Annotated in this window: 84 protein-coding genes and 1 rRNA gene (1 of these 85 running past the window's edge); 24 read left to right on the top strand and 61 right to left on the bottom strand. The window is 42.7% G+C overall.

Annotated features, from left to right (window positions below):
- Window positions 1-331: the 3' portion of a DEAD/DEAH box helicase gene (locus G7092_RS16510; RefSeq protein WP_166091123.1), read on the top strand. Its footprint begins 1514 nt before the window's first position; 331 of the gene's 1845 nt are visible here — the last part of the coding sequence; the start codon falls outside the window, past its left edge; the stop codon is at window positions 329-331.
- A gap of 197 nt (window positions 332-528) precedes the next feature.
- Here G7092_RS16510 and G7092_RS16505 read toward each other — a convergent pair whose 3' ends face one another.
- From G7092_RS16505 to G7092_RS16495, 3 genes are read right to left on the bottom strand one after another with little or no spacing between them, the layout of a single operon-like run.
- The gene (locus G7092_RS16505) at window positions 529-855 is read right to left on the bottom strand and encodes a hypothetical protein (protein ID WP_166091122.1); all 327 of its coding nucleotides are present in this window, start codon (window positions 853-855) and stop codon (window positions 529-531) included.
- A 40-nt stretch (window positions 856-895) separates the two neighbouring features.
- Window positions 896-1231 (bottom strand): hypothetical protein, encoded by a 336-nt coding sequence (locus G7092_RS16500; protein WP_166091121.1) that lies wholly within the window; start codon window positions 1229-1231, stop codon window positions 896-898.
- A 40-nt stretch (window positions 1232-1271) separates the two neighbouring features.
- Window positions 1272-2279, bottom strand: a complete 1008-nt coding sequence (locus tag G7092_RS16495) for an NAD(P)H-dependent glycerol-3-phosphate dehydrogenase (protein WP_166091120.1) — start codon at window positions 2277-2279, stop codon at window positions 1272-1274.
- Window positions 2280-2912: 633 nt separating this feature from the next.
- Here G7092_RS16495 and G7092_RS16490 point away from each other — a divergent pair.
- The 4 genes from G7092_RS16490 to G7092_RS16475 all read left to right on the top strand — a co-directional run bounded on the left by G7092_RS16490 (window position 2913) and on the right by G7092_RS16475 (window position 9866).
- The gene (locus G7092_RS16490) at window positions 2913-4106 is read left to right on the top strand and encodes a hypothetical protein (protein ID WP_166091119.1); all 1194 of its coding nucleotides are present in this window, start codon (window positions 2913-2915) and stop codon (window positions 4104-4106) included.
- 68 nt (window positions 4107-4174) lie between these two features.
- Window positions 4175-4336 (top strand): FeoB-associated Cys-rich membrane protein, encoded by a 162-nt coding sequence (locus G7092_RS16485; RefSeq protein WP_166091118.1) that lies wholly within the window; start codon window positions 4175-4177, stop codon window positions 4334-4336.
- A 67-nt stretch (window positions 4337-4403) separates the two neighbouring features.
- A complete protein-coding gene (locus tag G7092_RS16480) occupies window positions 4404-7787 on the top strand; it encodes a trifunctional glycoside hydrolase family 18/polysaccharide deacetylase/glycosyltransferase family 2 protein (RefSeq protein WP_166091117.1) in 3384 nt (1127 codons plus the stop codon).
- Between the two features lie 168 nt (window positions 7788-7955).
- Window positions 7956-9866: an alpha-L-fucosidase gene (locus tag G7092_RS16475; protein WP_166091115.1), complete on the top strand. Its 1911-nt coding sequence runs from the start codon at window positions 7956-7958 to the stop codon at window positions 9864-9866.
- On the opposite strand, the gene ispF is transcribed toward G7092_RS16475, so the two are convergent.
- Together ispF and porV are read right to left on the bottom strand one after the other, a co-directional pair.
- Complete coding sequence (ispF, locus tag G7092_RS16470; protein ID WP_166091114.1) at window positions 9863-10345, bottom strand: 2-C-methyl-D-erythritol 2,4-cyclodiphosphate synthase; 483 nt, start codon at window positions 10343-10345, stop codon at window positions 9863-9865. The genes G7092_RS16475 and ispF overlap by 4 nt on opposite strands.
- Window positions 10345-11526, bottom strand: coding sequence for a type IX secretion system outer membrane channel protein PorV (gene porV / locus G7092_RS16465; RefSeq protein WP_166091113.1), 1182 nt, complete (start codon window positions 11524-11526; stop codon window positions 10345-10347). The genes ispF and porV overlap by 1 nt, the downstream gene beginning before the upstream one ends.
- Before the next feature lie 241 nt (window positions 11527-11767).
- Between porV and G7092_RS16460 the strand changes: the two genes are divergently transcribed.
- A complete protein-coding gene (locus G7092_RS16460) occupies window positions 11768-13429 on the top strand; it encodes an SUMF1/EgtB/PvdO family nonheme iron enzyme (RefSeq protein WP_166091111.1) in 1662 nt (553 codons plus the stop codon).
- A gap of 300 nt (window positions 13430-13729) precedes the next feature.
- Here G7092_RS16460 and G7092_RS16455 read toward each other — a convergent pair whose 3' ends face one another.
- The 21 genes from G7092_RS16455 to G7092_RS16355 form a co-directional block, all read right to left on the bottom strand.
- Window positions 13730-15103, bottom strand: coding sequence for a RagB/SusD family nutrient uptake outer membrane protein (locus G7092_RS16455; protein ID WP_166091110.1), 1374 nt, complete (start codon window positions 15101-15103; stop codon window positions 13730-13732).
- Window positions 15104-15121: 18 nt separating this feature from the next.
- Complete coding sequence (locus tag G7092_RS16450; protein ID WP_166091109.1) at window positions 15122-18229, bottom strand: SusC/RagA family TonB-linked outer membrane protein; 3108 nt, start codon at window positions 18227-18229, stop codon at window positions 15122-15124.
- A gap of 408 nt (window positions 18230-18637) precedes the next feature.
- Window positions 18638-19300, bottom strand: coding sequence for a DUF4159 domain-containing protein (locus tag G7092_RS16445; RefSeq protein ID WP_166091108.1), 663 nt, complete (start codon window positions 19298-19300; stop codon window positions 18638-18640).
- Window positions 19297-20007 carry a 16S rRNA (uracil(1498)-N(3))-methyltransferase gene (locus tag G7092_RS16440; RefSeq protein WP_166091107.1) on the bottom strand — a complete coding sequence of 237 codons (711 nt, stop codon included), beginning with the start codon at window positions 20005-20007 and terminating at the stop codon, window positions 19297-19299. Before G7092_RS16440 ends, G7092_RS16445 begins: the two co-directional genes overlap by 4 nt.
- 107 nt (window positions 20008-20114) lie before the next feature.
- On the bottom strand, window positions 20115-21455 hold the full coding sequence (locus G7092_RS16435) for a hemolysin family protein (protein ID WP_166091105.1): 1341 nt from the start codon (window positions 21453-21455) through the stop codon (window positions 20115-20117).
- 7 nt (window positions 21456-21462) lie between these two features.
- Window positions 21463-22008: an inorganic diphosphatase gene (locus G7092_RS16430; protein WP_166091104.1), complete on the bottom strand. Its 546-nt coding sequence runs from the start codon at window positions 22006-22008 to the stop codon at window positions 21463-21465.
- Window positions 22009-22027: 19 nt separating this feature from the next.
- Window positions 22028-22669 carry a DedA family protein gene (locus tag G7092_RS16425; protein WP_166091103.1) on the bottom strand — a complete coding sequence of 214 codons (642 nt, stop codon included), beginning with the start codon at window positions 22667-22669 and terminating at the stop codon, window positions 22028-22030.
- A gap of 57 nt (window positions 22670-22726) precedes the next feature.
- Window positions 22727-24103 (bottom strand): NADH-quinone oxidoreductase subunit N, encoded by a 1377-nt coding sequence (locus tag G7092_RS16420; RefSeq protein ID WP_166091102.1) that lies wholly within the window; start codon window positions 24101-24103, stop codon window positions 22727-22729.
- 50 nt (window positions 24104-24153) lie between these two features.
- The gene (locus G7092_RS16415) at window positions 24154-25623 is read right to left on the bottom strand and encodes a complex I subunit 4 family protein (protein ID WP_166091101.1); all 1470 of its coding nucleotides are present in this window, start codon (window positions 25621-25623) and stop codon (window positions 24154-24156) included.
- Between the two features lie 23 nt (window positions 25624-25646).
- Window positions 25647-27563, bottom strand: a complete 1917-nt coding sequence (nuoL, locus tag G7092_RS16410; protein WP_166091100.1) for an NADH-quinone oxidoreductase subunit L — start codon at window positions 27561-27563, stop codon at window positions 25647-25649.
- A 134-nt stretch (window positions 27564-27697) separates the two neighbouring features.
- Complete coding sequence (gene nuoK / locus G7092_RS16405; RefSeq protein WP_166091098.1) at window positions 27698-28027, bottom strand: NADH-quinone oxidoreductase subunit NuoK; 330 nt, start codon at window positions 28025-28027, stop codon at window positions 27698-27700.
- Window positions 28027-28527, bottom strand: coding sequence for an NADH-quinone oxidoreductase subunit J family protein (locus G7092_RS16400; protein ID WP_166091096.1), 501 nt, complete (start codon window positions 28525-28527; stop codon window positions 28027-28029). The genes nuoK and G7092_RS16400 overlap by 1 nt, the downstream gene beginning before the upstream one ends.
- Window positions 28528-28587: 60 nt before the next feature.
- Window positions 28588-29085 carry a NuoI/complex I 23 kDa subunit family protein gene (locus G7092_RS16395; RefSeq protein ID WP_166091095.1) on the bottom strand — a complete coding sequence of 166 codons (498 nt, stop codon included), beginning with the start codon at window positions 29083-29085 and terminating at the stop codon, window positions 28588-28590.
- Window positions 29086-29090: 5 nt separating this feature from the next.
- Window positions 29091-30137 carry an NADH-quinone oxidoreductase subunit NuoH gene (nuoH, locus tag G7092_RS16390; RefSeq protein ID WP_166091094.1) on the bottom strand — a complete coding sequence of 349 codons (1047 nt, stop codon included), beginning with the start codon at window positions 30135-30137 and terminating at the stop codon, window positions 29091-29093.
- A complete protein-coding gene (locus G7092_RS16385) occupies window positions 30137-31126 on the bottom strand; it encodes an NADH-quinone oxidoreductase subunit G (RefSeq protein ID WP_419699961.1) in 990 nt (329 codons plus the stop codon). Before G7092_RS16385 ends, nuoH begins: the two co-directional genes overlap by 1 nt.
- 214 nt (window positions 31127-31340) lie before the next feature.
- The gene (nuoF, locus tag G7092_RS16380; RefSeq protein ID WP_166091092.1) at window positions 31341-32705 is read right to left on the bottom strand and encodes an NADH-quinone oxidoreductase subunit NuoF; all 1365 of its coding nucleotides are present in this window, start codon (window positions 32703-32705) and stop codon (window positions 31341-31343) included.
- Between the two features lie 7 nt (window positions 32706-32712).
- Window positions 32713-33237 (bottom strand): NADH-quinone oxidoreductase subunit NuoE family protein, encoded by a 525-nt coding sequence (locus tag G7092_RS16375; RefSeq protein WP_166091091.1) that lies wholly within the window; start codon window positions 33235-33237, stop codon window positions 32713-32715.
- The gene (locus G7092_RS16370; protein ID WP_202985340.1) at window positions 33230-34441 is read right to left on the bottom strand and encodes an NADH-quinone oxidoreductase subunit D; all 1212 of its coding nucleotides are present in this window, start codon (window positions 34439-34441) and stop codon (window positions 33230-33232) included. The genes G7092_RS16375 and G7092_RS16370 overlap by 8 nt, the downstream gene beginning before the upstream one ends.
- A gap of 127 nt (window positions 34442-34568) precedes the next feature.
- Window positions 34569-35072, bottom strand: coding sequence for an NADH-quinone oxidoreductase subunit C (locus G7092_RS16365; RefSeq protein WP_166091090.1), 504 nt, complete (start codon window positions 35070-35072; stop codon window positions 34569-34571).
- Complete coding sequence (locus G7092_RS16360) at window positions 35072-35614, bottom strand: NADH-quinone oxidoreductase subunit B (RefSeq protein ID WP_076375850.1); 543 nt, start codon at window positions 35612-35614, stop codon at window positions 35072-35074. Before G7092_RS16360 ends, G7092_RS16365 begins: the two co-directional genes overlap by 1 nt.
- Before the next feature lie 234 nt (window positions 35615-35848).
- Window positions 35849-36220, bottom strand: a complete 372-nt coding sequence (locus tag G7092_RS16355) for an NADH-quinone oxidoreductase subunit A (RefSeq protein WP_166091089.1) — start codon at window positions 36218-36220, stop codon at window positions 35849-35851.
- A 329-nt stretch (window positions 36221-36549) separates the two neighbouring features.
- Here G7092_RS16355 and G7092_RS16350 point away from each other — a divergent pair, with 329 nt between their 5' ends.
- Complete coding sequence (locus tag G7092_RS16350) at window positions 36550-36717, top strand: bacteriocin-like protein (RefSeq protein WP_166091087.1); 168 nt, start codon at window positions 36550-36552, stop codon at window positions 36715-36717.
- Between the two features lie 53 nt (window positions 36718-36770).
- On the opposite strand, the gene G7092_RS16345 is transcribed toward G7092_RS16350, so the two are convergent.
- From G7092_RS16345 to G7092_RS16305, 9 genes are all read right to left on the bottom strand, one after another.
- On the bottom strand, window positions 36771-38483 hold the full coding sequence (locus tag G7092_RS16345) for a tetratricopeptide repeat protein (RefSeq protein ID WP_166091086.1): 1713 nt from the start codon (window positions 38481-38483) through the stop codon (window positions 36771-36773).
- A gap of 6 nt (window positions 38484-38489) precedes the next feature.
- Window positions 38490-39416: a PstS family phosphate ABC transporter substrate-binding protein gene (locus G7092_RS16340; protein ID WP_166091085.1), complete on the bottom strand. Its 927-nt coding sequence runs from the start codon at window positions 39414-39416 to the stop codon at window positions 38490-38492.
- Window positions 39406-39636, bottom strand: a complete 231-nt coding sequence (locus G7092_RS16335; RefSeq protein ID WP_166091084.1) for a hypothetical protein — start codon at window positions 39634-39636, stop codon at window positions 39406-39408. The genes G7092_RS16340 and G7092_RS16335 overlap by 11 nt, the downstream gene beginning before the upstream one ends.
- Window positions 39636-40463: an energy transducer TonB gene (locus G7092_RS16330; RefSeq protein ID WP_166091083.1), complete on the bottom strand. Its 828-nt coding sequence runs from the start codon at window positions 40461-40463 to the stop codon at window positions 39636-39638. The genes G7092_RS16335 and G7092_RS16330 overlap by 1 nt, the downstream gene beginning before the upstream one ends.
- Before the next feature lie 46 nt (window positions 40464-40509).
- Window positions 40510-41046, bottom strand: coding sequence for an ExbD/TolR family protein (locus G7092_RS16325; protein WP_166091082.1), 537 nt, complete (start codon window positions 41044-41046; stop codon window positions 40510-40512).
- A 6-nt stretch (window positions 41047-41052) separates the two neighbouring features.
- Window positions 41053-41679, bottom strand: coding sequence for an ExbD/TolR family protein (locus G7092_RS16320; protein ID WP_166091081.1), 627 nt, complete (start codon window positions 41677-41679; stop codon window positions 41053-41055).
- A 113-nt stretch (window positions 41680-41792) separates the two neighbouring features.
- Window positions 41793-42632: a MotA/TolQ/ExbB proton channel family protein gene (locus G7092_RS16315; RefSeq protein WP_166091079.1), complete on the bottom strand. Its 840-nt coding sequence runs from the start codon at window positions 42630-42632 to the stop codon at window positions 41793-41795.
- A 402-nt stretch (window positions 42633-43034) separates the two neighbouring features.
- Window positions 43035-43370 carry a translation initiation factor gene (locus tag G7092_RS16310; protein ID WP_166091078.1) on the bottom strand — a complete coding sequence of 112 codons (336 nt, stop codon included), beginning with the start codon at window positions 43368-43370 and terminating at the stop codon, window positions 43035-43037.
- A 110-nt stretch (window positions 43371-43480) separates the two neighbouring features.
- Window positions 43481-44371, bottom strand: coding sequence for a diacylglycerol/lipid kinase family protein (locus tag G7092_RS16305; protein WP_166091077.1), 891 nt, complete (start codon window positions 44369-44371; stop codon window positions 43481-43483).
- A gap of 213 nt (window positions 44372-44584) precedes the next feature.
- Here G7092_RS16305 and metK point away from each other — a divergent pair, with 213 nt between their 5' ends.
- On the top strand, window positions 44585-45835 hold the full coding sequence (gene metK, locus G7092_RS16300; protein WP_166091076.1) for a methionine adenosyltransferase: 1251 nt from the start codon (window positions 44585-44587) through the stop codon (window positions 45833-45835).
- A gap of 56 nt (window positions 45836-45891) precedes the next feature.
- On the opposite strand, the gene G7092_RS16295 is transcribed toward metK, so the two are convergent.
- Window positions 45892-46986: a prefoldin domain-containing protein gene (locus G7092_RS16295; protein WP_166091075.1), complete on the bottom strand. Its 1095-nt coding sequence runs from the start codon at window positions 46984-46986 to the stop codon at window positions 45892-45894.
- Window positions 46987-47382: 396 nt separating this feature from the next.
- Here G7092_RS16295 and G7092_RS16290 point away from each other — a divergent pair, with 396 nt between their 5' ends.
- Complete coding sequence (locus G7092_RS16290) at window positions 47383-47907, top strand: hypothetical protein (protein ID WP_166091073.1); 525 nt, start codon at window positions 47383-47385, stop codon at window positions 47905-47907.
- Between the two features lie 201 nt (window positions 47908-48108).
- The gene (locus G7092_RS16285) at window positions 48109-48963 is read left to right on the top strand and encodes an NAD(P)-dependent oxidoreductase (RefSeq protein ID WP_166091072.1); all 855 of its coding nucleotides are present in this window, start codon (window positions 48109-48111) and stop codon (window positions 48961-48963) included.
- 287 nt (window positions 48964-49250) lie between these two features.
- On the opposite strand, the gene chrA is transcribed toward G7092_RS16285, so the two are convergent.
- The 3 genes from chrA to fabF all read right to left on the bottom strand — a co-directional run bounded on the left by chrA (window position 49251) and on the right by fabF (window position 53253).
- Window positions 49251-50576, bottom strand: coding sequence for a chromate efflux transporter (gene chrA / locus G7092_RS16280; protein WP_166091071.1), 1326 nt, complete (start codon window positions 50574-50576; stop codon window positions 49251-49253).
- Window positions 50577-50721: 145 nt separating this feature from the next.
- On the bottom strand, window positions 50722-51201 hold the full coding sequence (locus G7092_RS16275; RefSeq protein ID WP_166091070.1) for a DoxX family protein: 480 nt from the start codon (window positions 51199-51201) through the stop codon (window positions 50722-50724).
- 807 nt (window positions 51202-52008) lie between these two features.
- Window positions 52009-53253: a beta-ketoacyl-ACP synthase II gene (gene fabF / locus G7092_RS16270; protein ID WP_166091069.1), complete on the bottom strand. Its 1245-nt coding sequence runs from the start codon at window positions 53251-53253 to the stop codon at window positions 52009-52011.
- A gap of 166 nt (window positions 53254-53419) precedes the next feature.
- Between fabF and G7092_RS16265 the strand changes: the two genes are divergently transcribed.
- The 3 genes from G7092_RS16265 to G7092_RS16255 all read left to right on the top strand — a co-directional run bounded on the left by G7092_RS16265 (window position 53420) and on the right by G7092_RS16255 (window position 56153).
- Complete coding sequence (locus G7092_RS16265; protein WP_166091068.1) at window positions 53420-54160, top strand: SDR family oxidoreductase; 741 nt, start codon at window positions 53420-53422, stop codon at window positions 54158-54160.
- A gap of 160 nt (window positions 54161-54320) precedes the next feature.
- Window positions 54321-55943: a sulfatase family protein gene (locus G7092_RS16260; RefSeq protein ID WP_166091067.1), complete on the top strand. Its 1623-nt coding sequence runs from the start codon at window positions 54321-54323 to the stop codon at window positions 55941-55943.
- A gap of 15 nt (window positions 55944-55958) precedes the next feature.
- On the top strand, window positions 55959-56153 hold the full coding sequence (locus G7092_RS16255) for a GNAT family N-acetyltransferase (protein ID WP_166091066.1): 195 nt from the start codon (window positions 55959-55961) through the stop codon (window positions 56151-56153).
- 210 nt (window positions 56154-56363) lie between these two features.
- On the opposite strand, the gene G7092_RS16250 is transcribed toward G7092_RS16255, so the two are convergent.
- From G7092_RS16250 to G7092_RS16225, 6 genes are all read right to left on the bottom strand, one after another.
- Complete coding sequence (locus G7092_RS16250) at window positions 56364-56936, bottom strand: Crp/Fnr family transcriptional regulator (RefSeq protein WP_166091065.1); 573 nt, start codon at window positions 56934-56936, stop codon at window positions 56364-56366.
- A 19-nt stretch (window positions 56937-56955) separates the two neighbouring features.
- Window positions 56956-58059, bottom strand: coding sequence for a DNA alkylation repair protein (locus G7092_RS16245; protein ID WP_166091064.1), 1104 nt, complete (start codon window positions 58057-58059; stop codon window positions 56956-56958).
- Between the two features lie 737 nt (window positions 58060-58796).
- On the bottom strand, window positions 58797-59129 hold the full coding sequence (locus G7092_RS16240; protein ID WP_166091062.1) for a helix-turn-helix domain-containing protein: 333 nt from the start codon (window positions 59127-59129) through the stop codon (window positions 58797-58799).
- A 95-nt stretch (window positions 59130-59224) separates the two neighbouring features.
- The gene (locus tag G7092_RS30535; RefSeq protein ID WP_202985339.1) at window positions 59225-61219 is read right to left on the bottom strand and encodes an OmpA family protein; all 1995 of its coding nucleotides are present in this window, start codon (window positions 61217-61219) and stop codon (window positions 59225-59227) included.
- A gap of 11 nt (window positions 61220-61230) precedes the next feature.
- On the bottom strand, window positions 61231-62232 hold the full coding sequence (locus G7092_RS16230; RefSeq protein WP_166091061.1) for a PorP/SprF family type IX secretion system membrane protein: 1002 nt from the start codon (window positions 62230-62232) through the stop codon (window positions 61231-61233).
- A gap of 78 nt (window positions 62233-62310) precedes the next feature.
- On the bottom strand, window positions 62311-74292 hold the full coding sequence (locus G7092_RS16225) for a T9SS type B sorting domain-containing protein (RefSeq protein WP_166091060.1): 11982 nt from the start codon (window positions 74290-74292) through the stop codon (window positions 62311-62313).
- 359 nt (window positions 74293-74651) lie between these two features.
- On the opposite strand from G7092_RS16225, the gene G7092_RS16220 reads away from it, so the two are divergent.
- Window positions 74652-77219, top strand: a complete 2568-nt coding sequence (locus G7092_RS16220; RefSeq protein WP_166091059.1) for a hypothetical protein — start codon at window positions 74652-74654, stop codon at window positions 77217-77219.
- Window positions 77220-77239: 20 nt separating this feature from the next.
- Here the strand turns inward: G7092_RS16220 and G7092_RS16215 are convergent, their stop codons facing one another.
- Complete coding sequence (locus G7092_RS16215; protein WP_166091058.1) at window positions 77240-78988, bottom strand: PQQ-dependent sugar dehydrogenase; 1749 nt, start codon at window positions 78986-78988, stop codon at window positions 77240-77242.
- Between the two features lie 204 nt (window positions 78989-79192).
- Between G7092_RS16215 and G7092_RS16210 the strand changes: the two genes are divergently transcribed.
- Window positions 79193-80509 carry an amino acid permease gene (locus tag G7092_RS16210; protein WP_166091057.1) on the top strand — a complete coding sequence of 439 codons (1317 nt, stop codon included), beginning with the start codon at window positions 79193-79195 and terminating at the stop codon, window positions 80507-80509.
- A 350-nt stretch (window positions 80510-80859) separates the two neighbouring features.
- Here G7092_RS16210 and G7092_RS16205 read toward each other — a convergent pair whose 3' ends face one another.
- The 7 genes from G7092_RS16205 to G7092_RS16175 all read right to left on the bottom strand — a co-directional run bounded on the left by G7092_RS16205 (window position 80860) and on the right by G7092_RS16175 (window position 95933).
- On the bottom strand, window positions 80860-83139 hold the full coding sequence (locus G7092_RS16205) for a GH92 family glycosyl hydrolase (RefSeq protein WP_166091056.1): 2280 nt from the start codon (window positions 83137-83139) through the stop codon (window positions 80860-80862).
- A gap of 210 nt (window positions 83140-83349) precedes the next feature.
- A complete protein-coding gene (locus tag G7092_RS16200) occupies window positions 83350-84369 on the bottom strand; it encodes a hypothetical protein (protein ID WP_202985338.1) in 1020 nt (339 codons plus the stop codon).
- Between the two features lie 43 nt (window positions 84370-84412).
- A complete protein-coding gene (locus G7092_RS16195) occupies window positions 84413-86578 on the bottom strand; it encodes a hypothetical protein (RefSeq protein WP_166091054.1) in 2166 nt (721 codons plus the stop codon).
- Window positions 86579-86647: 69 nt separating this feature from the next.
- Window positions 86648-87397 carry a DUF3823 domain-containing protein gene (locus tag G7092_RS16190; protein WP_166091052.1) on the bottom strand — a complete coding sequence of 250 codons (750 nt, stop codon included), beginning with the start codon at window positions 87395-87397 and terminating at the stop codon, window positions 86648-86650.
- A 91-nt stretch (window positions 87398-87488) separates the two neighbouring features.
- A complete protein-coding gene (locus G7092_RS16185) occupies window positions 87489-89396 on the bottom strand; it encodes a RagB/SusD family nutrient uptake outer membrane protein (protein WP_166091051.1) in 1908 nt (635 codons plus the stop codon).
- A gap of 16 nt (window positions 89397-89412) precedes the next feature.
- The gene (locus tag G7092_RS16180; RefSeq protein ID WP_166091050.1) at window positions 89413-92583 is read right to left on the bottom strand and encodes a SusC/RagA family TonB-linked outer membrane protein; all 3171 of its coding nucleotides are present in this window, start codon (window positions 92581-92583) and stop codon (window positions 89413-89415) included.
- Between the two features lie 764 nt (window positions 92584-93347).
- On the bottom strand, window positions 93348-95933 hold the full coding sequence (locus tag G7092_RS16175) for a Kelch repeat-containing protein (protein ID WP_166091049.1): 2586 nt from the start codon (window positions 95931-95933) through the stop codon (window positions 93348-93350).
- Window positions 95934-96271: 338 nt separating this feature from the next.
- Between G7092_RS16175 and G7092_RS16170 the strand changes: the two genes are divergently transcribed.
- From G7092_RS16170 to G7092_RS16145, 6 genes are all read left to right on the top strand, one after another.
- A complete protein-coding gene (locus G7092_RS16170; RefSeq protein WP_166091048.1) occupies window positions 96272-97618 on the top strand; it encodes a TolC family protein in 1347 nt (448 codons plus the stop codon).
- A 12-nt stretch (window positions 97619-97630) separates the two neighbouring features.
- Entirely contained in the window at window positions 97631-98917 is a 1287-nt protein-coding gene (locus G7092_RS16165; protein ID WP_166091047.1) for an efflux RND transporter periplasmic adaptor subunit, read from the top strand.
- Window positions 98914-99663: an ABC transporter ATP-binding protein gene (locus G7092_RS16160; RefSeq protein ID WP_202985337.1), complete on the top strand. Its 750-nt coding sequence runs from the start codon at window positions 98914-98916 to the stop codon at window positions 99661-99663. Before G7092_RS16165 ends, G7092_RS16160 begins: the two co-directional genes overlap by 4 nt.
- 9 nt (window positions 99664-99672) lie before the next feature.
- The gene (locus tag G7092_RS16155) at window positions 99673-100893 is read left to right on the top strand and encodes an ABC transporter permease (protein WP_166091046.1); all 1221 of its coding nucleotides are present in this window, start codon (window positions 99673-99675) and stop codon (window positions 100891-100893) included.
- A 363-nt stretch (window positions 100894-101256) separates the two neighbouring features.
- Window positions 101257-104070: an outer membrane beta-barrel family protein gene (locus G7092_RS16150; protein ID WP_166091045.1), complete on the top strand. Its 2814-nt coding sequence runs from the start codon at window positions 101257-101259 to the stop codon at window positions 104068-104070.
- A gap of 5 nt (window positions 104071-104075) precedes the next feature.
- Entirely contained in the window at window positions 104076-104852 is a 777-nt protein-coding gene (locus G7092_RS16145) for a GLPGLI family protein (RefSeq protein WP_166091044.1), read from the top strand.
- Window positions 104853-104981: 129 nt separating this feature from the next.
- Here G7092_RS16145 and susR read toward each other — a convergent pair whose 3' ends face one another.
- The 6 genes from susR to G7092_RS16115 form a co-directional block, all read right to left on the bottom strand.
- Window positions 104982-106586, bottom strand: a complete 1605-nt coding sequence (gene susR / locus G7092_RS16140; protein ID WP_235953882.1) for a SusR family glycan utilization regulator — start codon at window positions 106584-106586, stop codon at window positions 104982-104984.
- Between the two features lie 197 nt (window positions 106587-106783).
- Window positions 106784-107572: an SDR family oxidoreductase gene (locus G7092_RS16135; RefSeq protein WP_166091043.1), complete on the bottom strand. Its 789-nt coding sequence runs from the start codon at window positions 107570-107572 to the stop codon at window positions 106784-106786.
- A 29-nt stretch (window positions 107573-107601) separates the two neighbouring features.
- Entirely contained in the window at window positions 107602-108879 is a 1278-nt protein-coding gene (fucP, locus tag G7092_RS16130) for an L-fucose:H+ symporter permease (protein WP_166091042.1), read from the bottom strand.
- A 40-nt stretch (window positions 108880-108919) separates the two neighbouring features.
- A complete protein-coding gene (locus G7092_RS16125) occupies window positions 108920-110134 on the bottom strand; it encodes a DUF6786 family protein (protein WP_166091041.1) in 1215 nt (404 codons plus the stop codon).
- Window positions 110135-110140: 6 nt separating this feature from the next.
- Window positions 110141-110998 carry a fumarylacetoacetate hydrolase family protein gene (locus G7092_RS16120; RefSeq protein ID WP_166091040.1) on the bottom strand — a complete coding sequence of 286 codons (858 nt, stop codon included), beginning with the start codon at window positions 110996-110998 and terminating at the stop codon, window positions 110141-110143.
- A gap of 22 nt (window positions 110999-111020) precedes the next feature.
- Window positions 111021-112193, bottom strand: coding sequence for a glycoside hydrolase family 172 protein (locus G7092_RS16115; protein ID WP_235953881.1), 1173 nt, complete (start codon window positions 112191-112193; stop codon window positions 111021-111023).
- A gap of 237 nt (window positions 112194-112430) precedes the next feature.
- On the opposite strand from G7092_RS16115, the gene G7092_RS16110 reads away from it, so the two are divergent.
- The 3 genes from G7092_RS16110 to G7092_RS16100 all read left to right on the top strand — a co-directional run bounded on the left by G7092_RS16110 (window position 112431) and on the right by G7092_RS16100 (window position 114318).
- Entirely contained in the window at window positions 112431-113015 is a 585-nt protein-coding gene (locus G7092_RS16110; RefSeq protein WP_166091039.1) for a Crp/Fnr family transcriptional regulator, read from the top strand.
- A 164-nt stretch (window positions 113016-113179) separates the two neighbouring features.
- Entirely contained in the window at window positions 113180-113896 is a 717-nt protein-coding gene (locus G7092_RS16105; protein ID WP_166091038.1) for a pirin family protein, read from the top strand.
- Between the two features lie 116 nt (window positions 113897-114012).
- Complete coding sequence (locus G7092_RS16100) at window positions 114013-114318, top strand: response regulator (protein WP_166091037.1); 306 nt, start codon at window positions 114013-114015, stop codon at window positions 114316-114318.
- A 2-nt stretch (window positions 114319-114320) separates the two neighbouring features.
- On the opposite strand, the gene G7092_RS16095 is transcribed toward G7092_RS16100, so the two are convergent.
- Window positions 114321-115127 (bottom strand): energy transducer TonB, encoded by an 807-nt coding sequence (locus G7092_RS16095; RefSeq protein ID WP_166091036.1) that lies wholly within the window; start codon window positions 115125-115127, stop codon window positions 114321-114323.
- Window positions 115128-115231: 104 nt separating this feature from the next.
- A 5S ribosomal RNA gene (rrf, locus tag G7092_RS16090) occupies window positions 115232-115343 on the bottom strand.

Genomic DNA, 115343 nt, shown 5'->3' with positions numbered 1-115343 from the left:
TTCATTTTTCGAAGTTCCGCATGAGGATGTAGAAAAAGTGATGACCGCTTATAAAGAAATAGAATACAAAGGCCGTCCGGTTAGGATAGAAATATCTGGCGAAGGCACCAGCGATAATCGCAGCAGCGGCGGTGGATACCGTGGCGGTGGCGAACGCCGTGAAGGTGGATATCGTGGTGGCGAGCGTCGCGAAGGTGGCGGTTACCGTGGTGGCGAACGTCGTGAAGGCGGTGGCTACCGTGGTGGCGAAAGAAGCAACTCTGGTGGTGGTTTCCGTGATTTCTCTGGCAAAAGCCGTGAAGATCGTCCGGAACGTCGCAGAAGATTCTAATTTAAAGAATCAAGAGATTAGAATCAGGACAGAAAGCCATAAACAATGGTGATTTTGTCTTGATTCTTGACTCTTACTTCTTGAGTCTAAAAAAGAAAATAGTTTTTCATGTAGCTTCTCTGGTAAAGAAGCATTAGTTTTAGTTTAGTTTTGTTAACAAAGCCTTCAGTTGCATCCGCAACATGAAGGCTTTTGTTTTAGCGGCTAAACTCAACCACGTCAGAATCCGGGTAAAACAGGGTGAGCTTATGATCATCCAGATTTTTGATCAGGAATTTGGAAAATGGCCTGCTACCTTGATAGGAAGTAAAGATGGTATCATTCGTTACAAAATAATCTTCAGTGACGGGTTTGCCATCGTCCATTGTAAATCCCTTATCGGTTATTTCAAGCTTGGTTTCACCATCTTTTGATTGCCATTTGCCTACCAGTTTTTTATTAACCTGGTGCTCAGGAGCCCTGTTACAGGCCAAAACCAATAGCATCAATCCAACTGTCGGGATCAATAAAGCTTTATGTTTCATATTTAGTTTTTATGCCTCTGGCCCGCGCAGCCGGGTTTTATTATTTTTTCTCAGCCGGTTTATCTTTCAATCTAGCTTTGCTAATATAAACGTGCTTGCCCTTTTTGTTGACATAGAAATATTTCGAATTTTTGTCAATATAAATGGTTTGTCCACTCGGGCCCACCTTATCAGCATATTTTTTATCAGCCACTGTAGCCGCACCTTTAGATGCAATTTCGGCGGTTTTATGACCAACCGATGTAGCAACCTTGCCTGTTTTATCGCCAACCTTTTTAAAAAAGCTGGTATCTTTTTTTGTTTTGGTTTGTGAAAAAGCTGGTGATATCACAAATGTTCCAGCAGCAAGCAAGACAACTTTAAGTAAATTTTTCATAAGGGATTTTAATTAAGTTATTACTAATATAATAAAATAATCAACTCAATTTTTCGGCCAAATTATTCATTTCCAATACCGGGGGGCTTTTCTTATATAAAATGGCATAAACAGCATTGCATATAGGCATATCTACGTTGTACTGTTTATTCACCTCTTGTAGGCAATTTACTGCATAATATCCTTCGGCTATCATATTCATTTCCAGTTGGGCCGATTTTACCGTATATCCTTTACCTATCATATTGCCAAAGGTACGGTTGCGGCTAAATTGCGAGTAAGCAGTCACCAGCAGATCGCCCAGGTAAGCCGACTCTTTGATATCTCTATTGATAGGGTGCACCGCATCAACAAAGCGCTCCAGTTCCCTTATCGCATTTGATATGAGCACCGCCTGAAAATTATCGCCATAACCCACACCATGACAAATACCACTGGCAATGGCATATACATTTTTTAACACCGCACCATACTCCGTACCATATATATCATCAGATACAATGGTTTTGATATACCGGGTATTGATCATCCCGGCAAATTCGGCAGCCAGCTCGGTATCTCCAGAGGCTATAGTGAGGTAAGAGAGCTTTTCAAGGGCTACTTCTTCAGCATGACATGGGCCGCTGATCACCATAAAATCATCAAACGAAACGCCCATCTTCCGGTTTAAAAACTCACCAATGATCAGATTTTCATCGGGCACTATCCCCTTTATGGCCGACACTACTTTTTTCCCGGCCAGGTCGGCTGGCGTTATCCCGGTCAGGGCATCTTTTAAAAATGCCGCTGGTACATTAAGTAAAATAATATCCGCATGCTGTATAATCTCTTTTAGGTTTACCGAGATATTTTGTTTTGGCAATTTAATCTCAACCGAACTTAAATAATGCGGATTGTGCCCAAATTTATGCAGATGTTCAACCGCCTGCGCATTCCGCATCCACCAAAAAATTTCCTTTTCTGTAGTATTATCAGCCAGCATTTTAATATTGGCTGTAGCCCAGCTCCCTCCGCCAACAACCGCGATCTTCTTTTTATTTTTTTGCATTAAATGGTATTGCCAGGTTTTAATTGACAAAGCAAATTAATGAAAAATTGAGGTAAAAGGAGAAAGGATCTTGGGAGCAAAGATTTTGGGAACAAGGAGCAAGGACTTTTGGAGCAAAGACGGATCCAGGCAAAACCCCTGAACAAGCTGTCTATTTTGTTACAAAAGTGGGTTTACATGGTTTACACTTTTTATGATTAAAATTGATTTAAATATTTGAAAATCAATACATTAAATAGATTTTACTACAAAATAGTGTAAACCCACATTTTGTAGAGTTTAATATCCTCAGAATCCCCTGCGAGAGACCCTGAGGGTACTGTAATTTTAGTCCCCCATATGTCATTTCGACGAACAGCAACAGACAGCGTAAAGGCGTGAGGAAAAATCTTCTGCGCAACGTAAAGCTTCAATTGCAAAATGTAGAAGATTTCTCTTTGTACCTCGTTCGAAATGACAACTTCCGGGTACAGGGCATAAGAGCCTCCGGGGTACCGCAGCTGCAAATTATTTATCCTTATTCCAAAAATCCTTGCTCCTTGTTCCCAAAATCTTTGTTCCTACAAATCCTTACTCCAAAAATCTTTGTTCCTTGCTCCGTAAATAGTTAAGTTTGTTTTATACCCTATATCTATGGATCCATCAGCCAGAGAAACATTTAACCGGCATTTTACAGCAGAAAAATACGAGGCCTTCTTAACCCACCTCAATGATGGCCTGCCCAATCCTGTACCCTTCCGTGTAGCCGAAACACCGGTTTTCCTGACCGATAACTTTCGCGATAAACTGGTGGCAGCAGGTAACAGCATTATCGATACTATTCTGCAACCTGGGTTTAAGGACCTTACCGAACGATCTATCCCTGATAAATGGCGTTTGCCGAATGAAAATGACCATCCTCATTTCATCGCTCTTGATTTTGGTATTTGCAAGGATGCGGGTGGGCACATAGTTCCTAAGCTGATCGAATTGCAGGGCTTTCCCTCCTTGTATGGTTTTCAGGTTCATTTAGGTAATACCTACCGTGACGTTTTTAATATCGATACCAATAAAACCATCTACTTTAACGGGCTTACTGAACAATCCTATCTTGAGCTCCTCCAAAAAACCATCCTCGGCCCCTACCAGCCAGATGAAGTGGTATTGATGGATGTAAATGCCCCTGAACAAAAAACCGCGGTTGATTTTTATGTCACCCAACGATACCTGGGCATTCCTGTTGTTTCGTTAAGCGATCTGCAACAACAGGGCGATCAGCTTTTTTACGAGGCTAATGGAGAGAAAAAACGCATCAGGCGTATTTACAACCGACTGATATTTGATGAGATAGATGGTGATGATGATATTTTTAACCAAGTAGTTGACATACGCCAACCACTTGATGTGGAGTGGATAACCCATCCAAATTGGTTTTACCGCATCAGTAAGTTTACCATGCCCTACCTGCATGGAGATCATATCCCTAAAACACAATTTCTGCATGAGGTAACTCCAATACCTGCCCATCTGGAGAATTATGTGCTTAAGCCACTCTTCTCCTTTGCCGGCCAAGGCGTGATCATTGATGTTACCGCAGAGGATATTAAAAACATTACTGATCCCGAAAACTGGATATTACAGCAAAAAGTAAATTATGAACCGGTAATACAAGCGCCCGATGGTGGGGTAAAGGCAGAAATACGCTTATTGTACTTATGGCCCAACGAAGATACCCGGCCTACACTGGCCATTAACCTGGCCAGATTAAGCCGTGGTAAGATGATAGGCGTGCGTTATAACAAAGATTTTGACTGGGTGGGCGGAACAATTGCACTTCAACAACGTTAAACTTTATACTAATTGCAACGTCTATACGTATAATAGGGTATATATTAAAAATGTAGTATTTTTGTGACATGAATATTCAAACCATTATAGTAATTATTCTTTTTGCCGGTGCAGTTTTTTACATCAGCCGTATGCTGTATAAAAGCCTGACCGCAAAAAAGGGATGTGGTGGTAATTGTAAATGCGGTGTTGATTTTTCTGGTATAGAACCGGGCAAAACAAATAAATAACGCAATACCCATTCATTAAATCTTCATTTGTAACCCGTACTTTTAAATTTAGAAGTAAACTCACTTAATGTCTTCAAATAAGCAAGTTTTTCAAGCCGATTCACCAGGTAGATGGAATAAATTCAAGTGGCTCAGCCGCATACTTCTTGCAGTACTCATCATTGGGATCATAGCCGTAATAGTTACCATCAAGTCAACCTATTACCCCGATCTGCCAAATCTGAACCCGGCCCCGAAAAAAATGTCGAAAGAAGAACTTGACCAGTTAAAGAGGTCAACCAAGTTCAAGTACTTCAATATACAAAAGTCAGAGATCGAGGCCATGGAGCGGACACGACGTTTGCACCAGCTTAAACACCCCAATAATAAAGATCGTATTAACGCGGCATTTTATCTGGCCTGGGACCCACAAGCCTATAACTCATTGATCACCAACCTGGGGCACCTGGATATGGTTGTAAGTGAGGGTTTTTCTATAGCGCCTAAAGTAGATACCGTAATTTCTAAAATTGACACGGGTCTTATCCGCATCAATAAAAAGTTTAACAAACCGGTGCTCATCATGTTATCCAACTACGTTAATAAAGATAACGTAAGCGGTGGTTTTGATACTAAGGATGTTGAACGGATCATTAAAAGCAAGAGGCTCCGCACTGAATTTATCAACAGCATTATCCGTAGCCTTACTAAGTACAAATTCCAGGGTATCAATATTGATTTTAATGAGATTAAAAATCGAAACAGCAAAGAATACCTTACCTTTTTACAGGATTTGTATAAAGCCCTGCATGCCAAAAACCTGCTGGTAACCCAAAATGTGGTGCCCGATGATGAAGCTTATGACCTGGTAAAGCTGCAGCATTACAACGATTTCTTGTTTGTGATGGCTATTGATGAGCATTATGATGCCACCAATGCCGGCGACCTGTCAAACCAGCATTGGGTTGAACAAATATTAGATAACGTTTGCAGCCAGGTACCCAGCGAAAAGGTTATTTTAACTTTTGCTGCAGGAGGTTATGACTGGCCCGAAAAGAGCGTTGGCCATGCTATAGGTTATCAGCAAGCTATCAGTACCGCGCAGGAGAAACAAAGTAAGATCATTTTTGATCCCCTGTCTGCCAACCTGCATTTTAGTTATGTTGATCAGGGTGGGCTTCCACACACCATTTATTTTACAGATGCGGCCACCAATTTTAATGTGATCCGCATGGCCGATGACTGGGCAACCGGAGGTGTGGCTTTGTGGCGCCTGGGGTCTGAAGATCCGCGCTTATGGTCATATTTTCAGAAAAACCTTTCGATCGACTCCTTAAGAAAAACAGGCATCGATTTGAAAAAATTAACCACAGTAGGCTTAAACAACAGGGTGAATGTTGATTATGATGGTGAAGGTGAAGTATTGGATCTCATCACTACCCCTACTACCGGCCAGATAGACGTAAAGCTGGATACCAACAAATTTACCATCACCAATCAGCAATATATTAAACTACCTACCAAATACGTGATACGCCGTTACGGCTACGCACCCAAAAAAGTAGTTTTAACTTTTGACGATGGACCTGATCCGGATTTTACTCCGCGCATTTTAGATATTCTTAAAAAAGAAAATGTACCGGCTGCCTTCTTTGTGGTGGGCTCCATGGCCGAAAAGAACATGCAACTGGTTCGGCGCGAGTATGAAGAAGGCTATGAGATTGGTAACCATACATTTTTCCACCCCGATATTTCGACAATAAGTCTTGACCGTGTTATTTTGGAGCTTAACTCCACCCGTAAGCTTATTGAGTCTATAACCGGGCGAAGCACCATCCTGTTCAGACCGCCGTTTAATGCCGATGCCGAACCGCAAACACTGGCCGAGGTTATCCCGGTTGCAGAAAGCCGCAGGCAAAGTTATATTACTATTGGCGAATCTATTGATCCCTGGGACTGGCAGCCTGGTGTAACAGCCGATAGCATAATTGCCCGCACCATCAGGCAAAGAAATGCCGGATCAATGATATTGCTGCATGATGCAGGTGGTGATACCCGCGAGGAAACGGTAAAGGCATTACCCGAAATTATCCACTACTTTAAATCGCATGGTTACCAGTTTACCACCATTGCCGATGTATTGGGCAAAACCAAGGCCGATCTGATGCCGCCTATTCCAAACGATCCGCATACAGGGATCCTGGGGCCGGTATATGATGTTGCCGTACACGGTTATTACTATATTAACTGGATATTGATCTATATATTTTTATCAGCTATTTTCCTGGCTATTGGTCGTATAGTTTTAATTGGCATACTGGCGGTAAGGCAACATGGCGAAAATAAAAAGATGATTAAAGCACGCGGTGACAATTTCCCATTGCCACCGGTAAGCATCATTGTACCAGCTTACAACGAGGAGGTAAATGCTGTTGCTACCATACAAAGTTTATTAAAAACAGAGTACCCCGCATTCGAGATCATTTTTGTGGATGATGGGTCAAAGGATAAAACATTTGAGGTGGTTACCTCGGCTTATGCCAATAACCCACTCGTTAAAATATTAACCAAACCAAACGGAGGTAAAGCATCGGCCCTTAACTTTGGTATTACCCATGCGCAAAGCGACTTTGTGGTTTGTATTGATGCCGATACCCAGCTGAAAACTGATGCCATTTATCATCTAATGACCTATTTTACTGATGAAGAAATAGGCGCGGTGGCCGGTACGGTAAAAGTAGGTAACGAAACCAATATCATTACCCGCTGGCAATCTATCGAGTATATTACGGCACAAAATATGGATCGCCGGGCATTTGATCTCATCAACAGTATTACCGTAGTACCGGGTGCTATTGGCGCGTTCCGCAAGTCGGCCATATTTAAAGCGGGAGGCTTTACTTATGATACCCTTGCAGAGGATTGCGATCTAACCATGCGCATACTAAAACAAGGTTATATTGTAAAAAACTGTGCCGAAGCGATTGCCTATACCGAAGCGCCTGAAACCATCAACATGCTGTTGAAACAACGTTTCCGCTGGAGCTTTGGCGTAATACAAAGCTTCTGGAAAAACCGGGATGCGCTGTTTAACAAAAAGTACAAATTTTTCGGAATGGTGGGCATGCCTAACATCCTCATTTTCCAGATCATATTGCCTTTATTTTCACCATTGGCAGATTTGATGATGATTTTTGCCCTCTTTGGTGCCAAGCCCGAAAAAATGCTATTCTACTATGTGGCGTTTGTCTTGATAGATTTTATTGTGAGCATTATCGCCTTCCGCATGGAAAAAGAGGATTACAAAAAGCTCATTTACATTATTCCGCAGCGTTTCATGTGGCGCCAGCTAATGTATTATGTGCTGTTTAAATCTATCAGAAAAGCCTTAAAGGGCGAACTTAGCGGCTGGGGTGTACTCAAACGTACCGGCAACGTGAAGGTTGAAAAAGAAAAGGAAAACCAGATTTAAAAGTATATTTATTCAAAGCGTCATTGCTTCGTTCCTCAGCAATGACGCTTTTGTTAAAACTTGTTCATACAAATCCTCATAAAGCCAATTGAGTTTATAGATATGCTCAATTGCGCTATTAAATGCGTTAAAAATTAAACGATATTGGTCGGTACCAATTTTTGACCAATGACCAATAAGATCTCCTGCGTACTTATTTCGTGGATCCAATTCCTATTCATTATATGTTTTAGCTTTTTTGTATCAACAACGCAGGCCCAGGACAAAGGCGATGAGGACAAAACAATGGCCAACAACGTTAAAACACGCGATCAAAAGGCTATTGATGAAGCGGTGAATGGCTGGTGGCCGGCATCTATGAAAACACGTGACAGCCGGATAGCCTGGTGGCGCGATGCCCGTTTTGGCATGTTTATACACTGGGGCATATACTCTTTACCTGCCGGCGAATGGGAAGGTAAAAATACCGGTGGCTACGCCGAACATCTGATGCGTAAGGCAAAAATACCACGTTCAGCTTATCTGGAACTGGCCCACCGGTTTGATCCTGTAAAATTTAATGCCGATAAATGGGTTCGGGCAGCTAAGTATGCCGGCATGCGATATCTGATCATTACAGCCAAACACCATGATGGTTTTGCCATGTACAATTCGCAGGTTTCTGACTACAATATAGTGAAACAAACCGCCTGGAAACATGATCCCATGGTTGATCTGGCTGCGGCCTGTAAAAAGTATGGTCTTAAATTCGGCTTTTATTATTCACATGCTTTTGATTGGGAGCACCCTGATGCTCCGGGTAACGATTGGGATTATCAGAACCCCGGTGGCGATTTGAATTTGTTTGGGGGTCGCGACTGGTATGATCTGCACCCGGAATTATTGCCCAAAGCAGTAAATTATGTAGATAAAAAGGCTATCCCACAGATAAAAGAACTCATCACCAAATATCATCCGGATATCCTGTGGTTTGATACACCGCAAAAACTCCCTCTATCAGAAAACATCCGCATCCTGAAAGCTATCCGGGAAACCGCCCCTAATATAGTGGTAAATGGAAGGCTGGCCCGGGGCAGTGGTAATTTACAAATGGGCGATTATAAAAACACCGGCGATCGCCCGGCAGAGTTTTTCCCGGCAACCGGCGACTGGGAAGCTATTCCAACTACCAATGAATCATACGGCTATTCAAAATTTGACAAGAGCCATAAACCGGTCAGCTTTTTTATTCGTTTACTGGCCAAAGCAGCATCGCGCGGAGGTAATCTTTTAATGAATATAGGCCCCATGGGCAATGGTGAGTTTGCACCTGAGGACACTGCTATTTTACAAGGCATAGGTAGATGGATGAGCAAAAATTCAGCAAGCATTTATCAAACTACCAAAACTCCTTTACCATATCAAAGCTGGGGCGTATCTACCCGGAAAAATAATTTACTGTATTTGCATGTATTTAACTGGCCAAAAGATGGTAAGCTTATAGTGGGTGGTTTAAAAAGCACGGTTAATAAAGTATGGCAACTGGCCAATAAAAAAGAGTTAAAATTTAATAGGATCAATCCTTTGGATATAGCTATCCATTTACCTGATCAGGCCCCAGATACCAGCAATACGGTTCTGGTAATGGAAACCACAGGGCAAATAGAAACCGATACCGTACGCCTGTTAGCAAGTCATGAAACAATCAATCGCTTACTGGCATTTGATGCCCGCCTGGAGGGCAAAGGCTTTAGTTTTGGTGATGGAAAAACCAGCAGTTATTATGTAGAAGGTTGGAAAAACACCAATCAATCTGTAAACTGGGATTTCAGATTAATTGAGCCTGCAAGCTATAAAGTTATCTTAAAATATGTGGCGGATACTGTTGACGAAGGCACTTATGAGTTAAGTGCTGGTCGTTTTAAAGTACAGGGCTCTATTAACGCCCTACCCAAAGGCACTCTGGTTAAAGAACAAGCATTGGGAACTGTGCCCCTTGAACCGGGCACATACAGCCTAAGCATTTCACCGGTTGAAATAAAGAAAACCGGCTTAATGAAAATATTAGAGGTACAGTTGATCCCGGTGAGTAAACCTTAATCGCGCTCGATAAGACAAACCGCGTAGGCTACTACACCTTCCTCGCGACCGATAAAACCCATTTGTTCGTTAGTGGTTGCTTTAATGGATATATCCTCTTCGCTGATGGACGCGGCTTCGGCAATATAGGTTTTCATGGCCGGTATATGCGGGTTTATCTTTGGGGCCTCCAGGCACACCATTGCATCGATATTACCAATGCTAAAGCCCTTTTCTTTGATCAGCGCTACTACATGCTGTAACAGCACCAGGCTGCTGATCCCTTTCCAGCGGTTGTCGGTATTGGAGAAATGAAAACCGATATCGCGTAAATTCGCAGCACCCAGTAAGGCATCGCAAATAGCATGTAATAACACATCAGCGTCTGAATGGCCATAAGCACCGGAATGGTGCTCTAATTTGACGCCGCCTAAAACAAAGGGGTGCTGTTCTTTTAACTGATGTACATCAAACCCAAAACCTACTTTTATCTTACCCATTATCTTCTGCCCACATTTGTTATACCACCAAAATTTGCCGATAAGGTAAAGCGCAGTGTATTAGCCAAAGGACTATTTTGCTGACTGGCTGCCAGGTACGAGAAATCGAAATTAAAAATATTATATTTCATACCTAAGCCGAGGGTCAGATAGTGCCTGTCGCCTTTGTCGGGGTTTTCATAAAAATATCCGGCCCTGACAGCAAATTGATGGTTATACCAGTATTCCACACCCGGCGAAAAGCTGATCTCTTTCAGCTCCTCACTAAAGCCGCCCGGGGCATCACCAAATGACTGAAAAATACCCGCAGGTACAGATACATCATCATCATGACCTTTGATGATATTCCCGTTGGCATCACGTATAGGAGGCGTCGGCACTAATAATTTATTGATATCAAAGGTGGCGGTTAGTTCATTGGTTTCATCAAGCTCCCATGTATTGGCCACACCTAATTTTAAGTTGGTAGGTAAAAAGTATTTCGGCCCAACATCACTGTAGCTGATTTTGGTACCAATATTAGAGATGTGTGCGCCAAAGGCAAAAAGGTTATTTTCACCATAAGGCTTTTTGTAAAACAACGACACATCCGCAGCAACTGCATTACCAGGTTTGTTAACCTGGCCCGATCCCTGCGCAAAAGATATACTTGATATGCTTGAACGTATATAACGCATCGTTAATCCCAGGGAAAGGTTTTCACCAAACTTACGGGCAAATGAGGCATCTATCGAAAATTCATTGGGGGTATACGTACCCAGGTCATTTGACTGATCATCCGTTAATTGTACCGAACCATAATTAAAATAGCGCATAGATGCTCCTATGGTATTACGATCATTTAATTTATGCGCATAACTCAGGTATGAAAGACTGATATCGGGCACCAAATGCCTTAACCATGGGCTGTACGATAATGAAAGCGCATCATTACTCTCCAGAAATGCGAGTTTAGATGGATTCCAGAAATTCGCGTTAACATCCGGTGAAATAGCCACACCGGCATCGCCCATGGCACCCGAACGCGAATCGGGGGAAATATTTAAAAAAGGAACCTGCACAGGTATCGCTTTGATATTGCTACCATCAGTACTTGTACCTACAGGCGTTTGTGCAATAGCCGAAACCGGCAGCAAAAAGAGCACGGAATAAACAAAATAGCGAAAGGTAGAAAACTTCATTGGGTGCAATTTAGCTTTAATAATTTAATTCATATACAGGTACGCCCAAAATTTACTTAGCATTTTTAAAGAACTATTGCAATAATTGCTCAATCAAAAAAAGCAAACCAGTGCAACTAATTTCAACAAATTTTCGTTCAAATGCCTGATAATAGTTTGAATTATTTTGAATAATGGTTTATGCTCAATAGCATTATATCCATTTTTTTCTAAATTTACCCTATAATATAACCGTAAAAATATGAAAATACTTTTTACTAAAACTGCTTTCGTGCTGTTGGCTGTAAGTGCCGTGGTAAGCAGCTGCAGTAAACATCACGAAACTTCGCAAAAAACCGGGATCACTTATAACGACAAAACCAATGGTGGTTATGTGCGGTTCAGGCAAACCCATCCCTCACCGGGACCGGGTTTGGTACCCATTGAAGGTGGTACTTTTGTGATGGGCGGCAGCGCAGACCAGGATGTTGCTTATGACTATAACAACGTAAAACGCAGGGTAACCGTTCCGTCATTTTATATGGATGAAACGGAAGTATCAAACCAGGATTGGCTTGATTACCTGCACTGGACGGCTATTACCTTTCCAAATGACCGGGAGTTATATTATGATGCTTTGCCCGATACCTTAGTATGGCGTAAACCACTATCATACAATGAACCTTACGTAGATAACTACCTGCGTCACCCTGCATTTCAGGACTATCCTGTGGTAGGTGTAACCTGGGATCAGGCACAAGATTATTGCCAATGGCGTACCGACCGTACCAACGAAAACATCCTGCGTGAAACTGGAAGAATGGTAGCCTGGAAGGATTTGAATGGTGGTAAAAATGGGCAACCAGCTGCCTCAGCACAACCTTTCAATACTGATATTTATTTGAACGGTCAAATGAAAGGCCCTGGTGTTGATGGTAAAAAAATGGTACCAGATCTGAGTCCTAACGCACAAGCAGGTACCGGTAAAGGTGGTAAACCTGTTAGACCTGTACGTATGGAGGATGGCATATTGAAACAAGGTTACCGCTTACCTTCAGAAGCCGAATGGGAATACGCAGCACTGGCTCTAGCCGGAAACACTCAATTTGAAAATATTGATGATGGAAAAATGTATCCATGGAATGGCTTAGGCGTACGCTCGGCCAAGAGCAAGACCCGTGGTTTAATATTGGCTAACTTTAAACGTGGCGCTGGCGACAATGCCGGTGTTGGTGGTTATTTGAATGATAAGGCCGATATTACCGCGCCTGTACGTTCATATGCACCAAACGATTTTGGGTTGTATAACATGGCTGGTAACGTAAACGAATGGGTTGCTGACACCTACCGTCAAACCTCATTTGAAGAGTTTGATGATTTTAACCCTTTCCGTGGTAACGAATATTCCAACAAACGTTTAGCCGACCCATCAAAGGGCCTGTACGCCAAAGACAAATATGGCCGCCCGATCAAAGATCCGGCAAAAGCCAACAAAAAATTAAAATATAGTGAGCTTTTAGCTTTACAAGGACAACGCGCCGATTCCGCTAACGCCACTGCAGCTACTCCTGCAAATGCGGTTCCGGCAAACGGTAATACAGCTAATGCCAATGCTCTGCTTGCTACTAAAAATTCTGGAAAAGCATTTAATCCCGATCTGAGAGGTGTGCAAGACACGGTTAACCTTGCCTTATACGGAAATACCACCCTGGTTAATAACCGTTCAAAAGTTTACAAAGGCGGTTCGTGGAATGATATGGCCTATTGGTTAAATCCGGCTACACGCCGCTTTATGGATCAGGATGAATCCAGTGCCGAGGTTGGCTTCCGCTGCGCGATGACACTGGTTGGCGCCCCTGAAATTTACCCTAATGGCAAACCCCATTATGGAGTTAAAAAAGCTAAAACTTTCAAATCAAAATAAAGTATCATTATTACTTCGTAAATAAAACAAGCCGTTCAGTAATTGAGCGGCTTGTTTTGTTTACAACTTATCTTTTCTTTGAACAACGCCAAGATTTATACCGAAGCTCCTTTCTTTATAAATCCAGGCGATGTATTTAGTTTACTATATATAGTATTTTTAATATGATAAAGCTTGCTAATGCTTCTTTAAGCTTGTTCTTTTCAGGTATCCTTAAATAATAATATTATTTCCTTTTGCAGCAAAAAAGCCCCTGCCATTTATAAAAGGCAGGGGCTTTTATTATACCAATCAGGCTAATTAATAGCCATCATTTTGTTTAAGGTTCTTGTTGGCATTTATCTCATCGCGAGGTATCGGGAATACTAACCTTGGTGAGTTATAATCCAGCCCATTAACTTTTTTCAACAAACGCTTGGCATCATGCAAAAAGAAACCACCTTCAAAAGCAAGCTCCAATCGCCTTTCTTTTAAAATATCATCAATTGTAACGGAAGATAGCGCAGCTAGTCCTGCACGGGTCCTGATCACATTGATATCATCAACAGGCGCCGCTCCGGTTGAGGTGCTCAGGCGAAAATTTGCTTCGGCGCGAATAAGGTATAACTCCGCTAAACGTATTACATGAACGTTACCATACAAATTATCAAATTTGTCAACCTGCAATGAGCCGCCGGAATCTTCATTGTATACAGCCAAACGTCCGTCACCTTCTTCAAATTCAGTAAGGAAACTTGATTTAAGGGAAATATCTCCACGACCTCCGTAGTCAGAAGAAGCATAAAACGTATTCAGATCATTTGTACCTTGCTGAGCAGTTACCTGTATGGCAAAAATATCTTCCGTTGTATTATCAACATGAACAGCATTTTGATTAGGGAAAGGAAACTCATCGGCATAGTTTGCAACCAAACTATATTTTCCGCCGCTGATAACCTTTGTTGCTTCTGTAACAGCCTTTGCATATTGCCCCTGTTGTAAATATATTCTTGCAAGTATGGCCGAAGCAGCATAAGTATTAGCATAAAATGAAACCGAAGTAGTAAGCTTGGTCTCGGCATCGGTAAGATCGGATATAGCCTGGGCATAAACCTGTGCTACAGTTGATCGTGGTGGATAGGAATCAGCGCCGATAACCGTTGTTGGGTTTAACACAATAGGCACCGCTAAATTAACATTAGGGTCACCATCGTTCCATGCTCTGCCAAACAAACGCGCCATATCAAAATACATCAGCCCTCTTAAAAACTTAGCCTGTCCTTCGTAGGAATTCTTATTGGCTGCGGTTGCTTTATCCAGATTGGACAGTACATAATTAGCCTGATTATTTACCCTGTAAGCATCTAACCAGTAAGTCTCAACATAAGCATTATTTATGGTGAGCCTCTGATTTACCATTTGTGTAAGATCCTGAAATGTACCGGCCCAGTCAACTACATCTTGACTGGCCATCAGATCGGGCATTAAAAACACATCTCCTCCATAGATATATGATAATCCGGCCCGGTTATAGGCACCAATCAGTGTGCTCTGTACATCTTTATCAGTTGTGATGGCTCCGGTAGCGTCTATCTGGTCGTGAGGCTTTAAATCCAACTGTTTTTTACAAGCCGTTAACGCTGTAATGGCGGAAACAACTGTAATAATTTTTATATATGATCTCAATCTTTTCATTTCTACAATTATTAAATATTACAATCCTACGTTTACACCAAAAGTAATTGTACGGGGTTGCGGAGCCGAGTAAAAGTCAACCCCCAGGTTAATATTGCTTGCCTGATAGTCGGAGTTTACTTCCGGATCCCAGCCTTTATATTTGGTTATCAGGAACAGGTTGTATGCATTAACAAACACCCTTGCTCTATCTAATTTAATTTTTGATAACACACTTTTTGGTACATTATATCCTAAAGCCACTGCTTTACAACGTACATATGAACCACCCGTTACATATCGGCTTGATGGGCTTGTTCCATTTGAATAAAATAACCGTGGTTCTGGCACATTAGTAATATCACCCGGCTTATCCCAATATTTTAACTGATCGATAGTTTGGTTATCAAAACCATTACTACCATTTGCACTCATATACTGACCGGCACTATTGTAAATTTTATTGCCAAAAGCTCCCTGGAAAGTAACAGCCAAATCAAAACCCGCATAGGTAAAGGTATTGGTAATACCGCCAGTAAAAGACGGAGTTGGATTACCCAAAACAACCGGAGAGGCCTGGTTGTAATTATTTGTTGTACTTCGATCGATGATTTTACCGCTGGCATCCTTGGTGTTCTTATAATACAAAGCATCGCCATTGGCTGGGTCTACACCGGCATATTCGGGTCCATAAAATACACCTATCTGTTGTCCTTCAATTACCCTGTTCAAATCGTTGGTTCCAATGATCAGCCCTTTTACATCGGTAACTACGTTTTTATTGTAAGCCAGGTTAAAGGCGGTTGTCCATTTAAATTTGCCAACAAAATTATCTGATGATAATGTTATCTCGTAACCCCGGTTATATAATTTACCCAAGTTTTGTGTCTGCGTGGCAATGCCCAGTGTTTGTGGTACGTTTACGTCAAGCAAAAGGTCACGGGTATTTTTATTGTAATAATCAAACGTAGCATTTAAACGGTTATTAAGAAACCCAACCTCTAAACCAACATCCAGTTGTGCAGTGGTTTCCCATTTAAGGTTAGGATTTGCTAATTGGTAAAAGCGCTGCCCCGGTACGCCATTATAACCTGCGTCGCCATAAAATAAACCAAGTGCGGCATAATTACCAATTTCCCCATTACCAGTTAAACCATAGCTGCCTTTCAATTTCAGATTACTGAAGATCTTGGAATCTTTTAAGAAATCCTCCTGGGTTAATACCCAACCCGCAGAAGCCGCCGGGAAATAACCATAACGATTGTTTGAGCTAAATCTGGATGATCCCTGGGCAGTGGCACTTACAGACAACAGATACTTGCTCTTGTATGCATAGTTGGCCCGGGCAAAATAGGATACAAAGCTATACTCCGCCCGCTTTGAATAACCTCCTGCTTTTACGGCAGCATCAATAATTTGCTTATATGAATCAGAAGGAAATTGTTGACCTTGTATATCATTACCAGTGTTATCATAATACTCATAACTGGTACCTACTGTTGCATCTAAGGTATTATCCGCACCAAAGCTATCTTTATAAGTAAAATAATTGTTCACTGTAAAATGCGATACAGTGGTTTGGGTATTTTCACCAAAACCATTTGGCTGACTGGTGTTTCTTGCAGTGGCCGAACCTGAATACGAATCTTCATTCTGGTTAGTCTGGTCTATACCAAACTCTGATCGGAATGCAAGTTTTTTAATAATTTGCCAGTTTCCGTATACGTTACCTAATGTTCTGTAAACATTGGTGTGGAAATAGGCATTATCAACATTGATCAAAGGATTATAATAAAGTGGGTAATTACCTGATTGACCCGGAGGCGTGCCGCTTATTAAACCACTTCTGGGGTCAATGACAGGTGTAATTGGGGATAGTGCAACAATTTGCAGTGGAGTACCAAACGAGTTATCATTATCAACACGTTTATTTAAGGTATGCATAAAGCTCAGATTCATACCCACATCCAGGTTTTTATACACTTTAGTATTCAGGTTTAAACGACCAGACATCCTGGTGAAATTATTGCCTTGAACTATACCTGTTTGATCAAGGTATTGACCACCAATGTAGTAAGTTGTTTTTTCGTTACCTCCGGATATGTTCAGGTCATACTGCGATTGAGGAGCGTGTTGAAACGCCTGTTTTTCCCAATCGGTATTTGTTTTGCCCCAATCTGTGCTTCCTGCCGCATATCGGGTAAACCTGCCTTCGGCAAATGCCTTTTCAGCAGCAATAGCATCTTCAACCGTAGCATAACTGGGGTTATCAGGATCCTGGCTTGCAAAATCCTGTTTGCCCGCACCAACAGCCGCACGTTCTATCAAAGCCAGCCATTGAGTAGAATTTAGAAACTGACGGTGCCTTGACGGGTTACTTGTACCCCATTGTGCTGTGAAGTTAACCTTGGCATCGCCGGCTTTGCCCTTTTTGGTAGTAATGAGCAATACACCATTTGATGCCCGTGCACCATATATTGCGGTAGCCGACGCGTCTTTTAAAACCTGAACGGATTCAACATCATTAAAGTTGATATCCGCAAGAGGATCTGTTCCTGCTGTTGTGGTGGAAATATCATTACTTGTGGTAACAATACCATCAATTACTACCAGGGGCTGTGTACCTGCCGATATTGATGCAGTACCACGGATGCTTATCTTTATTCCTTGTCCAAGCTTTCCATTATTAGCCTGGATATTTACACCTGCCGCTTTACCCTGTATGGCTTGCTCCAGTGTAGTTACCGGGGTGTTTTGTATCTCTTTTGATGATACAGTAGCTATAGATCCGGTTATGGCTTGTCTTTGTTGTGAGCCATAACCTACTACAACCACTTCAGTAAGTTGTTTTGCATCAGACTCCATCTGTACATTCAATGGTTTTCCATTGATAGAAAGTTCGGTTTCTTTAAAACCCAGAAATCTGAAAACCAGCACCTTTGCATTAGCTGGAACCGAGAGATTAAACGTTCCGTTTACACCAGTTTGAGTACCTGTTCCCGAAGCACCCTTCACGGTTACACTTACCCCTGGTAAGGGTGAACCGTCTTTCTGATCTGTTACCTTGCCTGTAATAACACGGCTTTGTGCTAAACCAAATGTAATACAAGAAAATAACAACAAAATTGTTAGTAAATTTTTCTTCATATAGTCAGTATTAAGTTATGAAAAGTAAGCTAATAAAATTTACAGACAAAAACAATAAAAGCGTCATGAAAACGTTATGGCAATTTCAATTTATGCTAAATAATGCCTAAAAAGTAAGTGAATTCGTTAAAACCTGAGCAGATTTTCGCTTTTTAATCTTATCGCCTATCAAGGTAAAACGCTGAACGCCAGAGCTGTCTTAGAGGACCTTTATTTCGCTCTTCCTATCGTTGTTCGGGTTATTTAAACCTATCAGACAATACATCAAATTAGCCTTTGGCGGCTACAGAATAAGTATCGATATTAGAAGTATTATATAGTAATAGTTGTTCTTCAGGAAACAACTTATTATAAAGATATCATTATTATCATCAATAACAATAATATAAAAATACCCGATTGGGTACTTTATTGAGTAAATATATACTGAATAAGATTTGCGCCCATTTTGAGCGCTTTTAAGCGGGCTTCCTGCGTATCGCCGGCATAGGTGCCATAATCTTCCCAGCCATTACCTAAATCGCACTCATAGGTATAAAAGCATACTAGTCGACCTTTGTAAATAAGCCCGAAACCTTGCGCCCGTTTTCCATCATGCTCATGAATTTTAGGCAAGCCATTTGGAAAGGGGTATTTTTGATGATAGATGGGGTGATTAACCGGCAATTCAACAAAATCAAGCTCCGGGAAAACCTTCTTCATTTGCGGGCGGATAAATTTATCGAAACCATAATTATCGTCGATATGCAGAAAGCCGCCCCCTGTTAAATACTTGCGCAGATTTTGAGCTTCCTGATCGGTAAATATCACGTTGCCATGCCCAGTCATAAAGGTAAAGGGGTAATTAAACAAAGAAGCGCTGCCTACTTCCACTACATCGTCATCAGCCTCAAAATTCGTTTTTAAATTTTCGTTGCAAAATTTGATCAGGTTGGGCAGTGCAGTACGATCGCCGTACCAGTCGCCGCCACCGTTATATTTAAGCCGCGCTATTTTATATGCTGGATTATTAAAACTACTCATGAGTATGATGGCAGTAAAAGCAACGATAAAAATTTTGGCTATTTTCATACACGGTTTAAAAAGTTCACCTCAAAACAGGCTTCCAATGCTGCCGTTTCTGTACGCAGGCGACTTTCACCTAAAGTTATGGGTTTAAAACCGTTTTGCAAAGCGCTTTCAATTTCGACAGGTGCAAAATCACCTTCCGGACCTATCAATATCAGGTAGCGGCCCTGTAGCTGCAAATCATTACGCAAACTAAGTTTGTCGCCGGGTTCGCAGTGAGCTATAAACTTTTGCCCATCAAACTGGCGTGCCAGCAGCTCATTTAGTTTCACAGGCTCATTCAAAACCGGGTGGTAGGCTTTAATAGATTGTTTTATGGCCGCTGTAATGATCTTATGAAGCCGATCAACTTTTGCTTCCTTACGTTCTGACCGCTGACTGATGATCAGTGAGATTTCATCAATGCCAATCTCGGTAGCTTTTTCCAGAAACCATTCCAGCCGCTCAATATTTTTGGTAGGTGCAACTGCTAAATGCAGATAATGATTACGCTTGTTATAACTTTCGGTAACAGAGGTGATTTGCAGTATGGTACGCTTAGGATGAGCATCCTGTATCACCGCGGTGTAAAAGCCGCCTCGGCCATCAATCAGTTGTACTTCACTGCCAACTTCCAGCCGTAATACGCGGATAGCGTGCTTACTTTCTTCTTCACTAAGAAAATATTGGGGATGAGTGGGTTCTATATCGGGTGTATAAAAAAGCTGCATTTTGGAGTATCAAGTAGTTAGTATCAAGTATCACGACAACTCTAAATATTCAAGTATCACGAAAAAATCTTGATACTTGATGCCAGCTACTTGATACCGTTTTAATACTAATGTAAATCTACCGCATCTTCTTCATTTATCAGCAATTCTAATTTAACTGATTCAATGTTTTGGTCTGATTTACGAAGCACGGTGATGTTATACCCGTTTGATTCTTTTTGTTCGCCTACGTCAGGTATCTTGCCAAATATATCTCCCAACCAGCCTGATACGGTATCAAAGTCACCATCTTCCGGCAAATCATGCGGCAGGTGCTCGTTTACGTCATATATAGGAGCAAGCGCATTTACGATAAATTCGCGGTCATTTACTTTTTCAACAATAGGTTTTTCTTCATCGTACTCATCCTGTATCTCACCTACCAGTTCTTCTACAATATCCTCCAGCGTAACCATACCTGCAGTACCGCCAAATTCATCAAGCACAATAGCTATCTGGATGCGCTTTTGTTGCAGCTCGGCCATCAGATCATTGATCTTCTTGGTTTCAGGAATAAAATAGGGCTTGCGGATAATATTTTTTAATACGATTTCTTCGTTGCGGGCTAATAACGGTAAAATATCCTTGGCATGTACAATTCCAATGATTTTATCGATCACATCATCATAAACAGGCATACGTGAATACCCTTCGGTAATGATCATATCGAGCAACTCTTCTTTGGTCGAACTGATGTCAATGCCTGATATTTTTGTACGGGGTACCATGATGTTTTTAACCACACGCTCGTTAAAATCAAATACGTTCTGAATCAGTTCGTGCTCATTGGAATCCAAAGCTCCCGATTCCTTACCCTGCTCAAGCAGATATTGTAACTCTTCGGAGCTGTGATGCGCCTCTCCACCTTCTAAGGTATTAATACCTAAAAGCCTCAAAATAAAATTAGCGAACCCATTTAACAGCCATATCAAAGGTTTGAAAAACACAAAGAAAAATCTAAGCGGAAGAGAAACCGTAAGCACCGTACGTACCGATTTTTGAATAGCTATTGATTTGGGAGCAAGCTCGCCAAACACTATATGCAATACGGTAATAAAGGTAAAGGCTAAAATATGGCTTGCCGTAATAAAGCCACCGGAGAGCGTTATCCCGATGGCCATAAAGCCTCTGATCACAATGTTGGTGGCCACCTCTTCTCCCACAACACCCAACGCCAGCGATGCTATGGTAATACCTAACTGCGTTGCCGCCAGGTACCCATCAAGGTTATGCAGTATACCACGCGCAACCTTAGCAACGCCGCTTCCTGATTTGGCCTTTATTTCAATTTGCGAACCCCGCACCCTAACCATGGCAAACTCTGCGGCTACAAAAAAACCGTTGAGCAAAACCAGCAACACGGTTGCAATTAAATAAAAAGTACTTATTTCGTAATGCGCGGGGTCCATGTATTAATTATTGCGTGACAGGAAAAGTAGTTTTATACAATTCCAAACTTTCTTGTATCACCTTATGTGCATAACGAACACCAAGCAAATGCTCAATGGTTACGTTTTTACCTTCCAGTTTCTTGTAATCTTTAAAGAAACGAACGATCTCTGTCATAGCATGCGGAGGGAGTTCATTCAGGTCGTTGATATAGTTTACAGACATATCATTTTTGGCTACCGCAATAATCTTGTCATCCTGCTCGCCATTATCAACCATGTGCATCACACCTACAACTTTGGCTTCGATGATAGACATTGGGAAAACGTCAATAGAGCATAATACCAGAATATCCAACGGATCCTTATCGTCACAATAAGTTTGCGGGATAAAACCATAATTTGCCGGATACATTACCGACGAAAATAAAACACGATCAAGCTTTAATAAACCTGAATCTTTATCAATTTCATATTTTGCTTTTGAACCTTTTGGAATCTCGATGATTGCATTAACAACTTCAGGGATATTTTCGCCAGGAGAAACCTGGTGCCAGGGGTGTTGTGTACTCATTTAGTATATTCTATTTATATTATTTATTTTCTTTTGCTTCTAACACTTTCTTTCTTACATAAGCTACAATTAGGGGGATAGAAGTAGCTATGATCAATCCTAAAACAATGTATTGCAGATAATCTTTTAGCTGCGGAAAACGTTTCCCCAGAAAAAAGCCGCTTAGGGTAAATGCGCATACCCAGGTTACACTGCCTATAAAGTTAAATAAAGTAAACCTCTTTATATCAACCTTTACCACACCTGCAAATATAGGGGCAAATGTTCTAACTATAGGGAAAAATCTACCTAAAATCAATGCCATGCCGCCGTACTTGTTATAAAAATCGCTGGCCAGGGTTACGTACCGTTTCTTAAAAAACAAGGAATCGTTTTTATTAAACAATACCGGTCCCGTTCGGTAACCGAACCAATAGCCGGCAAAATTACCTAATACCCCGGCACCAATAAGCGATAAAACCAATGTGGATATAGTTACATCAACCTTTCCTGCCGAGCATAGCAGGCCTGCCATAAAAAGCAGATAATCTCCTGGTAAAAAAAAACCAAAAAATAAGCCGGTTTCAGCAAACACAACAATAAGCAAGAGATAAAAGCCCCCCCTGCTTATAATGGATTGAGCGTCCGTTAAATTTTGAAGGTATTCCCAAAAACTTTCCATTCACTATATCTGTAAAACTACAAATATTAAATCAATTTGCAGTTATCCAGTTATTGATTAAATGAACCTGGCAATAAAATCAGGGTAAACACCGATAAGGATAGTTACCAGTGCCGAGATGATGAACACTACTTTATAATAAGCAGGTACCACCAGTTCGGTACGATCTGCCGTGCGGAAGTACATAGCAATAATAACCCTGAAGTAATAAAAAATGCTAATGATGGCATTTACTACGGCTATAATAACCAACCAAACATGGTATTTGGCCAACGCTCCGGAGAACATGAAGAACTTACCCATAAAGCCCGCGGTAAGCGGTATACCTGCCAAAGAAAGCATCGCTATGGTTAATACAAATGCCAGGAATGGGTTGCTTTTAGCCAAACCATTAAAGCTTTCAAAGTTGTCGCTGCCGCTTTGTTGCTGAACCAGTATCAAACTGCCGAAAGCAATGATTGAAGCGATAGAATATGCGGTTGCGTAAATAAACACCGAGTTAGCTGAACCCGCCCCTAAAGCTACGATAGCAAAAAGCAGGTAGCCTGCATGCGAGATACTCGAAAAAGCCAGCATACGTTTAAAACTTTGCTGATACAGCGCGGTGATATTACCTATAAACAAGGTAATAATAGTGATAACCAATATGACCGGCACCCAAAAATCAGACAATGGTGCGAAGCAGGCCGAAAACAGGCGTAGGAAAGCTGCAAAGCCTGCGGTTTTAACTACGGTTGACATGAACGCGGTAATCAGCGTTGGTGCACCTTCGTATACATCCGGTGTCCAGAAGTGAAAAGGGGCAGCGCCTACTTTAAAGCAAAGACCTACAATGATAAGCACTATGCCGGTATAAAACATGGGGTCGGCATGCGGATGGGCCAAAACCCAGTCGCGGATAACTTCCAGGCTAAATGAACCTGTTGTACCGTACAATAACGTGATACCAAACAACAGGAAGCCTGTTGAAAAAGCACCCATTAAAAAATATTTTAAAGCAGCTTCGTTTGATGCAAAATCGCTTTTTTTGATACCCGCCAGAATATATAAACTAACTGACATGATCTCGATACCAATAAACAGCATCACCAGGTTGTAGAAAGATACCATCACAATGATACCGGCCAGTGAAAACAGGATAATAGCATAGTACTCTGCCACATGTTTGCTGATCTTATCAAAATATCCTTTTGACAGCATCAGGATAAGTATAGTGGCAATAATAGTGATGCCTGAAAATGCGATAGAGAAATTATCAAACATCATCATACCGCTGTATATAGGCAGGGCAACATTGTTCCATTGGGCAATAGCTAAACCTAGGGCTGCCAGCAAACCAATAATAGTAACCGGTAATAATGATTTTGTAGCCTTATACAAGCCGAGGTACAAAAGCACTATAGGTAAAACAGATATGATGATTAAAGTATTCATTTTATATTTTAAAAGCTACGTAAGGTTATCTTCTTATACAGCGTTTGTTATTAGTAATGTTTATTTAATTGTTGTATTAAATTATGAACGGCCGCCTCTGATATGTGCATGACAGGATGCGGATAAACACCTATTGCGATGATGAGCACGCAAATAATGCCTAAGGTCAATTTTTCAGATCCGGTGATATCGGTAAAAGTAGCGGTTAGTTCGTTGGTTTCGCCTTGCATTACATTTTTGTACATACGCAGCATATATACCGCTCCAAAAATAATGGTTAAACCTGCAACTGCAGCCAGTGCAATATTGAAATAATGATATGCACTGTATTCAAACACGCCGTTCAACAGTAAAAATTCACCCACAAAACCATTGGTTAAAGGTAACCCCACTGTACCCAGTACTATAATTAAAAAGGCAATAGAAAACTGTGGCGCAACTTTGGCAATACCACCAAGCTGGCTGATATCGCGGGTATTTAGCCTCCGGCTAATGATATCCCAGATCAGGAACATACCTACCACATTGATACCATGGTTAAGCATCTGGATCATGGCGCCCTGAACACCTACTTCTGTCCAGGCAAATATACCCGCAGCAATAAGGCCAACGTGTGCTATGGACGAATAAGCCACCAAACGTTTGCCGTCTTTTTGATTAAAGGCAATCAGCGAAGCATATATAATACCGATTACTGCCAGTATCATAACCAGTGCCTGCCAATGTATAAAACCAAGCGGGGCATTTGGTATTAACCAACGGATAACGCCATAGATACCCATCTTCAGCATAATACCAGATAACAACATAGTACCTGCTGTCGGAGCTTCGGTATAAGTATCCGGTTGCCACGTATGGAACGGAAATAAAGGCATTTTAATAGCGAAGGCCAGGAAAAACGCCCAGAACACCAATGACTGATGTTTGGCATCTAATCCGATACGGTAAAACTCATGAATATCATAATTTTTGCCTGGCGATTGCAGGTACAGGTAAATGATACCTACCAGCATAAATAACGAACCGGCAAACGTGTATATGAAAAATTTAATGGTAATGCGGATGCGGTTTTCGCCACCCCACAGGGCACATATAAAATAGATCGGGATCAATGCTGCTTCCCAGCCTACATAAAACAAAAATCCATCTAAAGCGGTAAATACAACCAACAGACCCGCTTGCATAAATAATATCAAACCATAAAAAGCACCCTCATTATTGTACTTGTGCTGGTAGGTTGATAAAACAATAAGCGGAACCAGCAGCGTGGTCAACAATACCATCACCATGCTGATACCATCGATACCCGCGCTAAAGTAAATACCAAATTTAGGAATCCACGGTACGTCAATGGCAAATTGGGTAGTTGCATCTGGTATAAACTTGCTTAAAAATAAGCCGGCAATTACCAGTTCGGCAACTGAGAAAAATAATGCAGCGTGTTTAGCAGTACCATTTTTTAATAAGGCTACTATAACTGCGGCTACTACTGGTAAAAATATTAATATACTAACGGTCATGTTATATGGTAAACGCTTATCGTTTATATTTTAGTTAATCCAAATATGCTATACGCCAATACAGCAATAATTCCAAGTACCATGATAAATATGTAGAAACCTACGTTACCGGTTTGCAGTAAACGCAAACCCTTACTGGTTTCGATAGTACCCTTGCCTAATCCGTTCACCAAACCATCAATGCCCAGGCGCTCCACCACGTTATAAAAGAAAGTGGACAGAAAATCCAAAGGCTTGCGGATGATCATATCATAAAGCTCATCGATATAAAATTTGTTATAAGACAGACTGGTTAATGCAGGACGCTCTTCGGTATCTGCTACCGGTATACTGCCGCCTTTTGCATATTTTAAATAAGCATAGATCAGCGCCACCAGGGCTACCAGTACCGATGTGCCCATCAATATAAATTCTGTGTTGGCCTGTAAATGATGTTCGCCCAGAACAGCATTTGATTTCTCGAACACTGGTGCCAGGAAATGCTCCAGCTCATGATGACCGCCTAAAACTTCTGGGACACCAATCATACCACCAATCATGGAAAGAATGGCTAGCACAATTAATGGAATAGTCATAGTTGCCGGCGACTCATGTACATGGTGTTCCTGCTCATGCGTACCACGGAACTTTCCGTAGAAAGTAAGATACAACATCCGGAACATATAGAATGAAGTCAGCATAGCGGTAAATACACCAATTACATAAAATGTGGTACTATGAGCGTAAGCATGGGCCAGAATTTCGTCTTTTGAAAAGAAACCCGAGAACGGCGGGATACCTGCAATGGCAATAGTACCTATCAGCATGGTAGCAAAGGTTACTTTGATCTTACCTTTTAAGCCACCCATTTTGCGCATGTCCTGCTCGCCACTCATCGCATGGATCACCGAGCCTGCGCCCAGGAACAATAATGCTTTGAAGAAAGCGTGTGTTAACACGTGGAAGAAAGCGCCTGTGTAAGCGCCTACACCCAAACCTAAAAACATGTATCCTAATTGCGATACGGTTGAATAAGCCAGTACCTTTTTAATATCTGTTTGTGTTAAGGCGATTAATGCGGCAAACAAGGCTGTTGCCAAACCAATGATGGCCACCAGCTCCATGGTAAACGGAGACATGGAGTAAAAAATATTAGAACGGGCTATCATGTAGATACCTGCTGTAACCATAGTAGCCGCGTGTATCAGTGCAGATACCGGGGTTGGGCCGGCCATTGCATCGGGCAACCAGGTAAATAATGGTAATTGTGCAGATTTACCAACAGCACCTACAAAAAGCAGCAAAGTTATAGCCGTTAAAGGTACCGCCTGACTGGCAGTTAAAGTAGCAGCTTTAGGGAATATGACAGCAAAATCGATGCTGCCAAAAATGTGTATGATCAAAAATATACCCAACAAAAAGCCCAGATCACCTATGCGGTTCATGACAAAAGCCTTCTTAGCTGCATCAGCATAACTTGGGTTAGTATACCAGAAACCGATAAGCAGGTAGGAGCATAAACCTACACCTTCCCAGCCAATAAACATGATGAGGTAATTTGAACCCATCACCAGTAAAAGCATAAAGAAAACGAACAGGTTCAGGTAAGCAAAGAATTTACCGAAGCCGTTATCATCGTGCATATAGCCTATCGAATACAAGTGGATGAGGAAACCAACACCTGTAATGATCAGCAACATGATAGCACTTAACTGATCAACCAGGAACGCGAAAGGTATTTTAAGCGAAGCAACAGTGATCCAGTCGAAATAAGTAACATTAATAGGATGCCCGCTTGATTTGATCTGAAAGAAAACTGCCAGGCTCAAACCAAAAGATACCAGTACCAGCAGGCTGCCAATAAAGCCAATTACGTTTTTTGATAATGAATTGCGGCCAAGTCCGTTAATAATAAAACCGGCTAACGGTAATATAGGAATAAGCCAGATGTATTGATTCATAAGCCCCCTCTAAATCTCCCCCTGAAGGGTGAGACTTTTAGTTTTTTATTGTTTTATTTATATGCCTTCCTTTCAGAAGGTGTTAATTAGTTATTCGCTTTTTTAACCCTCCCCCTTCAGGGGGCCGGGGGGCTCTACCATTTCAGCCTGTTCAGCACGTTGATATCAATCGAATTGGTATTGCGGTATATCATCACAATGATGGCTAAACCTACCGCTACTTCTGCGGCAGCCAATGCCATAATAAAGAACACGAAAACCTGTCCGCTGGCATCACCACGATAAACTGAGAAAGCAGTAAGCAACAGGTTAACCGCATTAAGCATCAGCTCAACCGACATAAATATCACGATAGCGTTACGGCGTATTAATACCCCCATTACTCCTATCGAAAAAATGATGGCGCTTAATAATATGTAATGATTAAGCGGTACCGCGTGCATGGTATTTGTTAAACTTTCCATTATGATGCAGTTTTAGGGTCTTTAGTAGCCAGTAAAACAGCGCCCACCATTGCCGTTAACAGCAATACCGAGGCCACTTCAAATGGCAGTAAAAATTCATTAAACAATACTTTACCCAGGTTTTTCACCAGGCCCAGATCGGGATTTTTCAATACCACCGGGTTTGAGGTGGCAACCAGCTTTAATGATGATGCCAAAGCAACCGCCAGGATACCACCACCAAATACGCCCGCTATTTTCACCATAAATGGCTTTACCGGTTCACTTTCCTTGTTCAGGTTAATGAGCATCAGTGTATACAGGAACAATACCAGGATAGCCCCCATGTACACAATAAAATTAACGATGGCCAGGAACTGGGCATTCAATAAAATATAGTGAACGGTGAACGTAAAAAAGGTAAGTATCAGGTAAAGGATGCTATGTACCGGGTTTTTGGCCGAGATAACCAGTATCGAAAAGAATATGGACAAAAACGCGATGAAGTAAAATGTACTCATGTTTATATTTACAAAATACCCTTGTCCGCCCAAAGAGTTGGGCAAAGGTATAAAACTTCTTTATTGATTTAAGGGGGCCTCTACTAATTTGTCTTTACCGTAAATAAAATCCTTCCTCAAATAGTCGGCAGGAACATGATCACCGTCAAGATAAATAGCTTCTTTAGGACAGGCCTCTTCGCACAGTCCGCAGAAAATGCAGCGCAGCATATTTATTTCGTAAACAGCGGCATACTTTTCTTCGCGGTATAAGTTCTCCTCTCCTGGCTGGCGCTCGGCTGCCGTCATGGTGATGGCTTCTGCCGGACATGAAAGTGCGCACAACCCGCAGGCGGTGCAACGCTCTTTACCGTTCTCATCACGCTTTAGCGAGTGCATACCCCTAAAGTTTTCTGAATATTCGCGCTTTTCTTCAGGATAACTGATGGTAACCGGTTTCTTGAAAAAGTGCTTCATGGTAGTAGCCAGACCGCCAACAATGGCAGGCAGGTAAGCACGCTCCATCAAATTGAGCGGCTTTACTTCCAGTACTTTTTTCTTATTACTTAATGATTCCATTTTAACTAATATCCAAAGTGTGTAAGTAATGTACTACCTATACCGGTAAGCACAATGTTGGCAATAGCCAGTGGTATTAATATTTTCCAGCCCAGATCCATCAACTGATCATAACGGAAACGCGGGATTGTCCAGCGAACCCACATGAAAAAGAAGATGAACAGGCATATTTTAATAAAAAATATAAGAACGCCAAATAATGGTCCCCAAGTTGGCCCTAATAACGTATTCATCCCATCCATACCCGGATAGTTGTAACCGCCCCAATATAGGGTAGCCATAACTGCCGATGAAATAAACATATTGATGTACTCTGCAAACAGGTAAAAACCCAGTTTCATAGAAGAATACTCTGTGTGATAACCACCAACCAATTCGGTTTCGCACTCCGGCAAATCGAACGGTGTACGATTGGTTTCGGCAAAGGCACATACAATGAACAATATAAAACCAAGCGGCTGCCTTAACACGTTCCAGTGCCAGCTATGTTGCTGCTCGGCAATTTCGCGCAGGCTTAAAGTGCCGGTTAACATCAGCAATGCGATGATGGACAAGCCCATCGAAATTTCATAACTGATGTTTTGCGATGCCGCACGGATAGCACCTAATAAGGAATATTTATTGTTTGATGCCCAACCACCTATCATTACGCCATATACACCTAATGATACTACGCCAAAAATGTACAGTACGCCAACATTAATGTCGGTTACCTGCAAATCAATACTATGACCGCCAATAACCATTGTTTGCCCCCACGGTATAACAGCCGAACCTATACAGGCGGTTAATATAGCCAGGGAAGGCCCTACAATAAACAAAAAAGGCGTTGCATTGGTTGGGATGATTTCTTCTTTCAAAAACATTTTGCCACCATCGGCCAGTGGTTGTAAAATGCCCCATGGACCGGCACGGTTAGGACCTATCCTATCCTGGAAAAATGCGGCTACTTTACGTTCGGCATAAGTGGAGTACATAGCCATCACCAGGCTGATAACGAAAATGATCAGTATCAGGCCAATTTTAATCAGTATATCTGCAGTTGATCCCATTATAAGCGTGTGTCTCGTTCAAATTGTTCTTTATTCGCTTCCATCAATACCGGGTTGGTTTTAACCACCGGCAGTGGTGTAAATTCATAGTGGTTAGAGCTGATCACCGATTTATGCGATATCTTGCGCGGGCCTTCAATAACCCAATCAGCTGTTTTCTTTTTATCAAAACGACAGGTATTGCAAATAAATTCTTCTACCTCACCATAAACATCTTTACGACCGGTTACCCTGATCACATCCTCGCCTTTATACCATAAAGTGGTTTTACCACAGCATTTATCGCAATCGCGGTGCGCATCAACCGGTTTGGTAAACCATACACGGTTTTTAAAACGGAAGGTTTTATCGGTTAACGCCCCTACCGGACAAACGTCGATCACATTGCCCGAAAAATCGTTATCAATAGCTTTGCTGATATAGGTGGAGATCTCAGAATGATCGCCCCTGTTCAGGATACCGTGTAAACGGGTATTGGTAATCTGATCGGCAGTGAACACACAACGGTAGCAAAGAATGCAACGGGTCATGTGCAGCTGTATTTTATCGCCGATATCAATTTTTTCAAACGTACGACGGTCAAACTCATAACGGGTTTTAGCAGCACCATGCTCAAAACCTAAGTCTTGCAAGTGGCACTCACCAGCCTGATCACAAACCGGGCAGTCCAGTGGGTGATTGATCAATAACATTTCCACCACACCTTTACGCGCCTCAATTACCTCTGGCGAAGTGATATTTTGTACTTCCATACCATCCATTACCGTGGTACGGCAAGAGGCTACCAGTTTTGGCATAGGGCGCGGATCTTTCTCAGAGCCTTTGCTTACCTTAACCAAACAAGTACGGCATTTACCGCCGCTGCCTTCCAGCTTGGAGTAATAGCACATTGCAGGCGGAACAATATCGCCCCCGATCTGCCTTGCGGCATTCAGGATAGTTGTTCCTGGTTCTACTTCAACGGGTATTCCGTCTATGGTTACTTTCATTGACATTTTATATAACGTCCTTGTTTATTTTCTTTCCGTCATTGCGAGGTACGAAGTAATCTCTAAACTATACAGAGCAACTCTGTAATTCGGGGATTGCTTCGTCCCTCGCAATGACGCGCGGTTTTATTTATTTTCTTTTGTCATGCTGAACGCAGTGAAGCATCTGATCGTCGATAGATCCTTCGTCCCTCAGGATGACAAGTTTTATTTTTTATCCTGCAACAGCTTCTAATTTCGGCAACGGATCAGCGTAATGTGCTAAACCATAATTTCTCGAAACTGCTTCTGAAGCATTAGTCACGTGCCATTCAAATTCATCCCTGAAGTGGCGGATAGCACTGGCCACAGGCCATGCTGCCGCATCGCCCAGCGGACAAATCGTGTTGCCTTCAATTTTTTTAGAGATATCAACCAACAGGTCCATATCACTTTGTTTACCATGACCGTACTCTAACCGGTGCAATACTTTTTCCATCCATCCGGTACCTTCACGGCATGGCGAACATTGTCCGCAGCTTTCATGATGATAAAAACGGGCGAAGTTCCAGGTATTACGGACGATACAGGCATCCTCGTCATAAGCAATAAAACCGCCCGAACCCATCATGGTACCGGTTACAAATCCGCCATCGGCCAATGATTCATAGCTCATTAAGCGAGGCTCATTGTTAATGGTTTTCAGGATGAGGTTAGCTGGCAAAATTGGTACTGATGAACCACCAGCAACAACCGCCTTCAGGCGTTTGCCATTAGCAATACCACCGCAATATTCGTCGGAGTATATAAATTCTTCAACCGGTAAACCCAGGTCAATTTCATAAACACCAGGTTTTTTCAGGTTACCACCGGCTGAAATCAGCTTAGTTCCTGTGCTGCGACCGATACCCAGTTTAGCATATTCATCACCGCCTTCGTTAATGATCGGTACAACTGCCGCTATCGATTCTACGTTGTTTACCACTGTAGGGCAACCATACAAACCTGCAATAGCCGGGAATGGTGGTTTAATACGCGGGTTACCACGTTTACCTTCCAGTGATTCCAGTAAAGCGGTTTCTTCACCACAGATGTAAGCGCCACCGCCGGGTTGTACATAAAGCTCCAGGTCGTAACCCGAGCCTAAAATATTTTTACCCAGGAAACCTTTGGCTTTTGCTTCGGCTATAGCTCTTTCCAGGATCCTGATCTGCGGCATCATTTCGCCGCGAACGTAGATGTATGATGTATTGGCACCCAGCGCAAAGCTCGATACAATCATGCCCTCAATTAATAAGTGAGGGATATAGGTCATCAGGTAACGGTCTTTAAAAGTACCGGGTTCAGATTCGTCGGCATTACAAACCAGGTAACGTGCCACACCTTCGGGCTTGGCCAGAAAGCTCCACTTCATACCGGTTGGGAAACCCGCGCCACCACGACCACGCAAACCCGACTTTTTCACCTCTTCCACAATCGCCTCGGGCGACATGGTTTTGATAGCTTTTTCAACAGAAGCGTAACCACCCTTGGAGCGGTAAACATCAAAAGTATTGATGCCGGGTACGTTTATATGTTCTAATAATAATTTGCGTCCCATGATACTGTTAATTTTTTGCCTTTGCTGTTAAATCGCCGATTAATTTATCTACCGAATCGTTAGTTAAATTCTCGTAAAAAGTATATTCAGGGCCAATTTGTAAAACCGGACCGAAGCCACAGGCGGCCAAACACTCTACCCCGCGCCAGCTAAACAGGCCATCGGCAGTAACTTCGCCTTCTTTTACACCCAGTTTTTGCTCAATATGATCCATGATCTTTTCGGCGCCTACCAAACAGCAACCACTGGTACGGCAAACCTCCAGTACATATTTGCCTTGCGGGCGTAAAAAGTACATGGTATAAAATGAAGCTACTTCGTATACTTCAATAGGTAATATATCCAGGTAAGCAGCCACTTTATCCATGGCAGGTACACTCACCCAGCCAAACTCGGCCTGTACCAGGTGCAATATCGGCAGTAAGCCCGATTTTTGTTTTCCCTGCGGATAACGGCTTACGATATCATCAAATTTACTGATCAGTTCCGGCGAAAAATCAACCGGTACCTGAGTATCTTCCACTTTAAGCATCTAACTCTCCGGCTATAACGTTTAAACTACTCATATTAATAATAGCGTCTGATAACAACATACCACGGCTCATAGGTGCATACATCTGGTAATTGATAAAGCTTGGCCTGCGGAAATGCAAACGGTACGGGCTGCGTCCACCATCATTTACCAGGTAAAAGCCCAGCTCGCCATTAGCACCTTCTACCGAATGATATACTTCGGTATTTGGAGTTGGGATTTCGCCCATCACAATTTTAAAGTGATAGATGAGGGCTTCCATGTTATTATAAACTTCTTCTTTTGGAGGCAGGTAAAACTCAGGCACATCGGCATGGAAAATGTCGGTTGGCTCTTTTTCCAGTTTCACCAGGGCTTGCTCTATAATGCGCAGACTTTGCCACATTTCTTCGTTACGCACCAAAAAGCGGCTATAAACATCACCATTGGTACCCACGGGCACTTCAAAATCAAATTCTTCGTATGATGAGTATGGGTTCATGGCCCTTACATCATAATCAACACCGGCGGCACGCAATAACGGGCCTGTCCAGCTATAGCTTAATGCGGTTTCGGCAGTAACAGCGGCCACATCTTTGGTGCGGTCAACAAAAATACGGTTACGGTTAAACAGCGATTCAAATTCTTTCAGTGTAACCGGGAAATTTTTCAGGAAGGCACGCAGCTTGGCAAAAGCAATAGCGTTAAAATTACGCTCAAAGCCGCCTATACGGCCAATATTGGTAGTGAGGCGCGATCCGCAGATCTCCTCGTATATTTCATAAATAGACTCGCGGTGCTCCATCATGTACAGAAAACCGGTAAACGCACCGGTATCCACGCCCAATACACCATTGCAGATGATGTGGTCTGATATACGGGCCAGTTCCATGATAATCACCCGCAGGTAATCCACACGTTTTGGAGTTGTAATGCCCAACAACTTTTCAACCGTCATGTGCCAGCCCATGTTGTTAATGGGCGACGAGCAATAGTTTAAACGGTCGGTAAGCGGAGTTATCTGGTAAAACGGTCTGTGTTCGGCAATTTTTTCAAACGCACGGTGTATATAACCAATGGTTGATACACCGCTCACAATTCTTTCCCCATCAAGCTGAAGCACGTTCTGGAACACACCGTGGGTTGCAGGGTGCGTTGGCCCCAGGTTTAGGGTCGAAAGCTCGCTTTGCGGATCGTTGTCTGTATATACAGGATGATTTTGCATCAGTATAATTGTTTAATCAGTATCAAGTAATTAGTATCAAGTATCAAGACTATTGTCATGTGCTATTTAAGCGTTTAAAAAATCTTGATACTTGATACTAATTACTCAATACTAAATTTCATATATGTTATCTTCCGAAGAAGTAATCCTTTTTATCAACACGGTTCGGGTCTTCCAATGGAAATTCTTTTCGCATCGGGAAAGCCGTCATGTCATCCACATTCAATATGCGGCGCAGATCGGGGTGACCATCAAATATAACCCCGAAAAAGTCGTACGTTTCACGCTCCATCCAGTTAGCACCCTCCCAAACGGTAGTAGCTGTAGGGATATGTACATCGCCGTCGGCCAAAAACACTTTGATACGGATGCGGGTATTGGTGGTTAAGCTGTGCAGGTGGTAAATAATACCTATCTGCTTTTCCTGTTCCGGATAATGAATAGCGGTAATATCTGTTAAAAATATAAACCGGAGAGCGTCATCGGTCTTTAAAAAGGTTAACAGATCAATGATCTGCTCACGGCCGGTTTCCACAGTAAGTAAACCATAAGGCTCGCCCACAAGTGTTACCTGCTGATCAAACTTTTCAGCAATTCTTTTTAAAAGCTCTTCGTTAGGGATCTGGGCCATTATTGAATTCCGTATTTAGCTAATAATTCCTGGTACTTAGGCTCATTTCTTCTGCGAAGCGATTCTGTTTGTACCAACTTTTGAATATTTATAAAGCCATCAATAATAGCTTCGGGACGAGGCGGGCAACCGGGCACGTAAACGTCAACCGGTATCACTTCATCGATACCCTGCAAAACAGAGTAAGTGTCAAATATACCACCACTTGAGGCACAGGCGCCAACAGCCATCACCCAACGGGGTTCGGCCATTTGCAGATATACCTGCCTCAATACAGGGGCCATTTTTTTGGCGATAGTACCCATTACCATTAACAAATCGGCCTGGCGGGGCGAAAAGCTTAAACGCTCGGCGCCAAATCTCGAAAGGTCATAATGAGAAGCCATAGTTGCCATAAATTCGATACCACAGCATGAGGTGGCAAATGGCAGGGGCCATAATGAATTTGAGCGTGCTATACCTATTACTTTATCAAGCGAGGTAGCAAAAAATCCGGCGCCTTCTACTCCAGCAGGAGCGTCAACTAATTGAATATCACTCATTGAACTATTTTAATAGAAATCCGCTATCCGGAAAAGACGGATAACGAGCGCAAATTTACAATAATAACCATGTAAAAAGTACACGATGACTGTACAGAAGCTATATTTAGAATCAATCTAAAAAAGGATTCGACAACCCTTTTTGATGTGCAGATGTGTAGATGTGCGAATGATTATTAAATTTTAGAATTAAAGAAATTCTATCATTTGCACATCTTCAAATTTATCATCCGATTAATCCCAGTCTAAAGCCTTCTTTTTTATTACGTATATAAAACCTAATAAAAGCGTGGCCATGAAAATGAACATTTCGATCATACCCTTGGCGCCCATAGCTTTGAAATTTACTGCCCAGGGATACATAAATATTACTTCCACATCAAACAGCACAAACAATATGGCCACCAGGAAATATTTAATGGATATGGGGGTACGGGCATTACCCACAACTTCGATACCCGATTCAAAGGGGGTCAATTTGTCCTTGGTTTTACGCTTCGGACCAATTTTATGCGTTACAAACATGGTGGTTACCACAAACCCTAAAGCCACTAACATTTGAATAATGATGGGCAAATAATTAAGCGGTGTACTTTGTAATTCCATGCTGCAAATATACTAATGCAACTATAATAAAAAAGGCCTCTTTTACAAGAGATTCACAACAGTCTACTTCTTTAATATTATATTTTATTTTTGATTAATAAATATTATTATATTAGTTCCAATCAACTAAAAATACACTTATACCTAGACTTTAGATCAAAAGTACTATTTAATCAATAAATAGTCCGTTATATAATAAATTGACTTGCTTATTTAGCTATCTACTAAAAAAATACTTAACCAAGTAAAGGAGCATGTACTTCTTATGTATGCCGCTTGTACGCTGAAGCGTGGTAACAGCGATAACCAATTTTAGACATTTATTACTTATGGAAAATCAAAAGAAATTAACAAGAGAGGAAATGAAACAAATTTTAGGTGGCAAACTGGAACCTGAATGTACAACAACATCTGGTTGCCCTACTGGCTCCGATTGTGTTATTCCTGCTTTTGACCCTTCGAGAGCCCACTGTGAAGAAACTCCAGTAATTCCTTAAAATAACAGGGCCCCTTTTTCAAGGAGCCCTGTTATTTTATTCAATAAATTATATTATTTGCTTTTACCGGCACCGCCTTTTCGTGCAAAAAAGGCAGCGGCTTGTTTATTAGTTGGATCTGCTTCGCGAGCTTTAGTATAATTCTCAGTCGCTTTCGCATCATCCTTTACCTTAAACTCGTAATAAGCTCCTAAATAAGAATAAGCTTCAGCTAAATATGGCTTATCCGTATCAGAAACAGGTTGTTTAGCGGTTAATAGCGCGATATACTGCTCATAGTATGGTTTAGCATATCCATTCGTAGTGTTCCTGCTTGGCTCTCTTAAATCGTTAGCTCTTGCCTGGTAAAGTGCTACGGCTGCAAGAGGAGCTGCAGCCTTATGTTGTATATAACTAAATGCGGTGTCTGCTTTTATAAGCAATGTAGTATCAGCTACTGGTTTTGGAGTAGCAGTACTGTAATACTGCAGTTTAAATGCATTGTAATAACTTACACCTTCTTTTAAATAATCATTCAATGTAGCTGTATGTGATTTCGAAATAAAAGCCTTGTAAGCATCACCAGCTTCAGCATATTTCTTTTGATTATATAAGCTTTTGGCAATTTCGCCATAAACATCAGCCTGAGTAGTATCCAATGTTAAAGCTTTCCTTAAAGTATTGATACCTAGCGAATCTTGATTCGATGCTATTTGTATACGGCCAAGGTATAAATAATCACGTGGCAAGATACGTTTTGGCTCGGCTTTCTGGAACCAGTTGTTCATGGCACTTAAAGCAGCAGGATAATCTTTATTCTCATAAGCTGCATAAGCCTGGTAACGGTATGCTCTTGCATTGCTGTTTGATGATTTTGAAAGATCAGTAGCTACTTGTTGCAAGGTTTTATAATCACCGGCTAACAGTAAAAAGTCTGCATAACGCATTTGCGACTCGATAGAAAGATCTGTTAAGCTTAAATATTTTTTATACTCTTCAGTAGCTTGTTTAATTTTAGCAGACGCCATTTTAGGATCTGTAAATGACCAGCGCAGATCTGTTTCGGCCCATTCGCGGTAAGCCGGACCATAATTAGGGTCAATTGCTAACGCATCCTGGAATTGTTTTTCAGAATCTTCAAAGTTATTGGCAAATTGCCATAAAACACCAGTAGCTACTTTTGCAGCAGGGTTTTTAGGGTCAATAGTTGATGCATCAGAGTAAGCCTGGTAAGCTTCATTGCTCTTTAATTGCGAACGGTAAGCGTTACCTAAAGTGATCAATAAATCGGCATCTTTAGGGTTTACCACTTTACCTTTTTGTAAAACGGCAATGGCAGCATTGGCATCAGCCGGAGCTACTTTTGCACCAGGTGCAACCAATAAATAAGCCTCGCCTACATACTGGTATGGTTTTGAGCTTTTACCAGCCAAAGTAATAGCCTGGTTAAAGTTGTTAGTTGCGCCTGCGTTATCTTTATCTAAACGGGCGGCAGCTCCTAAACCGGCATAATTTAATGCAGATTTAGCATTTACAGCAATACCTTTGTTAAAGGCAGCTTTTGCCGAGTCGGCATAATCTTGTTTGATGTATACCCAACCCAGGTAAAAAAAGTTTTCATCCTTATCGGCTTGTGTTACCGTAAGGTTTTTAAGCATTGATTTAGCTTTCTGATATTGTTCGGCGTCAATAGCTTTTTTGGCGTCGGCTAGACTTTGCGCAAAAACTGATGAACCTCCTAATAACAGTCCTAATGATGCCGTGGCTATTTTACTGATCATTTTCATCTTTAATTAAAATTTATTTTTAATACTAATCTCTCTCGTTGGTATAGAATCGGGCAACAGGCCTGATTTTAGTATGATACGTTGACCTGGCTGGCTGCCCAAAAACTTAGCGAAACCCATAGCCAATCCCACTTTACTGGTACAATTGATCATATAAAGCCCTCTGCTCAAAGGGTACTGTTTTAAGACCAGCGACTCCTGCGAGGGTTTAAAATAAGTATCAGGATATTGTTTGTTTGACTCATCCCTGACACTCACAACTTTAACTTTTTCTACGTACCCGGCATAATCCTTATCCGGGTCATTCAACCAGCTAAAGCCGGTTATACCCAAAGCATCGGGATGCTCGCTCACATATTTTAAAACCTCTTTATTTGATTTAAGGGCATAAATATTTTTCTGTGTAAATCCCTTGCTTCCGGTAAAGTCCTTCAAATACCTTACCAAACTTGAATTTGGGTTATCAAAAACAATAGTTCTGTTTAAATCGCCCTGCCCGGTGAGCAGTTTTTTCAATTGCCCTACAGTAATGGAAGTATCATTGGAAGCAGTGTTTACGATGAGCGCTATAGCATCAATTGCAAAGCGTACGGTTTCAACCGACAATGTTCTTTTGGTGATTACAGCACGCTCGTCGGCAGTAAGATCGCGCGACAGAATGGCTACACGTACGCTATCGTTCAACAGCGTATTTACAGCCTCATTCTCCGTTTTGTATACAACATTGACTTTGGCATTTGGAGTGAGGCTGGAATAAATGTACAATTCCTGATCTAAGATGGGTGAGAAGGAAGCATCGGCAACAAAAGTTGCCGTACCTGATTTAACATCGTTATCAGTAGAAAATTTTGCAGGCTTTTGTTTACAGGCTTGCAGGCCTGCTAATAAAAGCAATGCAAAAAATAAAAGTTTACCATTAAAATTAATCTTCATACTGATCCTTCTTAAACAACCTCGAAAACCGCAGAATGGAATAGGCAATAACAAAGGCCCCAAAAAGCAGGCGCTGGTATCGCGGTAACTGCAAGGGCAGCTGATCCCAAAACATGATCATTAAGCCTAAAACGACAAAACAAACAAAGGTGACTGCGCCTAAAATAAACAAAAACCGCCTTTTGGGCGATTTTTGTTCTTTATTAAAATTAAATGGCATTATTCGCTCGCTAACGTAAAGCTGATTGGAACGCTGTATTGTACACGCACCGGACGACCATTTTGAATACCTGGTTTCCATTTTGGTGAATTTTTCAATACACGAACCGCTTCCTCATCGCAACCGCTTCCGATACCTCTTGTAACCTTAATATCGGTTAAAGAGCCATCTTTTTCAACTACGAAGGTAACAATTACACGACCTTGAGTTCCGTTTTCACGGGCAACAGCCGGGTAACGGATAGCTTTACCCAAGTAGGCGCCAAATTTATCCAAACCTCCCGGAAACTCCGGAACTTGCTCTACCGAAGTAAAGATCTGGTTAGGATCGGCCTCTACTACTTGTTTAACATCAGAGTTACCTACCGGCTCATCAATTCTGATGTCGGCGTTAGGGTCGCCTTTCTGGTCTTTCTGACCAGGGTCGGCGACTGCTAATTCTTTTACCGTTGGTGGATCTTTCTCCTTAACCTCGTTATCTGGTTTTACAACCGGAGGAGGGAAACGTACCTGGTCAACCTTTGGTTTTGGTGGTTCAGGTGGCGGCGGAGGTGGTTTTTTGGTTTGATCCACTGGTGGTGGAGGTAACAGCACTACGTCTGTTATCTTCACTTTTTGATCAGCTTTAGGGATAAGTCCCTGAATCCTGTTGATGATAGTAGGTAAAGCAACAACAAATACAAACACAATGATGGCTATAACAAGCGCTCTTGATGTATTCTTGGAGTTATCCCTTCTCAGCTCATAAGCCCCATAGGCCTTATTCCTGCTACTAAAAACAACGTCGATCCATTTCTGATCTAATATGTCTAATTTCGATCCAAACATCTTTTAAGATTTAATGGGTGTTAATAACGTTATTTTAAATTATTTATTACTTGTATAAACCGTCTTTCTTGAGCAGCTCAATCTCAACAGGCGAAATATCAACTATACCATAACTGTCAATATTAGTGATATTCATCTCATCAAGCGTGGCAACTACATTTTTGTATGTTGATTTATCACTTGGTTTAATTACAACAAACATAGATTTGCCGGTTTTTTCCAAAACTTCCTTCTTTTTTTCAATAAGGGTTTTACGCAAACCGTCCTTGCTGTAATTATCAATGGTTGGTGCCGATTTTCCAGGCTCTCCCAAATACCATTCCAACTTATCATCGCTACCTAACAACAAGGTTAGTGAACGTGAAGCCGCAATAGCTAATTGATCCTTTGTTTTTTCGTCCTTATCAGGCATCGCAAGGTCCATCGCTTTTGGCTTGGCCAATGTGGTTGTCATGATAAAGAAAGTAATCAGCAAGAAAGCCAAGTCAACCATCGCTGTTAAATCTACGCGGGTGGATTGCTTTTTACTGCGAACCTTCCCACCTTTGTGTTTGCCTCCCCCGGAGGTATCTAATTCTGCCATGATCTTTTATTTTTTAGGAGCAGTGCCGCCACCGCCGCCTAAGTTTGTTATTAAACTAAACTTGTTCACTTTTTGCTTCTGCAAAATGCCTATAACATCTTTAATAACCGGGTATTCTTCTTTGCTATCACCTTTTATAGCTATACGTAATTGAACATTGTGCAATGCTACGGTAGCTTTACGGGCTTCACGTATCCAGTTAAACAATTCATTACTTACAGAATCGCGGGGGATACCTGGTTTGTTATATTTTTTTTGGTCATCAGCTGATAAAGCAATAAACTGATGTATTTGACCAAAGGGAACACCTATTGATGTAATTGTAGAAAACCTGTTCAGCTCATCCGGCGTAAATGTTGTTTTGTAAATTTCGCCCATTTGAGTCAAGGTTTGCTTGCGCAGATCTACACCCTCCATTCCAAAAAATGCTTTCTGTGAACCTACAGAAATGGTAGCGAAGTCAGACTCTGGAATCGGCTGTTGTATCGATGATTTTGGCACATCGATAGGCACCGGATCCTCGGTACGTACTTTCGCAGTCATGATAAAGAAAGTCAGCAGCAGGAAGGCCACGTCGCACATGGCGGTCATGTCAATCGCTGTACTCTTTCTTGGAACTTTTATCCTTGCCATATTTGATTTTTTTTAAAATATATAGAATTCAATAATTATAACATCCACGCATTATTCCTGCTTATATATAGGAAGCAAATGGGGGGACGAAAGCTAATTAACCTATATATTTATTATCTGTTGGCATTTTTGTGTGATGCAGCAAATGTTTGTACAATGCTGAATCCGGCTTCGTCAATTGCGTAAGTTAACTTGTCAATTTTTGATGTAAATACGTTGTACATTACGATAGAAACAGCTGAAGTACTGATACCGAATGCAGTGTTGATCAAAGCTTCAGAAATGTGTGAAGATAGTTCGATTTGGTTTGGAACACCTGATACCGCTAATGAAGAGAAGGCCTTGATCATACCCACAACCGTACCTAACAGACCGGTTAATGTACCGATAGATACCAAAGTAGCGATGATAGTTAAGTTTTGCTCTAACATTGGCATTTCCAATGCAGTTGCTTCTTCAATATCTTTCTGGATAGCCAAAGTTTTTTGATCAACGTCAAGATTTGGCTCAGCTTCCATTTCAGCGTATTTTTTTAATGCTGATTTGATAACGTTTGCTACAGAACCTTTTTGTTTGTCGCATTCTGCTGATGCGCCAGAAATGTTACCTGCGTTCAGTTGTGATTGGATCTTTCTAACAAAAGCATCTACACTGCCTGTACCAGAAGCTTTTCCGATTACTACGAAACGCTCGATAGAGAAAACGATAACCATTAACAGAAACGCCATGATCACCGGCACGATTACACCACCGCTGTGTATAGTTCCGAAAATGTCTGTAGGGAAAGCATTTACGTCTCCGCCTTTAAAGTGGCTTGGATCGCCCAGAACGAATATGAAAATACAAGTAGTAACAATCAGGCAGATTGGAATAGTTAAGGAAGCAAACATGCCAGATGCACTTGAGCTTTCTTTGTTAACAGGAGTAGTTGGTTTTGTTGGTGCGTTTGCCATTACTTTTAAATTTTAGTTTTAGTTTTTGTTTATATTATAAGTTTGTTAAATGTGCTTTTAATTTGCGAATAACAAAAATAGAATTTTAATGAAATAAAAAAATCTTTTATGTTATTCTTTACAATTTTTTAATACCGAATTACATTTTGCGCCTAATTGGTCATTATTAACGTAACAATGCTTAAATATTGTGTGTTGCCACGACAATTATTTGCAATGAAAACCATTTTTTTTTAGATTATCAAGCATTAACTGATAAAAATTGTGTTACTAATATGTTACAATATTGGTTTTAAAGCCATTTCATAGCGGCCGGGAGTAGTATAACGCTAAAAGTTTTTTTTTATTTTAGTGTATGTTATACGCTTAGCTGTTTTTTTATCCGGCGCATTTATACTGCAATTATCCCCCTGCCTTTTTAGCTTTATATCCATCTGTTTGTAACAGGGTTAAAATTTTATCCCTGAAATCGCCTTGTATCAGTATTTCGCCGTCTTTTACCGAACCACCTACCCCGCATTTGGTTTTTAGCTTTTTGCCAATAAGTTCCAGATCGGCATCGGTACCAATAAAATCCGTAACGCGGGTAACCAGTTTACTGCCGCCCTTACGGTCAAGGTAAATTTTAAGATTTTGCTGCTGCGGAGGTAATGTTTGCGCGGCCTGCGCTCCGTTTTCCTGGTATTGAAAATCAGGATCTGTAGAGTATACTACCCCTGTAAAATTTTTCTTAGCCATAATTTTTATCTGGTTCGTGTTGCCGGGTTCGCGGCTCTTGTTGTTCTGTTGGGGTAGCTCATAAAGCAAATACCCGAAACTCGCAACACAAGCCACGAACCTCAAACGCTTTAATTCTTTTTATACGTTGGGCCCACAATAACTTTTAACGAACCGGGCACTATATTAATATGTATATCAGTACCCATCACCTGCGGCTCGCCGTCAAGATGTATCGGACCTTCGGTTTTACGGGTTACATTAATTTGTTTACCGCGTATAATTTCTACATAGCTGGTACTCTCTGATGTTTTGGTCAGCATCCGGATCCCCATCTCCGGGAAACGCCACAAAGGAAACTTCCTGATGAGGCACACATCCAGCAAACCATCCTGTACCGATGCATTAGGGGATATATGCGCATTGTTGCCATATTGTGATGAATTGGCAATACTGAGCATAAATGCCTTGCGCTCGTAAATTTTACCGTCAATTTCTATATGATATTCCTGCTCATTATAAGTGGCTATCTCCTGTATAGATGATTTGATATAGGATATAAAGCCGCGTTTTTTACCATGTGAAAACACCTCGCTGATATGGGCATCAAAACCCATACCCGCCATATTAAAAAATGGCTGCCCGTTTACCATACCCGAATCAATGTTTTCTGCGTGGCCTTTTACCAGGGCTTGTATAGCCTGGTTGGGGTTCATAGGAATGCCCAAAAAACGAGCCAGGCCATTGCCTGATCCGTATGGTATTATTGCCAGGGCAGTGTCGCTTCCCACAATGGCCGATGCTATTTCATTTACGGTACCATCGCCGCCAACGGCCACAATAACATCGTACTTACCTACCGCCTCTAATGCAATGATACGCGCGTGTGATATGCCATCGCTAAAAACAATGGTATAATCAAACACTGCCTTATCAATATTTTGATCAATAAGATCAGGTACCCCGTCCTTCTTCTTCCCACCCGATATAGGGTTTATTATAAATAACGCTTTACGTTTCAATTATCTGTATTATTTCAGCCCCCAAAAGTAAATGTATTTTTGGCTTTGTGAAATTTGTTTTATTTTTGCCACCCGAAAGTGGACTGATTTAATTGCCTTTATACTGAAGGCTATGGATTGCAACCACGTAAAAAAGTGCTAAAACCCATGTTAAAATATAATCTGTTAAAACTCTTCCATTTAATTTACCTTTAAAAACTTATATAAATTTATATGCCATATTTATTTACCTCCGAATCTGTATCAGAAGGACATCCGGATAAAGTTGCAGATCAAATATCAGACGCCCTGATTGACCATTTTTTGGCATTTGACGAAAATTCAAAAGTTGCCTGTGAAACCCTGGTAACAACCGGGCAGGTGATTTTAGCCGGCGAAGTAAAATCAAAAGCTTATTTAGATGTGCAAAAAATTGCCCGCGAGGTGATCAATAAAATTGGTTATACCAAAGGCGAATACATGTTTGACGGCAGCTCATGCGGTGTGCTATCGGCCATCCACGAGCAATCGCCGGATATTAACCAGGGTGTTGACCGCCAGGCCAAAGAAGAGCAAGGCGCCGGTGACCAGGGTATGATGTTTGGCTATGCCACCGTTGAAACCGACAACTATATGCCACTGGCATTAGATATTGCCCATGCCTTATTAATTGAGCTGGCAGCCATCCGCCGTGAAAACAGCGAGATCAAATACCTGAGGCCTGATGCCAAATCGCAGGTTACTTTAGAGTATAGCGACGATAACAAACCACAACGCATAGATGCCATTGTGATATCAACCCAACATGATGATTTTGATGAGGAAGAAGCGATGCTGGCCAAAATAAAACAGGATATCATCAGCATTCTTATTCCGCGTGTTGAAGCTAAATATCCGAAATACGCCCACTTCTTTAACGATCAGATCAAGTATCACATCAACCCAACCGGTAAATTTGTTATCGGCGGCCCGCATGGCGATACTGGCTTAACCGGTCGTAAAATTATTGTAGATACTTATGGTGGTAAAGGCGCGCACGGTGGTGGTGCCTTCTCTGGTAAAGATCCGTCGAAAGTTGATCGTTCTGCAGCTTATGCAACCCGTCACATCGCCAAAAACCTGGTAGCTGCCGGTGTCTGCGACGAAGTACTGGTACAGGTATCATACGCTATTGGCGTGGCACAACCGATGGGCATTTATGTAAACACCTACGGCACCGCCAAAGTAAACCTGCACGATGGCGAAATAGCAAAAAAAGTAGAGGAAGTGTTCAACATGACTCCATACGCTATTGAAACCCGCTTTAAACTGCGTAACCCTATTTACAGCGAAACCGCGGCTTACGGTCATTTCGGCAAACCAAGCGAGGTGGTAACCAAATCATTCATTGCCCATGATGGCAGCGAACTGAAACGAGAAGTAGAACTGTTTACCTGGGAAAAACTGGACTACGTTGATAAAGTAAAACAAGCTTTTGGTTTATAAAACCGAGTTACTCCTTTAATAAAAAAGGGGCAGGTAAACCTGCCCCTTTTTTATTATTAATTGTTCAGTTTTTTCATTAAAAACTTCACCTGGCTCTCTAATTCCTCAATTCGTTTTGCCTGTTCAGTGGCTTGCTTATTTTGCAAGCTAATTTTTGTGTTTTGCTCCGTGTCCTTTTTATCTTTCTCAATCAAATATAAAGTTAGCTCTTCTACTTTCTTCATCAGCACTTTATTCATCTCGCCCAGGTTCAAGCCATTCTTAGCTATGTCCTGCTCTGACGGAACCTCAGGCAAGTGTTGGTTTTGATCAATATAGGTTTTTACTGATTGCAGCGAAGGCAATTGATAGTCTTTCTTAAACACGTAATCGGGCCAATTGGCATAAACTTTTACTGTCATAGAAGTAGCTATAACACTACCGTTCACAGCCAGTTTATATCCCTTAGGATCAGTTGTTCCGATACCCACATTGTCGTCAACCAGGTTCAGTGTTTGAAAATAATTGGTATAATTACTTTTTACGCCAAATGATAAAACAGTATGACCTGAAGGAATCGTTGTGCCAATAACTCCATAATATCTTGTAGGCTCAGATCCCGAAACAATTAGCTGGTTTCCATTAGTATAACTATTATTGTTAACTTCAATATTGGCTTGCGGTGCAGTTGTACCAATACCTAAACTATTCAAAATCAGAGTCCCTGTTGTCCCCCCTGCAGAACCATTACCAATGGCAATTGTACCCGGGCTTAACCGGGAAAAGCCTACATCATTTCCGGCTAAATTCGGACTGGCAGATGAAAACCCCATAACACCTGTTGAGCCCAGGCTAACTGTTCCGAAAAGTCTGGCTGTATTGTTATAGAAATCCAGTATCCGGTTTCCTTGTAATGAAAAACCAAGAGTAGCTGCATCAGGCATAAATAGGCCCGAATTAGTGCTTCCCGTAAATGCATAGGAAGGATTGGTACCATTACCGGCAGGAACCGTTATCTGCCCGCTCCCGAGTGTAAGCGCGGTAACAGGACTGGTAGTTCCAATTCCAATACTATTAGTGGTTGAAGTAACACCGCCATTAGTTGTCCACTGTGCATGTAATAGCGGAGAAAAACCTAAAGTTAAAAGGAGTGAGAAGATTGTTTTTTTCATAAAAATTAGGGGATTGCTTTTGTTTATAAAGATGATTGGCACTGGTTAAATCCAGTTGTTATTAAAGTAGCTAATTGATTAAGCCTTCATAAGGCACAAAGGGAGTTGTTTTTTTATTGTGATACGGTATTCATTGCGTTTTATTAGGCCTGTTAAAGGTAATTATTTATCATTTATTTTGGTTTAAACCTCATGTTTTTCGTTTCGAAAAAGCGTCTTATCTGCACTCGTTTCCAGAAAACAAAAGATTGATATTAACCCTTCTTCATCCCTTGCCGTCTCAATCACCATTTTACATTAGTAATCAATTTGTTACAGAATCCTAAATTGACAAACTAAGCTTTTACGAGTCTGTACAATAAACCTCTACCATAAACCCTACATCTGAAAAACAACATGAAAAATCCTATCGTTATCACCTTATTATTTTTGTCCTGCACCCTGTTAGTTAAAGCCCAGGATGTTAAAAAAACGCAACCTGACAGTATCATCAAGATCATTCCTTTTGGCGAGGGCAGATACTCCGGCTATTTATATACCATTGGAGGCCAGTTGCAAACAGCCGAGGATGTAAAAATTAAATTATTAGCGTATGCTCCGTCGGCTATGGAGTTTCAAAAAGCCAAAAATCAGGTCACCTGGGGATTCGTTACTTCGGGCGGCGCGGTTGCATCGTCAACAGCGGCTATTATTCTATTTATACATCACGGCAAAGAAGATCTGGATAACATGCCAACAGCGGGTTGGGTTAATGGAAAACCAGGCTTTATTTACCCTACCCAGCACCACGGCAGTTTAACAGGCGCCTACATTTTTACAGGAATGGCAATGGCTTTAATGGTTACTTCATTTGTTCACTTTGTTAAAGCCGGGAAACATGGCAACCGGGCCATACAAGTTTATAATCTGCAGTATCAATAATTTCAACCTTGCACTCGTTTGCAACGAGCGCAAGGTTGAAGAAGCCCATCACTAAATTCCCTCTTGCCAGGAATCCAATTCCCGGCACAATGATTGCCGTTTAAAAAAATGACAATTCGTAAAGAAGATTTTACCATTGGGTTAGGCAATCTATCCGTTTTGTTTACGAAACTTTGTACCATATTTTAATCTACATATACCATGAATAAAACAAAAATAGGATGGATCGGTCTGGGCAATATGGGTATACCTATGTCGCAGCAACTCATCAACGCTGGTTACCCGGTAACCGTTTACAATCGCAGTAAAGCAAAAGAAGCATCATTGAAGGCCATGGGCGCTGCCATAGCGGCAACCCCCAAAGAATTGATACAGCATAACGATGTTGTTTTTGTGATGGTCTCTAACGATGAGGCTATCAGAGATATATTTAATGGCAAGGATGGCTTATTGAGCGCCAAAGCTAAAGGCAAGATCATTATCAACATGAGCACCGTGTCTCCGGCTATCAGTAAAGAAATGGCCGCTTTATGCCGCGAGCAAGGCAGCGAGTACCTGGATGCCCCCGTATCAGGCAGTGTAAAACAAGCTCAGGAGGGCACATTAGTGATCATGGTTGGCGGCTCAAAGGCTGCTTTTGAACAAGCCAAACCCGTGTTGGAAAAACTGGGCAAGCTGGCCTTGTTGCTGGGCGAAACCGGCGCAGGCAATACAGCCAAGCTGGCCATTAACACCTTACTGAGTTTTCATGTGCAGGGATTGGCAGAAACCGTACTATTTGCCAGGCAAAATGATATCAAAACCGAGGATATACTCACCATTATCAATAACAGCGCGCTGGGTAATGTAATAGCCAAAATAAAAGGCGATGCCATTTTAAACGATAATTATAAGGCTGCATTCGCGCTGAAACATATTGCCAAAGACCTGCGCCTGGCCAAAGCCGAGGGTCTCAACTCGCCCCTGGCTAAAATCGCTTACCAAACTTTTCAGGAAGCCGAAGCCCAGCATGGCGAAGAGGATGTTATTGCGGTGATTAAACAGGTAGGGAAATAATTGAGGAGGGCCATTTCGTCCTATTTTTCCTATATGTCATTGCGAGCGAAGCGTGGCAATCTCCTCGCGTTCTCTTGAATAAGAATAGCTACGAGATTGCTTCGTCGTTCCTCCTCGCAATGACATGATTCTGGGTTGTCAATTCCGCGTTTTACCGTCATCACCGGAAAGCGGAAATTAAAAATTAGATATTTTGTCATCCTGAACGCAGTGAAGGATCTATTCTGCGACATTCACTGTTCAATAACAGATGCTTCGCTTCGCTCAGCATGACAATATGTTTTCCCCTACACCTTCAACACAAACCGCACCAGCCCCAGCACAAGACTCAGCAAGATCAGGTAAACCACATTAAGCTTAAATCTCTGCATCAAAACAAGCGATACCCCTATCCATACCAGCGACAAAACATTCAAATGATGCCATGACAGTCCACCCGGGAAAACAACATCTTTCCCTAAAAACAATGTCAGATTCAGGATCACGCCTACTACCGCGGCGGTAACCAGTTTCAGGATCTGGCTCATCACCTCGCTGCCATGCGATTTTTCGATCAGCGGTCCGCCGGCAAATACGTATAAAAAACAGGGCAAAAAGGTATAAAATATGGTAGCAAAAAGCGCTATGCTGCCCATGGCTACAGAGGCATGGAAATGATTAAAACCCGCCATAAAACCCACAAAGCCTACCACAATAATGAGTGGCCCGGGTGTAGTTTCGGCCAGGGCAAAACCATCAACCATCTGCGATTTGGATAACCAGCTGAGTTTACTTACCGCGAATTGCGCCACATAAGGCAGCACGGTATAAGAGCCCCCGATGGTAAAAAAGGCGGTTTGTGTAAAAAACAGGATCAATGTTTTCCAGAACAAAAAATCTGGACTAAACAGGTAAAAGAGAGCAAAAGGCAACAACCACAGCAACAGGAACACCAGCAATTGCAGCATCAGTTGTTTGGGTTGAAATGGCTGGTTTACGGTTGAAAATTTATTGATAAAATACTCCTGCTCATTGGCCGCTTGTTGCTCTTCCTGCCCGGCATCACCTTTTAAAATGCCAGGAAAGGCATACCGGATAAGAAGCGCCAACAAAATAGTGGCGATAATGATGGCAAGCAGGGGTATATTAAAAAAGAAGATACAGATAAATGCCATACCTGCCACCACATAATGCAGAATACCTTGTAGCGATTTTTGCCCTACCTTAAACAAAGCTCCTATAATAATGGCAATCACGGCAGGCTTCAGTCCGTTAAATAGGGCATATATCCAGGGCAGGTTTCCGTACCATACATAAATGATGCTGAGGCCAAACAGGATGAACATGGAGGGCAGCACAAACAGAATGCCGGCTACCAGCCCGCCTTTACGGCCATGCAATTGTTTGCCTATATAAATGGCCAGTTGCTGTGCCTCAGGGCCCGGCAATAACATACAGATACTTAATGCATGAAAAAAGCGGCTGTTACTGATCCACTTCTTTTTATCTACTAAAAAATCATGCATGATGGCGATGTGACCGGCTGTACCACCAAAGCTGATCCAGCCTAATTTGAACCAAAATTTCAGGGCTTCTTTAAACTCGGGGCGCCCTGCAGATAGCTTGTCCGGCATCTTTAAAAATACGAAAAAATACGCGTTAGAGCAATTAAAAAGGCCTTTACTTCTACTTTTTTCAATAATAAACTATCACGTGACAGCAACAGAAAAGGGTGTCATGCTGAGCTCCGTCGAAGCATGGTGGACAGGCCTCTGCGCTCTACCCTTCGACGGAGCTCAGGGTGACAGCCCGCTTTTTCAAACGTTTTGCAAACCAAGCATCTACAGAAAATGCTCCGGCACCGGTGATCATCAGCGATATTAGCCCGGCAATATACAACAGGTTTATCTCATAACCGGGAGGACCAAACTTAGGTCCCTGAGGCGTTAAGCCAATGGTATTTACTGAGCTGAAACCCAGTTTAAATTGCACGGTGATTATGGCTACCACCATGGTTATGATGAGCGGAATTGCCACCAGGGTGGTAAAACTCCCTGTCATGAGGGCAAGTCCTCCCCCAACTTCGGTTAAGGGTACCAGCCATGAAGTAAAATGCGGAAAGGGAACACCCGCCTGCGTGATCAGCTTTTCAAAGCCCGCCGGCCCGCGGCTCAGTTTCACCCAGCCATGCGCCACAAAACCAAATCCCATCACCAATCTTAAAATCAAAGGCGCGTATTGTTGATATTTTGTATTCATACGACTTTAGTCGTACAATAACTCCATTCCTTACAAGTTATTTGATTTTCTTTAAGAGAAAATAATGAGTATCCTTCAGTGCAAGAGTCTTAAAATTTCCGGCTGATTTTGGCTAAAGCCACTTTTGTGATCATTTTCCCGCCCCATAAATGGGACGGCAATGAATTGATATTTTCTATCGGCCTTGTTTTTCATTCATTGCCGTTTGGCTTCAGCCAACGGAACATGAGCATGAATGATGAAAGGCTTTAGCCTAAATAGTCGGCAGATGTTTTTTTAAACGCTCTACAGTTCCGCCAATGTTGGTGTTGTCACCAACATTATACGCGCTGGTTAATTACTCGTGCAGATTGTTGTTGGTGACAACACCAACAACGGCGGTGGTGATCAAAATCATGTTATTGTTGAGGAACGACGTGGACAACCGAACGAAGAGAGCTCATTAATACCGTAAAAAAACAAACACAACATTAATAATCGCATGCTATACAGAGTCGGGGAATCGATGATGTGGTAACTTAAAATCCACCTCAATTTCCCGCACACCATATCAAAACAACAGCCCGGTTATCTTTAGCAGATAACCGGGCTGTTTGGTTAAGATAAAACAAGGTCAAAAATCAACCGGTTTTAATTCATGTAGCATATCGAAAACCTAATACTTTTTAAATTTTCAAAAACCATCAAAAATTTGTTAAAAGCGTTAAAGCAAACTTAAAACGCTATTAAAAAACTCAATTATCGATTCATTTTACTCTGTTTTCGATCGAAAATTTGTTAAAATTCAAGCTTTAAAAAGTTTTGTATTTACACTTTACCAAATACTGCAATACCATTGTGCCCGCCAAAACCAAAGGTATTACTCATGGTTAAATTCACCGGATGACTGATAGTTTCCCCTAAAATAATATTCATGCTGCCGGGTACTGCAGGGTCAAGCTCAGTAGTATTAATGGTAGGTGGTATCAGGCTGTCGCGCATGGCCAGCAAACAGATAATAGCCTCAATGGCTCCTGCCGCACCCAGCAAGTGTCCGGTCATGGATTTGGTAGCGCTGATCTGTATATTGTTCTTTTCATTTTTGGTTAATACCTGTATGGCTTTCAGTTCGGATAGATCGCCCACTGGTGTTGAAGTGGCATGCATGTTCACATAATCTACATCGAAAATAGAAACTCCAGCCTCCTCTAAAGCCAGCTGCATACCTTTAGCTGCACCCAGGCCTTCGGGGTGGGTTGCTGTCATGTGGTAGGCATCGGCAGTCATAGCCGCGCCGCGCACTTCGCCATAAATATGAGCGCCGCGTTTTACAGCATGTTCATATTCTTCCAGGACCAATGCACCTGCACCTTCGCCCATGATAAAACCATCGCGGTGGGTATCAAATGGACGGGAAGCGCCCTGAGGGTCATCATTCCGGGTTGACATGGCCTTCATCGAACTAAAGCCACCAAATGAAGCCGGCGTAATAGGAGCCTCAGAACCGCCTGTAATGATCACTTTGGCCTTACCTAAACGGATGTAATTAAAAGCATCCATAATGGCTGTATTTGAGGTAGCACAGGCCGATACGGTAGTATAGTTGATACCCATATAGCCATGGCGGATAGAGATCATCCCAGAGGCCATATTAGTAATCAGCTTGGGCACAAAAAACGGACTAAAACGCGGATGTCCGTCGCCCAGAGTATATTCACGCACCTGCTCTTCAAAGGTTTCCATACCGCCCTGGCCCGATCCCCAGATCACACCAACATCAAAGGGATCCATCTTGTCGAGCTCAAAGCCGGAATCTTTAATAGCCTCGTCAGATGCTACCAGTGCATATTGGGTAAAAGGATCGGTACGTTTAAGGTCGGCCCTGTCCAGGAAATCGGCCGCGTTAAAATCTTTCAGTTCGCAGGCAAACTGCGTGCGGAACAAAGTGGGATCAAAATGGGTGATGCGCGCAGCGGCACTTTTGCCCGCCACTACATTTTTCCAAAAATCTTTTACTTGGTTGCCAAGCGGGGTTAGTGCCCCCAGGCCGGTTACCACTACTCGTTTTAACATGATTTTAAACTTTAAATAAAAATTTGGCAAAAGTACTTATAAAAATACCGCATGGTATATTGATGATGTAAATATATTTTTTGCCCGCTGGCTGTACGTTTTTACCATTTGGTAAGTGGATACACGCACAACCCGCTGAACTTTGTGCTATCAAATAATTTATATCATGAACACACAAATTCAAATCAGCAAACTACAGCATAAACGGATTATATTAATGGGTGGTACATCGGGCATTGGCCTGGCTACTGCCAAAGCAGCAGCAGAAGAAGGTGCTGAGGTGATTGTAGTATCAAGCAGTCAGCAACGGGTAGATAGCGCCCTGACCGAACTGCCAGAAAATGCCGCAGGCTACGCGGTTGACCTGAGCCAGGAGCAAAACATCAAGGCTTTTTTTGATGGCATAGGCAATTTTGACCATTTGGTATACACAGCCGCCGAAAACATCAGCTTAATTTATGTGAACGAACTGGAGCTGGAAAGGGCGCGCGACTATTTTAACCTGCGTTACTGGGGCGCACTGGCATCGGTAAAATACGCTGCTCCGCACATCAATAAGGGCGGTTCAATCTCATTAATGAGCGGCATTGCCAATCCGCGTCCGGGATCGGGCTGGTTGCTTGGCGCAAGTATTTGCGGTGCTATTGAAGGCCTAACCCGCGCCATGGCTGTTGAACTGGCACCGGTGCGTGTAAACGCAGTTTCGGCAGGCGTAGTGAAAACCAATCTTTGGAACAGTATTCCCGAAACTGATCGCGAAGCTTATTACAAATCTGTGGGCGACGCTCTGCTGGTAAAACGTGTTGGTGAAGCCGAAGACATTGCCCAGGCATTTACTTACCTCATGAAACAACAGTTTGCCACCGGCCAGATACTCATCACCGATGGCGGAACCGTGTTGGTTTAATGACACCAATCCCGGATTAAAGAAAGGAGCCTATAAGCCAATAGGTTCCTTCCTTTTCAGGTCAATGTTGTCTTACACCTATATCTTGGTTTTTCGGCATAAAGCGTTTACTTTTAACCTAACTTCTTATTGTATTTTAGTTATCAATCATATACTTGCAATGATATCTGTTAAAGTGAAATTCAAAGTAAAAGCCATCAGTTTTATTACCGCCATCATTTTAAGTACGGCTTTTAGCATACGCGCCTATGCACAACAGGAAAACCCCACGCGACCTAATATTATATTTATTATGTCTGATGATCATGCCAGTGCGGCTATTAGCGCGTATAACAAAACTTTGATTCACACACCCAACCTCGATCGCATCGGAAACGAGGGGATCGTTTTTAAAAATTGCTTTGTAACCAATTCCTTATGCAGCCCAAGCCGGGCCAGCATTCTTACAGGCATGTATAGTCACCTTACCGGTGCCCGTGATAATTCATTCTCGATGCGAATGAAGGATGATGTTGTAACCTTCCCTATGCTTTTACAAAAAGCCGGATATCAAACAGCCATTTTAGGTAAATGGCACTTACTTAACGAGCCTAAAGGCTTTAACTACTATTCGGTACTCCATGACCAGGGAGAGTATTACAATCCCGACTTTACGACCAACGGTGTTGCCGATCATGAACATGGATATGTAACCAATATCATCATGGATAAAGCACTGCAATGGTTATCGGAAACACAAAAAAATGGTAAACCGTTCTGTCTTATGATCCATAACAAAGCGCCGCATCGCAACTGGATTCCCGATACCTCTGATTTAAATGAGTTTAAAAAAGACCTGCCATTACCTGCAAGTTTATATGATGATTATTCAGGACGTGGAACTGCTGCTCATAAACAGGAGATGAGCATCGCAAAAAACATGACCATTCTCAGCGATCTGAAAGTAGGTGCTTCGGCAAAAAACAGCAAAGGAGCCTGGAGTATCAATGAGTTTAATAGAATGGACAGTGCCCAGCGCAACCAGCTTATCAGGTTTTATGCACAGGAAGATCAAAAAGCAGACACTTCAAAAATGACCCGGAAAGAATATATTGCCTGGAAATACCAGCGATATATTAAAGATTATCTGCGTTGCATCAAATCGATAGATGAAAACGTGGGAAGACTGCTAAGCTATCTTAAAAAAAGTGGACTGATGGATAATACCATTATTGTTTACACCTCCGATCAGGGCTTTTACCTGGGTGAGCATGGCTGGTTCGACAAACGATTTATGTACGAAGAATCTTTGCATACCCCCCTGATGATCCGCTACCCTCCACTAATTAAGGCAGGCCTGGTGAATAGTGCAATGGTATCAAATTTAGATCTGCCAAGTACATTCTTAAACATGGCCGGAGTTAATATCCCGCCTTCAATGCAGGGGAGATCGTTAAAACCACTACTGGAAAATAAAACTCCTGCAAACTGGCGTACGGCCGTTTATTATCACTTTTATGAATACCCGGGAGTTCACGCGGTAAAACGACATTATGGTATCCGCACCAGGGATTACAAGCTCATCCATTTTTATTATGATATCAATGAATGGGAATTGTATGATCTGAAAAAAGATCCGCACGAAATGCGTAATGTATACGATATGCCTCAATATGAAGCTGTAAAAAACTCCCTTACAAAGCAATTGGCTCAATTACGGAGTCAATATGGCGATTCTGACCAGCTGACAGAGGAAATTCTGGAACACGATAAAAATATATTAAAACAACATCAGAATAAATGACAATTAAGCAAGTGTATGCTTATAACCATTAGAGAAGCCTCTTTAAATGATATTGATGGTATCCAGGAAATTTTCGAGCATATTGTTAAAGCAGGCGATACTTACGCCTATGATCAGGAAACACTAAAAAAGATCTGCTTAAGCGATGGTTTGCACCTACTACTCATCGTCAATGGTGGAACCGTGTTGGTTCAACAAATTTGCGGTTAAAGACTTACGAAGTTTTTTAAACTTCGTAAGTCTGAATACAAAAAGTGGGTTTACACTTTTTTTCGATAAAATATATAATTAATTGACTATCAGATACATAACTCAACATCAACCATAAATTATGTAAACCCATGTAAACCCACTTTTTTGCTATTTGAGTAGTTAAAGACCTACGAAGTTTTAAAAACTTCGTAAGTCTGACTTTCATAGTTACCTTATATTTTTACGGATCCGGCTAAGCGATTGCGGGGTAATCCCTAAATAGCTGGCAATATCTTTTAAAGGCACACGTAGCGCGATATCAGGGTTTTGCTCTGTAAACAGCCGGTACTGTTCTTCGGCCGCTTCGCCAAGATAACGGTTACGAACATTTACCTTGTGTATCAAATGCTGCTGGTTAATTCCATCTATGACCTCCCGGAGGTAAGGCAGCTCTGTATACAGTCCCATCAATCTGGTTTTAGTTATCACCATGATCTCGGCATCACAACAGGCCTGGATAACTGTTGGAGTGATACTGCCTTCATTAAAACTCTGCAGAATAGTGCAGAGGTTATTTTCGCGGTAGAAAAAGTGGGTGATATCCACACCACGTTCATTATGAGTGGCTATACGTACCACGCCATTGCAAACAAAATACACCTCGGAACATACCCGATGCCCCTTAAACGGATACTCCCCTTCCTTAAAACTTTTCAGTTCAAAAGCGTTCAGGATCAGGAGGGCATCATCATCTGAAATGTGCCGAAACTGTTGAAAATAACTGATAAGCGGATTGGGCATAAGCATTCGAGCAAAATGATCAGGCAAATATATCAAAGCTTTGCAGTTCCTTCTCCTCGCCATTAATGATGACGGAGAGCTGATGTTTACCGGGATAAAAAGTACGGGTGGTGATTGGCTTAAATGGCTGTTTTCTTTTAATTACGGCCTTCTCGCCAGGCAGGTAAAGCCGTTCGCTTATTTTGAATACCTTTTTACTGAGTTGCCCATTGGCTTTATTATAGTAAATACCATATTCCAATCGTACGGTTTGCTTCTCCGCATGATCGTTGGTTACTGTAAAAGTAAATTCCAGGCTGTCCCCTATCTTAACTTCGGGCGTCAGTATCCGGAAGCCGGTCATAGCCAGACTTTTGCTCTCCAATCCATAATGCTGCAATATTTCGGCATGGCCGCTTTTTAAAAGGGTACGACTGGCATGTTTTATTATAGCGTCGGTTTCTTTACTGGTGCCGTGCCATTTGCGGGCAATGGCCATCATTACTTCCGGGTGATCTTTAGAGATATCGTTCAGGTTATTGGCTACGCTTTTACGTACCCATTCGGATGCATCATTCTTTAGGTTTTCTAAAACGGATAATACTTGCGTTGGATCTTTTTTCAACGCGGGTATCGCCAAACCCCAGGGCAGCCGTGGCCTGCTGCCTTCACTTGCAAAACGGCGCACCTTGTAGTTTTCATGTAACGACCATAGCTGCATTTGCGGCATCATCTGGTCGGTGTATTTTAGTAAGAATGGCCTTACCGCAAATTCACAGCTTACAAACTGGGTAATAAATTCCAGGGCCATAACGGATGTTTCATAATCATCAAGGCCATAAACTTCTATATAATCGGGCAGGAACATCATAGCCAGGCTGTCCTCACCAAAATGTTCAGCACGTAAGCGTGTAATGATCTTTTTCATCATTTCAACAGCTGCCGGAAAATCAGCAGGCATAAACTCACGCAACACTATGGAATTATGCCGCATCCGCTCTTTCAGCGCCTTGTTTTCATACCCATCAATAAAAATAAGCGACAGGAAACGCTTTTTATCAAAATCTGGAAGTATATGGGTAAGTACGTCTGTAAAGCGGTCATAAAACGCCGGAGAATAAATATCTTTTAACAAGCTGCTCATTGGTATTATTTGGTCTCTAAGGTATCAATTGAGGGCTGTTTTTACCAATTATCAATTTCACCCGCTGAGTAGCACATAATACTTATCATTTCATCAATAATACATGTTCAAACGAATAATATCAGCACTCTTTCATCGTCAGCAAAAACCAGGCACTCAATAAAAAACTTAATATTAATTATTTTTCACCTTTGTTAAGAAACACAAAACCAAAAGATCAATTATTACCTGTTGATAAAAATATTAAAGTAAAGAGAAATGAAGGTAGATATTGTTATTCTTTTTTATTTCGCCCCCAGATTACCGACAAATAAAAACCACAGCAGGATACCTGATTAACTTACTGTAACTCAACCCATGCTACAATTTATTTTCATATATTAATTTAACAAAAACAACTTATAAAGCACATATAATTCAAATGCTGAAAAACATAATTAAACCATTAATTAATGTTATTACAACACTTATCAACATTATATTAACTAAAAACCGCTTTTTTTATACTGAAAAGGCCCCCTTGGGTTAGTATTTACTTTCCCGGAACCATTCAAGTTAAATGTAATACTTAAAAGGCTATGAATATTATTCAGTGGAACATCAGCAAGGGCTAGCTAAAAGTGTAAATCCACTCAAAAGCGATGAAAGCTACTAGCTATTAAAACAACAAAAGGAGCAATCACTCGCTTTGTTGATTGCTCCTTATCAGATCAGTTAGACGCTCCTGGCGTTAAATCTTATTCGTAAAACTTAGGTGCTATCGCCATAGATAGCAACTCTGTTTTGTGTTTATCCAATAGCTTTTTCCACCAGAACTGAAACTTACGCGGATATACCACCCGCTCTTTAAAATCAGCCTTGTGAAGATCTTCCATAGCCAATAGTTTGTGCATCACTTTTCGTGAATGATCAACAACTGCGTGCGATCGTTCTGTATACCCCAATATGCGGTTTATTTCCCGGTTGGTTTTTCCTATCAGTATATATTCAAATATCTGCAAATGCAGTGTTGAAAATCCTTTGGTTTTGAGTAACGGCCTGCTTACTGATAATCTATCCTCCTTAATCATAAACCCCTTTGTTAAATCTTTACTTTACACTATTTTATTCACTCTCTAATCAACCTTAAATTATACATGGCAAGCAGGGGGCCATTGCACAGTTCTTATTTACAAGGATTACTTCCAGGTGCATTCGGGTCTTTTAATACTTTAAACTCAGTACGCCTGTTTAACTGGCGACCAGCAGGGTTATCTTTTCCGTTTGGAAGTGAGTTTGGTGCCACAGGTTTTCTTTTGCCATAACCTTTAGCGTATATACGTGTCGCTTCGATACCTTGTGATATGATATATGTAACACAGGATTGAGCCCTGGCCTGTGATAGCTTATCGTTATACTTATTTGAACCTATAGAGTCGGTATGCGCACTTAATTCAACCTTTATAGTTGGGTTATCCTTCAGCACAATTACCAGTGTATCCAAAACAAGTTTTGAGGCAGGTCTTAATGTGGCTTTGTTAAAGTCGTACAACACATTTTTGATGACAATAGGCTTATCCGGTGTAAAGGCCTGTAAGCAGATTTCCGGACTGTATAAGGTATCATTACGCATGGTGCCCGAGGCCGGTGCAGGAATATTTTTAGCAAAATAACAGCCTTTCTCCAATCGGAGGCTATGAGGGCGTTTATCGGTTACGTCAAATGCATATCGTCCTGTTTTATTAACCACCATTTGTTTAATGGTATCTTTTGTTAACGAGTCGATAAAGCTCACTTTAACGCCTTCTAACGGTTTATGAGTGTCGCAATCAGTAATAATACCCGATAACACATACTTTTTATTTACTGCCGAGAAAATAGCCAGGCAGCAGTCCGATTCACGGTCAGAGCTGATATAAAACTTGGTGGCATCATCATGATCCGGCAGGAAATATAAATCGTCTTTGGCCGAATTAATGGGATAGCCCAGGTTCTTGGGTTCGCTCCACTTATCTAATGTGCTTTGGCTTTCGAAAAAGTCAAAACCACCCAGACCTATAAATCCTTTTGAGCTATATACCAATCTTTTATTGGGCAGATCATAGTAAGGAGCCTCTTCATCAAACGCGGTATTGATCACACTACCCAGGTTAGTTGAATTTACCGCATCGCCATTAAAATTAAGGTAAGCCACCCAAATATCGTCGCCACCCTGGCCACCTGGCTTATTAGAAGAAAAGAACATACGTAAACCATCAGAAGTAACAAATGGCTGTATGGAGTTAAACCCATCCACATTTACATTACTATTCATTTTTTTTGGTGCCGACCATTCATTATCCACCTTATCGCAATAATAAATAGCGTGTATGGTTTTGCTGCCATCTTTGTACCAGCGGGTAAAATACATCCTCTTTCCATTTTCATTAAACGAAGGGGTTCCGTATTCTACTTCTTTTTTGCTTTCCGGATCTTTGAAACTGATCGCCACAGGTAAACCAGGTTTTGATTTATCAAGCTGATATACACGGTTCAGGTGTTTTTTCTCATCCTTAGCAAACCTGGATGAAGTAAAATAGTTGTTCCCATCACGTTGTACCAACGAGTAATCAGAACCATCTGATGAGTAAGGATCTTTCAACTTAGCTACCTCCACCAATAATGGATACTGATATTGATCTTTCGCAAAATGACAATTTTTGATCTCTTTGGTAGCAATATCCTTGTACTTGCTTTCGCCATTGTAATTGGCCTTAAATTGTTCCAGTTGTTTTATGGCATCGTCAAAGTGCTGAGTAGCCCTTAAACACACGCCATACCAAAGGCGGGCCAATGGATATTCTTTTTCATAGTTGGCACTGATTACTTTATAATACCAGCCTTCGGCCTCCACATAATTTTCATACAAACGGTATGACTCCGCTAACTGATAGGATATGTAGGCCTGATCACCTTGTTTTGTAGGCTTTTTGCTGGTTTTTTCGCCGGCATGATAGGGAATAGCCTGCAGCAAGGTAAGGCTCAACCCTTCGGCAGCTCTTTTGTAATAGAAAGCAGCCTCATAGTAATCCTTATTGTTAAATGCCTTGTCGCCATAAACCCTCGGATTTTCTTTACTATATTGGGCATTAACCCCTTTAAACACAAGCAGTATAAGTAAAGTAAAAATTATTTTCTTCATGTTGATAAAGTTTAAAGCCTTGGGCAAATTGCTTCCGGTTCCTGGATGCGTTTGCGAAATACATAACTTACCGATAACTCAATACCTCCGTTGCCAGATGTGGCCCGGGTAAGCGATGATGTATTGAAATCATAACTTGCACCTATGATGAGGCTGTTAACATGGTATCCGACGTTAGCAATAGCCGCATCCTTAAAACGATACATACCGCCCAATATTAAACCTTTATCATCCTGTAGTTTTAATTCTGAATAAGCGCCTACGGCTTTCTCTTCGGCTTTTTGTTGCCTGATATAAATAGCATGCGGGATAATATCAAAATAATCTGACGCTTTTATACGTACACCTGCATGCACGGTATAACGTATAGGTAACTTAAGACTGGTACCATCAACGGCAAACGGATCTTTTGAACGCGCAAGGTGTGATACACTTACACCACCAAAAAGGTTGGCATTATGCAGAGGATCGCCATCATAATAGAAAACACCGGCGCCTGCGTCAAAGATGGTAGCATTGGTATTCAAAAAGTTTTCGTTACTGGGCAATGTGGGATCAAAACCGCTGTTTGGATTAAACTGGCTACCAAACTGGGCTTTGTTGGGGTCGAAACTGCGGTTAATGATACCCGCCTGTACACCAAAGCTTACTTTTTTATAGCCATCGTTTGATACGGCTATGGCATAACCAAAAGACCCGTAAGCGGCAAAGTAGTTATATCCTACATCACCTGCTGCCTGGTTAATCACATTAAAACCTACCCCCACTTTATCAGTTGGCCTGAAATCAACAGACAAGGCACCCGTTTGATACGCATTGTTGATTGTTGCGTATTGATTTTTAAAATTCGCGTTGACACGCACATCACCGTTGATCACACCGGTTAATGCCGGGTTCAGATACAAAGGATAGGCGTAATATTGCGAAAAATGCGGATCGATCTGCGCCTTTAATTGACTTATTGCTCCAATCTGAAGCAGTATTGCCATGATAACTATAACTCTTTTTTTCATAGTAGTTTTATTAATTGTGATGCGGTCATGAAGTACGGTATCATGTAGTTATTACATGATACCGTACATAAACAGGCCTTATCTTAATAGCGTAACTGTACCCTTTTTCTTGATTACCTGACCATCATTCAAGGTAGCCTCAACATAGTAAACATATACACCTACCGGCTGCTTGTTACCTTTATAGGTACCATCCCATCCGCTTGCTTTATTAGTTGATTTGAATTGCAGCTCACCCCATTGATCATAAATTGATAATGATAAAGTGTTGATGGCAGTTCCATAAACGTACAGTATGTCGTTATTTCCATCACCATTTGGAGTAAATGCATTCGGTACAAATATTCCATTACCAAATGGATTGTTTGTAGTTCCGGTAACCGCGGCTGAGTTAGCACTCAACTGGCACGCAGAGTTTCCGGTGGCACGTACAATAATAGTAGCCGATGCTCCTGGTTGTAATCCGCTTACTGTATGGCTTAAGCCGGCAGCGCCCGAGCTTGGCGCAACAAAGTGCTGTCCGTTATCTAAACTTATCTGGTAACCGGTTGCTCCGGTAACCGCACCCCATGTAAAGGTGATGGTTTCTGTAGTACTTGAACTCACGGTAACTACCGGTGCAGCCAGCGGAGTAAGTATAGTAACTGTTACCGGTGTCCTGGTGATTGACACGCAACCGCCTGCAACTTCCGCTTCAGCATAATAAGTAGTATTTGCTGTTAGTACCGGAGTAGTAAAGTCGGTGCCGGTAAATAGTGCCGCACCGCCTGTATTAGCTGCATACCATTTTATAGTAGCACCTGGCGTGGCGCTTGTGGCTGATATAGTAGTGCTTGTTCCAGGACATACAGATGTACCCTGAGCGCTTGCCTGCGGCGCTATTGGCGCAGATGTTACCGTTACAGTAACACTTGTACGTGAAGCAGATGGGCAACCTGTATTATTTACCGCCTCGGCAAAGTAAATGGTATTGGTAGTAAGCGTAGGCGTAGTAAAGCTTGTGCCGCTTGCTAATGCAGTACCGCCGCTAGCTGAGCTATACCAGTTATAGGTAAAACCTGTTTGCGGATTAGAGATAGTTAACGTTACCGACCCTCCGGCGCAATCATTTACTGAATTACCGCCAGCTATTACCGGCGCTCCAGGTGCCGGAACCGCAGTTACCTGTACAGTAGCCACACCCGTGCTTGAGCATGATCCGCTTGCTGCTTCTACATAATAAGTAGCATTGGCGTTAACAGCTCCTATCGGGAAGCTTGCTCCTGTAAATACCAGGTTAGTTCTGGCGGCATCGGTATACCAGTTATAAGTAATACCTGCCTGTGGCGATGCTACAGAAAGCGTTGCCATACTACCCAAACATACCTGTGGATTCGGCACAGAAACTGTTGGTGTTGATGGCTGAGGCGTTACCGTTACAGCTGCAGCTATTCTTGTTGATGCATTACAGCTTTGAGCATTTGTTGCTTCAACATAATAGGTTGTGTTAGCTGTTAACACAGGAGTTGTAAAGGCTGAACCTGTAAATATTGAAGTTCCGCCGGTGGCTGATGTATACCAGCTATAAGTTGTGCCAGCCACAGGATTGGTTATTTTAATTGTAGCTGCACTGTTTTGGCAGGTAGTTAAGCTGGTCTGATCAAGTGTTGGATCAGGCGCTTTGGTATTATCAATAGTAATAGTTACCGAAGTACGTGGTGAACCAGATGTACAGCCCGTAGCGGTGTTCACGGCTTCTACATAATAAGTAGTAGCTGCTGTAATTACCGGTGTAGTAAATTGAGCTCCGGTAAATATCGGTGTACCGCCTGTTGCTACATTGTACCAGTTAAAAGTTACACCTGGTGTAGTGCTTGTTGCAATTAATACAGCCGAGCCACCTGCACACACTGTTGGTGTTGATGAACCTGCCTGAGTGGTTACCGTTGGCCCGCTAGGCAATTGATTGATAACCACATCAACTTTAGTACGGGTAGCTGATGTACAACCAATGCTGTTTGATGCTTCTGCATAATATGAAGTATTAGCTGTTAACACTGGTGTGGTGAAAGTTACCCCGCTTGCCAATGCTACCCCTCCAGTGGCAGAGCTGTACCACTTGTAAGTAAGCAATACACTTGGATTAGAAACAGTCAGCGTAGCTGCAGAGCCTGAACAAGTTGGCACGGTGTTACCACCTGCTATTACTGGTGCACCAGGTGCTGCTACAACCGTAACTTGTGCAAAGGCAAGGCCATTGCTGCTGCAACCTGTGCTGTTTACTGCTTCTACATAGAAATCTGACGTTGCAGTGATAGCACCCGTTGTATAAGGATTACCGGTAAACAGTAAGTGATTCTTGGTAGTGGAATCATACCAGTTATAAGTAATACCTGCTTGAGGTGTTTGTATAGACAATGTAGCTGTACTGCCTAAACATACCTGCTGATTAGCAGCGGCTACTACCGGATCTGGTGGAAGCGGAGTAACCGTTACCGTAGCCTGTGCACGTGCTGATGAATTACAGTTGCCTGCACTTGCCGCCTCAACATAGTAGGTAGTTGTGGCAGTTAAAGCCGGGGTAACAAATTGTGTACCGGTAAATAACAGCGTACCATTAACCGGGGCATCGTACCACCTGTAAACCAAACCTGTTTGCGGGTTAGATATATTGATAGTAGCCGATGATCCAGAACAAGCAGTTAAACCGCCCGAAGGTATTTGTATAACCGGAGTTGGAGGTACCGGCAATACGGTGATATCTGTTTGCGTACGTGAGGTACTGGTACAGCTGCTTGCACTTACAGCCTCAACGTAGTAGGTTGCATTTGCTGTTAAATTGGTAAGGGCAAATGATGTTCCGGTAAATACCGCTGTACCGCCGGTGGCTGCTGTGTACCAGTTATAAGTAACACCTGCAACCGGATTGGTAACACTGATAGTAAGACTACCACCGTTACAAACTGAGCTTTGCGTAGCGCTTAATGTTGGCGCAATTGGCAATCCGTTTGGCGTAATATTAACCGCTGTACGGCCACCGCCATTTACGCAGCTGGTAGTAGAGTTAGTAGCTTCAATATAGTAAGTGATATTCTGCGTAATAGCAGGAGTAGTAAACGTTGCTCCGGTATGTACTGATGTACCGCCGGTTGCTGTAGTATACCAGTTGTAATCAACACCTACTTGTGGTGAAGTTACTGCCAGCGTAGCCGGGCTGCCAGAGCAAACCTCCACATTTGGTGATTGTACACCTGGTTTTGACGGCAGCTGATCAACTTTTACAGTAGCTACTGTACGTGCCGGGCTGGTACAAGTACCATTTGCTGCCTCAGCATAGTAAATGATATCTGATACTGGTGAAACAGTAAAGGTTGCACCGGTAAATACAGGGGTTCCACCGGTTTGCGATGTATACCAGTTAATAGTTGCTCCGTTAGCATTGGTTACTGCGAAGGTAACACTTTGACCCGCGCAGATCTCAAATGCAGCCTTGGTCAATACCGGGTTCACAGGCGATGGCGTAACGTTAACCGTTGCGCCTACCCTATTAGGGTTAGGACATAAGGTTGCGGTATGGCTGCTTTCTACATAATAAGTAGTAGTAGCCAGCACGTTGGTTGGGCTGTAAGTTGCACCGGTATGTACCAGTGTGCCACCTACTGCCGCAGTATACCATCTGTAAGTTACACCAGCACGTTGGTTGCTCACTGTAAATGTAGCAGTACCACCGGCACAAATATTTACAGTATTGGTAGCCAATTGCGGTGCTTCAACCTGTTTGCTTGCGTAATAGATATTAAGCGTGGTTAATAAGGTTGCGATACCTGAGTTCAAACGAACTTCTACCCTGTCAAATGCTGCTTTTGGCGCAAATTTGATGATAGCGGTCTGTGCACCTGGAAGTATTACAATCTTCAGCAAGTTGCTGCTTAGTGTAATACGATCGCCGTTATAAGTAGCACCATTGTAGGATGCCAATTGTATAGAACCAAGCACATTCACATCAGCCAGACTTGCAGGAACGCTTATTTTCAAGGTCACTGTATCACCAACAAGTCCGGGATCTGTAAATATCAGTTTTTGAGCCACATATGAACCCAATACGCTGATAGGCAAATGAAGCTGGCTAAAGTTGGTAGTATCCTGGTCAACTGAATTATTTTCATCAGTTACACCGCAGGCAACGCAAATCAGGCCGCCATTCACATCCGTAGTTTGGGTCGATGCAAAGTCGCAACTGGTAGAGAATATCGGATTTACTTTAACAGTAACCGCAGTACGTGTTGTACTGGTACAACCAGAGCTGGTTAATACAGCCTCTACGTAATAAGTAGTGTTTGATGTTAAAGGCGGAGTAGTAAATGTAGCTCCGGTAAATATTGGCGTACCACCAGTTGCCGATGTATACCAGTTAAAGGTAGCACCCGCTGTGGTTGATGTAGCTGTTAAAGTAGCTGTTTGGCCAGAAGTGATCTGTCCGCCCGGTACGTTCGAGGTGATAACCGGAGCAACAGGTGTAGGATTAACAATCACATCTGCCTTAGCCCTTGTTGAACTGGTGCAACCACCTGCTGCAGCTTCAACATAATAAGAAGTGCTGGCGGTTAATGCAGGTGTTGTAAACTGCGGACCAGTAAATACTGGTGTGCCACCGGTTGGCGTAGTATACCAGTTAAAGGTAACTCCAGCCTGAGTTGAAGTAGCCGATAATACAGCAGATGAACCAGAACAGGTTGATACCGGTGTTTGTGACACAATAGGCACCAATGGAGTAGCTGTTACATTAGCTGTTACTTGAGTACGGCTTGAACTACCGCAAGCGGCAGCGCTCGTAGCTTCAACATAATACGATGTTGTTGATGTTAATAACGGTGTTGTGAATGCAGGACCCGTAAATACTGGTGTACCGCCGGTTGGCGTAGTGTACCAGTTAAAGGTAACTCCCGCAACCGCTTGTGCGGTAAATGTTGCCGGCTGACCAGAACATACGGTTAAAGTTGGCACAGCAACAACTGGAGCGGCAGGAGCCGGAGTAACTGTTACAGTTGCCGGTGTGCGTATAGCCTGGGCGCAACCATCAGCGGTGCGGCTGGCTTCTGCATAGTATGTCGTATTAGCAGTTAATGCCGGTGTGGTAAAGGTAGTACCAGTAAATACTGCAGTACCGCCGCTTGCCGAAGTATACCATCTTACGGTAACATTTGCAGGTACGGTTGCACTTAAAGTAGCTTGTGATCCCGCACAAATAGTAACATTCGCCGTGGTGATTGTTGGTGAAGCCACCGATTGGTAAGCATCATAAACATTCACTGCGCTAAGCAAGCCGGCCACGCCTGAGTTAAAGGTGATCTCAACCCGGTCAAATGTATGCGCGGCTTTAAATTTATATTTGAAACGGGTGGTACCGTTCAATAAAGTAATTTTCAGTAATGATCCGTCAACGGTAACACGGTCACCATTGTAGGTTGAACCATTATAGGTGGCCACTTGGATCTGTGAAAGCAAGCCAACGTCGGCCAATGAACCAGGTATACCCAGATCTACAGTCACGCTGTCGCCAACAATGCCGGTATTGGCAAAACGCAAGGTTTGTTGTGCCGATCCTCCCAGTAAACCTACCGGTACGTGTATTTGTGAGAAGGTTTCGCTATTGTTATCAACCGCACCACCGGCATTGCTCACACCACATAGTAAACAGATACCGTTCACTGAGCTTGTCTGATCAATTGCAGCGTCGCAAGGAACCGGATTAGGTCCAATTGGATTTACATTAATTACGCCCGATGCTCTTGAAGCTGAAACGGCTCCGGTAGCAGGAATACTTGACTCGGCATAATAAGTAGTCTGCGCAAATATGCCAGGGCTTACAAAGTTTGCTCCGGTAAATATGCTGGTACCTCCGGTTGGAGTAGTAAACCAGTTAAATACAGCACCCGGAGTAGTTGATGATGCTGTTAAGCTGCCAGAAGTACCCGCGTTAACGGTTTGTGTTGGCGGATTAACGGCCACGTCTGGTATAATGATAGGCTGAGTAACAGTCAGGATCACTGGGGTACGCTGCGCGCTTACGCAACCAGAAGCCAGTGAACTTTCAGCATAATAAGTTGTAGTAGCAGTTAAAGGTGGGGTAATAAATACCGAACCTGTAAACACAGGAGTTCCGCCGGTTGCTGTAGTGTACCATTTAAAGATAGCTCCCACAGTTGTTGAACTGGCTGTCAATGTAGCTGAGCTTCCTGTGGTAACCTGACCACCGGCCGGGCTTACAGCTACTGTTGGAGCAACCGGTACTGGGTTAACTGTTACATCCGCCTTGGTACGGGCCGGACTAACACAGCCGTTTGCCGAAGCTTCTACATAATAAGATGTATTTGCAGTAAGTACTGGTGTTGTAAATTGTGCACCGGTAAATAATGGTGTACCACCGGTCGCTGCAGCATACCAATTGTATACCACACCGGCCTGTGTAGGCGAAACAGTTAACACTGCAGATGAATTTGAACACACAGGTACCGATGCCTGAGCCAGAACCGGGTTAACCGGAGCCGGGGTAACATTGGCAGTTGCAGCCACCCTGTTAGGATTAGCACAGCTGCTGGATACACGGCTGCTTTCTACATAATAAGTGGTAGTAGCAGTTAATGCAGTTGTTGTAAAAGTTGAACCGGTATGTACCAAAGTGCCGCCAGTAGCCGAAGTGTACCATTTATATTGTACACCCGCACGGGCGTTATTCACGGTAAAGGTAGCTGTACTGCCAGCGCATAAACTAACAGCATTTGCAGCAAGCCTTGGCACCTCTACCTGTTTGGTAGCATAGTAAATATTTAACGTATTAAATAATGAGGCTAATGCGCCGTTAAACCTGATCTCGACCCTGTCAAATGCCGATTGCGGAGCAAACTTCACTAACGCGGTCTGGTTACCGTTCAGCAATGTAATTTTCAGCAGACTGCTGCTTAAGGTAACACGGTCATTATTATAAGTGGCTCCGTTAAAAGAAGCTATTTGTAATTGATTTAAAACACCTACGGTAGCCAGACTTGCCGGAACTGATATTTTTACGGTTACCGTATCACCCACAACACCGGCATCGCTGAATATTAATTTTTGCGATACGTTTGATCCTACCAAACCTATTGGAACGCTCAACTGGCTAAAGTTGGTAGTGTCCTGGTCAACAGAATTATTAGGATTGTTTACGGCACAACCAACGCAAAGCAGGCCGCCGTTCACGTCAAATGTCTGTGTTGATGCAAAATCGCAGCTGGTTGAGAATATCGGATTTACTATAACGTCAACAGAAGTACGTGTTGCGCTTATACAACCCGCGGCAGAACTTGCCTCCACATAATAAGTGGTATTTGAAGTTAAAGCCGGAGTGGTAAATGAAGTACCTGTAAATATAGGTGTACCGCCTGTGGCAGAAGCATACCATTTGTAGGTAACGCCGGCTACAGGTGAGGTAACGGCTAGCGTAACCGATTGGCCCGATGTTACCTGGCCTGGAGCAGTAATAGTAGGCGCAACGGGTGTCGGATTAACCGACACATCCGCTTTTGCCCTTGTTGAGCTGGTGCAGCCCCCTGTCGACGCAGCTTCAACGTAATATGATGTATTGGCAGTTAATGCCGGGGTAGTAAATGAAGAACCCGAAGCTACAGGTGTGCCGCCTGTTGCAGTGGTGTACCAGTTAAAGGTAACACCTGCCTGGGTTGACGAGGCGGTTAATACAGCTGATGAACCAGAGCATATTTGAACCGGGGTAATTACGGTTGGTACTGTAGGCGTTGTAACTACATTAGCCGTAACTTGAGTACGGGCCGAACTGCCGCATGAGCCTGCATTAGCCTGAACATAGTATGAAGTATTTGCAGTTAATGCGGGGCTGGTAAATTGCGTTCCGGTAAACAATGGGGTACCACCGGTTGCAGTAGCATACCAGCTAAAGGTAACACCATTAACCGCTTGTACCGTGAATATGGCAGGTTGACCAGAACATACGGCTACCGTAGTAGCGTTAGCCACCGGTGCGGCAGGCGCCGGAACAATAGTTACAGTTGCCGGTGTACGGTTACCTTGCGCGCAACCATCAACCGTACGGCTGGCTTCGGCATAATAAGTAGTAGTAGCATTTAATACTGGTGTAACAAAGTTTGCACCGGTAAACACTGGTGTACCACCCGAAGCAGCAGTATACCATTTAATAGTTACGTTGGCCGGCACATTGGTGGCAGTAAGCGTAGCTGATGTTCCCTGACAGGTGCTTACGTTTGCTGTACCGATAGTGGGTGAAGCAACTGACTGGTAAGCGTCATAAACATTCACAGCATTCAATAAACCGGCCACACCTGAGTTAAACTGAATTTCAACACGGTCAAATGCCGCGCCTGCTTTAAAGGCTACTCTGAAACGGCTTGTACCGTTCAATAAAGTAACATTTAACAAAGATCCGTTTACACTAAAGAAATCGTTATTAAAAGTAGCACCATTGTAAGTACCTATCTGAATTTGTGATAACACACCTACATCGGCCAGTGAACCGGGGATACCCAATTCAACAATAATACTATCACCAGCAATACCTGGATGGGCAAATTGAAGGGTTTGTTGAGCAGAGCCTCCTAATAAACCTATAGGTACGTGTATTTGTGAGAATGTATTACGATCGTTGTCAATTGCTCCGCCGGCATTACTAATACCGCACAATAAACACAGGCCATTAGCCGAGTTGGTTTGTGCTGTGGCCGCGTCGCAGGCTACCGGATCGGTGCCAACTGGAATAATATTAACCACTCCAGCTGCACGGGTGGCCGATACTGCGCCGGTAGCAGTTACCACAGCCTCGGCATAATAAGTAGTATTGGCAAATACTGCCGGAGTTACAAAAGTTGGCCCTGTAAATATCGGGGTGCCACCGGTTGGCGTAGTATACCAGTTAAATACGGTTCCAGGGGTAGTTGAACTTGCGGTTATGGTGCCGCTTGTTCCAATGTTAACAGATTGTGTTGGCGGGTTAACACTTACATCCGGTATTACTATCGGGGTAACGGTTACAGGCACAACGGTTCTGTCTGGCGATACGCAGCTGCCTAATGAGGCTTCGGCGTAGTAAGTAGTATTAGCATTCAATACCGGGGTAGTGAAAGTACTACCGGTAAACACTGGTGTACCACCTGTTGCAGAAGTATACCATTTTATGGTAGCTCCATTAACAACAGTAGCTTTGAAAGTAGCGGTTTGGCCAGCCAGTATGGTAGCGCTCGAAGGCGTTACAACTGGTTTCACCGGTGTATCATCAACTATTATCTGTACTGGTGCACGTGTTGGGCTTACGCAGCTTCCGCCACGGCTGTACTCAACATAATAGGTTGTATTGGCAGTTAACGCAGGTGTAGTATAAGATGTTCCGGTATGAACAGCAGTACCACCGGTTGGGGTAGTGAACCAGCTAAAAGTTCCGTTAGCAGGCGCAGGTGAAGTAATATTCAATGTTGCCGGACTGCCTTTGCAAATTTCGGGAGCAGTTGGATTAAATTTAGGTGTAGGGTATTGCTGTACCGCGTAATAGATCTGTAAGGAGGTAAGCAGCGTAGCAGCACCCGAATTAAGGGTTACCACTATACGGTCATAATTCCCAACAGCCGGTATATAGGCAGCATACTTACCACTTCCACTCAGCAGTCTTAAAGTGAGCAATGAATTATTAAGCGGATAGGAAGCTACCTGTGTTGTGCCGTTATAAACAGCAACTGTTATCCCGCCAAGTAAGCTTACATCGGCTAAACCACCGGGTGTTTGCAAGGCAAGTTTAATAGTATCGCCTGCAAAACCTGGGTTCGGGAATATCAATGTTTGTGAAGCTGATCCTCCTAAAAGCCCAACAGGTACGGTTATCGTTGATGCCGTAGTGGTGTCTGCATCCGCAGCTAAGGCGCCATTATTAATAACGCATAGTAAACACAAACCATTAATGGAGGTACTTTGCTGATTAGCAAATGTACAAGGTGAATTATTATTGATGGTTACCGTTATAGTTATCGGGGTACGGGTAACCGACTCGCAACCTGCAGCGTTAGCAGCGGCTACATAATAAGTAGTGGTGCTGAAAAGTGCTGGTGTTGTGTACGGATTACCTGTAAATACAGGTGTAGCAGCAGCAGCCGAAGTGTACCAGTTATAAGTAATACCTGTTTGTGCATTGCTGACAGTGATAGTAGCTGTTTGGCCGGCTACAATGGTTGAGTTATTTACGGCCAGAACCGGAGCAGCTGGCTTAGGCGATACAGTCACAGTTGCTACTGCACGGGTACCGCTTACGCAACCTGCTGCGTTAACCGCTTCGGCATAATAAGTAGTGTTTGCGCTTAAAGCCGGACTGGTAAAGTTAGTTCCGGTAAACAATGGCGTGCCGCCTGTTGCAGCTGCATACCAGTTATAAGTTTGTCCGGCTACTGGCGAAGCAATGGCCAATACAGCCACATCACCATCGCAAATAGTTACGTTTGGTGCAGTAAGCGTTGGCGCCGCAGGCAGCGGACTTATAGTAGCAGTTACTTTAGTACGTGTGGTACTTACGCAGGTGCCGCCGCTTACCGCTTCGGCATAATAGCTGGTAGTAGCGGTTAAAGCCGGGCTGGTAAAAGTATTACCTGTAAACAATGGTGTACCACCGGTTGCCGCGGCATACCAGTTGATAGTAACGCCAGTTACCGGTGTAGCCGCAAATATGGCTGTTGAGCCAGGACATACAGTAGTATTAGCATTGGCAACAACAGGTGCAGCCGGAATCTGGTTTACATTAATAGTTACCGCTGTACGGGTAGATGCCGTAGCGCAACCCGGACGAGTTGCCGACACATAATAGGTAATGTTGTTGGTTAAAGCAGGTGTAGTAAAACTTGCACCCGTAAATACAGCAGTACCGCCTGTTGGCTGGGTGAACCAGCTGAAGGTTGTACCCGCCAGGTTGGCAGTAGCGTTTAATGTAACCGTACTACCCGCGCATAATTGTGCTGTGGTTACCGCTACATTATTAACTTTTATGATTGGCTGAGGTATATCTATCTCGCCCTCATTCAGATCAAGAGTTGAGAGTACATTGGCTACCCCACCCAGCCGGAGCTGAACACGGTCAAATACTTTTGGAGGCACGTAGCTAACGGTTAGCCGCTGCCTGTTATTGGCAAAGTCAAGTAAGCGTATAGTAAGTAATGACGCGCTTAGGAACTGCGTGTCATTATTATCGGTATTGCCGTTAAATGTGGATATGGATATACTCGAAAGAAGCCCTACATCCAGTAAGGATTTGGGTATGGTTAGCGTCAGTTTTACAGAATCGCCAACAGTTGATGCTGATTGAAAAACAAGTGTTTGTTGTGCAAATGCCCCTAAAGCACCAACACCCGCGTTAAGGGTGGATGCTGTATTTAAATTACCGTCAATAGCATTCTGAGGATTTACTACCCCTCCTACATTTAAACCCAGCCCAAGCAATGCCGATGATATACCATGTAATTCATCATAAGTGGTATTACAAACAGGCGGCCCAGGAGTAGTATAAAATGCATCGTACAGGTATATACTACTTAGCGCCCCTAACAAACCTCCGCTAAGTGTCACCCTTACCCTGTCATAAGCCTGTGTTGGCGCATAAATTAACTCCAGTTGGTTATTGTTGCTGGCAACACTTGCTAATGTAGGGGCAGTAACCGGAGTACCTGCTACGCTGCCGTTATACGGAGTAATAGTTACGCCTCCCAAAAGTGTTACGTCAAGCAGGTTATCACCTGTTCCCAGTTTAATGGTCAGTTGCGTATTGGCCGGAACCGTAGTTGGAAATATAAGTTCCTGGTAAGTTGATGCTAAAAGACCAACCGGAACGTTTAAAGTGGAGAACGTTTGCAGATTTGCATCAATAGCATTGCCTTGATTATTAACCACGCAGCCCAAGCAAAGTAAACCTGTAGCGCCGCTTTGCTGAGTAGTAGCAAAATGGCGTTGTCCGAATATTTGACTTGTAGCACACAATAGCAGGCATAAAACTATTATGTACCTGCAATAAAAGGTAAAGGTTCTCATGCAAATATGAAGTTAAGGTAGGTGCAAATAGTTACACCTTTCAAAACTACATACCGCTTGAGGATAATTATTAATACATCTTATTCACTTATTCAGGCAGGCTCAATCCTCATTCACACTTTGTAATTATTGTTCATTTTGTTCATTAAATATTATTTTAAAACCTAGGGCTCTACATTTTTCGTAAACACAGTAAAATAAGGTAAAAACCCACTATTCGGGTAAAATATAACTGCAACATTATTTGATATTACCCCCGTATAATATTAGCAGTAACGTTAATTGTATAAATAACAACAACCTATTCAGATTAATTGCGTAATATAAATACTAACCTATTAACCTAATTGCTTGAGTCTATGATATCCTTTTCACCAATTCAGTTTGAAACGTTGAAATCCAAAGTACTCGCCAATGCTAATATCAGAAGCATTACTCCGGGTGACTGCAAGGCGCTTGCATTTCAAATATATTCAAAAACAAAATTAACCGTAAGTGAAACCACGTTAAAACGGGTGTACGGCTTTGCCTATAGCAAATTCAAACCATCATTGTTCACTATTGATGTTTTAGCAAAATTTTGCGACTACGAAGGCTGGGATGACTTTTGCGAACGTGAAAGCGTACCTTCTGAAAAATCCCAAAACGAGCACGTGGATTGGAAAACCCTGAGTCAAAATGCGGCAAAGATCACTCATTTTACGCTTCAGGCTTTAAAAAACCGTTCGGGCATCCCTTTTGGCCAAACTATCCGCCGCAAATTTATCGATGATCATTTTGATGAGTTTTTAAGGGGCGACTACACGGCAACCGTATTTGCGGCTCCTTCGGGATATGGAAAAACAATTGGTCTTTGCCACTGGATAGATGAAAAATTAGAATCAGACAGTAACGATATCATTCTGTTTTTTAGCAGCAGCGCGTTAATGAACGTTTTTTTAAGCGGGCGCGATCTGAACGACTGGCTGCTGGCTTTACTGGGCTACTCGCAGGAGGAAGATATTGAAGCGCTATTTGATATCAATAAACGTAACGATGGCAGGTTTTATCTTATTATTGACGGTTTTGATGAACACATGTTCAAAAACGATCAATTTGAACTGGTATTAACCCAATTGATGGATATTTTTTCCTTCTATCAATCACATGAGTGGTTTAAGCTGGTTTTAACTATGCGGTCGGCCAATTGGATCAATAATAAACATAACATGGAGTTTGGGCTTAAAAACTGGTTTACCGGTTTTATAACAGATCATGACCTCACCACCAATGTGCCTTTGTTTAATATCCAGGAGATTAAAGAACTGAGCCGTAAAATAAATCCCGATGTTCAGAACCTGGTAGCCATTGATGTGGCCAACAATTTCAATCATCCTTTATATTTCCAGTTCTATTATAAACAGAACAAGAACAATTTTTCGCTCAGCAACATTGATCACATTTGTATATATGAACTCATTTCCATATTCATACTGAATAAGGTATACCTGGGCCATTATGCAACCGAAAAGATCCTGCTGTTGAAAGGTTTGGTTGACGAAATGGATTTCCAGGCCGGTATATATGAGCTGGATAAATTTAAGTGCAACGATCTGCTTAAACAATACAGCCATGCTTATAATGAATTGTTAAGTATTGGCTTTTTACGTGAAGTAAACTCCAGCAACGATTTTCAGTTTAAAACCCTTGTTCAGTTCGGGAACAATAACTTCCTCGAATTTACCATCGCCCGTAAGCTGCTTTTAGATAATAACCAGCGTTTTGATCTGCAATTGATTAAACAGATCAATAATGCATTTAATGACAGTGAGCATAAATTACCGGTTATAAAATGGTGTGTGATACACGCGGTTAAAAACGGGCAACAGGAAAGCTTTGAACTTTTAGCTCAAACCAACCTTAATCCTAAAGAAAAATCGGAGCTCATCATTTTTTTAGGCGATTTGCTCCAGCGAGTCTGCTTTGGGTCGACCAACGCTGAGGCTACTGCCAATTTTTTTAAACAGGATTGCAGCGATGGGCTTTTTTATTACTTTTTCGGGCTGGAGCTGGTTAATACCGATTACAAAAAGGCACTCCAAACTTTGTTAAAGTTTGAGCTTTCTGACCATAAAAAGGTACTTACTTATACCGCTTTGGCTACTATAGCCATACTCCAGCTGGATTTGAAGCAACTGGAAGATCACCTGGCGAAATTAAAAAGTTTCCCGCAGGACGATTTCCATCACTTTGCCATTAACCCGCTGCATTGCCTCAATGCCATTTATCAGTATCTGAAATATGGTATGATCAGGAAGGACTTTTTTGCCGAGATCACCCGTTTCTATTTTAATCCGCCAAAACAAAGCGAAACCATACATAACAGAAAAGCGAACGATCTTATTTTCCTGTTATCGGCCTATTCTACTTTTATTTGCCGCAAGCCTTATAAAACATTAAGATTTGTTAACGCACTTCATTCCATAGATAAAACCAGCGCCGAAACATCATTTGCCTATAATTTCTTTTTAAAGATAGCCGAGTCTGATGCTTATTTTTTATTGGATAAGCAAGCTAACCTGTTGAAAAACAACGACGAGATTTCGGCTTCCCATAAACAGGCAGAGTATTTATTTACTCCTTTTATGAAATCGCTGTTTTATGGGCTTAAGATAAAAAATGCTATTTCAGGTAATGATTATTCAGCTATTAACAGTTATTTGAATTGCTTAAACCAGGTTTCGGACGAATCGGGCAACAAATTGTCAAAACTGTTTATTTATGCCAGCATTTTGAACAACGAGTTACTATTGAATCTTGATCCGCAATTGTACAAACAGGTATCTTACAACCATACCCGTTTATTACGCGAATGTGGCTTAAGCGTTGATGTGTTTATATCGCCCAAAAGCGAGGTTCTGGCATTAAAAGTAAAGGTTAACAACTAAATTAGTCGTATTTGAAGTCATCATTTTACTTTTAAACTTGCACGTATCTTTTTTACTTCTAATGCAGTAACCAGGCTACTATTGTTCCCGAAATTATTGCGGATATAAGTTAAAACCTGAGCTATCTGATCATCCGTCAGAAAATTATGCTTGGGCATTACACTATTATAAGGTACGTTTTTAACCTTAACCGGCCCTTCCAGGCCATTCAGCAATACCCGGATGGCGGTTTCCTTTTCCATGTATTTGCCTCCGGTAACCCATTCAGACCCGGCAAGAGGAGGAAAAAGGTTACCATCGCCTTTGCCATTTTTCTGGTGACAATTGGTACAATAGGTAGCATACAGTTTAGCGCCCCCGGTTAGCATACCACTCATCAGGTTGTTACGCATCACGTCGGGGGTTTTAAAACTTGGTAGCTTTTTCCGCAATTCCATCTTAGCCAACTGTGCTGTTGTGAATTTGGTTTTGTCGCCCTGATAAAATATCCGCCATACCCTCCCCTTCTCGGTATCACTTATATATAAAGAACCGTCGGGACCTTGCGATACCCCCATCGGCCGGTAAACCGCATCGCTCACGCTCACTATCGTATTATGGCCAGCAAATCCATCGGCAAAAATTTCCCAGGGGCCGGCCGGCTTGCCGCCTTTAAAAGGTACAAAGCAAATAAAGAAACCAGCCTGAGGATACGGCGACCTGTTAGTGGAACCATGAAACGCAATAAATGCTCCGTTTTTATACCTTGCCGGGAACTGGTTACCTGTATAAAACAACAGATCATTTGGTGCCCAGTGCGCCGGGAAAGCCATAATAGGTTGTGCATATTTAGCACCATCACCCACTTTTTTACCATCGCCGCCATATTCGGGGTTTAAAAGCTTTTTCTTTTTAATAGGGTCATAATAATAGTATGGCCAACCTGCATCCGTACCTTCCTTAATTTTTAAAAACTCTTCGGCTGGTGATACCGCGCTTTCCCACGGAGTAAATAGTTTAGGGAACTGTAAACGCAGATCATCGCGCCCGTGTGCTACTACATATAAACAGTTTTCGGCTGTGTTCCAGTCCATAGCCACTATGCTGCGCAGACCGGTAGCATAGCGCATACCATCAGCCTGCAATTGATTGGGTTTGTCTTCATCGAAACGCCAAATACCTCCATTTTCTTTCAACAGTGGGCAACCTGCTATACCCATAGACCCGGGCACACGGTTTTGCTCCTGGCAGGCATTAGAAGGTGCGCCGAAAGCCACATACATATGCCCTTTGTTATCAAACGCTAAAGGCTTGGCGTCATGCTCGTGTTCGCCATGGGTATCATGCACAATCAGTTCCAATTTACCATCGGGTACAAGTGAGTTCGGATTGAGTTTTACCCGGTACACATTGATTTCCGAACTAAAATAAAGATACCCCTTATGGATACGCATACTTGTACCATAGCTCCCTTTATCTTCATAATTGGCAAATTTTTGAATGATATCCGCTTTACCATCATGATTGGTATCTCTCAATGCCACGTTTCCGCCTATGGAGTCAGGAAAGCGCAGTTTTACATACACATCGCCATTATCATTAACTGCCAGATGGCGGGCCCGCCCCGCCAGGCTATCCACTACCACTACGGCCCTGAAATGACCTGGTAAAAACAAGCCCCCGTTATTTTTATCGGCAGGAGGCAAAGTGTCCTTATTCCCGGTAATGGTAAAACTGATGATAAAAAACGCGACAATAGCTATCGCAAATAAAACAAAACGGTTTTTCATGTATGGTAAAGGTTGATGTATAATAGATGTATCCTTTTATAAAGGATCTTAAGCTTGAAATGTTTAAATTAAGCTTATTTTTATAAACATACCTATCTTTTTAAAAAATTAAAAGAAGATTTTTATTGTACAGAAGATTTTTTAAGCCGTTCCCAGTATCCTATAAATACGCTATCTTATCTTCGCAATAAATTATTATCAGCTATGCCTGTATCCTCCTCCGAAAAAAACAAATTAGGTTTATGGACCAGCACCTCACTGGTGGTTGGCAATATGATAGGCGCGGGCGTGTTTTTAATGCCGGCAGCTATGGCCTCCTACGGCAGTATTGGCCTGCTGGGCTGGGTGTTTTCGGCAGTGGGTTCTTACTTTTTGGCCAAAGTTTTCAGTAACCTGAGCAAGTTGCTGCCCCATGCAACGGGCGGTCCATATGCCTATACCCGCAATGGTCTGGGCGATTTTGCCGGTTTCCTGGTAGCCTGGGGTTATTACCTAGCTGTAGCCTGCGCCAACGCGGCCATCACCATATCATTTGTAAGCGCGCTCAGCACTTTTTTTCCGGTACTTGCTTCCAGTGCCATTACAGCCATAGCTACAGGTTTATGTACCATTTGGCTGCTTACCTATATTAATACCCGTGGCGTAGTAACCGGGGGTAAAGTTCAGCTGGTAACTACTATATTAAAGGTAACGCCACTGATATTGGTAGCTATTGGAGGTCTGTTTTTTATCCAGGCTAAAAACTTTTCGCCCTTTAATGGCAGCGGCACTACTATATATGGCGCTTTAAACGCAACGGCCACCATGACCATGTTTGCCTTTATTGGTATTGAAAGCGCTACGGTACCCGCCGGCAGTGTGGCCAATCCCGAGAAAACTATTCCCCGGGCAACTTTATTGGGCTTAATGATCGCTACATTAGTGTATGTGCTGAGTAGCTTTAGCGTAATCGGCATAATCCCGGCAGCAACTTTAAAACATTCGGTGACCCCTTTTGCCGATGCTGCCGTAGTAATATATGGCAGCAATGCCCGCTATTGGGTGAGTGCCGGTATAGCTATTGCCGCCTTTGGCTCGCTCAATGGATGGACCTTATTACAGGGCCAGATGCCCTTTGCCATTGCCAGCGACAAACTATTCCCCGCCGTTTTTGCCCGTAAAAACAAAAAAGGCGTACCCTATGTGGGCATCCTGGTGAGCAGCGCGATGGTATCGCTTTTTATGAGCATGAATTATACCAAGGGCCTGGTGGAGCAATTCCGTTTTCTGCTACTGTTATCTTTGTTATCTATCCTGATCCCTTACCTGCTTTCGGCAGCCTCCTATTTAATTATCCGCGTAAAGCAAAAACAGGTTGACGGTTTAACCGGTGCTGTGGTATTAGCTATTTTGGCTTTCGGCTACGCGCTTTGGACCATCGCCGGTACCGGCAAAGAAGCCGTTTATTATGGTTTTTTATTGCTGATGGCTAGTATACCTTTTTATGTATGGGTGGCTTATAAGAAAAATAGCGGAAATTGAGGAGTTGGCAGTTTGCGGTGGGCAGTTAGTTGACTCACCCCGACATCGTTACGCTCGTCACCCCTCTCTTCGCTTTGCGCATAGAGGGGGAGGCCTTTATTTCGTTATCATCCTGAGGTACGAAGGATTTATTGCTGAACTTTGAAAATCGTAGAATAGATGCTTCACTCCGTTCAGCATGACAAACACATTTTTAACCCTCTTTGCGGCGAAGCTGGAGAGAGACTCACCCCGCGAAGCGTGGCGGGGTGAGTCTTCGCCGATAGATAAAAAACGCATCATTGCGAGGTAAGACTTACGAAGTTTTAAAAACTTCGTAAGTCTAAAATACCGTGGTTAAAACCCCTACCCTATTTCTCGTTCGACATGGAATAAGGTACATCTTCGGCTTTGATGCCGCGTTGTTTGTTGGGTGTGGCCGACATGTCAAAGTTCAGCTCGCCGCCGCCTAACAGGGCTTTGTGACTTAGCCAGTTAAAATCGTATGGCTTACCATTTACGGTTAAGCTGTTCACATATTTATTATCGGCACTGTTTTTTGGCGCGTTGATGGTGATGGTTTTACCGTTTTCCAGTTTTATCGTCAGCTTTTTAAATAAAGGAGCGCCTAATACGTATTGATCGCTGGCAGGGGTTACCGGGTAGAAACCCATAGCCGAAAATATGTACCAGGCCGATGTTTGTCCGTTATCCTCATCGCCGCAATAACCATCGGGCGTAGCTTTGTATAGTTTGTTCATGGTTTCGCGTGCCCAGTATTGGGTTTTCCATGGTTCGCCGGCATAGTTATATAAATAGATCATGTGCTGGATAGGCTGATTGCCATGCGCGTACTGGCCCATATCGGCGATCTGCATTTCGCGAATCTCGTGGATCACTCCGCCATAATAGCTATCGTCAAAAACAGGCGGCAGCGTAAATACAGAATCCAGCTTGGCTACAAATTGTGGTTTACCGCCAACCAGGTTGATCAAACCTTGTATATCATGGAAAACGCCCCAGGTATAATGCCAGCTGTTGCCCTCGGTAAAGGCATCACCCCATTTAAAGGGGTTGAAAGGTGTTTGGAAAGACCCATCTTTATTTTTACCACGCATCAGTTTGGTGGATGGATCAAACAGGTTGCGGTAGTTTTGGCTGCGTTTTTTGTAGATATCGGTTTCAGATGCCGGTTTGCCCAGGGCTTTACCTAATTTATAGATGGCAAAATCATCATAAGCATATTCCAGCGTGCGGGCGGCGTTTTCGTTGATCTTTACATCATAAGGTACATAGCCCAGGGTGTTGTAATACTCTACCCCTCTACGGCCCGTAGCATTCGGACCTTCGTTATTGGCGCCATGTTTTAATGCTTCGTACAAGGAGTTGATATCATAACCACGCAGGCCTTTCAGGTAAGCTTCGGCTACTACCGATGCGGAGTTGTTACCGATCATACAATCGGCATAACCCGGGCTCGACCATTCTGGCAGCCAGCCACCTTCTTTATAAGAATTCACCAGGCCTTCCTGCATTTCTTTATTCATAGATGGATAAACCAGGTTGAGGAATGGGTAAAGCGCCCGGAAAGTATCCCAGAAACCGGTTCCTGCAAAATAATAACCCGGCAACACTTTGCCATTTACAGGGCTATAGTGCACGGTTTGCCCTTTAGCATCAACCTCATACATACGGTTAGGAAAAAAAAGCATGCGGTACAAGCTGGAATAAAAAGTACGGGTTTGGTCGATAGTGCCACCCTCTGGCGTTAAATGACTCAAGGTTTTATTCCAAACAGCTTTTCCTTTTTGGCAGGTAACATCAAAGCTGTCGGTACCAAGCTCGCGCTTCAGGTTAAGCTCGGCTTGTTCGGTACTGATGTAGGATGACGCCACACGCAGCTGAACCTTTTCGCCTTTTTTTGTTTTAAAGCTGATAACCGCGCCGGCATGATCGCCGGTATATTCCAACGAGCCGTCCTTTTGGTTATCGTGCCAAGTTGATGACACTTCAAAAGGTTTATCGATATAAATAACAAAGTAGTTTTTAAAATTGGCCGGTACTGCACCACTGTTTTTTGTACTGTAACCGATGATCTTCCGCTCGCCTGGGATAATTTTCACGTATGAACCTTTATCAAAAGCATCTATGATGATATGTGAGCTGTCGCTTTGCGGAAACGTAAACCGGAAGTTGGCGGCACGTTCGGTTGGCGCAAGCTCGGTAGTTACATCATAATCGGCCAGGTATACACTATAATAATAGGGCTTGGTGATCTCGGCTTTATGCGAGAACCAGCTGCCGCGCTGCAGCTCATTCAGTTTAAGCTTACCTGTTTCCGGGAATATGGAAAACATACCATAATCGTTCATCCATGGCGATGGCTGGTGCGTTTGTTTAAAGCCCCGTATTTTGGTGGCATCATAGGTGTACTGCCAGCCGTCGCCCATTTTACCGGTTTGCGGGGTCCAGAAATTCATGCCCCAGGGCAGCGCAATAGCGGGATAAGTATTCCCGTTGGAAAGGGCCGGGTTTGATGAAGTACCCATTAAAGGGTTAATATAATCAACAGGAGTAGTGGGTGGAGTAGTTTGCTGAGCAATAGTTGCTATTGGTAAAAGGGCAAACACCAATGGGAATAATTTTTTCATTATTAATTTTTAGATGGGCGCTTCTGCTCAATTGTGCTAAAACGTTTAATCAAGCTATGCAATATACGGCAGAATTCAATACTTTATTGTGATATGGTGATAATTTTTGATAAGGTTTAGAAGCTTATGTATAATTAAAACATCAATATACAGTACCCGCCAAAACGGGTACTGTATAAAATTTTATTTCAACTATTAAACATTGCTGATTTACAATTTTTTATAGTAGATCAACTCCCCGGCCTCGCCGCTTGCAGATAGCTGCGAGGGGATAAATTGGGTGATAACCAAAGCCGCTTTACCATCAACGGTTAAGGCAGTAATTGTAGGGTTGGCAAATGCCTGGCTGCCACCATCGGTGTGAATGTTGAGCTTATCGGCATTACCGGTTTGGTAATCATACAGGTAACAGCGCCAGGTACCGAAATCACCTTTGGTACCTTGTCCTTCGATCAAACCAAAGTTAAAATTCTGAAAATTCAGGTAACCGTCACGGTCGCCGATATTCCCTTTAACACCCCAGTATAATATGGCGTTATCAATTTGCGGCTGCGCACTGGCGTTCCAGCTCGACCAATTGGTGGTACCACGTGCCTGGCGGTCAACATCGCAATTGGACCAGTAATGAAAACCGACATCAACAGAAGTACTGCTGGCCGAATAAATATTAGGCGTACCCTCTGCACAGGTCGACAGCGTATGCGGGGCTTCGAAGGTTTTAGCTACGGCACCGTTCTGCAAATCGGTCCAACTGTTAAAATAGCTGAATTTTAAATGGTTGCTGGGTTCCTGCTCCCAAACCATTACAAAGCCACCGGTTGCGGTAGCGGCAATGGTAGGCTGCGATGCCCCGCCGTTATTACTGCCTGCCAGCTCGCGGATCCAGGTCCAGTGCAGCAGATCGGTTGATGAGGCTACATTGGTTTTAAACGTACCGTTAATCATGGTATGATAAACACCTATATACCCGCCAGATGGGTTGGCAATGATCTTGAGGCAATCCATGGTTTTACCGGTATTATCGGTAGCGTTGTAAATTTTACCGTCGGCGGTAGTTACGTTTTCAATAATACTGCGCAGGGCGGCTCTTGGTGCATCAGATGGTGGCGCGGCGGCTACTTTCTGTACACTGTCTTTCTGTTTGTTGGCCGCGGTATTGTTGTTCTTTTGGCAGGAAGCCAATACCAGCAGCACGAGCATGCTTTTGATCATCATGGTGTGTGTTTTCATAGGTGGTTAATTTTGGTTTATAGATAATTGGTTAATTTCTTCTCTACCATTTCAAATCAACCTTAATACCATCCGGGCTATTGCCAAAACCCAGGTAAAGGGTATTTGACGATGCATCCCATGATGTTTTCACATCGCTGATATCTTGGCCTGTGCTATCGGTTACCTTGGTTTCTTTAGGTTGCGCGGGTAACAGCACACGTACGCTGTTTAATGTTTTGGCAGGACTCTTGGCTACAAAAGAATAGCTGCTGCCCTGCCTGTTTTCGTTATAAATTCTTGATGCCGATGCCAGTACCTGTGGCAGTTTTTTATTGGGCACACGATCCACTACATATAATAAGGACTGCTCGCCAGGGTTTACTACTTTCTCATTCAGCACCGGCAATTGCGGATCGAACAGATCGATCACCGGGCCTTTGATGGTGTAAGGCTTGCTGTCGGCGTTTTCATCCATTACCGATACCACATCATACGGACCACGCTCCAGGTACAGGCTGTTTTTAAAAGTCAATTCACCGGCTTTCGCTTTTTGCTCATAAGCTTGTTTTACGGTGCTGATATAGTTATCATCTTTCCCGGCTTCGAGCACGTACTCTTTAGGATTTTGCCTCAACACATAAACCGCGCCCTTACCTACTTTAAACTCTTGCTCATCCTTCGTTGGATTAATCCCCAGCAGCTTGAACAGATGTTGCGATGGTGCGGTAAATTTATTGCCTTTGGTATCCCACCATTCCATTACCGATTGGTACGGATCATCATCCCTGCCACAATAGATCAGAACACCGCCTTGTTTTACCCAGTTGGCCAGGTAAGTATGCACCGCTGCTGATACCGGCTTCATGTTGGAATAGCTCATCACCAATACTTTGATATTTTTTAACGACGCCGGGTATTCCAGGTTTTCCATATGCACAGTTTGCACTGGTACACCACGTTTCAACATGGGCAGGGTTTGCCCATAAAAATTAGAGAACTGCGGGTCTTCAAAACCATTGTGCGTTGGGAATCGCTGAAACATCAGCGTATTGCTCATCAGTACGCCAATGCCGTTTACACCCGATACTTTGTTGGTTGATGCAGGCATACTGTTCAACGCATTCACCATGATCTGCATCTGGGTGGAATAAAATTGCGGGATCAATGTCTTTTGGTCGGTACCGGCCACTTTGTACGGATGGGTATAGATACGCTCGGGCCATGGCATCACCTCGTAATCGGCAACCATGGGGTATAATAATTTGGCGGTGAAGGTAGCCTGGTAATTGCGTTTGTAATCGCTCCAGTCTCGCGGCCAATCCTCAATCGGGTCGGTGAGGAAAAATACTTTACGACCGGTTGGCGCGGTCATCGAAACTACCGAACCATACTCCAGGAAAGCATTTTCAAACACGCGCTCTTTTCGCTGACCATTAAAAAACGTAGGCTCACGCGAAGTGCCCGTCCATACCTGCGCAATGTAACCGTCGATACCCGGTAACGACGCCAGGCTGGCTTCCGGACTAACAATTTGCCACGACGAATAGTTCACCAGCGAATGTGTTGCTATAAATACTTTTATATTTAAACCTTTGCTTTTGCCATAGGCTTTGGCATAGTTGGATACCTCTTTGATGGTTTCGTAATACAGGTGATATTTCAACTTGCTCGACAGGTAAGTATTCTCGACCGAAGCATCCTGCGGTTTCCAGGGAAAGCCATAATATTTTTGCCATTGCTCTTTAAAGCCTGCGCTGTATCCGGCACGTGCCCAAAACTCTGGCTCCTCTAAAAATATGGTGGTGATACCCGCATTGATCACTTTTTTTACCACCGCGGTTTTCATGTACTCAATGAACGAGGCATCGGGCACTACATAAGGCATATCCTTACCATGAAAAATAGTATCGCCTTTCATGGTTACCTGCCCTACACCCAGGTGGTTTTTGCCATCCCATTTTCCTAAAAAATAATCTTTATAGTCGCCCCAGGCTATGCCGGTCATAAAATTTACCTGGTAGCCATGGTCGCGCCATGATTGTACGCGTTGTTCAAACGTTAAACCCGGGCGGTCATTGGCACCGTAAACAATGGCAATGTCTGACCGTACGTCGATTTCCGGAATCCAGGGACTGCTGGTTTGGAAGGCCGTTTTCTCTGGCAGTTTTTGTGCATAACCCGCCAATGACCATGCTACGAGGCAACAGGAAAATAGAATGTTTTTCATTAGATATAATTTGTACTACTAAAATAAGCAGAAGGACATCAGTCCTTCTGCTTCACTATATGATAAAATTTAAGGAACAGTTACTACTTTAACGTCGGTATAGTTATAATAATTTAAGCCGTAGGCTATCCTGGCAGCTACCCTGATAAAGTATTGGCGCTTACCCGGCAACGGCCCTCCAATGGTAGTTAAACTAATGGTTTTCCCTACCGAACTGTTGGCATTCGATCCGCTGAGCGTTGGCGTATAACGGTTATCAAAGTTATTGTTACCTACATATTTGTTTGAATTAACAAACACAGCCACATCGCTTACATCCTGCTGAAAATTCGGATCACTGGTACCGCGGGTAATTTTAAAACTGGTGGTTATAGTACCATCCGCGTTCAAAACCGGATCACCTACCCAATCAATCCTTAAAAACGGATCAACAGAAAAGTTAACCGTGGTTACCCCTTTCACATCAACAGTCTGGCTTTTATCTACAATGGTTTTGCCGTTATTATCTACCTGTACCATCGGCACAAAAGGTCCTTCGGCCGAGATCACATTTTTACCTGCAAACAGTTTGGTATTGGTGTAAGTACCATCCTGAAAAGAGGATATATAAAAAGGTGTAGGGTTGCTGCTCCAGCTTATTTCCAATAGTTTAATCCTGGTGCCCGAGCCCTGCTCGGTTTGTACGCTTTTACCGGTAGCGGCATCGGTTACCACGCCTTTTAAAGTTACATCGGGTGCGGCATAATTATCAACCTTGCTGCATGAGCTGGTTGCCGCAACCAGTACACTTAATGCTATGCTATAAAATATTGTTTTCATTATAATAATTTGTCTTTTAATGGTAATGAAGCTATCATGAGCTACTCGTTTTGCTTTTAGCGGCAGCTCATGATGGTCATCTCTCTTAAAATTAATAACCCGGATTTTGAATTAAATTCTGACTCTTCTGTATTTCGCCCTGCGGAATTTGCTCATAATACCAGCGTACATCAAAAGTGTAACGGCTGTTACGCTCATCTAAACGGGCATCGAAAAAGTACTTACCGTCATTAGCCGAGTAAAATGGCATCAGCGTACGGTAAATGGTACTGTTCTGTTCTTTGTCTATCACCCTCCAGCGGCGCAGGTCCCACCAGGTTTTGTTTTCAAAGCCCAGCTCTTTTTTCCGCTCAGTGCGTACCACATTAATATCGCCCAAGTCAGCCGGGCTCAGCAGCAGGTTGGCACCGGCCCTGTCACGGATCTGGTTAATGGCGGTAAAGGCATCCTGCAGGTAGCTTTTATCATTCTGCCCTAAAGCATTCAGTTCCACTGCCGCTTCAGCACGGTTTAACAATACCTCGGCATAACGCATCTCCAGCCAGGTTTGGTCAGAGCGGTTTTCCAGCACTTCTGATGTTGGTTTATCCGGTACCAGGTTTTTGCGGATCGAAAAGCCCGATACCGCGCAGGTTCCGTCGCCGGTAAAATAACCGCTTAAGCCCGCGGGGTTCATCGTTGTTCCATTAGGTAATTTGTAGGGCGTCTGGCTGGCGTTTGATGATTGTACAATATTATCCGTTGGATAATGCGCGGTTGAACCGGCCGGTAAAAGCGGACTGATACCACCTGCCGAACTGCCGGTATAAATGCCCCGGCGTATCTCGATGCTCACGCCTTTAAATACATCGCCCGGTAAAATAACCGTTGCCCTTAGTCTTGGTTCGGCATTGGCAAACAGATCCATGGTATTGGTATACAGATCATATTTACCACCGGTTGTGGTTTTAATGGTACCATCGGCATTTTTAGGGATGCCATCAAACATCTCTACAAAGTTCAGCGTAGGGTTAATTTCAGATGAATATCCGTTTGCCCCCATCAGCTGGCGCGGTACGTTGTAGGCATCATACCCATGCACCGATTCGGGGTAGTGATATTGGCGCACAAAAACATTCTCGGGACTGGTAGCATCAAAAAACAGGTTCACATAGTTTTGATACTGCGCATTTTTATCACCCGCCGCCCATGCTTTTTTATACAGGCTGTATTTACCATCAAGCAATACGGCAGCATCGTAAGCGGCTTTAAAATAGGTAACCGCTTTGGCAGCCGGTATACCACAAAGCCTGTTGCCGTTACCATCGGTAAGGTTAATGCTATTGTATTTGGCAATGGACCCCGCGTACAGCATAGCGCGCGATTTAAAACCTGCAGCTACGTACTTATTGGCCCGGCCTACCTGGTTGCTCTCACCCAAATTGGTATAGGCATAATCCAGATCGGTGGCGATAAAATCATAAACTTTCTCTTCTGATGAACGCGGAATTTTCAACTCATCGATGCTTTGCTGCGGATAGTTAAGCACTTTATCAACAATAGGCACACCGCCATAGCGTTTTACCAATGCAAAATAGGTGGCGGCACGCAGAAAGCGGGCTTCGCCCAACCAGGCATTTACCTGTGCCGGTGTAAAGTTCGACGCATATTTAGGCAATGTTTCCGAAAAATAGTTGGCATCCCTGATCAGTGTATAAGCATCGCCCCAGTAACCAAAAGTTTCCTGTGTGGCACTGTTCTGATCGCGGCTTAAACCCTCGCCGCTGATACAACTGAAAGGACTGATGATCCAGAAGAAATTTAAGCCGCGGGTTGGCGAATACCTGAAATCTTCGATAGGTAATTCGGCATACATGCGAGCCATGTAGGCCTGTATACCGGCGCTGTTGGTAAAAATATCGGCATCTTTAACAATGCTTGGTGGTGCCGTATCGAGCTTTTTGCATGCCGATGTCCAGCAAAGCAAAACAGCGAATAGGATATATATGTATTTTTTCATGATCTGTATGGATTGATTATAATTTAACATTTACACCAACGGAGAATATTTTATCTAACGGGTATAAATAGCCATAAGTAGCCGATGGGTGTTCCGGATCAAGATATTTTAAACTGGTGATGGTTAAAACGTTGTACCCATTTACAAATATTCTTGCGCCCTTGATACCCAGCCTTTTGGCCACTGCCGGTGTAATGCTGTAGCCCAGCTCGGCCGATTTTAGCCTTACATAAGCCGCACTGTGGATGTTAGACAGCGAGTTTACATCGGCTGTGGTACCGGTAAGTGCAAAAGTGCCCGGTGTCCATACGGTGTTAGGATCATAAGGATCGGCTTTGGGATCGGTTGGATGATATCTGTCCATGAACATAGACAGGGCGCTACCTCCACCCCAAAGCGGAATATTAAGCTGTTCGATATAAGAAACATTGATACCCGCGGCGCCCTGCCATACGGTGCTGATGTCAAAGCCTTTATATGAACCGCCCAGCGTTAAACCAAATGTGGTTGATGGCACGCTGTAGTTATTGTTACTTACGTTTTGAGCTATAGGATGTACGTCCTGATCATTGATCACGCCGTCGCCGTTCCAGTCCTGCAGAATATAATCACCTACCACCGCGTTGCGTGATACAAACTGCGGACTGTTCAGGATCTGCTGGTAATTTTGGAATTGTCCGTTTGAACCATAGCCCCAGAAAATATTGCTGTAGCGGTTATCATTGTCATTATGCCAGGCAAGTTGAGAGTTACCATACTCCGAATGTACTTTGCTAATCCACATGGTACGGGTATAGCCAAAGGTTCCTTTTACAAAATAATTAAAGCTGCCAATATGGTAACGGTGGTTTATCTCGATATCAAAACCCTGGGCACGATCGCTGTTCAGGTTTTCCTGTGGCAAACCTGCGCCCACTACGCCTGGTAAATTATCGGCACGGGTATCTAACAAGCCGCTTCTGTCGCGCCGGAAAGCATCAACCGTTAAGCCCAATAAACCGTTCCATGCCTGCAGGTCGATACCGGCATTGTAGGTTTTGGCTACAAACCAAAAAATGTTGGGGTTAGGGATACCACGGCTTTGCGCGCCGTTTACAAAAGTACCGTCAAATACCGATCCTGGGGGCGTTTGATTATTATTACCATTTGCCGGATAGTTATAACCGCTCAGGTACTGGTAAGCATTTAAACCGGCATCATCACCCAGTTTGGCATATGACAAACGGAACTTCAGATCATCAATAAACGACAGCGCCTTTGACTTTTTCCAAAAATCCTCCTGTGATACCCGCCATCCTACGGATGCACCAGGAAAAAAGCCCCATCTTTTAAGCGGAGAGTTTTGGGAGCTGGCATCGTCCCTGAAACTGAACTCGGCCAGATATTTTCCCTTAAAATCATAATTTACCCTACCCACAAATGATTTGGTTACAATATCATAAGGCCAACCGCCGTCGACCGTAGCGGTTTGATTCAGGGCATTACCCGCGCTTAACTGATCAATCGGTAACGATAACTGGCGCTGCGCGTTAAAATTATCGCCTTTTTTCTCACTCTCTTCATAAAGCGCCAATGCGGTTATATTGTGCCCGCCTTTTAATGCCCGGTTATAGTTTAATGATAACTGCATTAAACTGGTGGGCTTTTCGTAAAACTGCCTGGTTAATGAGCCTGGCGTTTGATTGGCTATAGCACTATACGTTTGAGAGTTGGCATCATAAGTATATTGGTTATATGACCTTTGGTATAGTTTATTGCTCGACATGTAATAGTCGTAGTTATACAAACCTTTAGCGCTCAGTCCCTGTACAAACGGTACATTGTAGGTAGCTGAAACTGACGATTGCAGCCACTTATTGTTGATTTGTTTATAACCATCAATATTGGCATCGGCCATGGCAACCGGGTTTGATCCGTCAACCTCGCCATTGGCCAGGTACGCCGGGTTATTGTTGGCATAAATGCTTTGTGTAGGTATCTGGCGCCAGAATGAACGGATAATCCAGGCGGCATCCTGGTAAGGCTGATTCTTTTGCTCCAGGGTTCCGCTCAGGTTTACATCAATGGTCAGGTTTTTATTGACCTTAGTGGTGAGGTTTGAGCGCAGGTTGTATTTTTTATAATTCAAATCGCCGCTCCTGAAAAAACCATCCTGATCGGTAATACCCATACTCACAAAATAGCTGCTATTGTCGGTACCACCTATGGCATTCAGGTTATGCTGCTGCTGAGGTGCGCTGTTGGCAAAAACCGGACTGTACCAATCGGTACTGGTTTTGGTACCATTACGATAAGCGGCAAAGTCGGCATCGGTATATTTTACCTGGCCGCCGTTTACGTTGTGCAGCAATTGCTCGTTAACCAGGGTCATGTAATCCAAAGCGCCCACTGGTTTTGGCATGTACGATGGTATTTGCCAGCCATAAGTGCCCGAGTAATTCAATTCTACAGAACCTTTCTTTCCTTTTTTCGTGGTCACAATCACCACACCGTTTGCCGCGCGCACACCATAAATGGCCGCAGAAGCATCTTTTAGTACCGATATGCTTTCAATATCATTCGGATCTAAACGGGTAATGTTATCACGGGGGATACCGTCAATAACCACCAGCGGATTACCAAAACCACGGATATCGAAGGCATTATCAAACGATCCCGGTTCGGCCGAGTTTTGTACGATGCGTAAACCGGCCACTTTACCGGTAAGCATGTTCAGCACGTTCTCGTTTTTGGTAGTTACGATCTCTTTGTTAGTGACCGATGCGATAGACCCGGTAACGGTAGCTTTTTTCTGCGTACCATAGCCCACCACCACCACTTCGTTCACATTGGTGGCATTGGATACCATGGCTACTTTGATGCTGGTTTGGCTGCCAACAGCAACCTCCTGCGAAGCGTAACCCACAAACGTAAATACCAGGGTTTGGTCGTTTGAAGCGCTGAGGGTAAACTTGCCATCAACACTAGTTACCGTGCCAATGGTTGTCCCTTTAATCTTTACGCTTACACCGGGCAGCCCTTGCCCGGTTTCGTCCACAACCGTACCGGTGCGGTTGGTTTGGGCCATAGCCACAGTGCATACAAGCAAAAACAAAAAGGCCATGATACCCTGCCGTACCACCCCTTTAAATTTTGCCGGATAATGGATACCATGGCACCCACCATAATAGGTAAAAATTTCCTTCATAAATTAAATTGATTAAAATGGTTTATAATATTTTGCCTAACTGAGTGTTTGGAATAAACAGGCTGGTTAAACCCTTACATTGGCATTACGCACTCATTTGGCGCAACAATTATATATCCGGTGGTATTAAAAGATGGGTTAATAAACGGGTTAACTCCGCTAAAATTTCATTAACCATAGCGAATTAAGTGGGTTAACGCTACAAGTCATCCTTAACTTGTTCCAGGATCCCGCAGGACGGCCTAACCATGAGACAGGACACCTCGCTTTTTAAGTCAACTCCGTTATGTCATTGCGAGAAGGAACGACGAAGCAATCTCCTCGCGTTCAAATGCAGCGAAGAGATTATTAATATTGTTAATTGTTTCTTAAGGTATTAATGAGCTCCCTGCGGTTGATTGTCCACGCTTCGCTCGCAATGACATGGTGATTAATTCACAAATTTTCCGTATCTTTATATAACAAAACAGCCCGGTTCTCTTTCTATAAGAGAACCGGGCTGTTTTGTTAAGAGGAAAACAAGGTCAAAAATCGACCATTTTAAACATAGCTATTTGACAATCAACAAATTAATACTTTTTAAAGTTTAAAAAACTGCTCAAAATCAAGTTAAAATTTGTTAAAAAGTGTTAAAATCGATGATTTTGAGCTAATTTTTGGACGCTTTTAGCCCTTTTTTGAGCAGAAAAGTGTTAAAATTTAAGGTTTAAAAAGTTTTCAGAACACGAAATGTTAAATTATGGAGGGCCCCTATCGCAATTTATTTACCGCAACTCCGATTTGTTGGAACAGATTTTTTCAAACGGTACCTGGTAACTGATACCTAATGATTTTTCGTACTCAGTGGTAAATTCCTCATATACCTTGCGGGCATATTCAATGCCCTTGATACGGCGGAGGGCCTTGAGCTTGTATTTCAAAGCGGTATCATTAAAAGGGTCGATATTTAGAACCACCCGGGTAATATCCAGCGTCTTGCGGAAATCGCCGCTTTCGTATACCTTTTTCACCTCGGGTAATATCACAGGCATCAGCGTTTCTTCGTAGCCGAGCTTAATATCATCCAGCCAGGTTTCTGGGATGTATTGCAGCAGGCCTCCGCGGGCAATCAGATCAAAGTATTGGAGGATAGTTACTTCAGCTGGTTTTTCTGAGCCATTCATTTGTTCCAGGGAGGCAGTTACTGTAAAGTAGTCGCAAAAAAGGTTATCGTGCAGCTTAAAACAATAGGTATCGTTCAAAAATGTAAGTTCAATACCCTCTATATCAGCAATAATATTGCGCAGGTGGTTAATCGTAACCCCCTTAATGTTCTTTGTTTTGGCTACATCCTTATCGGGCCATAAAACGGTAGATATTTTTTTGGATACCACACCCGTCGCATTCCTGCTGTTAAGCAACAGGAGAATGAACAACTGTTTTATTTTAGGGCTGAACAGGTAAGTGATATCCCGGCTGTTCTTATCGTAAACGGTAAATTCACCCAGCAGGTAGATAGCATTGGCGCGCTTTTCGTCATTCTTTTTATTGATAACGGCAATACTGCTATCTTCCTCTGCAAGGGGTTCTTGAGTGGACTTTCCTATTCGCCGTTTTTTGATGATCAGGAATGCCATACCAATTATCAGGATAGCCACTCCACCCAATATTACATATCTAAAAACCGGACGCGGCGGAGCAATGGCTTTTTGGGATTGTTCATATTCCTGCTGGCTCACCGGCGGAAATTCCAACGCCAGGATACGTATGGTTGATCGGTTGGGATCGGTGAACTCCTGTATAACGCAAAAAAACTCATCCTGCACAGGGTTAAAAAACAGGTTAATATCGCTCTCAATCCTTTCAGACGTAACCGGGATAGTTCCGCTCACTACCTGGTACGAGCCATCTTTGATGGAGAATTTATACAAGCGTAATTGAGTTTTTGGTCGTTCATGCGGGTAGCATAGGGCATAAAAATACTGGCCGTCTTTAGAAATGATGAGATTGTTGGTGGGCACAAAATCCTCTTCATTGGGTTTTATTTCCCAGCATTTTTTGATGGTATGGCTATTCAGGTTAACCTGGTACAGGTCATAAAAATGCCGTCCGCCCACAATTTGGTTTCCCGACTGGTTACCGTAGCCACCGAATATATACACCTCGTTATTTCCATTGGCCTGGCTGCTGGCCGAAAAAAAGCGCGGGGTAATCCTGTCGCCGGTAAATATTGCCTTGTCCCAATTGTCTGTTTGCTTATTGAGTTTAAAAAAGTCGTTGTGGTAGGCAAACGAACCATAACCACCAAATAGATAAAGATCATGCTGATCCTTATCATAAAAAATATTGTGGTGGTGCCTTTGTTCTTTAATATTAGCGTTCCCAACAACCTCCCACTTCAATGTAGCCAAATCCAAGGAAGCCACGCATGGACCAGGCTTAGGAGCCCGGAGTACCTCGTATGCATACAGCTTATTTTCCCGGGTATTGATGATACTTTTGCCCAGGAATAAAGGTACCGGTACTTTATTCTGAAAAGCCTGGGCCGATATCCTTCCGCTCTTCATATCATAACGGATCAGGGAATCACTTTTAAAAATAAGCAGCGATTGATCCTGGAGATTAAAATTGGCGCCAGCTACTTCGTGAAAGTTAAAAGTGGTTCTTTTTTCCCAAAAGTAAGAACTATTAATAAGCCAAACCGGGTTATCAACATGGCCAACGATCTCACCTGAATTGTCGTGAACATCATTTCCAGACCATTCATTCAGCGGAAAGGTGTAAGTTTTACTATCGTTGCTTATGGTTAAATTCTTAACAGCCATTTTGGGCACATCGGAGTAATGCGGATTTTTGCCAAAAGTGATGATTGGTGTTATCTGGTCATCAAAGCCGAAATCTACAGCCTTGTATACCTGACCATTTACATAAAAGGTAACCGCATTGGCTTTGAGGTCAATATCAACTTTAACGTTTATCCAGATCCGTTTATTCAATTGCGATAAATGAAGCGGTATCTTGATCTTGTTACTTTTACTGTCGATGTTAAAATTTAAAGCTGGCGAGCCATTGATATTATAAATATAAGTTAAGCTATAAGAGTTTTTGTGGCTATCAATGATGTTGAAAACATAGCCCAGATGCTCATTATCCCATAATGACAGATCAAAATTCATCCGTAAATGATCATGAAAGGTGGGTGCATCCGAACTGAATACGGTATAAGCCGTACGCTCGCTCATCAGGGCATCGTTGGAATTGAACATTAATCCCTGTGCCTGGCTTTTTAAGGCGGGTACCACTAAAATAAAAAGCAATATGATCTTATATACCTTTAAATGAAGTATTAAATCTTTATCTTTTTTTATCATCGCAGGGAATCCGTTTACAAAAAAACCAGCCTGGGTGGCCAGCTTAAATAACAATGCTAAAATATACTTTTTTTAAGTAACAGACAGCCTAAGCTTATGGTGATGCTCACCTTTTTTATAAATAGGAAGAGGCATTAAACTGCGCTCTTCTTTACCGGCTCCTTAACATTTGAATAACTTTCGTTACAGGAAATATAATTCACTATGAATATCGGTAATACAATTATTACAAAGATTGGCGGCTTATTGATGCATTGCATCAAACATTTTCAACGTTCTGTATATTAACACTATCAATACTAAGATACACAAGGCGTTAGCCTGCATAACCTTACGCTATGCTGTTATTAAAAAAACATATCCTCCTTTTAGTCCTGCTCGTATCAGGGTGTTTTAGCCTTTATGCACAGGATAGTACACTAGTTGGTACTACTATAAACTGGGATCTGGCAAAATGTATTGATTATGCCAAAAAGAATAATATCCAGATCAATACCCTCCGGCTTTCGCAACAGACCAGTCAGCAGGAATATCTGTTGGCAAAGGCTGCCCGCTTGCCCGATCTTTCAGGCTCGGCCTCACAAACCGTAACACACGGCAACAACTTCAGCAATGGCGATAATGGCCGGCACTCTGGTTATAACCTGGCAGGATCTTATGGTTTAAGTTCAAACGTCACCATATATAATGGCAATTATATCAACAACAATATCCAGCAAAAAAACCTGTCGGTACAATCTGCTAACCTCAGCATTATACAGCAGGAAAACGATATTACCCTGCAAATAACCCAGGCATACCTGGCCATACTATTGGATAAGGAAAATATTATATACAACACCGATCTGCTCAATACCACCAAAGCGCAGGTAGCGCTGGAACAAAAAAGATACAATGTGGGCAGTGTGGCCCGTAAAGATCTCATCCAGCTGCAGGCTCAGCAGGCATCGGATCAGTATACACTGGTGAATTCGCAAAATGCCGAGCGCGGCGACCTCATCACCCTGAAGCAATTACTGCTTTTACCCAGCGATTCACGCTTTGATATTACCAAGCCCGATACCGTGATAGCGCCGATAGACAGTGTAGCCGCTTTCCGCGATGCGGAGCAAACCGCCCTGCAAAACCGTCCCGAAGTTAAAAATGGAGAATTGGGGGTTAAAATAGCCCAGTATGATGTGGATAAGGCCCGCGCCGGTTATAAGCCAACGTTAACAGGCGGCGCTTCGCTCAATTCGGGCTACGCTAACGGACAGGGTACCTCCTTTGGCTATCAGCTCAATAACAATTTTACCCAGCAATTGGGGCTTACCCTGGCTGTACCCATTTTTACCAAACGGGTAGTAAAAACCCAGGTAGAGGAAGCCAAAATAAACGTAAAACAAGCACAGCTTGATCTGTCAAACACCCGCATTACGCTATCACAAACAGTTGAACGGGCATACATCAATGTAGAGAACGCACGCAGTCAGTATGACGCGGCAAATGAGCAGTATAAATACAGCAAAGAGAGCTACCGCATTGCCAGTGAGCAACTGAAAGTGGGTGTGGCTAATACGGTCGATTTCTTATTACAGAAAAACCTGTACGTACAAGCCCAGCAGGCTTTTATACAAGCCAAATACAATACATTATTAACCTTAAAGATCTATGATTTTTACAGAGGGGTACCTATTAAATTATAACCACCTGATATCATGAAGAAAAGTTATAAAAATATCATCATCATAGTAGCTATACTGATAGTGCTGGTGCTCATCTGGTTTTTCTTTATCAGGAAACCTACACCTCCGGTGGTGCTTACCACGCAAAAACCAACCAAAGGATATATTGCGCAAAGTGTTACGGCTACGGGTAAAATTGAACCTGTTGATACGGTTACTGTGGGTACACAAGTATCGGGTATTATTAAATTTTTATATGCCGATTTTAATTCAAAAGTTAAAAAAGGCCAACTGATAGCCGAGCTGGATAAATCATTGCTGCAGGCCACGCTTGATCAGGTTCAGGGTAACCTCCAAAATTCACAAAGTCAGTTGGTTTATGCCAAAAACAACTTTAACCGGCAGGACCTTCTTTATAAAACAGATGCCATAAGCAAGGCCGATTATGATAGCGCGGTTAATACCCTTCACGCTGCCCAGGCCTCGGTAGTCAGTTCAGCGGCACAAGTACGATTGGCCAAACAAAATCTGGCTTATGCCGATATATACTCCCCTATTGATGGAGTTGTGCTTAACCGTAACATCAGCATAGGGCAAACCGTTGCCGCCAGTTTTAGTACGCCTACCTTGTTTGTAATAGCCAAAGATATTACCAAAATGGAAGTAGAGGCCAATGTAGACGAGGCCGATATCGGCGATGTAAAAGCAGGCGAACGGGCCTCTTTTACCGTTGATGCGTTTATTAACGACCAGTTTGCAGGTACGGTTGAAGATATCCGGCTGCATCCTTCGGTATCCTCAAACGTGGTTACTTATACTACCATTATTAACGCGCCCAATGATGATATGAAACTAAAGCCAGGCATGACCGCTAATATCATCATCTATACCAAAGAGGTTAATAATGCCATGCTGATACCAGCCAAAGCTTTAAGTTTCACCCCCGACTCCTCATTAATGAAGGATTATGAAATTGTGGGCAAGGTTGGGCACAAAGGCTCCAGAAAAAAAGCTGCAACAACCGGTGTTACCGACGATAATGCACAAGCTGCGCATACCGGTAAAAGTCGTAAAGATAGCATCGGCATTACCAAACAAACCGCGTTTGTTTGGATATTGGATGGTAAAAAATTAAGCAGAAAAAAAATACAGACCGGCTTAAATGACAATACACAAGTTGAAGTTTTGGGCGGCTTAACCGCCGACGATGCTGTTGTTACCGGCATTACCGGTGGCACCAGCGGCACTCCAGCGGCAACCAAAGCAGCAGCCAGTCCGTTTATGCCACAACGACGCGGAGGGGGCGGAAAAGGACGATGAGCAAAACCATATTAGAGATACGCGAACTGAAACGGGAGTTTCAGATGGGCAGCGAAATTGTACGTGCACTCAAAGGCATCTCCTTTACCGTGCAGGCCGGCGAATTTGTTACTATAATGGGTAGCAGCGGATCGGGCAAAACAACTTTGCTTAATATTTTAGGCTGTTTGGATAAACCATCCATCGGCGATTATTTACTGGATGGTGTGGATGTAAAAAAGCTATCGCGTGATGAACTGGCGCAGTTACGCAATCACAAAATAGGCTTTGTTTTTCAGGCTTATAATTTATTGCCGCGCACCTCGGCTTTGGAAAATGTAGAGCTGCCACTACTCTATAATAAAAGTATCAGCGTAAGTGAACGCCGGGACAGAGCTATACAGGCATTGGAAGCCGTAAAATTGGGTGGTAGGTTTGATCATACCCCCAGTCAGCTATCAGGCGGGCAACAACAGCGGGTTGCTATTGCAAGGGCATTGGTTAACGAACCCGTGATGATCCTGGCTGATGAGGCGACCGGAAATTTGGATAGCCGGACATCATATGAAATCATGTCCCTGATGCAGGATCTGAACGGGCAACAAGGCAAAACTATTGTATTTGTTACCCATGAGCCGGATATCGCATCCTTCAGCAGCCGTACCATACAGCTGCGCGACGGTAAAATTCAGAAGGATACTGAAAACAAAGAACCCCGGTCGGCAAAAGAAGTATTAGCCAACCTCCCGGTAACTGATGATTATTAACCAGCAACCATGAATATATTAAACCTTATACGGATAGCTTTTAAGGCATTGCAGCGTAACAAACTGCGGGCATTTTTAACTATGCTGGGTATTATTATTGGGGTGGCCGCGGTTATCGCGATGGTAGCTATTGGTCAGGGGTCAAAACAAAGTATCCATGATCAGTTATCAAGCATGGGCTCCAACATGATCACCGTATTACCCAGTAGTAATCTTAATGGAGGGGTGCGTATAGCCGGTTCCAGCTTCCAAACCCTTACTGATAAAGATATCGTAGCCCTGAAAAGAGAGGCACAATATATTACCGAGATATCGCCTTCGCTAACGGCAAAAGGCCAGGCTATTAACGGGGCCTTAAACTGGCCAACATCCATGCAGGGTGTAAGTCCGGATTATCTGGACATCCGCATGTTAACCTTAAAGGATGGCATTGCCTTTACACAACAGGATGTGCTTACCTCTGCCAAAGTATGCCTCATTGGGCAAACCGTTATTGACAACCTTTTTCCGAATGGCGAAAACCCGATAGGTAAGGTGATCCGCTTTAACAAGATTCCCTTCCAGGTGATTGGGATACTTAACCCTAAAGGTCAAAACGCTTTCGGTCAGGATCAGGATGATATCTTGATTGCACCCTATACTACGGTACAAAAAAGGATACTGGCCACCATTTATTATCAAAATATTTACGCTTCAGCCGCCAGCGAGGCAGTAACAGACGCAGCTACAACCGAAATGACTTCTATCTTACGCACCTCACACCGCCTGCGTGATAACGAAGACAATGATTTCACCGTGCGTACCCAGGCCGAATTAATAAATACCCTGAGCTCAACCAGCGGCTTACTTACCGTTTTGCTAACGGTAATAGCCGGTATATCATTAGTAATTGGGGGTATAGGCATCATGAATATCATGTATGTTTCGGTTACCGAACGTACACGCGAAATCGGTTTACGCATGGCCATTGGTGCCCGTGGAAAGGATATCATGCTACAGTTTTTAATGGAAGCCATCCTGATCAGTATTACCGGAGGTATCATCGGTGTTATTTTGGGTATCGTATCGTCCAATGTGGTTACCCTTACCCTATCGTGGCCAACTATTGTTTCCGAATCATCGGTGGTATTATCTTTTATTGTTTGCGCGGTTACCGGTATTTTCTTCGGATACTATCCGGCACAGAAGGCATCCCGTCTTGATCCTATTGAAGCTCTTCGGTACGAGTAAATTTTTGCTTTTAATATCATAAGTAATTAATCAGTATAGGTTGGGTAAAGTGTTCAAAAGTGGGTTTACATGGTTTACACTTTTCATGCTTAATATCAAGATATTTAATTGACAATCAATAACTTATTTGAATTTCGCCACTATATACCGGGTTTACATGTAAACCCACTCCAGGCTTCTGCACGAGATTCCCAAGAGCACTGCAAGCGCTATGCTAAGAGTAAAATCTTCAATTTAAATATCATCAGCAATCAGTAACCTATAGTTAATAAGTGTTAATAAATGTTAAATCCACAGGTTAATTTGTTAAATTCTTTTGAATACTAAAGTTTTAGTTATACCTTGGTTTTCATAAAGAACCTTATGAAAATCACAATACCTGCCCTAATAATACTTTGTTTAAGTACGGTTTCTGTATTCGCGCAAAATACCTATTCAATTAAAGGTTCAGTTGCCGATACGGCTTCCAGTTCCAAACTAACCAATGCTACGGTTAGCGTATTAAATGCCAAAGACTCTATCCTCCAAAAATTCACAAGAGTAAAAGATGGCAGCTTTGAAATAAATAATCTCAAAAAAGGCAAACTGATATTGCTGGTAACCTACCCCGGCTACGCCGATTATGTGGATCGCTTTACCCTGGATTCGGCACATACCACACATGATTTCGGTCGTATTAAAATGATCTTGAAAACCCAGCTGCTTGCCGAAGTAATAGTAAAGGCCAAAGTAGCCGCCGTTAAAATAAAAGGCGATACTACCGAATTTAACGCCGCCGCATTTACCGTGCAGCCCAATGCCAAGGTGGAGGACCTGCTCAAAGAGTTGCCAGGCATACAGGTAGATAAGGACGGAAAGATTACTGCCCAGGGGCAAACCGTAAACAAAGTATTGGTTGATGGTGAAGAGTTTTTTGGGGATGACCCAACACTGGTTACCAAAAACCTGCGTGCCGATATGGTTGATAAAGTACAGCTGTACGATAAAAAGAGCGATCAGGCTACATTTACCGGTATTGATGATGGCGTAAAAAACAAAACTCTGAATATCAAACTGAAGGAGGATAAAAAGAATGGCTATTTCGGGAAGATAGACGCAGAGGGAGGTACCGATAAATACTATCAGGAACAGTTGATGTTTAACCGGTTTAAAGGCAAACAAAAGTTTTCGATTTATGGAACTATCGGCAATACTGGTAAAACAGGTTTGGGTTGGGAAGATAATTCAAAATACGGTGGCTCCGGCGGGCTGGAGTTTGGTGATGGTGGTGACATCTATTTTTATGGTGGCGGTGGTGATGATGGTCTGGATTCGTTCAGCGGCCAGTATAACGGTCAGGGTATCCCTTTGGCCCGTTCAGGCGGGGTGCATTATGATACCAAATGGAACAGCGACAAAGAATCAATCAATACCAATTTTAAAATAGGTTCTTTAAATGTTGATGGTACCCGTAATACGCAAACTCAAAATAACTTGCCGGGGGCTAACAATCAATCAGGAATTATTTTAAACAGCAATAGCGACCAAAACTTTCACGATCACATTTTCAGGCAAAAACTGGATGCTACCTATCAGCTAAAGATTGATACCTCATCCAATCTTAAAATAGCTGTTGATGGTACAACCAAAAGCACCATCACCAATAACGATTACAGCACTACAAGCCTCCGTAATGATACCTTGCTCAATAAGAACACCAGGGGTGTTACCAATAACGGCGATCAAAAAATATTTAACGCCAGTGTATTTTATAACAAAAAATTTAAAAAGGTAGGTCGCAGTTTTTCTGTAAACATCACCGAGGCTTATAATCAAAATAAAACAAACGGGTTTTTAAAATCAGAAACAGACTTTTTTGGCAAGCAGGGCGCTATAGATAGTACACAGAAAATAGATCAGTATAAAACCGGGTTGAGTGAAAGCTCTATTCTCAACACCAATATTACTTACTCCGAGCCCTTTACCAAAGCGCTTGCGCTGGTTGTAAACTATGGCATCAACATTAACAACGGGCGGTCAGACAGGCGATCGTTTGATAAAGACGCCTCTGGCGAGTATACCATACTGGATAATAACCTGAGTAATAATTTTAAACTTAATCAGCTATCAAATCAGTTTGGGGCCATATTTAACTATAAAAAGAAAAAAACCATCATCAACTTTGGCTCTAAAGTTTCTACCGTAAACTTTAAACAGATAGATGAATTTACCAACAACACCCTTACCCGTAACTTTGTGAACTGGTACCCACAAGCTAGTTTCCAGTATAAGTTTTCGCAACAGCAATCGTTTCGGATAAATTATAATGGTAACACCAGCCAACCTACTATTGACCAGATACAGCCGGTTAGGGTAAATACCGATCCGTTAAATATTACACTGGGTAATCCTGATCTTAAACCGTCATTCACTAATCGTATCAGCGCCAGTTATAACTCGTATAAGGTTATTAGTGGGCAATCTATCTGGTTAAACGGTTCTTATTCGCGCACTATTAACCCTATTGTAAGCAATGTAACTACCGATGATGCAACCGGCGCAAGCACGTACCAATCATCAAACCTGAAAGGGCACCAAACCTCCAACTTGTATTTTAATGCCTACTTCGATCAAAAGATACCCAAGCTTGATGTTAACGCAGGCGTTGGTTTAAATATGAACGGCAGCAATTATTTTAACCTCAGCAACACTAAACTGAACGAAACCAAATCATACACCTATTCGGCCAGTTTCAGATTATCAAAATACAAGCAGAAGAAATATGATTTCTGGACCGGTGCAGGGCCAACTTATACCGTAAACTCCTCAACCTTACAGCCACAGATCAATAACAACGGGCGTGGGTTTAATGCTTACGGCGGCTTTAATCTTTACCTGCCTGCCAAGTTCCAGATAGGTACCGATGCTAATTATCAGTATAACGCCGCAACACAATCCTTTAGCCAGGATTTTAGGAGAACTACCTTAAATGCCAACATCACCAAAGCATTTATGAAAGATGAAAGCCTTAAACTATCTATTTCCGGGAACGATCTCCTGAACCAGAACGTTGGTTATAACCGTACAGGATCGGCCAATCTGCTTACTCAGGAGCGGTACACCTCTATAAAAAGATACTTTATGCTTTCGCTGGTTTGGGATTTTAATCACATGGGCGGCGGCACACCTAAAAAATAATCACCATGAAATACATCATATTAACCATCACTATATTGTTTGCGCTTGCCAGCAATACCCTGTTTGCCCAAAACAAACACTTTACCGAAAATGGCAGCATTACGTTTGAGAAAACCATCAACATGTATGCACTTTTTGAAAAAGAGATCAATAAAGACAATGAAAGCTTCCTGCGCCCTGCTTTTGATTCCTATAAAAAAACACAAAAGCAATTTAAGGTGTTAAAAAGCACCCTGAACTTTAGTAACAACAAAACCCTGTTTACACCTATTGAACCGGAAACCGTTACCGGAGGCTTTTTTAGCGATAGCCCAATGGCCGGCCAGGTAAATACCGTTTTTACCGATCTGTCTGCCAGTATGGTTACCAACCAGAAAAAGGTATTTGAGGAAACCTTCCTGGTAAAAGACAGCACCCGTAAAATAAACTGGAAAATTACCAGCGAAACCCGTGAAATTGCAGGCTATACCTGCCGCCGTGCCAATGCCCTGGTGCTCGATTCTATTTATGTAGTGGCCTTTTATACCGATGAGATCCCTGTATCGGGCGGCCCTGAATTATTTAATGGTTTGCCGGGGATGATATTAGGAGTAGCCCTTCCTCATGAAAACATGACCTGGTTTGCCACCAAAGTAACCGATATGCCAATTGAAGACAAGGCTTTGGCTCCGCCCAAAAAGGGCAAACCAGTTACTAACAAATCGCTGTATGCCACGCTAACCTCTGTAATGAAAAATTGGGGCGAATACGCAAAACCGTACCTTAAAGCATTTATGCTATAATATGCAACCAACCTGAACATTATACCAATAAGTTTACTGCCAATTGTAGTAAACAAACAAAGCCATACGTTATTTATGTATGGCTTTTTTAATGGAATAGTTTATTGCTATTGATACACTGACACCCAATTATACTGCTTTAATGGCCATAATCTTATGTTCAAATTCCTCATTAGGAATGTTGGATTTTCCTTTGATACGGGCCCTGTAATTATAGATGGTATTGACAGAGTATTCCAGTATATGGGCTATTTTTTCTGTATCCGTAATACCCAACCGTATCAGGGCAAAAATACGCAGATCGGTATTGAGCAACTGTTTGGGTAAAAGTTTAACATGGTTTTCCTTACCAAAAAGGGCATTATATTCTATAATAAAATTGGGAAACAGCTTCAGAAAAGCTTTATCAAAATTAATGAACAGCTCTTCCCGTTCTTTAGCCAGATCGATATTGCTTACCAGCTTATGGATATCATCAAAACGTTTAGTAACTAACTTATTATCAACAGATCGTTTAAACTTATCCAGTTTATTAATGTACTCTGCTATCAGGTTAAAAAAGTAGCCGATATATTCTTCTTTTATCCGGTTAGCTTCATTCAATTTTTTAATGCTTTCCTGTAAGCTATGGTTAGTATCCTGTATCACTTTATCTGCCTGTTTTAATTTTTGCAGCTGTTTGTAAATGATAACAGCAAATACCACAATAACAATAGCCAATACGGTTAACAGCAAAGCGTACAGGAACAAAACCTTACGCTGTTGCTCTACATAACTTATCCGCTCGCCCGCTATAACTGGCAAAATAGCATTTACCTGTATTTTACGCTGACGGGCCCCATAATAATCCGCATCATCCCTGGCAGCTTTAATAAAGGTATAGGCATTTTTCACATCTCCCTGCTGATGCAGCAACTGGGCCAGGTTGGTCATGGCGGCGGCCTCTTTGGTTGATGATTTTACATCAGCCATGGCAGCTTGTACCAGCAAATTTATAGCTGCCCCCGGCTGGTTTTTGCGGATGTATATATCACTTAGCGTTGAAGCGGTAACAGCAAACTGATGATCGGTTAGCCGATGCTGATCCATCAATAGCTTCAAATTGGCTACAGCAGTATCAATGTGTCCTCTTTTAAGAGATTTTAACCCCTTATAATAAATATAATCGAATGAATTGATGGCGCTTAGCCGTGTAGCTGAATCTATATAGTTTTCGGCGCGACTATTGTAAATAGGTGTATAATAATTATCCTTATCAAAATCGGCCAGGTCATAGTAAGTGCGGGCGGTTAAAAAGTAGTATTCCCGCCGGGCTGCGGTATCCAAAAGCTGAGCATTTACCGTTTTTAAGGAGTCAAAAGTTTCCTTAAACATACCTGATGATAACAGTATAAACCCCAGTTTAATCCGACTGTAAGCTATTTTGGTGGGATCGTTCAACAAATGGCCTGTCTGCTGCAGCTTTTGAGCATAGTTGAAGGCCTCGTTATAATTAAATGATTTGTATTCATTATACAGTTTCAGACATATATCGTATTTCAATACCAGACTGGTATTACCTGCAGTACGAAGCTCTTTCTGAAGGTTGACTATTCTTGCTTGTTTGGCCTCATCAAACGCTTTCTTTTTCCCAAGGGTATTATTTAGCAGCGTTAAAAGGCTGTCATTGCCCTGGCCCATTACGTATGAACCGGTTAATAATAAAAACAGGATAACAGGTACACTTCGCTTCATATCGATAAGGCAGCAGTTAATAGTCGAGGATATTTCAGGTTCTTATTGGTTAATAAGTATAAACCATGCAAATAGTTTATATCTTAAAATTATAAAAATAAGTCAACATAAAACCCTTTGATCTCCGGAGTTGGTACAACTCGTTTCCAAAGATCAAAGGGTTTCTATTACTGAAATTCCGCAGCTGCCTTAGGCTATCAGGCGTTGGCCAGTGCCCTATCCAAATGCACGTAACCGCCATCTACATAAATAAGCTGCCCGGTGGTATGGCTGGAGCGTGGAGATAATAAAAACGCCGTGGTACTCGCAATCTCTTCGGCGGTGGTCATGCGGTTACCCAATGGTATCTTGGCTTCAATTTCGCGCAATTTACCATCCGGATCAGGTAGTGTTTTTATCCAGTTGGCGTAAAGAGGTGTCCAGCATTCGGCTACTACAATAGCGTTAACCCTAATGCCGTATTTTAATAATTCAACGGCCCACTCACGGGTTAACGCATTGCGGCCACCGTTTGATGCCGCATAGCCAGAGGTATGGCCCTGACCAGTATCTGCCGTTTTGGAGGTGATATTTAATATAGCTCCCTTTGATTTTTTTAGTTCGGGTAAGGCATGATGGGCCATCAGGTAATAATGCACCACGTTTTTATGCAAAGATGCCATAAAGCCTTCATAATCGCCGCTCTCCAATCCTACGCCATCATTCACACCTGCATTATTCACCAGGCCATCAATACGGCCAAACTGGGCAACCACTGCCTTAATAGCTTTTTCACTTGCAGCCGGGTCTGTTAGTTCGGCTACTACCTGGAATGCTTTGCCGCCAGCCGCCTCTACTGCCTGTACCGCTTTCAGGTTATCTGCCTCTACCCTGCCTACTATGACCGGTATAGCGCCTTCGCTGGCCAATACTTTTACAATCCCTTCGCCAATGCCTTTTGCACCACCGGTTACTATAATTACCTTATCTGTGAGCTCTAAATTCATCTTTATATATTATAATTATTCGATATCGATCAATGAGAAACGGACAGTTTCACCTCTTTTACTTTCAGATTTTTTACCGCAAAATAAAACACAAACAAAAAGCAGGCCGCCGGTACCAGGTAAGCGATTTGTATGTTAGTCAAGTCGGACAAACGCCCCATGATGGGTGGAAAAACCGCTCCACCTACAATAGCCATGATTACCAATGAGGAGCCTTCCTTTGTCTTGGCACCCAACCCCCGGATACTTAAGGAGAAAATGGTAGGAAACATGATCGACATAAAAAACTCAACACCAATCAGTGCAAATACCGGGAATTTACCATGCAGAAAAACAGAACCCGCAATCAGTATTACATTGGTAATACCAAAAATGGCCAGTAGTTTTACCGGATTAATAAATGTCATTAAAAATGTTCCAATGGCCCTTCCCGCTAAAAACGCGAACATCCCTGCTGTTAAATAATAGGCCGCAGATTTTTCGTCCATCCCGGCTACGCGCTCAGAAAAACGGATGAAGAAACTACCCACGCAGGCTTGTGCGCCTACATAAAAGAACTGTGCAATTACCCCAAACCGCAAATTCTTTTCTTTAAACAGGGAACTCATCCTTTGAAAAAGCGACAGGCTTTCATGATGCTCCATACCTTCACCTTCTTCAACTATCTGGGGTAAATGTGTACGGTATAAAAGTAAAGCTACAATGAGTACACCCACACCTATGATGATAAAAGGTGTTTGTACCGATGATGCCTCTTTGTTCAGATAATCATTTAACTGCGCTGGTGACATCGCTTTTTCCTGCGCTGCTGTTAAAGTTTTGCCCGATAGAATAACCAAGCCACCAACCAACGGAGCCAGAACCGCTGCCAAACCATTAAATGATTGTGCAAAATTGATGCGTTGTGTAGCACCTTCGGGATCACCCAATGCGGTGATATAGGGGTTTGCGGCCGTCTCTAAAAAGGCAGCTCCTGAAAATATGATGAATAACGCCCCCAGGAAAAACGCATAGTTACGAACTATAGAAGCCGGGTAAAATAAAAATGCCCCCGCCGAAAACAAGATCAATCCTAATAATATACCGCCTTTATAGCCATAGCGTTTCATAAACTGCGCGGCTGGTATAGGTAACAGGAAATAAGCGATGTAGGAAGCCGAATCAACCAACGAGGATTGGAGGTCGCTCAACTGGCAGGCCTTCTTTAAATGCGGAATAAGGATAGGGTTTAGATTTAGCGCAAAGCCCCATATAAAAAACAGGGAGGTGATTAGGGCTACGGCAAACAGATTGTTGTTCTTGGTCATCGGGTGGTTGTAATGGGTTTAATAATTAGGTTTTGAGTGTTTATTTAAATGCTGTGTTTTTATCACGAAGCGAATAGCCAAGTGTTTTCAATGCTATCTTATCCAGTGCGTTGATATCGCCCATAAAATGAAATACACTATGCTTGTGCGATAGCTTTTCGCCTGGTTTTAAAAATGCTGCCGGCGATACACTTTCCAGTTCATAAAATGGCCCCATCTGGCTGCCATTGGCCAACGGTCCGTCGTTATAGGCGTTAACCGCATCACCTGTAAAGGGTGCAGTATCCGGTTTCCATTCCTGGTTTAAATAATCGCCTTTATCATCCAGGTCAAAAAGTACTATTGTTAAAACATGATTAGCTTCATCGTAACTGCCTAACCTGTTTTTGGCCCTGTTTGGCGGGATACCCAGTTTACCACGCGATTTGCCATCGGCCTTAAATAACAAGGTTCCGTTGTTGTATGCTATCCTGTCTTTGGGTATCTCACCAAAATAATTGGTAGTGGCAACCTTACCTATAGCATCCTGTTTATAAGGCACAATAATTACCGTTTTGGGCGAAGGGGTAAACATATCCAAACTCCATAAACAAGGCGCTCCCGCTATTTTATCCCAGGTGTTAGTGCCGCTGTTGATAAGGGTGTTTGTCGTAGTAAAACCTACAGATTTCACGGAGCTATCCAAATCATCAATTTCTAATAGTTGTTTGATAGCCGCGGGCTCTAATATTTCAACATCGCGTTGTAGTTTGATGGATAATGTTGTCCCCGCATAATTTTGTATGCTGGTATTTTTTGTCAGGCTAGCCTTTTTACCGCTTGATGAAACCAGGTCCCAGCTTTCGTTATTAATAGCCGGTGGGGTATGCCAGTTATCGAACTCCATTTTGGTTCCCGGTTTAAAAAACAGGGAGAACCGGCCACCTTCGGGGCCAAGCCATAGGCGGTCTTCACCACCATAGGCATTCATGTGGGCATCTGGTTGTTTGGCATCAAAAGTTTCATATTTTATCCAGCCAAAACTTTTGCCATTTAAACCATTCGCAGTGGAGGTAAATATTTTAGCCTGGTATTTTGGTGAAATGATAACCTGTCCTTTTCCATCATCGCTCTTTAAAACAACAACGCTATCCTTAGCTTTCAAAAACTGCAGGTCGTAACCAAAAGTGCCTTTTTGTGGTGAAGCAACTTTGGTATCGCAGGCATATAAACCGGAAAGCAGGAAAGCGGCAAGCAAAATCTTTGTCCTTTTCATACCTTATTATTTATGTTTTGGATTTAATGCCATGGTATTCACCAGCGTACCAATGCCGTCAATGGTGATTTCAACCACGTCACCCGGCTGCAGGGTAAAAGTGGGTGGAGGCACCAGGCAGGTACCTGTCATTAAAAATGCGCCCACGGGAAAATCACACTCGCTATATAGGTAACCCACTAATTCGGTTAATGAACGTTTCATTCGCGATATAGTGGTGGCATCCTGATAGGCTATTTCTCCATTACGTTTAATAAGCATTTTAATACTTGATTCCGCAGCTATCGGTTCTGCTGCAACCAGCAAACAAGGGCCAAGCGCGGCGCTCTTTTCATATATTTTTGCCTGCGGCAAATACAGAGCGTTTTCACCCTCAATACTGCGCGAGCTCATATCGTTACCAATGGTATAACCCTGTATGTTTCCTTTGGAATTGATAAATAAGGTAAGCTCCGGTTCGGGAACGTTCCACTCTGAGTCTTTACGGATATAAACCTCGGCACCGGTTCCGGAAACCCGTTGTGCTATCGCTTTAAAAAACAGCTCGGGGCGTGGCGCATCATATACTTTATCATACAAACTAGCCCCGCCAGAGCTTTCAGATTCCTCCATCCGCGCATCCCTGCTTTTTAAATAGGTAACACCGGCCGCCCAAACTTCCTGACTGCCAATAGGTGGTAATATTTTGCCATTTAAGTACTCGTCCTTTACTTCGGCACTGATAGGAGTGGTATCAGCAGATATCAGTTTAAGATATCCCGCCAGATCATCGCGATTAATGAGGCTGTCCCACTCATCATCAATAATATAAGCAGAATTGTTATGTTCCAGTAAGATGCCTTTAGCTATTTTATATAATTTCATGAGGTAGATATATACAATAACACTAATTAACTTCTAATTCATCGCGCGACGGAAACTTAGGGAAAGGGCCATGTGGCCCACTTTGATACCAGAAAACGGTAGAGGCGATATCATCCTGCAAAGGCATATATCGGCCACCCTGCCGCCAGCCCAGGGCCTGTATGGTAACTTTTAAACTTTTCTCAAATCTTATCGGATCAGCAATGTGCCAGCGATACAGACCAAAACGTTGAGCTATATTATAGTGGCCGTCGCCGCGGATCACCTGGTGCAGGCCGCTGTAAGGGCTACAAAATTCGGTGTATTCGGTTTTCTCTTCTTCTTTGCCGTTGGCATCTTTATGGTGCGTATCAAAATCATATGATCCGCAGAAATAATCTTCGGTACCGGTGCCGTTTATGGTCGGGAACTTGGTATCGCCATCCATAAAAAACTTGATCTCGCCTTCGCCCCACCATCCATTTTTGTTGGAGCCATAAGCCAGATAAGTGCCTACATATTGGCCTTTGCCTTGAATACTATCTACCAAAACATAATCCTTTTTATAGGGCAATGGGTTTACCCTGCGAAACTGCGCATGAAAATAAGCGGCATCTTCAGGGACTTGTGTCAACGTATAATCTACCTGGTAATAAAGCACCATATCGCGGTCGTCGATATTTTCCATGGTGATGCGGCATTTTTTGCGGAAAGGCATAGGCCAGTAGCAGTTAAAAGCGCTACCTGGGTTAACTGCCACTGCCAAGGATTGCAGCGGTGCATATTTACCCCAACCCATGCAGAAGAAATCGCCAACGGGTACTTCTACAGATGGGGTGGTTTCACCGTCCCAATAAAAGCGGAGTATAGAATAGCGCCAGTTGCCGGTAGGTGTCATCCAGATATGCTGAATTGCTCCCGGGCCGTCGATATCGGCAATGGTATAGGTAGTTCCTTTTTTGATAATTACGCTCGGGCTCACTTTCCAGGTTTGGCCCAACTCGCGGGAAGCATTGGCGCCGGTGCCGGTGGTGGCCATTCCGCCTTTACCTTTTTCGCCGTTAAAATTCTCCGGACTGATCGATCGCGTTTTGGCGTCAGACAAACGATAAATGTTTCCGAGGTTTACATCAAGGCCGTTAAATTTCCCCTGACCAAATGCAGATGATGTAACAAGAACAAACATCCAGACTACTAAAGCATAATTCTTCATCATAAGGCTATTTATTAACAATTGCTGCATGCACTAATTGGAAATGCATATCGGTTTACATTGTTTGCAAATTACCCAGGGGCATACTACCTCAAGGTATTCACAATCATATCAATAATTTTTAATTTATAAATGCGGCTTATCAGCATAACATACCTTTATTTTGGCATGGGATTGGGCTAAATCATTGATTAATGAAAGCTAATTTACATTTTATAAAAAATAAATCCATTTTTGCGTATGCCATTTCAGCTTATACTGGATAATCTTGCCAAGCACATTCATCTAACACCCGATGAACAGGAAATTTTTATCGCCTATTTGCAAACCAAAAAAATAAAACGGAAACAGTTTTTACTTACCGATGGAGATATATGCAGGTATTCAACCTTTGTTACTTCGGGCTGTTTGCGGGGTTATACAGTTGATAAAGGAGGCATTGAACACGTACTAAGTTTTGCCCCGCCCGATTGGTGGATTGCTGATATGTATAGTCTGCTATCCCAAAAGCCCGGTATTTTGAATATTGAAGCATTGGAAGATACCGAAGTATTGTTATTATCAAAAACCAACCAGGAAAAACTATACCAGGAGATACCCAAATTTGAGCACTTTTTCAGGATACTGGTCGAAAACTCTCTGGTGGCCAGTCAGCAAAGGTTGATTGATGGATTGAGCCTAACCGCCGAAGATCGTTACAACAATTTCTGCAAGCGTTATCCAACATTGATAGATCATTTGCCGCAAAAACAAATAGCATCGTACATTGGTGTTACCCCCGAGTTTTTTAGCCGGATGCGAAGTGAAATGATAAAGAGACACTAACACCACAAATAAGAACGAATTCCACGGTTCTTATAACTAGCGCTTATTCATTAGTGTAATCCAAAATAATTCGAGGAATTGATGCCTGATTTTTCTTAATGTACATTAAGTGCGCATCATTATTGTTGCCTTAAATTTGTTATACAAACAAAAAGGTAAACATCATGGCACAAACCATTTTACATAAAGCAGAAACCCGCGGCCACGCTAACCATGGTTGGTTAAGCAGTTACCAATCATTTAGTTTTGCCAACTATTACAACCCCGACCGGATGCAATTTGGCGCATTACGTGTATTGAATGATGATACGGTGGATGCCGGTATGGGCTTTGGCAAACATCCGCATGATAATATGGAGATTATTTCCATACCCTTAGAAGGAGATTTGGAACATAAGGATAGTATGAATAATGTAGCGGTGATTAAAAATGGCGATATACAGGCCATGAGTGCCGGTACAGGTATTTATCATAGCGAATACAATAATGACAAGGCCAGCCAGGCAAAGTTTTTACAGATCTGGATATATCCTAACAAAAGAAATGTGGAGCCCCGGTATGATCAGCTTACCCTAAACCTGACCGACAGGCACAACAAACTACAACAGGTATTATCTCCTGATCCGAATGATGCCGGTGTATGGATACATCAAGATGCCTGGTTTCATTTGGGCAAGTTTGATAAAGGTATCGATACAGAATATACTATCAAAAAACAAGGCAACGGCGTTTATGCCTTTGTATTGAGCGGCCAGGTGGAAATAAACGGACAGGTATTGAATACCCGCGATGCCTTAGGTATTTGGGATACCGATCAGTTTAAAATAACCGCGCTTACAGATGCTGAATTTTTATTGATAGATGTTCCTATGGTATTTTAAGTTTTTGAATGATGATTGATAGAGCTTTGTTCGCCCCTTCCTTTTTGTTTTTGCAAAAGGAGGGGTGCCGGACAAGCTACTAACGAATCATTTCACTGCTGATAAGAATTAAAACAATGAGCCAAACACAAATATTAGTGATCGGGAGACATCCGGAAATTTTGCAAACGGTAATACGCCTGGTAAATAACAATCCGGAATGGAATGCGACAGGTTGCATAACTGACCAGGAGGCTATGAGTGTTTTTAAAACCCAGGAATTTGCCCTCGTATTACTTGGTGGTGGTATCGAAGAGCAATCAGAACAGGACCTATGTGCTTTCTTTAGGGCCAATAAGCCAGCGATTAAAATAGCACAACATTATGGTGGCGGTAGCGGGTTGTTGAGTGCTGAGATTTATGAGGCATTGAGAACTAATTAATTTTAATACCTTTTTTCTGAGTGATCATTAGGGTGTCCATGATCATAGTTTATAGCTACAGCCTGCTGTACCCTTACAGCTTTTCTATTTTGTGAACCGGGGATATATTTATATAACTTCAGTACTCTTATTGATTCATTACTGAGATCATCCGAAGGCGATTTCCATACTTTAAAAGTGCTTAACGAACCGCCCTTCTCCACTACAAAAGTTACTACAACCTTTCCATCAATTTTTTGATCCATAGCGCTCTGTGGATAATGGACATTCTTGCTGAGATAATCATTAAACTCCTTAATACCACCAGGCTGTGCCGGAGGGGTGTCGACGGCCGCATACACAGCATTCTCGCTGTCGACAGCGGATAGAGCAGCAGGTTTTGGTTTGGTTAAGGTTATTGTTTTATTAGCTGCATTAACATCAACTATAAAAATTGCCCCAATATTCACTTCAACTTTATTTCCCCGGTAAGTTCCCGGAGTCCATTTTGGAGAAGAATTAAAAACCCGCAAAATTTCTTTATCTACCGCAGGAGATAAATTATTTAGCAGCCGTGCGTTCACTACCTTGCCTCCAACATCAACACTGTATGCAATAGCAATCCTCCCGTTTATGTTTTGCTCCTGCCCTGTTGGATAAGTGACATGCTGTTTAACATACTCGTCAAAATCACCATCGGGAAATTTGGGGAAAACATCAAAACGCACCCAGGGTATTTTATTAAATTTATTAGTAACGGAGTCTGTTGTTTGAGCTTTTAAGGATAAGCTACAGCATGCGATGAGCAGGATAAGTAAAGGCTTTTTCATTGAGATAAATATACGACAGATATTTACTCAGAAAAGCTACAAACGCAAAAAAGCCTCAGTTGAATAACTGAGGCTTTAGAATAAACACCAATGAAGGTGATAAGATTTGGCACCGACCTACTCTCCCACGTTTTACCGCAGTACCATCGGCTCTGGCGGGCTTGACTTCTCTGTTCGGAATGGGAAGAGGTAGACACCGCCGATATAGGCACCTGA

It is taken from the genome of Mucilaginibacter inviolabilis (genome assembly GCF_011089895.1).
Taxonomy (GTDB): Bacteria; Bacteroidota; Bacteroidia; order Sphingobacteriales; family Sphingobacteriaceae; genus Mucilaginibacter; species Mucilaginibacter inviolabilis.
This window is presented reverse-complemented; position numbering and strand designations above follow the sequence as displayed.

Coding starts and splice junctions, on each gene's coding strand:
- G7092_RS16505 (WP_166091122.1), bottom strand. CDS start 855: ATGAAACATAAAGCTTTATTGATCCCGACAGTTGGATTGATGCTATTG.
- G7092_RS16500 (WP_166091121.1), bottom strand. CDS start 1,231: ATGAAAAATTTACTTAAAGTTGTCTTGCTTGCTGCTGGAACATTTGTG.
- G7092_RS16495 (WP_166091120.1), bottom strand. CDS start 2,279: ATGCAAAAAAATAAAAAGAAGATCGCGGTTGTTGGCGGAGGGAGCTGG.
- G7092_RS16490 (WP_166091119.1), top strand. CDS start 2,913: ATGGATCCATCAGCCAGAGAAACATTTAACCGGCATTTTACAGCAGAA.
- G7092_RS16485 (WP_166091118.1), top strand. CDS start 4,175: ATGAATATTCAAACCATTATAGTAATTATTCTTTTTGCCGGTGCAGTT.
- G7092_RS16480 (WP_166091117.1), top strand. CDS start 4,404: ATGTCTTCAAATAAGCAAGTTTTTCAAGCCGATTCACCAGGTAGATGG.
- G7092_RS16475 (WP_166091115.1), top strand. CDS start 7,956: ATGACCAATAAGATCTCCTGCGTACTTATTTCGTGGATCCAATTCCTA.
- ispF (WP_166091114.1), bottom strand. CDS start 10,345: ATGGGTAAGATAAAAGTAGGTTTTGGGTTTGATGTACATCAGTTAAAA.
- porV (WP_166091113.1), bottom strand. CDS start 11,526: ATGAAGTTTTCTACCTTTCGCTATTTTGTTTATTCCGTGCTCTTTTTG.
- G7092_RS16460 (WP_166091111.1), top strand. CDS start 11,768: ATGAAAATACTTTTTACTAAAACTGCTTTCGTGCTGTTGGCTGTAAGT.
- G7092_RS16455 (WP_166091110.1), bottom strand. CDS start 15,103: ATGAAAAGATTGAGATCATATATAAAAATTATTACAGTTGTTTCCGCC.
- G7092_RS16450 (WP_166091109.1), bottom strand. CDS start 18,229: ATGAAGAAAAATTTACTAACAATTTTGTTGTTATTTTCTTGTATTACA.
- G7092_RS16445 (WP_166091108.1), bottom strand. CDS start 19,300: ATGAAAATAGCCAAAATTTTTATCGTTGCTTTTACTGCCATCATACTC.
- G7092_RS16440 (WP_166091107.1), bottom strand. CDS start 20,007: ATGCAGCTTTTTTATACACCCGATATAGAACCCACTCATCCCCAATAT.
- G7092_RS16435 (WP_166091105.1), bottom strand. CDS start 21,455: ATGGACCCCGCGCATTACGAAATAAGTACTTTTTATTTAATTGCAACC.
- G7092_RS16430 (WP_166091104.1), bottom strand. CDS start 22,008: ATGAGTACACAACACCCCTGGCACCAGGTTTCTCCTGGCGAAAATATC.
- G7092_RS16425 (WP_166091103.1), bottom strand. CDS start 22,669: ATGGAAAGTTTTTGGGAATACCTTCAAAATTTAACGGACGCTCAATCC.
- G7092_RS16420 (WP_166091102.1), bottom strand. CDS start 24,103: ATGAATACTTTAATCATCATATCTGTTTTACCTATAGTGCTTTTGTAC.
- G7092_RS16415 (WP_166091101.1), bottom strand. CDS start 25,623: ATGACCGTTAGTATATTAATATTTTTACCAGTAGTAGCCGCAGTTATA.
- nuoL (WP_166091100.1), bottom strand. CDS start 27,563: ATGAATCAATACATCTGGCTTATTCCTATATTACCGTTAGCCGGTTTT.
- nuoK (WP_166091098.1), bottom strand. CDS start 28,027: ATGGAAAGTTTAACAAATACCATGCACGCGGTACCGCTTAATCATTAC.
- G7092_RS16400 (WP_166091096.1), bottom strand. CDS start 28,527: ATGAGTACATTTTACTTCATCGCGTTTTTGTCCATATTCTTTTCGATA.
- G7092_RS16395 (WP_166091095.1), bottom strand. CDS start 29,085: ATGGAATCATTAAGTAATAAGAAAAAAGTACTGGAAGTAAAGCCGCTC.
- nuoH (WP_166091094.1), bottom strand. CDS start 30,137: ATGGGATCAACTGCAGATATACTGATTAAAATTGGCCTGATACTGATC.
- G7092_RS16385 (WP_419699961.1), bottom strand. CDS start 31,126: ATGAAAGTAACCATAGACGGAATACCCGTTGAAGTAGAACCAGGAACA.
- nuoF (WP_166091092.1), bottom strand. CDS start 32,705: ATGGGACGCAAATTATTATTAGAACATATAAACGTACCCGGCATCAAT.
- G7092_RS16375 (WP_166091091.1), bottom strand. CDS start 33,237: ATGCTTAAAGTGGAAGATACTCAGGTACCGGTTGATTTTTCGCCGGAA.
- G7092_RS16370 (WP_202985340.1), bottom strand. CDS start 34,441: ATGCAAAATCATCCTGTATATACAGACAACGATCCGCAAAGCGAGCTT.
- G7092_RS16365 (WP_166091090.1), bottom strand. CDS start 35,072: ATGGCCCAGATCCCTAACGAAGAGCTTTTAAAAAGAATTGCTGAAAAG.
- G7092_RS16360 (WP_076375850.1), bottom strand. CDS start 35,614: ATGAGTGATATTCAATTAGTTGACGCTCCTGCTGGAGTAGAAGGCGCC.
- G7092_RS16355 (WP_166091089.1), bottom strand. CDS start 36,220: ATGGAATTACAAAGTACACCGCTTAATTATTTGCCCATCATTATTCAA.
- G7092_RS16350 (WP_166091087.1), top strand. CDS start 36,550: ATGGAAAATCAAAAGAAATTAACAAGAGAGGAAATGAAACAAATTTTA.
- G7092_RS16345 (WP_166091086.1), bottom strand. CDS start 38,483: ATGAAAATGATCAGTAAAATAGCCACGGCATCATTAGGACTGTTATTA.
- G7092_RS16340 (WP_166091085.1), bottom strand. CDS start 39,416: ATGAAGATTAATTTTAATGGTAAACTTTTATTTTTTGCATTGCTTTTA.
- G7092_RS16335 (WP_166091084.1), bottom strand. CDS start 39,636: ATGCCATTTAATTTTAATAAAGAACAAAAATCGCCCAAAAGGCGGTTT.
- G7092_RS16330 (WP_166091083.1), bottom strand. CDS start 40,463: ATGTTTGGATCGAAATTAGACATATTAGATCAGAAATGGATCGACGTT.
- G7092_RS16325 (WP_166091082.1), bottom strand. CDS start 41,046: ATGGCAGAATTAGATACCTCCGGGGGAGGCAAACACAAAGGTGGGAAG.
- G7092_RS16320 (WP_166091081.1), bottom strand. CDS start 41,679: ATGGCAAGGATAAAAGTTCCAAGAAAGAGTACAGCGATTGACATGACC.
- G7092_RS16315 (WP_166091079.1), bottom strand. CDS start 42,632: ATGGCAAACGCACCAACAAAACCAACTACTCCTGTTAACAAAGAAAGC.
- G7092_RS16310 (WP_166091078.1), bottom strand. CDS start 43,370: ATGGCTAAGAAAAATTTTACAGGGGTAGTATACTCTACAGATCCTGAT.
- metK (WP_166091076.1), top strand. CDS start 44,585: ATGCCATATTTATTTACCTCCGAATCTGTATCAGAAGGACATCCGGAT.
- G7092_RS16295 (WP_166091075.1), bottom strand. CDS start 46,986: ATGAAAAAAACAATCTTCTCACTCCTTTTAACTTTAGGTTTTTCTCCG.
- G7092_RS16290 (WP_166091073.1), top strand. CDS start 47,383: ATGAAAAATCCTATCGTTATCACCTTATTATTTTTGTCCTGCACCCTG.
- G7092_RS16285 (WP_166091072.1), top strand. CDS start 48,109: ATGAATAAAACAAAAATAGGATGGATCGGTCTGGGCAATATGGGTATA.
- chrA (WP_166091071.1), bottom strand. CDS start 50,576: ATGCCGGACAAGCTATCTGCAGGGCGCCCCGAGTTTAAAGAAGCCCTG.
- G7092_RS16275 (WP_166091070.1), bottom strand. CDS start 51,201: ATGAATACAAAATATCAACAATACGCGCCTTTGATTTTAAGATTGGTG.
- fabF (WP_166091069.1), bottom strand. CDS start 53,253: ATGTTAAAACGAGTAGTGGTAACCGGCCTGGGGGCACTAACCCCGCTT.
- G7092_RS16265 (WP_166091068.1), top strand. CDS start 53,420: ATGAACACACAAATTCAAATCAGCAAACTACAGCATAAACGGATTATA.
- G7092_RS16260 (WP_166091067.1), top strand. CDS start 54,321: ATGATATCTGTTAAAGTGAAATTCAAAGTAAAAGCCATCAGTTTTATT.
- G7092_RS16255 (WP_166091066.1), top strand. CDS start 55,959: ATGCTTATAACCATTAGAGAAGCCTCTTTAAATGATATTGATGGTATC.
- G7092_RS16250 (WP_166091065.1), bottom strand. CDS start 56,936: ATGCCCAATCCGCTTATCAGTTATTTTCAACAGTTTCGGCACATTTCA.
- G7092_RS16245 (WP_166091064.1), bottom strand. CDS start 58,059: ATGAGCAGCTTGTTAAAAGATATTTATTCTCCGGCGTTTTATGACCGC.
- G7092_RS16240 (WP_166091062.1), bottom strand. CDS start 59,129: ATGATTAAGGAGGATAGATTATCAGTAAGCAGGCCGTTACTCAAAACC.
- G7092_RS30535 (WP_202985339.1), bottom strand. CDS start 61,219: ATGAAGAAAATAATTTTTACTTTACTTATACTGCTTGTGTTTAAAGGG.
- G7092_RS16230 (WP_166091061.1), bottom strand. CDS start 62,232: ATGAAAAAAAGAGTTATAGTTATCATGGCAATACTGCTTCAGATTGGA.
- G7092_RS16225 (WP_166091060.1), bottom strand. CDS start 74,292: ATGAGAACCTTTACCTTTTATTGCAGGTACATAATAGTTTTATGCCTG.
- G7092_RS16220 (WP_166091059.1), top strand. CDS start 74,652: ATGATATCCTTTTCACCAATTCAGTTTGAAACGTTGAAATCCAAAGTA.
- G7092_RS16215 (WP_166091058.1), bottom strand. CDS start 78,988: ATGAAAAACCGTTTTGTTTTATTTGCGATAGCTATTGTCGCGTTTTTT.
- G7092_RS16210 (WP_166091057.1), top strand. CDS start 79,193: ATGCCTGTATCCTCCTCCGAAAAAAACAAATTAGGTTTATGGACCAGC.
- G7092_RS16205 (WP_166091056.1), bottom strand. CDS start 83,139: ATGAAAAAATTATTCCCATTGGTGTTTGCCCTTTTACCAATAGCAACT.
- G7092_RS16200 (WP_202985338.1), bottom strand. CDS start 84,369: ATGAAAACACACACCATGATGATCAAAAGCATGCTCGTGCTGCTGGTA.
- G7092_RS16195 (WP_166091054.1), bottom strand. CDS start 86,578: ATGAAAAACATTCTATTTTCCTGTTGCCTCGTAGCATGGTCATTGGCG.
- G7092_RS16190 (WP_166091052.1), bottom strand. CDS start 87,397: ATGAAAACAATATTTTATAGCATAGCATTAAGTGTACTGGTTGCGGCA.
- G7092_RS16185 (WP_166091051.1), bottom strand. CDS start 89,396: ATGAAAAAATACATATATATCCTATTCGCTGTTTTGCTTTGCTGGACA.
- G7092_RS16180 (WP_166091050.1), bottom strand. CDS start 92,583: ATGAAGGAAATTTTTACCTATTATGGTGGGTGCCATGGTATCCATTAT.
- G7092_RS16175 (WP_166091049.1), bottom strand. CDS start 95,933: ATGATAAAAAAAGATAAAGATTTAATACTTCATTTAAAGGTATATAAG.
- G7092_RS16170 (WP_166091048.1), top strand. CDS start 96,272: ATGCTGTTATTAAAAAAACATATCCTCCTTTTAGTCCTGCTCGTATCA.
- G7092_RS16165 (WP_166091047.1), top strand. CDS start 97,631: ATGAAGAAAAGTTATAAAAATATCATCATCATAGTAGCTATACTGATA.
- G7092_RS16160 (WP_202985337.1), top strand. CDS start 98,914: ATGAGCAAAACCATATTAGAGATACGCGAACTGAAACGGGAGTTTCAG.
- G7092_RS16155 (WP_166091046.1), top strand. CDS start 99,673: ATGAATATATTAAACCTTATACGGATAGCTTTTAAGGCATTGCAGCGT.
- G7092_RS16150 (WP_166091045.1), top strand. CDS start 101,257: ATGAAAATCACAATACCTGCCCTAATAATACTTTGTTTAAGTACGGTT.
- G7092_RS16145 (WP_166091044.1), top strand. CDS start 104,076: ATGAAATACATCATATTAACCATCACTATATTGTTTGCGCTTGCCAGC.
- susR (WP_235953882.1), bottom strand. CDS start 106,586: ATGAAGCGAAGTGTACCTGTTATCCTGTTTTTATTATTAACCGGTTCA.
- G7092_RS16135 (WP_166091043.1), bottom strand. CDS start 107,572: ATGAATTTAGAGCTCACAGATAAGGTAATTATAGTAACCGGTGGTGCA.
- fucP (WP_166091042.1), bottom strand. CDS start 108,879: ATGACCAAGAACAACAATCTGTTTGCCGTAGCCCTAATCACCTCCCTG.
- G7092_RS16125 (WP_166091041.1), bottom strand. CDS start 110,134: ATGAAAAGGACAAAGATTTTGCTTGCCGCTTTCCTGCTTTCCGGTTTA.
- G7092_RS16120 (WP_166091040.1), bottom strand. CDS start 110,998: ATGAAATTATATAAAATAGCTAAAGGCATCTTACTGGAACATAACAAT.
- G7092_RS16115 (WP_235953881.1), bottom strand. CDS start 112,193: ATGATGAAGAATTATGCTTTAGTAGTCTGGATGTTTGTTCTTGTTACA.
- G7092_RS16110 (WP_166091039.1), top strand. CDS start 112,431: ATGCCATTTCAGCTTATACTGGATAATCTTGCCAAGCACATTCATCTA.
- G7092_RS16105 (WP_166091038.1), top strand. CDS start 113,180: ATGGCACAAACCATTTTACATAAAGCAGAAACCCGCGGCCACGCTAAC.
- G7092_RS16100 (WP_166091037.1), top strand. CDS start 114,013: ATGAGCCAAACACAAATATTAGTGATCGGGAGACATCCGGAAATTTTG.
- G7092_RS16095 (WP_166091036.1), bottom strand. CDS start 115,127: ATGAAAAAGCCTTTACTTATCCTGCTCATCGCATGCTGTAGCTTATCC.